This window comes from Pseudomonas sp. SK3(2021), assembly GCF_016772375.1.
Lineage (GTDB): Bacteria > Pseudomonadota > Gammaproteobacteria > Pseudomonadales > Pseudomonadaceae > Aquipseudomonas > Aquipseudomonas chlororaphis_I.
The window spans coordinates 2027714-2141540 of sequence record NZ_CP061943.1 but is presented as its reverse complement, the minus strand read 5'-3'; the positions used below and the strand labels follow the sequence as shown (position 1 = coordinate 2141540).

The window sequence follows — 113827 nt, the reverse complement described above, 5'->3', positions numbered from 1 at the left end:
AAGCCGAGGAAGCTCGCACCATTATGCCGCGCCGGCGCCAGATCAGCTTGCAGGCGCCGCATCAGCGGCAACGCCAGGGCGCCGACCACACGGGAAATTGCGCCTTGCTTGAACAGCGACTCGATACGCGCGGCGATCATGGTCGCCAACCCCTCGCTGGACTTGAGCAGGATATTGCCGACAAAACCGTCGCACACCACCACATCCGCCTCGCCGCGATACAAACCGTCGCCCTCGACAAAACCGATGTAATTCAACCCCCTGGCATTCTGCAACAGGCTCGCCGCCAGCTTGACCTGCTGATTGCCCTTGATGTCTTCGGTACCGATATTGAGCAATGCCACTCGCGGACGAACGATCCCCAGCGTCTCGGCCGCCACCGACCCCATGACAGCGAACTGGAACAGGTGCTCGGCGCTGCAATCGACGTTGGCCCCCAGATCCAGCAGTTGGCAATAGCCGCGCTGGGTCGGAATGGCCGCCACCATCGCCGGACGATCGATACCCGGAAGGGTTTTCAGCACATAGCGCGACAACGCCATCAGCGCACCGGTATTGCCAGCACTGACACAAGCCTGGACCTTGCCATCGCGCAGCAACTCGAGCGCCACTCGCATGGAGGAGTCCGGTTTGCCACGCAGAGCCTGGGAAGGCTTTTCGTCCATGCCAATGACTTCTGCGGCGGGCACAACCGTCAGGCGCGCGCGATCCACAGCCGAATGACCGGAAATCAGCTCTTCTAGAAGGAAAGGTTGACCGACGAGGGCCAGGTGCAGCGAGGGGGTGGCAGACAGGCAAGCAAGGCTGGCCTGAACAATGCTGCGGGGACCGAAGTCCCCGCCCATTGCGTCAATCGCGATGACTTGAGCGGACAAGGATTACTCGTCAGCGCCCTTGTCGATCACTTTACGACCACGGTATACGCCTTCTGGCGATACGTGGTGACGCAGGTGAACTTCACCGGTGGTCTTTTCTACGGACAGGGTGCTAGCCTCGAGAGCGTCGTGCGAACGACGCATGTCACGGGCAGAGCGGGATTTTTTGTTCTGCTGAACAGCCATAATTGATTAACTCCTAAACGTTTGGGTCACGCTTTAACTGCGCCAATACACTGAACGGGTTGGACCGCGTTACCTCGTCCTCGCTCGGTTCGGGCTCATCGAGACCCGCCGGCTGCTGGCATTCTTCCGGATGATGAGCAGGCACGATGGGCAAGGCGAGCAAAAGCTCCTCCTCGATCAAAGCCTGCAGATCCAAAGGATCTTCGCCCAGTTCCAGCACGTCATAACCTTTCGGCAACGACTGGGTATTCGCACCCTCCTTCACCACAGCATAACTGCACTCGCTATGGATCGGCAGGGTGACCAGCTCAAGACAACGCTGGCAAACCATTTTGACTTCGACGTCGATGGAGCTGTGGATAACTACAGCTTTACGCTCGTCACGCTCGAAAACGAATTTAGCCTGCACCGTACCGACATTGTCGGAAAGCGGGTCGCAGAGTCTCTCCAAATCAGCCAGCAGCAGTTCACCTTGGAGGGTGGTGCCACGGTCAGCCAATTTGCGCGGGTCAACGTGAGGTGGAATCGGGTCATTCAACATAGGCGCAGCATTATAGGGATGCCCCCGGCCATGTCAAAGGAAATTCAGCCCTGTCCGTCACTTGCAAGCCCCGCTAGAATTCGCGGCCAGCCTCAGGAGATGTGCATGCTGCCTTTATTACTTGCCTCAAGCTCGACCTACCGTCGCGAATTGCTCACCCGCCTGCGCCTGCCATTCACCTGCAGCTCCCCGGATATCGACGAAAGCCACCGCCCGGGGGAATCCGCCATCGAGCTGGTCAAACGCCTTGCCGAAGAGAAAGCCCGAGCACTGGCCAGCACCCATCCAGGGCACCTGATCATTGGCTCGGACCAGGTCGCGGTGCTCGGCGAGCGCATCATTGGCAAACCCCACTCCTTCGAAAAGGCGCGTGAGCAGTTGCTCGCCGCCAGCGGCGCCAGCGTGACCTTTCTCACCGGCCTGGCCCTGCTCAACAGCAAGAGCGACCACTGCCAGGTCGACTGCGTGCCCTTCACCGTGCATATGCGCGAGCTGAGCCCCGCCCGTATCGAACGCTACCTGCGCGCCGAACAGCCTTATGACTGTGCCGGCAGTTTCAAGGCTGAAGGCCTGGGCATCAGCCTGTTTCGCAGCACCGAAGGCAGCGATGCCAGCAGCCTGATTGGCCTGCCCCTGATCCGCCTGGTAGACATGCTGCTCGCCGAAGGCGTGGAAATCCCCTGACCGCCCGCAATAAAAAAGCCGGCCACAGGGCCGGCTCTTTCCAAAACAGCGCAATCAACGCAGTGTCGGCCCCTGAAAGCCCATCCACATGGCCAGATGCTCGGCAACACTGGCGCCCAGCTTTTTCGAGAAGCGGTCGAAAGGCGACTCCTGAACAGTGAAATCCACCAACTCCTTCTCGCCAACCACATCCCGGGCAACCGAGCTGGCACTGCCCAGACCATCGATCAAGCCCAACTGCAGCGCCTGCTCGCCAGACCAAACCAGACCGGAGAACAGCTCCGGATGATCCTTGTCCTTGAGACGCTCACCCCGCCCCTGCTTGACGCTGGCGATAAACTGGCGATGAGTGGTATCCAGCACGCCCTGCCAGAACTGGGTTTCCTCGGGCTTCTGCGGCTGGAATGGGTCAAGGAATGACTTGTGCTCGCCCGAGGTGTAGGTACGACGCTCCACGCCCAGCTTCTCCATGGTGCCGACGAAACCATAACCGGCTGCCGTGACACCGATGGAGCCCACCAGGCTCGCCTTGTCGGCATAGATCTGATCGGCAGCGCTGGCAATGTAGTAGGCACCGGAAGCCCCCAGGTCGGAAATCACCGCATACACCTTGATATCCGGATGCAGGCCGCGCAGGCGACGGATTTCGTCATAGACATAACCCGCCTGCACCGGACTGCCGCCAGGGCTGTTGATACGCAGCACAACACCCTTGACCTTCGAATCCTCGAAAGCCGCACGCAAGCCGGTCACGATGTTATCGGCGCTCGCCGACTCCTTGTCCGCGATCATGCCCGTCACCTCGATCAGCGCCGTGTAACCGGCCCCGCGGGTGGCGGTTTTTTCCATATCCATCAACGGTGTAAAGAGCGCCAGGGCCACCAGCAGATAAACAAAGGTCAAGAGCTTGAAGAAAATCCCCCAGCGCCGCGAACGCCGCTGCTCCTGCACACCAGCCAGCAGGGTCTTCTCCAGCAGTTTCCAGCTCTTGTCGTCAGCACTGTCGGCAGCCGATTTGCTCGGTGCCTTCCATTCGTCGCTCATGCTTCTTTACCCCAAAAGACTCAATTGCCCCGCCGGCTGAGCCAGGCATGCAATTGAGGAAAACTATCGATAGACAGGCAAGGTTCGTAAGCCTGCAAGGCTTCCAGCGATTGCGCGCCATAACTGACCGCAACCGATGCCACGCCTGCATTACGCGCCATCAGCAGGTCGAAGGAGGAATCCCCGACCATCAATGCCTGCTCGGGGCGCACTTCGCAATGCGCCAGGATCTGCTCGAGCATCAGCGGATGAGGCTTGCTCGCGGTTTCGTCGGCGGCACGGGTGATGTCGAAATAATCTTCCCAGCCATGGGCCTTCAACACCCGGTCCAGGCCACGACGAGCCTTACCGGTCGCTACCGCCAGATGATATCCCTCGCGCCGGAAAGCTTCGAGAGACTGCACTACCCCGGCAAACAACGGAGAAGGCTCAGCCTCGAGGGCAATGTAGTGATCGGCATAGTGCTGGCGGAAATCCACCAGCTCGGCATCGCTGATGCGCGGATACAGCGTGCGGATCGCCTCCGGCAACCCCAGGCCGATGATGCCCTTGACCGCGAAATCGTCGCACCGGGCAAACCCCGAGCGTTCGGAGGCCACATGCATGGCCTCGACTATCCGACCAATGGAGTCGGCCAGGGTGCCGTCCCAGTCAAAGATCAGCAGCTTGTAGTCAGGGTGCACTCAGGCGCTCCACGGTCTTGGCCCACATTTCATCCACCGGCGCCTGCAATTTCAGCTCGCCACCATCGGGCAACGGCACGGTCAGCATGTAGGCATGCAGAAACAGGCGCTTACCACCCAGATCGCGGATTTCCTTGGTGAAATCGTCATCGCCGTACTTGCTGTCGCCGGCAATGCAATGCCCGGCATGCAGGGTATGCACACGGATCTGGTGAGTACGGCCGGTCACCGGCTTGGCTTCGACCATGGTGGCGAAGTCACCGAAGCGGCGCAGCACCTTGAACACGGTCAAGGCCTCCTTGCCCTCTTCGTTCACTTCGACCATGCGCTCGCCGGAACGCAGGTTGCTCTTGAGCAGCGGCGCGCGAACCTGCTTGATCGAGGTCGCCCAATTGCCGCGCACCAACGCCATGTAGCGCTTGTCGACCCCATCGCCGCGCAAGGCTTCATGCAAATGACGCAGCATGCTGCGTTTCTTGGCGATCATCAGCAGACCGGAAGTATCGCGATCGAGGCGGTGGACCAGCTCCAGCTCCTTGGCGTCCGGGCGCAACTGACGAAAGGCTTCGATCACCCCGAAATTCAGACCGCTACCGCCATGCACGGCGATGCCTGCGGGCTTGTTGATCACGATCAGAGCCTTGTCTTCATAGACAATCGAAGCCTCCAGGCGCTGCAACAGCCCCTGCGCCACCGGCACAGGCTCGTCGCGCTCAGGCACGCGCACCGGCGGCACGCGCACGATATCGCCCGCCTGCAGCTTGTATTCGGGCTTGATCCGGCCCTTGTTCACTCGCACTTCGCCTTTGCGCAAAATGCGGTAAATCAAGGTCTTGGGCACGCCTTTGAGCCGAGCGAGGAGGAAATTGTCGATTCGTTGGCCGGCATATTCCGGCGAGACCTCAAGCAGTTGAACGCCTGGGGTCGAAGGGGCAGTAGTCGTCATGGCGCAAATGATAACAATTTTTTATGGAATTGAAGCACTTAATGATTACTGCTATAGTCGCGAACGCCGCCAAAAGCGGCCTGGACAGCGGACCAACGGCCAACAGCCGGCCCTGACCAACGCAATTCACCAGGATGCGAGGCCGTCCTACGAGGCGTTCGCTACGAACGGTGGAGTTTTGCAGTTGTAACAAGCGCAGGTGACATGAGGCCTGAAGCACGCCGAAAAGCAGAGTTTCCACTCGCCTTTCGAGCAAATATTCACGGCCAGTTCACAAAGTGCAGTCAGCTACGAACGAACCCGAGCGAGCGCTTCGGAAACACCGCCTAAATTAGCCATGATGCGTGAGTTCCCCTTTCGGAGCTCACGGTAAATGCCAACCCGCTGCGGATTCTGCGCGCGGCAGCACCCGAATTATCAGGGATACGTGTAGGGTGGAGATGCACAACCGTCGGACTGTGTAGCATTAGGCTTTATCAAGACGCTTCATCTCGTCCACAGCCGCCGGTTGATTCCTCCTCCTGATTGAGCTTTTGCTTAAGAGGTGCCTTTTGTCACCCCAGCAAGCAGGACGCGTGAGTCGCGAATTCGCCCCAACTGGCCGGATTTCGCTAGACACTGGAGCGGCCAACCGCTCCTGACGCACCTGACACCGACCGTGAGAAGTCGTGTGTGCCGAACGCCGTTTCCGGCAGCCCGGAAACCGACGGTACTACATGAAAAGAATGCTGATTAACGCAACTCAACCCGAAGAGTTGCGTGTTGCACTGGTAGATGGCCAACGCCTCTACGACCTGGACATCGAATCCGGTGCACGCGAGCAGAAGAAGGCCAACATCTATAAAGGCCGTATCACTCGCATCGAACCAAGCCTCGAGGCAGCCTTTGTCGACTTCGGCTCTGAGCGCCACGGCTTCCTGCCCCTCAAAGAAATCTCCCGCGAATACTTCAAGAAAGCCCCCGAAGGCCGTGTCAATATCAAGGACGTCCTGAGCGAAGGCCAGGAAGTCATCGTTCAGGTCGAAAAAGAAGAACGTGGCAACAAGGGCGCCGCCCTGACCACCTTCATCAGCCTGGCCGGTCGTTACCTGGTGCTGATGCCGAACAACCCGCGCGCCGGCGGCATCTCCCGTCGTATCGAAGGCGAAGAGCGCAACGAACTGCGCGAAGCCCTGAACGGCCTGGTAGCCCCTGCCGACATGGGCCTGATCGTGCGCACTGCCGGCCTGGGCCGCAGCAGCGAAGAAATGCAGTGGGACCTCGACTACCTGCTGCAACTCTGGACCGCCATCAAAGAAGCCTCGCTGGACCGCGCAGCGCCTTTCCTGATCTACCAGGAAAGCAACGTGATCATCCGCGCCATCCGCGACTACCTGCGCCAGGACATCGGCGAAGTGCTGATCGACAGCGTTGAAGCCCAGGACGAAGCCCTGACCTTCATCCGCCAGGTGATGCCGCAGTACGCCAGCAAGATCAAGCTGTACGAAGACAGCGTCCCGCTGTTCAACCGCTTCCAGATCGAAAGCCAGATCGAAACCGCCTTCCAGCGCGTCGTCGAACTGCCTTCCGGTGGTTCCATCGTCATCGATCCGACCGAAGCCCTGGTGTCCATCGACATCAACTCGGCTCGCGCCACCAAAGGCAGCGACATCGAGGAAACCGCGCTGCAGACCAACCTGGAAGCAGCGGAAGAAATCGCTCGCCAGCTGCGCCTGCGTGACATCGGTGGCCTGATCGTCATCGACTTCATCGACATGACCCCAGCCAAGAACCAGCGCGCCGTGGAAGAGAAAGTCCGCGAATGCCTGGAAGCCGACCGCGCTCGCGTCCAGGTCGGTCGCATCTCGCGCTTCGGCCTGCTGGAAATGTCCCGTCAGCGCCTGCGTCCATCCCTCGGCGAAAGCAGCGGCATCGTCTGCCCACGCTGCAACGGCACCGGCATCATCCGTGATGTCGAATCGCTGTCGCTGGCAATCCTGCGCCTGATCGAAGAAGAAGCCCTGAAAGACCGCACCGCCGAAGTTCGCGCCCAAGTGCCGATTCCGGTCGCGGCTTTCCTGCTCAACGAAAAACGCAACTCGATCACCAAGATCGAACTGCGTACCCGCGCTCGTATCGTCATTCTGCCGAACGACCATCTCGAAACGCCGCACTTCGAAGTCCAGCGTCTGCGCGATGACAGCCCGGAAGCCAGCATCAACCAGTCCAGCTACGAAATCGCCGCTGCCGCTGCCGAAGCCGAAGAAGTCCAGCCAGCCGCCGCGACCCGCACCCTGGTTCGCCAGGAAGCGGCCGTCAAGACGGCTCCAGCCCGCGCCAACGCACCGGTTCCAACCGAAGTTGCCGCCACTCCCGTTGCAGCCCCGGCCGCCGCTGCCGAGCCAAGCCTGTTCAAGGGCCTGGTGAAGTCCCTGGTCAGCCTGTTCGCCACCAAGGAAGAGCCAGCCGCTCCGGTCGTGGTTGAAAAACCGGCCACCGAGCGTCCTGCGCGCAACGAAGAACGCCGCAACGGTCGCCAGCAGAGCCGCAACCGTAACGGTCGCCGCGACGAAGAACGCAAGCCGCGCGAAGAACGCGCCCCTCGTGAAGAACGCGCACCGCGCGAAGCCCGCGAAGAGCGTCAGCCACGTGAAGTCCGCGAGGCTCGCGAAGAAGTCCAGGCCACCGCTCGCGAAGAGCGCGCGCCACGTCCGCCACGGGAAGAGCGTCAACCACGCCCACCACGCGAAGACCGCAAGCCACGTGGCGAGCGTGAAGAACGCGTGCGTGAACTGCGCGAACCGCTGGACGCCGCTCCTGCCGCTACCGCTGAAGAGCGTCCGGCTCGCCAGCCACGCGAAGAGCGTCAACCGCGTCAACCGCGTGAAGAGCGTCAACCGCGTGCCGAACAGGCCGCAGCCGTAGCTGAAGAAGAGCTGCTGCCGAACGAAGAGCAACTGCAGGAAGACGGCCAGGAGAACGCCGAAGGCGATCGTCCACGCCGCCGCTCCCGTGGCCAGCGTCGTCGCAGCAACCGTCGCGAGCGCCAGCGTGACGCCAACGGCAATGTGATCGAAGGTTCGGAAGAGAACAGCGAAGAGCCAAGCAGCGCCGATCTGGCCGCAGGCCTGGCGGTAACCGCCGCTGTTGCCAGTACCGTGATCAGCGCTCCTGCCGAAGCCCAGGCTCACGAGCAGGCCGAACGTGCGACCGCTGCCGTCCAGGAAACCGCACCGACCGTCGAAGCACCGGTCGTCGAGGCCACCACTGCGCTAGAGATTCCGGCGGCACCTGCCGTTGAAGTCGCCCAGGTTCGTGAAGAACAGCGCGAAGAACAGGCTGTGGAACCTGCCGTTGTTGCAGAACAACCTGCAGTCGCTGCCGAGCCAGTGATCGAAGCGCCAGTCGCAGAAACACCAGCGGTAGAGCCAGCCCAGGAAGCACCTCGCGCCTTCGAGCGCGCCGCTGAGGCGATCACTACCGAAGCACCTGCGCCAGTCGCAGAAGTCGTGGCTGCTGAGCCTGTAGTTGCCGAGCCTGTGGTTGCCGCACCGGCAGCACCAGTAGTTGAAGCACCTGCCGCCGAAGTGGCTGCGCCGGTTGTCGAGGCCGCTCCGGTCAGCGCCCTGACCAGCACCGGTCGCGCACCAAACGACCCACGTGAAGTGCGTCGTCGCAAGCGCGAAGCCGAGCGCCTGCAGAAGGAAGCCGAACTGGCTGCCGCTGCCGCCGCTGAAGCTCCGGCAGAAGCCGCAGTGGCTACCGAGCCTGCGCCGGTGGTTGCCGAGGCGGTCGAGGCTGCTCCTGCTGCCGAACCGGTCATCGAGCAACCTGCCCCTGCCGCCGACGATGCCCCGCGCCCCGTCGAAGAAGTGGTAGAGCACAAGCCCAAGGCCCTGGAAGAAGAGCACGAGCCTAAACCCCTCGTCTGATTCCTAGCCCGATAAGAAGCCCCGCCTGGTCACCCAGGCGGGGCTTTTTTATGCCTGCAATTCTTCGATCAACATGCTCGCTGCGAAAGCGAGCACAGCGATCTCAACCGGTAAAAACCAACGCCTGTGGCACATCCACATCCCACAACACGCCTGCATCCGCCAGTTCCACCTCGACGACCTGCCCCGCGGCAAACAATGGCCTGGCTCCCCGATCCCCGGACAGGCCCCGCAACGCCTGCCCAAAGGCCGCGCCAAAAGCCACCGGGTGACCATAGGCACCGCCATGGACAGGTACCCTGATCATCCGTTCGCCCAGCCCCAGCACCACACTTTCGATACTCGACGGCAGGATAAAGGGCATGTCCCCCAGCACTACCAGCCAGCCACTGGCATCGGCGCAGGCCCCGACGGCCGCCGCGAGGCTGTCGCCCATGCCCGGTGAATCCAGAAGCACCACCTGGCAGCCATAGGCTTCAGCCAGGGCAATCACTTCGCGGCGATCCGGCGTTGTCACCAGGACCCTACGGGCCAACAGTGCCGGCAAGCTCCTCAAGACCTGTTCGATTACCGGCCTGGCCACTGCGTCCCGCCCCAGGCATGGAGCCAGCAACTTGTCCTGCTCGGCCCCTGCCGCCTGCCGATAACGGCTGCCCTGCCCTGCGGCCAGGACCACCGCGCACAGCGACTGACTCAAGCACTCACCTGCGCAGTGACTTGAGACGGCTTTTTCTGCAGCAGGTCGATACCGTTCTTGATGGCAACGATCTCCGACATCACCGACAAGGCAATTTCCGCCGGCGTATGGCTGCCGATATGCAGGCCGATAGGCCCGTGCAAGCGTTCGATGGCCTGCGGCTCCAGCCCCAGCTGGGCCAGATTCTCCCGACGCTTCTGACTGTTGACCCGGGAGCCCAGCGCCCCGACGTAAAACGCCCGGGAGTTGAGCGCGGTCAACAGCGCCATGTCATCCAGCCTCGGGTCATGGGTCAACGCGACAATGGCAGTACGCTCATCGGTCTCGATGCTCAGCACCGCATCGTCCGGCATCCCCGGCACAAAACGCCCGTGCTGCTCTTCCCAGCCGTAGACGAACTCCTTGCGCGGATCGCAGATCAGTACTTCGAAGTCCAGCAGCCGGGCGATTTCCGCCACGTACCGCGACAACTGCCCGGCGCCAATCAGCAACAGCCGCCAGCGCGGGCCATAGATCGCCCGCAGGGTCGTGTCATCGAAGCTCAGCACGTCGGTCTTGCTGGCCGGTTTCAGCAGCACTTCGCCGCTGCTCAGGTCCAATTCCCGGGCGACGATCTCATGCGCCTCGCAACGCGCCAGCAGCTCGGCGACCCAGGCCGGATCGCCAACCCTCTCTTCAGTCAGGCGCAGGGTGCCGCCGCAAGGCAGGCCAAAACGCGCAGCCTCCTCGCGGGTCACGCCATAGGTCACCAGCTGTACCGACGGCCCGTCCTGAGGCAGGCGGCCATCGTGCAAACGGGCAATCAGGTCGTCCTCGATACAACCGCCCGAGACCGAGCCGATCACCATGCCGTCTTCGCGCAAGGCCAGCATGGCCCCTGGTGGCCGCGGCGCGCTGCCCCAGGTCTGGACCACGCTGTACAAGGTCACGCGCTGCCCAGCGCGGCGCCATTCCAGCACGCTGCGCAGGACATTCAGGTCGACGCTGTCCATCAGGCCTTGCCCGCTTGTTGCCAACCTTGCAGCTGGTAACGCACCGGCAGGTTGCGGATGCGCTTGCCGGTGGCGGCAAAGATCGCGTTGCAAAGGGCCGGCGCGATCGGCGGCACGCCCGGCTCACCGACACCGCCCAACGGCACATCGCCCGGCGGGGTCACCAGGTGCACGGCCACTTCCTTCGGCGCCAGGGACATGCGCGCCACTTCATACATATGGAAGTTGTCCTGCTGGACCTTGCCGTCCTTGAAGCTGATCTCGCCCACCACCGCATTGCCCAGGCCCATCACACAGGCGCCCTCGAACTGCGAGCGGATACGCTCGGGGTTGATCTGCGGGCCGCAATCCACGGCGATATCGGCCTTGTGCACGATCAGGGTGCCATCATCCTTGACCTCGACTTCGATCACCGCCGCTACGTAAGTGACAAAGCTGTAGTGCACCGCCAGCCCCAGGCCACGCCCCTTGGGCAGGCTGCGTCCCCAGCCCGCCGCCTTGGCGGCCGTCTCCAGCACGCCACGCATACGGGCGGTGTCGATCGGGTAACGCTCCGGCGACTCACCGTAGTTCCACTCTTCGCTCAGGGTCCGTGGATCGATCCGACGATCCGGCCCCAGCAGCTTGAGCTGGTACTTCAACGGGTCCTGGCCCGCCTTGTGGGCCAGCTCGTCGACAAAGCTCTGGATGGCGAAGCCGTGGGGGATATTCGACACCGAGCGATACCAGCCAACCCGGGTATGCGCGGCGGCCTCGGGGTTTTCCAGACGTACGTTGGGAATCGCATAGGCCAGGTTGGTAAAGCCCATGCCCAGCTCGAAGGCGGCCTCATGGTTCATGCCCGGGGCGAACAGCGCGGTGATGCTCGGCGCCACGGTGCGGTGCAGCCAGCCGGACGGCATGCCGTCCTTGTTCAGGCTGGCCTTGAGGTATTCCGCCGACACGGTGTGGAAGTAGGAATTGTGAATATCGTCTTCGCGGGTCCACTGTACCCGCACCGCCTTGCCCGGCACTTCCTTGGCAAGGATTGCCGCCTCGAGGATGAAATCAGGCTTGGATTTACGCCCGAAGCCACCGCCGAGCAGGGTGATATTGACCGTCACCTTCTCGAAGGGAATGCCCAGGCGCTCGGCGATACGTTCGCGGGTCACTTGTGGCGCCTGGCTCGGGGCCCAGGCTTCGCACTGGCCATCCTGGAACCGCGCCACGGCAACCATCGGCTCCATCGGCGCCTGTGCCAGGTGCGGCAGGTAGTAGGAGGCTTCCAGGCTGCTGTCGGCGCTACTCATGGCTTCGTCGATATTGCCGGTGCTGCGTACTACCTTGCCTGGCTTGAGCGCCGCAGCTTCCAGCTCCTTGCGGTAGGCAATCGAGTCGTAGCCGGCGTTGACGCCATCGTCCCATTCGATCTTCAGCGCCTCGCGGCCCTTGATCGCCGCCCAGGTGTTGCTGGCGATCACCGCCACGCCGCCCAGCGGCTGGAACTCGGAAGGCAGGGGGCGGCTGTCGATCTGTACCACCTTGATCACGCCCGGGACCTTCAGCGCCGCACTGCCGTCGAAGGATTTGACCTTGCCGCCATAGACCCGCGGGCGTGCGACAGTGGCGAAGAGCATGCCGTCGAAATGCACATCGGCACCGTAGACCGCCTGGCCGTTGACGATATCCACACCGTCGATGGCGCGGGTGCCTTCCTTACCGATGTAACGGAACTCGCCCGGCGACTTCAGGCGCAGGCTGTCGCGGGCCGGCACCGCCAGGGCGCTCGCCGCGGCGGCCAGGGCGCCGTAGCCCAGTTCGCGGCCGCTCGGCTGGTGGATCACTTTATGCAACTGCGCCCGGCACTCGGCCAGAGGGACTTTCCACTGCTCTGCCGCTGCCTGCTCGAGCATGGTTCGGGCCGCCGCGCCACAGCGCCGCATCGGCTCGTACCAATGGCGCATGCTGCGCGAACCGTCGGTGTCCTGGTTACCGAACAGCGCCTCATCGCCCGGCGCCTGCTTGACCTTCACCAGCGCCCAGTCAGCCTCCAGTTCGTCGGCGACCACCATGCTCAGGCTGGTACGCACACCCTGGCCCATCTCCGAACGGTTGCAGAGCACGGTCACGCTGCCATCGGCAGCGATGCTCACATACACCTTGGGGTCATCGACCCAGCCATGGGGCATGCCGTCGGCACCGAACTTCTTCTCTTCGGCAAAGGCATCCTGCCAACCCCAACTGGCCGCCAGCACCAGCGCACCGGTGGCGCCGACGCCTTTGAGAAAACCGCGGCGGCTGAGGTTGCTCAAGGCAAAATCATTCGGCAGCTGGCTCATGCCTTGGCCTCCTTCAGGTGGGTGGACGCCTGGCGGATCGCTGTCTTGATCCGGTTGTAAGTGCCGCAACGGCAGATGTTGCCGACCATGGCGGCTTCGATCTGCTCGTCGCTGGGGTTGGGGTTGACCTTGAGCAAGGCGGTGGCCGACATGATCTGCCCGCCCTGACAGTAGCCGCACTGGGCCACTGCGCTGTCCAGCCAGGCCTGCTGCACGACTTTGCCGACCGGGTCGCTGTGCAGGTTGTCGATGGTGCTGACGTTCTGCCCGACCACCGAGCCGATCGGCGTGATGCAACTGCGCGCCGGGGAGCCGTCGATATGGATGGTGCACGCACCGCACAGGCCCATGCCGCAGCCGAACTTGGTGCCGTTGTAGCCCGCCACGTCGCGGATAGCCCAGAGCAGCGGCATGTCCTCGGTGACATCCAGTTGATGATCTTGACCGTTGAGTTTCAGAGTAATCATGGGCACGCCCGCATATTTTCCGTTTATGGGGTCGAGCAATCTGCCGTTGAGTACAACGACTTGCAGGAGCAGATCGACTCAGGCTAGTGGGCTCTCTTATGAAGACGGGAGTCTTCACCGGGCCTTTGGAGGTACAAATAGTTGCATTGTTAGCAGGCTAAGTTAAGCCGCAATTAACAAAAAAGCCTTGCAGGGTGTGAACCCGTGCAAGGCTTTGCTGGTGCGCTCTGAGCTTAGCTCAACAGGCTCAATAGAGATTGGGCTCCATCTCCAACTGAACATGGAAGCGCTCGGCGATATCCTGCTGGATCCTTCGCGCCAGGCCCAACAGCTGCAAGCCCGTGGCACTGCCATAGTTGACCAGCACCAGCGACTGCAAGCGATGCACCCCGGCATCGCCATCGCGAAACCCCTTCCAGCCCGCCTGTTCGATCAACCAGCCAGCCGCCAGTTTCACTTGCCCGTCCGCCTGTGGATAACCCACCAGCCCTGCATGCCGCTGCCTGATCTCGGCCGCCTGCGCCGCGGGCACCACCGGGTTCTTGAAGAAACTGCCGGCATTGCCCAGCACGGCCGGGTCCGGCAGTTTTTCGCTGCGGATGCTGCAAATGGCGCGACTGACATCGCTGGCCGTCGGCTGCTCGATGCCCTGCTCGCTCAAACGCTGGCGCACCGGACCGTATTCCAGGTGCAGATGCTCGCTGCGGGCCAGGGCAAAACGCACCCGCAGAATCAGCCAGCGGCCGGCCTGCTGCTTGAACAGGCTGTCGCGGTAGGCGAACTGGCATTCTTCCAGACTGAAATCGCGCAACTCGCCGCTCTGCCGATCCAGCGCGGTCAGGCCGGCGAACACATCCTTGATCTCGACCCCATAGGCGCCGATGTTTTGCATCGGTGCGGCGCCCACGGTCCCCGGGATCAGGCTGAGGTTTTCCAGGCCGGACAAGCCCTGCTCAAGGGTCCATTGCACAAACGGATGCCAGGTTTCGCCAGCCTCGGCCTCGACCACTACTTTCTGGCCGTCGTCGCTCAGCAGGCGAATGCCCCGGGTGTTCATGCGCAAGACCAGCGCCGGAATATCGGCCGTCAGCAGCAGGTTGCTGCCACCGCCGATCACCAGCAGCGGCAGCTGATGCTGCGCCGAATAGGCCAGCGCCTCACGCACATCGGCATCGCTGTGGGCCTCGGCGAACAGCTGCGCGCGGACATCGACACCGAAAGTATTGAAGGGTTTGAGGGAAACCTGGGATTGCAGATGCAAGCTCATAGCCGCCCCTTCAGCTCGATCACCAGCCGGTCGCTGGCGTACTCGATCAGGTCCAGCACCTGCTCGAAACCTTGCTCACCGTCGTAGTAAGGATCCGGCACCTCGTCCACCGCCGCCTCGTAGCGGCGCAGGAACAGGTCCAGTTCGGCCTTGCCCTGGGCCGGCTGCAGCGCCTTGAGATGGCGTAGATTGCTCTCGTCCATGGCCAGGATCAGGTCGTAACGGGCAAAGTCCGCGCTGCTGACCTGTTGCGCGCGCTGGGCCGACAGGTCGTAGCCGCGCAACAGCGCCGCGCGCTGGCTGCGCTTGTCCGGTGCCTTGCCGATGTGCCATTCGCCGGTCCCTGCGGACGCAACTTCGACCCGATCGGCCAGCCCCGCTTCGCGCAGCTTGTGGCGCAGTACGCCCTCCGCCGTCGGCGAACGGCAGATATTGCCCAGGCAGACAAACAGAACCCGCATCAGGCCTCCAGCAGGCGACGAACGCGCTCAAGGTCTTCGGCGGTATCGACCCCACCAGGCGGCGCTTCCAGGGCATCGGCGACATGGATGCGCACGCCGTGCCACAAGGCCCGCAACTGCTCCAGCGACTCGGTGTTTTCCAGCCAGCACGGCCCCCAGCTGACGAAGTCATGCAGGAAGCCCGCGCGGTAGGCATAGATGCCGATATGGCGGCGATAAGGCACGCCTTCCGGCAACAGGTCGCGGTTTTTCGCAAAGGCGTCGCGTGCCCAGGGCAACGTGGCGCGGCTGAAGGTCAGGGCCAGGCCGTTGATATCGCTGACCACCTTGACCACGTTCGGGTTGAACAGGGTCTCGACGTCTTCGATCGGCTCGGCCAGGGTGGCCATGCTCGCTTCGGTGTGGGCGGCCAGGTTGGCGGCCACCTGGTCGATCACCGCCGGCGGGATCAACGGCTCGTCGCCCTGGACATTGACCACGATGGCATCCGCGGCCAGGCCCAGCTGGCTGGCGACTTCCGCCAGGCGATCGGTACCGGAATTGTGGTCTTCGCGGGTCAGCACCGCTTCGGCGCCAAAACCCTGGCAGGCCTCGACGATCCGCGCATCGTCGGTCGCCACCACCACGCGCTGGGCGGCGCTCTTGCTGGCCTGCTCCCAGACGTGCTGGATCATCGGCTTGCCGGCGATCAACTGCAGCGGTTTACCCGGCAGGCGGGTGGAGGCGAACCGGGCCGGAATGACAACGGTAAAGGCTGTGGTCATTTATCCAGGCGCTCGTCGGTGCTGAGGGTGCGGGCTTCGCTTTCCAGCATGACCGGGATGCCATCGCGAATCGGATAGGCCAGGCCGGCGCCCTTGCTGATCAGCTCGGTCTTGTCGGCGCTGAGCTTCAGCGGCCCCTTGCAGATCGGGCAAGCGAGGATATCGAGCAATTTGGTGTCCATGAGAATTCCCTGGATAGAAGCGTTTAAGGCAAAAGACGAGCGGGCAACAGGCGCATCAGCTGTGTATCGAACCAGGCCACGAAGGCCGGGGATGGCACAGCATCCACCGCCAGGTACCACCAGTCGGGAGCCGCGAAGGCACGGCACTTCACCGCATCCTTTTCGGTCATGACCAGCGGCAGCGACGGGGTGAAACTCAGCGCCTGCGCACTGTATTCGGCGTGGTCGGCGAAAGCATGCGGGACAGGCCGCCAGTGTAGCGTTTCAAGGGTAGTGAAGAAACGTTGCGGATTGCCGATACCGGCCACTGCGTGTACCGCCTGCCCCGGCGCGAAGTGCTCAAGCCCATGGCGTTCGCCGCTTTGCAGATTGACCAGGGCGGTGGGCGCCAGGCGAAAGGCGAACCCCTCCTCGCGATCGTCGCTGGCGCCGTTGTAGAGCACCGCGTCGACGCTTTGCAGGCGCTCGACCGGCTCGCGCAACGGCCCGGCCGGCAGGCAGCGCCGGTTGCCCAGCCCGCGCGCGGCATCGATCAGCACCAGTTCAAGGTCGCGGGCCATGCGGTAATGCTGCATGCCGTCGTCGGAAAGAATCAGGTCCAGCGGCTCGGCGGTCAGCAAGGCCCGCACGGCGCGACTGCGGTCGGGATCGATCATCAGCGGCACGCCGGTGCGCTGGACAATCAGCAAGGGTTCATCGCCCGCGACATCGGCGCTCTGCTCGGCGGCAACCCGCCATGGCAATTGCGGCGGCTTGGCGCCATAACCACGGCTGACCACGCCGACCCGCAGCCCGCTGCGCTGGCAATGCTCGATCATCCATAGGATCAGTGGCGTCTTGCCAGTGCCGCCCACGGTGATATTACCCACCACCACCAGCGGCACCGGCGGCTGGTAGACATGGCCCTCACCGGCCAGGAAGCGTTGGCGCTTGCGCACCACCACCCGGCGATAGAGCCACTCCAGGGGCTGCAGCAGTTTCAGCGCGGGGTGGCCGTTGTACCAGGCAGCGAGCAAACGATCGGACATGGCCATCAGGGTGCTGGCGCCGCCTCGACGGTGGTCATGCGCAGATGACTGAAACCGAGCTTGCCGGCGGCGTCCATCGCGGTAATGACGGCCTGGTGCTGGGCCTTGCCGTCGGCGCTGATGGACAGCGGCAGGTTGGTGTCACCCGCCGACTCCTTCTGCAAGGCGTCGATCAGGCTGGCCAGGTCACTCTTGGGCAGTACCTGGTTGTTCACCGAAAACACCCCGTCGGCGCTGATGGCGATATCCAGCTGTTTGGTCTGCTGGTCTTCGGCCGGTGAACCGCTGACAGCCTCTGGCAATTCGACGCGCAACTGGGTTTCCCGGGTAAAAGTGGTGGTCACGACGAAAAACAGCAGCAGGATAAACACCACGTCGATCAACGACGCGAGGTTGATATCGATGGTTTCCCGTGGCTTGCGACGGAATTTCACGCTTTGCCCTCGGCCAGATCGACGTCGCGGTCGCCCTGCACCACTTCGACCAGCTTGATGGCTTCCTGCTCCATGCCAACGACGAGTTCATCGACCCGGCGTTGCAGGAAACGATGGAAGAACACCGCCGGAATACCGACCATCAGGCCGGACGCGGTGGTGATCAGCGCCTTGGAGATACCACCGGCCAGCACCGCGGCGTTGCTGGCCATGCCCGAGCCCATGAATGAGCTGAAAATATCGATCATGCCCAGCACCGTACCCAGCAAACCCAGCAACGGCGCCATCGCGGCGATGGTGCCAAGGGCATTGAGGTAGCGCTCCAGTTCATGAATGACCCGGGCGGCGGCTTCCTCGATGCACTCTTTCATGACCTCGCGGCCATGCTTGGAGTTGGCCAGGCCAGCGGCCAGGATCTCGCCCAGGGGTGAATGGGCGCGCAGTTCCTTGAGCTTGTCCTTGTTCAGCTGTTTGTCCTTGATCCAGCGCCACACCTGGCCCAGCAGATGTGGCGGGGTAACGCGGCTGGCCCGCAGGGTCCACAGACGCTCGGCAATGATGCCGACCGCGACAATGGAACTCAGAATGATCGGCAACATCATCCAGCCGCCGGATTTGACCAATTCCCACACAGTGACAGTCCCCTCGAAAAAGTGCGCCACTCTAACATAGGGGCCGAATGCACCGAAGAACCTGATGTCGCATGCCTCCAGGCTTTAATAACTCCCGGTTATTTAAGGAGATAGTGGCCATTTGCGCCAAAAGCGCCGCTGCGCCCGCAGGCTCGTCGGTTCGGTGTAGGTACCCAGCATCAGCCGCAGCGCTCCTTGCTCCGCGCTGTCGTAAATGACGGTCCCTTGCTGGCGATAACGTTCGACGACTTGCGAGTGTGGATGCCCGAAGCCATTGCCGTGCCCCCGGGAAATCAGCACCGCCGAAGGCGCAAGAGCCTTGAGCAAGACAGGGGACGACGAGCTGCGACTGCCGTGATGCGGCGCCTGCAACCAATGGGTCTTGACGGCCAGCGAGGTGTTTAACAGCGCGCGCTCCGCCAGGGCATCGATATCCCCCGTCAGCAGCAAACGCTCGCCCTTGGCCTCGACCTGCATCACGCAGGACTTCTGGTTGCCGTTCTGCGCATCCGCCCATTGCCACAGGGAAAAACGTACCCCGTCCCATTGCCATTGCTCGCCGCTGACGCAAGGCTCTGCCGGCAAATAGGCCGGCAATCCCTCGGGATCGCCGCTGACCAGCCTGGCCACCGGCAAGCCGCGCTGGATGGCATCGGCGCCACCGGCATGGTCGGCATCGGCATGGCTGAGCAACATCAGGTCGAGGCGCGCGACGCCCAGCTTGCGCAACGATGGCAGTACCACCCGGGCACCCAGGTCGGAGTCGCCAAAACGCGGGCCGGCGTCGTACAGCATCGCGTGCTCGCGAGTCCGCACCAGCACCGCCAAGCCTTGCCCGACATCCAGCTGCCAGACTTCCGCCTCGCCGTATGGCAGCGTGTTTTTCGGCGGGAACACCATCAACAGCAGCATCGGCCATCCCAAGGGACGCAGCGGCACCCCCGCGGGCAGCAACAGCAGAAAGGCCCCCAGCGCGCTGATGCTCCAGGCCCAGAACGGTATGGCCGGAGCTACCCATGCCGGCCATTGTGCGGCCAGCAGCGCCAGACCGCGAAACAGCACATCCAGCAAACCACCGGCGAGCCAGAGCAAGCCTTCGCCCAGGTAAGGCACCGCCAGCAACAAGGTCCCGAGCAACGCCGGCGGCAGCACCAACAGGCTGATCCAGGGTTCCGCCAGCAGATTGGCCAGCGGCCCGCTGAGGCTGATGGGCAACCCCAGCGCCAGCAGCACCGGGCACAGGCCGATGGCGATCAGCCACTGAATACGGGTCCAGGACTGCCACCAGCGCCAGCCCCCCAGACGCCCGCCAAAGATCAGGATCAGCACCGCCACCGCAGTAAAGGACAGCCAGAATCCTGGCTGCAGACTGGCCAGCGGCTCTAACAACAGCACCGCATTCAGAGCCAGCAGGAACGGCCACCAAGCCCCCAGGTGACGAAAACGCAGGCGCCAGATCAGCACCAGGGCGACCATTACGCAGGCACGCCGAACCGGTACATCGAAGCCCGCCAGCAATCCGTACCCCAGGGCCGAAGCGAACGCCAGCCCACAGGCCCAGGGCAGCCAGGGCCAACGACCGGGCCACAGGCCATAGCGGGCCAGCCCCGCCACCAGGGCGTACATCACCGCGGCCAGCAAGCTGATGTGCTGCCCGGAAATCACCATCAGGTGCACGGTCCCGGTGTCCTGCAGGACACGCCAGTCGTCCCGGCTCAACCCCGAGCCGTCGCCCAGTACCAGGGCCACCAGGCCACCAGCGCGCCCATGGGCGTCGACTTGCAGCAAGCGCTGGCGAATGCGCGCACGCCAACTCTCCGGTGTAGCAGCCAGCAGTTGTCCATCCTTGACCGTGCCCGTGGCGCCGATGCGCTGGGCCAGCAGCCAGGCCTCGTGATCGAAAGCCTGCAGGTTGACCAGCCCGGCGGGGCGCTTGAGTTTTACCGCCAGGCGCCAGCGTTCGCCGCTGTGCACCGGCGGCCCGCCATACCAGGCCAGGCGCAGACGCTGGGGAATCCGTCCGCGCCGCGCCCGTCCTCCTTCCAGCTCGAAACGCAACACCCCCTCGGCCTGCTGCGGCAGTCCCACCACCTGGCCCTCGAGCCAGCGGGTCTGCCCATCGAGCGGTTCCGCCAAACGATCGTCCAGCGCCCATTGCGCGCTCACGCAAGCCCACGCCAGGCCCAACAGGAAAAAAGCCAATGGATAGGTACGAAACGGCAGCAGCATCAAGGCCACTGCCGGCAGCACTACCAGCCATCCGATCGCTGGCAGCGCCGGCAAAAAGCGCAGGCTTAAAAGCCCCGCCGCCAACGCTAGCATCCCTGTGCGCATAAGCCCGTCCTTGAGCATTGTCGAGGGTTCCCACTCTCAGGCTTAGCTCAGTGGGCCGGGCGCCAGCTTTATCATTTGTCACAAAGTCTGAATGGGCGCCTTCTAGAATCCGGGCATACTTGCCGCTTGAACTGACCGAGAAGCCTTATGCCCCGGCACCTATTCAAACGTTACATGCCAGATCCGACCAGCATCAGGGAACACAAGTCCTTACGCTTTCTTGGCACGTTGCTGCATGACCCCAACCTCTGGCACCTCAACCGACACTCCGTGGCGCGTGCCATGGCGGTCGGCCTGTTCGCGGCCTTTATGCCGATCCCGGCGCAAATGTTGCTGGCCGCCGTGCTGGCCATTTCCGTGCGCGGCAACATGCCGATTGCCGTGAGCCTGGTCTGGCTGACCAATCCGATCACCATGCCGCCGGTGTTCTTCTGCACCTATCAGGTCGGTGCCTGGTTGATGAACATACCTGCCCGGACCCTACCCGACGAGCTGACCTGGGAATGGATCAGCGGCGAACTCTCGACCCTCTGGCAACCCTTCCTGTTGGGCTCGGTGGTGGCCGGCCTGGTGCTGGGCGCCCTCGCCTATTGCCTGACCATGCTGTACTGGCGCTGGTGGGTCAGCCGGCAATGGCGCCGCCGCAGGCAGAGCCGGCTGTAGAAACGCAAACGGCCTCCCGAGGGAGGCCGTTGTTATTTCTGCACGGGCTTACTGGCGCATGCCACGACCGCTGACCAGCAGGCGGGCACAACCGAAGTACAGGACCACGGTGGCTACCAGCATGAAGGTAATGGCCACGCTGATCTGGATGTCGGAAACCCCCAGGATGCCGAAACGGAACGCATTGACCATATGCAGCACCGGATTGGCCAGCGACACCGTCTGCCAGAACGGCGGCAGCAGGGTGATGGAGTAGAACACCCCGCCCAGGTAGGTCAGCGGGGTCAGCACGAAGGTCGGGATGATCGAGATATCGTCGAAGTTGCGCGCAAATACCGCATTGATAAAGCCCAGCAACGAAAAGATGGTCGCGGTCAGGACCACCACCAGCAAGGTAATGCCCAGGTGATGCACTTGCAGGTGGGTGAAGAACAGCGACAGCAGCGTCACGATCACGCCCACCGCCAGCCCCCGCAACACGCCACCCAGGGTATAGCCGATGAGGATGGTGTGCGGCGATACCGGCGACACCATCAATTCCTCGATGGAGCGCTGGAACTTGCTGCCGAAGAAACTCGAGACCACGTTGCCGTAGGAGTTGGTGATCACCGACATCATGATCAGGCCCGGCACAATGTACTCCATGTAGGTGAAACCACCCATGTCACCAATCTGCCGGCCGATCAGGTTGCCGAAGATCACGAAGTACAGAACCATGGTGATCGCCGGCGGCAGCAGGGTCTGCGGCCAGATCCGGGTAAAACGCCGGACTTCGCGATAGACGATAGTGTTCAGCGCGACAAGGTTGGGCCGTAGCTCGGAACTCATACCGCCACCTTCGACAGGTTTTTCTCCACCAGGGACACGAACAACTCCTCAAGGCGATTGGTTTTGTTACGCAGGCTCAGCACTTCGATGTTCTGCTGGGCCAACTGGCTGAACAGCGCGGTGATACCCACTGCCTTGTCGACCTGGACTTCCAGGGTGTGGCTGTCGACCAGCTTGCTCGGATAGCCGATCAGTTGCGGCGCCACCTTCATGTCAGTCTTCAGGTCAAGCAGGAAGGTTTCCACATGCAACTGGCTGAGCAACTGGCGCATGCTGGTGTTCTCGACGATGGTGCCGTGGTCGATGATGCCGATGTTGCGGCACAGCTGCTCAGCCTCCTCCAGGTAATGGGTGGTGAGGATGATGGTGATGCCTTTCTGGTTCAATTCGGTGAGGAAGGTCCACATCGAACGTCGCAGTTCGATGTCCACGCCGGCGGTTGGTTCGTCGAGGATCAACAGGCGCGGTTCGTGCACCAGGGCGCGGGCGATCATCAGCCGGCGCTTCATGCCGCCGGACAGCGAGCGCGACGGCACATCGCGCTTGTCCCACAGCCCGAGCTGAGTCAGGTACTGCTCGGCCCGCTCCTTGGCGACCTTGGTCGGGATGCCGTAGTAACCGGCCTGGGTCACGACGATGTCGAAGGTCTTCTCGAACTGGTTGAAGTTGAATTCCTGCGGCACCACGCCGATGCAACGCTTGAGCGCGGCGGGCTCGCGGTCCAGGTCATGGCCGAAGACACTCACCGTGCCGCTGGTCTTGTTCACCAGGGTCGAGAGGATGCCGATGGTGGTGGATTTGCCGGCACCGTTGGGGCCGAGCAAGGCGAAGAAGTCACCTTCGGCGACATCCAGATCGATACCACTCAAGGCCTGGAAACCGTTGCCGTAGGTTTTGGTTAGCTGCCGGATGGACAGAGCGGAACTCATATCGGATTTACGCACCAAGAAGGGAGAACATTATAAGTAAGGGCGACTCGCCTACATTGCAACGGCGCCGCATGCACCCAATGGTGCTTGCCGACGCCGCACAAGTACAGTCACCTGTGTTGATAGTCAGTATTAAGTCAACGCGGTCATCACTGCCTTGCGATAGGCCGGACGCTGCTGCAAGCGTGCGTACCAGGCTTGCAGATTAGACAATGGCGGGCGCTCGATGGGCATTTCGAACCAGGCATAAATGAAGCTGCCCAGGGGGATATCGCCCATGCCGATTTCGTCGCCGGACAGGTAGGGATGTTCGGCCAGGGCCTGGTCGACCACCGCCAGCAATTCGCCGCAGCTGTTCAGCGCGGCATTGATCTTGTCCCAGTCCTGCTGCTGCGCCGGTGTGCGCAGCACACCCCAGAACAGGTGGCGGAAGGGTTCGGCAAAGGTCGAGGTGGTCCAGTCCATCCACTTCTCGGCCGAGGCCCGCGCCCGCACATCGTCCGGGTACCAGGCCGTACCGGCGGCATGGCGCGCGGCGAGATAACGCACGATGGTGTTGGATTCCCACAACACGAAGCCGTCGTCCTCGATCAGCGGAATCCGCCCATTGGGGTTCATCGCCCGATACGCCGGGGTGTCCACCACTCCAAAGGCCCCCCCGGCATCCACCGCCTCGTAGGTCAGGCCGAGTTCTTCGGCGCACCACAATGCTTTCCTGACATTCGACGAGTTTTTCCGCCCCCAGATCTTCAGCATGACCGCTCCTCAGTGATGAATGCCGAGGCAGTCTACGCCGGATCAGACCTGGCTCAAATCACTCTGCATGTCGCCCAGCAGCATCGGCATCTGCTCGGCGAACAGATGCGGATAACACGTTTCCAGGTGTTTGAAGAAGAAAGTCTCGGGGACGTCGGCGAATTGTCCGTGGTCCAACACGTATTCCATCATCTGCTCGCCCTGGCGATTGAAGGGGTGGAATACGCTGTCGTGGCGGCCATCGAATTCCAGAGGCGCCACATCGTACATCTCGCAGAGTTTCCGGTTGAACGCCGGTGTCGCCTTGACCCAGCGCCCTTGCAGGTACAGCTCGGTATAACCGTGCATGGCAAAAACGTCACTGCGCAGCAACTCCAGCAAACGCGGGGTCGACAGGTGATTGCGCACGTCCGCCAGGCCGATCCGCGCGGCGATCCCGCAATGCCGCGCACAGCCGGCGAGCAGGGTGGCCTTGGGCACGCAGTAGCTTTCGCCAGAGGCCAGGGCATGGCTGCCACGCAGGGTCTCGGGATCGCGGCTGAAGGTGTAGGGGTTGTAGCGCACGGCCTCGCGCACCGCGTAATAGAGGCTCACCGCCTGCTCCAGCGGATCGTTGCTGGCGCCACGATGAGTTTCCGCGAACTCCACCACCGCGGGGTGGTCACTATCGATGAAGCGGCTGGGACTCAAGTACTCGTGCATGGGGATGATCTCCGAGTGAAGTCCCGAGTCTAACGACGGCCTCATCCCGGCGATAACGACGTTTCGGCCAAATATCAGAGGCTACCGCTTCGAGCCTGACAAGATCGACAAGCTGCTGACCCGATGCCTGACGCGCTGCGTCCGCTTCTTCTTACCGCTTCAAGCGCACTGCCCTGTCACCCCTTTTGTCGGATGCCGACTAAGCTCTGAGGGTGATTTTGCCCCTGGCTTCACGGAGGATTAAATATGCTGTTGTTGTGGATACTGGTTCTGCTGGTCGGTATTGCCTACCTGGCCCACCGCCGCATCGCCCCCCTGCCCGCCCTGGGCGTGGTGGCCGTCTACCTGCTGGCCATGGGCGCCTTCAGCCATGCGCCGGGCTGGTTGCTGCTGATCCTCTGGGTATTGCTCGCCGCGGTGGCAGCGCCCTTGCTACTGCCCGACCTGCGCCGCAAGTACTTCAGCGCCCCGCTGTTCAGCTGGTTCCAGAAAGTCCTGCCGCCGATGTCGCAAACCGAACGCGATGCCATCGATGCCGGCACAGTCTGGTGGGACGGTGAACTGTTCAGCGGCCGTCCGGACTGGGACAGACTGCTGGCCTACCCGAAAGCGCAACTGAGCGAAGAGGAACAGGCCTTCATCGACGGCCCTACCGAAGAGCTGTGCGCCATGGTCAGCGACTGGCAGATCGGCCAGTCCATGGACCTGCCGCCCGCGGCCTGGGAGCACATGAAGCAACACGGCTTCTTTGCCCTGATCATCCCCAAGGAGTTCGGCGGCAAGGGTTTCTCCGCTTATGCCCACTCGCAAGTGGCGATGAAACTGGCGACCCGCAGCGGCGACCTGGCGTCTACCGTGATGGTCCCCAACTCCCTCGGCCCGGCCGAGTTGCTGCTGCATTACGGCACCGACGAACAGCGTAACCACTACCTGCCGCGGCTGGCCCGTGGCGACGACATCCCATGCTTCGCCCTGACCGGCCCGCTGGCCGGCTCCGACGCCGGCGCCATGCCCGATACCGGGGTGATCTGCAAAGGCCAGTGGCAAGGCAAGGAAACCATCGGCCTGCGCCTGAACTGGGAAAAGCGCTACATCACCCTGGGCCCGGTCGCCACCCTCCTCGGCCTGGCCTTCAAGGCCCACGATCCGGACCACCTGCTGGGCGAGGATGAAGACCTGGGGATCAGCCTGGCACTGATTCCGACCGACACTCCCGGCGTGGAAATCGGTCGCCGCCACCTGCCGCTCGGCGCCGCCTTCATGAACGGCCCGAACTCTGGCAAGGACGTGTTCATTCCCCTGGACTTCCTTATCGGCGGCCAGGAAATGCTCGGCAAGGGCTGGATGATGCTGATGAACTGCCTGTCGGTCGGTCGCTCCATTTCCCTGCCGGCCGTCGGCACCGGCGCCGCCAAGTTCACCAGCCTGGTGACCGGCCAATATGCCCAGGTGCGCGAGCAGTTCAACGTCCCGCTCAACGCCTTCGAAGGCATCCAGGAAGCCCTGGCCCGGATCGGTGGCAACGCCTGGCTGATGGACAGCGCGCGTATGCTCACGGCCAACGCCGTCGACCTCGGGGAAAAACCCTCGGTGCTGTCGGCCATCCTCAAGTACCACCTGACCGAACGCGGCCGCGAGTGCATCAGCCACGCCATGGACGTGCATGGCGGCAAGGCCATCATCATGGGCCCGAACAACTACCTGGGTCGCAGCTGGCAAGGCGCGCCGATCTTTATCACCGTGGAAGGCGCGAACATCCTCTCGCGCAACCTGATGATCTTCGGCCAGGGCGCCATTCGCTGCCATCCGTTCGTGCTCAAGGAAATGGCCCTGGCCGATCGCGAAGACCACGAGCAGGCGCTGGTCGAATTCGACGGCCTGCTGCTCAAGCACATCGGTTTTGCCGTGAGCAACGCAGCCAGCACCCTGGTGCTGAACTTGGGCCTGGGGCACTTGGAACAGGTGCCGGGGGACAAGCTCAGCCAGGGTTATTTCCGCGCCCTCAACCGCCAGGCCGCGGCCTTCGCGATGCTGGCCGACCTGAGCATGATGCTGCTGGGCGGCGAACTGAAACGTCGCGAACGCCTGTCGGCACGCCTCGGCGATGTGCTCAGCCATATGTACCTGGCCTCCGCCGCCCTCAAGCGCTACCACGACCTGGATTCGCCGGAGCATCTGCGGCCGTTGTTCACCTGGGCCATGGAAGAAAGCCTCGGTCAGTCGGAACGGGCGCTGGACGAACTGCTCGACAACTTCCCGAACCGGGTGCTGGGCTGCCTGCTGCGGGGGGTGGTGTTCCCATTCGGCCGCCGCCACAAAGGCCCGTCCGATCAACTGGACGCCGAGGTCGCCGAGGTCATCGGTCGGGCCAAGGGCGACCCGACCCTGGAAGAACTGCTGGCTGGCTGCTACCGCCCACAATCGGCAGAGGACCCGGTCGGCGCCCTGCAGCAGGCCTTCGACTTGTTGAGCACCAGCCATCCTCTGCAGAAAAAACTGCACGAAGCGCTGAAAAGCGGCCAGGTCAAGCCGGTCGCCGGCGAACATGCCATCGACGCCGCGCTGGAAGCCGGCGTGTTGCAACCGGTGGAAGCCCAGACCCTGCGCGAGGCTGAAGCCGCCCGACGCAAAGTCATCGACGTCGATGACTTCGCCAAGGAAGAGCTGACCCTGAGCGAAGGGAAAACCCGCTAAGGCACAAGACCGCAGGCGGATTATGAAACCGGGCGCGGGAGCTATATACTCCCGCGCCCGTTTTGCTGTTGAGGACTCATGTCATGTCCAACGTCGTCGCCGATCATCTCGTCCTGCTCGACCATTTGCGCAGTATCCTGGTCGCAGTGGGTGAAGCCGAGCAGGTTCCCGAAGAAAGCCATGCCTTGTTCCTGGAACGCTTCGACGAACTGCGCGCCTCGCTGCCGATCGACCCGATCGAAAGCCAGTACCTGGGCCAGGATCTGCTGTGCCAGGTGATGCAGCGTTATCCCCAGGTCGCCCATCTGGTACCCCGCGACCTGCTGTGGTTCTTCGCCGGGGATTGCCTGCACTACATGCCCGACGAAGAAATCGACCTGTACCAGGCGCTCGAAGAGCGCCGCTACGAGGCCGAGCAGAACGATGAGCCGTTCGACTGGAACCAGGAAAAGCAGCTGTTGGCGCTCTCCGCCCAGGACAGCAAGCACTGAGTCCCGCCCGGACACTACAAAGGCCCGCACGGTTGAACCGGCGGGCCTTTTGTTTTTCTGCCCATGAATGGCGGGCTCAGCCGGCGCCATCGCCTTCGGGCTGTTCGTAGCCTTTGGCTTCCTGCTTGCCCTGCCGGCTCAAGGTCGGCTCCTTGGCCAGGCACTCCACCAGGTAATCGATGAATACCCGCAGTTTCGGCGGCAGGTAACGGGTCGGCGAATGCAGCAGCCAGGCACCGCCATGATAGGAAGCGAGAAACGTCCAGTCCGGCAGAACCTGCACCAGCAAGCCTTGTTCCAGGGCATGCCGCGCCGTGAAGTACGGCAGGCTGCCGATGCCGATATGCTCCAGCACCGCCCCCAGCCTTACCCCGGTGTGATTGGCCGCATAACGCCCACGCACGCCGACGGTCACCGACTTGCTGCCCTTCTTGAACTTCCAGCGTGCGTCGCTGGGGGTTTCACCCAGGTAAATGCAACTGTGGTTGAGCAGATCATGGGGATGGCTCGGCGTCCCGTGCTCGGCCAGGTACTGCGGCGTGGCGCACAGCATATGGTCGATGGTCAGCAACTGGCGCCCGACCAGCCCCGCCGGAGGTCGATCGGTGATGCGGATGGCCAGGTCCACATTGTCGTCGATCAGGTCGATATTGCGATCTTCCAGCAACAGCTCGACATCGACCTTGGGATAGCGCCGCAGAAACTCGGGCATATAGGGATGCACGACAAAACGCCCCACGGCCTTGGGCACGCTGACCCGCACCAGCCCTTCGGCCTCGTGGGTGAACTGACCGCTGATTTCCATCACCGACTTGGCAGCGCTGACCATCTCGCTGCAACGCTTGAACACCTCCTCGCCCCCTTCGCTCAAGCGCAACTTGCGCGTGGTGCGTTGCAGCAGGCGAATCGCCAGCGCTTTCTCCAGCCGGGAAATGCTGCGGCTCACCGCCGACGGTGAAGAGCCCAGCTGGCGGGCGGCTTCAGAGAAACTGCCGACCTCGACGACCTTGACGAAAATCGCCATTTCACCCAGCAGCGGAAGGGGAAGATTTATGCTCACAGCACAACAGTCCTTTGAGGTTTGAACGGATTATCACGCAATTCCGTCGCACCATATAATTAAAAAAGACATTTTAATAAGGGCACGGAATATGACGCTTCGCCTCTTTTTTCATAATGATGAACTCAAGGCCAACGTTGAAGTGCTCGAATGCACCCCGCAAGACAACGAATTCGCGGTGGTCCTGCGTGCCACGATCTTCCATCCCCAAGGTGGCGGCCAACCCTGCGATACCGGCTGGATCGGCGACAGCCAGGTATTGCGCGTGGTCCAGGAACCCGAGCGGATCGTTCATTACGTCAGCCAGCCGGTGCAACCGGGCATGGTCCAGGTCCAGGTCGATGAACAGCGCCGCCAGTTCAATACCCGCATGCACTCGGCCGGGCACCTGATCGGTCATTTCGGCGAAACCCGCGGCTGGGTCCCGGTCAAGGCCCATCACTGGCCTGGCGAGGGCCGCGTGTCCTTCAAGCCCGGCGACAGCCCGCAGGAACTCGACGTCGACAGCCTGCAGAGTGGCATCGATCACTGGATTGCCGCCGACCTGCCGCGCCTGGTCTCGCTGCGTGAAGGCTCGCGGGAAATCGGTTTCGGCGAGCTTCCCGCCTATGGTTGCGGTGGTACCCACGTGAAGCGCCTGAAGGAATTGGGCAGCGTCACTATCGCCTCCCTCTCGCAAAAGAAAGGAATGCTTTCGGTTCACTACCACGTGGACTGATTCATCGGCGGTGTCGCCTTGCACATCACGCGACGCATCGCCTGACACAGGGGAAACCCGCGTGCGCGGGTTCGACGATTATCGGATAGAGGGATCTGCAGATGATGCTTGACGTCGAGCGTCTCGATGAGACGTGCATAAAGAAACTGGCCCAGGAACAAGTGCTCGCCCTGCGCATCAAGAACTTCCTGCCGCACACCCAGGCGATCCAGTTGGGCGACAAGATTCTCGCTCCCGGCTTCGAGGGCTACATCAACGCCCCCAGCATCGGGCGTATCGGCATGGCGTTTTATGAAGCGGAAAACCAGCCGCTGTTGATCGAGGACTATTTCGAGCGCGCCACCGCCAACATCGACGAACTGCGTTCGCGTTGCGCCCCCTACGCGTCTCCTGTCGACACCCTGCGCTGCATGCTCGACGAGTCCTGGCCCGCTGGCGCCCACCTGGAAAACCTGTACGGGCGCAAGATGTACGTCGGCCTGTCACGGGTGGTGAAGCCCGGCGTGTGCTTCCTCGCCCATCACGACATTTTCGCCAAGGACGCCCCCGACAGCTTCCAGGCCCACAGCCTGGAAGCGCAGTTTGCCTGCAATCTCTACCTGAACATGCCCGAGGCCGGCGGCGCCCTGCAGATGTGGGATCACGATATTTCCCCGGATCAGTTCGACGAGATGCGCGGTGACAGCTACGGCATCGATCCCGCCCTGCTCGGCACGCCCTCGCTGGAGATCCGCCCGGAGCCCGGGGATTTCATCATGTTCAATTCAAGGCGCATGCATGCCGTCACTCCGGGGGTGGCCAACCCGCGCCTGAGCCTTTCCTTTTTTGTCGGCTATCGCGGCAGTTCGTCCCCCCTGACCTTCTGGAGTTGAAATGCTTTCCAACTATCTAGGCGAATTCCTGGCCCTGGCCACCATCCACTTTCTCGCCGTGGTGGCTCCTGGGCCTGACTTTGCCGTGACCATCCGCCAGAGCGTGCGCTTTGGCCGGGTGGTCGGGCTGTGCACGGCCATCGGCATTGGCGCGGGGATTTCCGTGCATGTGCTGTACACCCTGCTGGGAGTCGGAGCACTGATGCACACCACGCCATGGCTGCTGAACGTGGCCAAAGTGGTGGGCGGTGCCTACATTCTCTATCTCGGTGTCAGCCTGCTGCGCAGCAAGCCCAAGACTTCGATCGAAGGCAGCGATGCGGGCAACGATCAGGCACAGCGGCAGACCTTGCCCAAAGCCTTCATGACCGGTTTCCTGACCAATGCCACCAACCCCAAGGCCACGCTGTTCTTCCTGGCGATTTTCACCACGGTGATCAGCGCCACCACCCCCCTCAAGGTGCAAGCGCTCTACGGTGTGTGGATGTGTTGCGTGAACGCGCTGTGGTTCGTGATCGTCGCGCTGTTCTTTTCCAGCCCGCGGGTGCGCTTGTTGTTCATGCGCATGGGCCATTGGTTCGAACGGACCATGGGGGTGATCCTGATTCTGTTCGCCGGGCGCCTGATCCTGTCGATGTAAACCGCCCAACGCCCTGCTCGATCGAGCCGCCGGAAATCCGAAAGACTCGGTTTCTCGTTCAACCAAGACCACCTGATGGGCTCCAGATCGTCCAGTGCGCTGATGGCCAGGACATCTGTTACCCATGGGTGCGAGCGGAACTGCGATACCCAGCTGGTCGGCGTCGGCCTGAAGTCGCGCAGGGCGCGGGCAAGGACTTCAGCGTCAACTTCGACGGCAATGGCCTGCTCAACCTGCAGGTGAACGGTACCGTGGTGGATGCCCTGGTGCAGAACGGTGGCCTGCTCAAGGGCGACGGCAACCAGCCAGCAGCCTGCTGAAAAGCGTGGTAAGCAACCAGGACGTGATCGAGGCCAAGACCTTGCAGAACAAGGCCGTGAAAAAAAGGGGGCAATGATTCCGCCGAATCATTGCCCCTCTGGCGCCTCTCAACACCCTCCTCTCGGGCGCTACTTCTCGACCACGGCATCAGCACAGTCGGTGTCCGAAACGCGGGACCGGGCGAGGCGATAGATGGATGCGCAGTAGAACAGCAGCGCCAAGGTCGCCAGCAAGCCGCCGGCCAAACCGATATAGGCGAACCCGAGCTGGCTCCCTACCCAACTGCCAAACAACGCACCACCACCAATGCCGATGTTGTAGATCCCCGAAAACAGCGCCATTGCCACATCGGTAGCGTCCGGAGCGAGCACCAGGACCCTGGACTGCAAGGCCAGCCCGAAGCCCATGATCGCCATCCCCCAGATCAGGCTGAGCCCGCCCAGATACGAGACCTCACCGCTCAACGGCAACAGCAATGCCAGGCACAGGATGAGCGAAGCCACCGTCACCAGCAGAAAGCGCTGTGGGCTGTAGCGGTGAAACCTGCTGAACAGTAGCGAGCCGAAAATACCCGCCCCGCCGAACAGCAGCAGGATGAGGGTCACCACATCGCCACTCAAGCCGGCCACCCCCTTGATGAAAGGCTCGATGTAGCTGTAGGCAGTGAACTGCGCGGTAACCACCAGGGCCGTCAACACATAGAGCGCCACCAGCGCAGGCCGCTTGGACAATACCGGCAGGCTCCTGAGAGAACCCGAGTTCTGGCTGGGCAACAACGGCAGGCTCCTGGCCAGCCAGAACACCAGCACAGTGGCCAGGCCAGCGATCACGATAAAGGTGGTGCGCCAGCCCATGGCCTCGCCCAGCAACCTACCGAGAGGAATACCCAGCACCATCGCCAGGGAAGTACCGGTGGCCAGCAAGCCCAGGGCCTGGACCTGTTTTCCCGGTGGTGCCAGACGCACCGCCAGGGATGCGGTGATGGACCAGAACAGCGCATGGGATAGGGCCACACCGATCCGGCTCAGCAACAGCATGCCGAAACTCGTGGCCAGCCCCGACAGGATATGACTGGCGATGAACATCCCGAACAGCACGAGCAACAGCTTGCGCCGCTCGACGTTACGCGTCAGCAGCATGACCGGCAGCGAAGTCAGGGACACTATCCAGGCATAGAGGGTGAGCATCAGGCCGACCCGGGCCGTCGACAGATCGAAGCTGCTGCCGATCGAGCTCAACAGCCCGACGGGAACGAACTCCGTGGTGTTGAACACAAAGGCCGCCAAGGCCAGTGCAATGACCGCTCGCCAATTACCCTTAGTTGTCGCCACGGAGATACTCATTAAAAGGTTGCATCACTCTATCGATGGTCAATCAGGTCCAGACCTTCGCAAACCCCGTGCCAGACGCACATTCACAAAGGTTGGGTGCACGGTCAGGAGCATACAGGCGCCGAACAGCATCTGCGCAGCGTACAGGACAAGGGGAAAAGCAGCGTCATCCCGAGGCTACAAGGCCCCATGGGCCGAATCTCGGTCACTGCCGACAGAAACGAAAAAAAGGGTCCCGAATGGGACCCTTTTTCGATGGACTACAGACCTTTGACAATCTGTAGCTCTATGTTTGGAGCGGGAAACGAGACTCGAACTCGCGACCCCGACCTTGGCAAGGTCGTGCTCTACCAACTGAGCTATTCCCGCAAATGGCGTCCCCTAGGGGACTCGAACCCCTGTTACCGCCGTGAAAGGGCGGTGTCCTAGGCCACTAGACGAAGGGGACACGCTACCCGGAACACATGGTGTGTGTTTCGGTGTCCAGATCCGCATCCTAAGACGTGGTTCTGGTTTCACTCAGCCCCGCCCGAAAGCAGTGCCGTTTAAAATTGGAGCGGGAAACGAGACTCGAACTCGCGACCCCGACCTTGGCAAGGTCGTGCTCTACCAACTGAGCTATTCCCGCATTGGCGTCCCCTAGGGGACTCGAACCCCTGTTACCGCCGTGAAAGGGCGGTGTCCTAGGCCACTAGACGAAGGGGACACACTACAACATTCACTCCCTGCCGCGTTTCGCTGTGTGCTTTACGCTGCAAGTGGCGCGCATTCTATGGATGGATTGGAAGGTCGTCAACCCCCTGATATAAATTTATTTAAATCAATGACTTCGGGGTGGTTTGCGAGCCCTTTCGGGCATTTGTGCAGCCTGTGCCTTGACGCCTATATTCTGACACTCGACAAGGCGCTATAGTCCACATTCTTGGGTGATGGCAATATGAGGCCATCCAGAGATTTCCTATATAAGCAGAGAATCGGCCTGTTTCTGCTCGTCGACCTGCGCTAGGCGCCCCAAGGCTAAGTCACTACACTCGCCACTCGTACGCGAACCCCAGAAAGAGGTCTTACACGGTGACACCACTCATGATCACCCTGCTAGTAGTAGCCGGGATCGTACTATTGATCGCCATTGGCTACATGAACCATGTGGTGGAAAACAACAAACTGGAAAAGGCCCGTACCAAGGTCGAACTCAATGACCGCCTGCGCCGCTGCGGCGAAATCACCGAGACCTTCCCCGGCCAGTTCATGTCGCCGGCGCTCAAGCTGCTGATAACCCGACTGGAGCTCAACGTCGTTCAGCGTCTGTTGAACCTGAACAAGTCCGATGCCACGCTCAAGGCGCGTATCGCCGAATTGAACGCGCTGGTCGGCCAGGGCGAATCGATCCCGGTCAGCAACCCGCCCTGCCCGATCCAGACCGAAGTCAAGGCCAAGGACGTGCGCTTTCTCCTGGAAGCGCTGCATGGCCAGGTGACGCGCGCCGCCCAGGACGGTTTCCTGCCGGCCAATGAAGCCAAGCACTGGATCAGGGAAATCCGCCACATCCTGGTGCTGCTGCACATCGAGTTCTTCAACAACCTCGGCCAGTACGCCCTGCAGCAGGAACAACCCGGCCAGGCGCGCCTGGCGTTCGAGCGTGGCGTGCAGTACCTGCGCAAGCAGCCGGACCCGGCGGTCTATCGGGAACAGCTGGAGTACCTGGAAAAACTCCTGGCCCGCTCCAACGCGATGGTGTTGACCAACATCCAGCCGGTCGAAGGCGAGGTCAACCAATTGACCGAAGGCCTGAAGGTCGTCGAAGCCGATGCCGACTGGAAGAAGAAAGCCATTTACGACTGACCGGCAACAGCCGCGCGAGCCACTCGCGCGGCACGGTCGATAAGGCTGCGCCCCTGGCGGCGCAACCTGTAGCAAGCACCCACGGCATTACAACCGGAAATGCCCGACCATCCCCTTCAACTCCGCCCCCAACTGCGCCAGCTCGATGCTCGACGCCGCATTGCCCTGCATGGCCAGTGAGGATTGATCGGCGCTGGCGCGAATGCTGGTGACGCTGCGGTTGATCTCTTCGGCGACCGAGCTTTGTTGCTCGGCGGCCGCGGCGATCTGCTGGTTCATCTGTTGAATCAGCGACACCGCCGTGGCGATGCTGCCCAGCGCGCTTTCGGTCTGCAATGCATCGCTGACCGCCAGCTTGACCAGTTCGCCGCTGCTCTGGATCTGCTGCACCGAGGACTGCGCCGCCGAACGCAGGGCACTGACCAGGCGCTCGATCTCTTCGGTGGATTGCTGGGTGCGCTTGGCCAGGGCCCGTACCTCGTCGGCGACCACTGCAAAGCCCCTGCCCTGCTCGCCGGCACGCGCCGCTTCGATGGCCGCGTTCAGCGCCAGCAGGTTGGTCTGCTCGGCGACGCTCTTGATCACGCTGAGCACGGTGCCGATGTTCTGGATCTCGGCGCTGAGGCTTTCGATGCTGGCGCTGGCGCCGGTGGCCGAATCCGCCAGTTGTTCGATGCGCTGCATGCTCTGGCGCACCACCTGCTGGCCGCTTTCGACCTTGTCGTCGGCAGTCTGCGCCGCTTGCGCCGCTTCTTCGGCGTTGCGCGCGACATCGTGCACGGTGGCGGTCATCTGGTTCATTGCCGTCGCCACCTGCTCGGTTTCTTCCTTCTGGCTGCTGACCTCCAGATTGGTCTGCTCGGTCACCGCCGACAGCGACTGGGCGGAGCTGGCCAACTGTTCGATGCCCGCCTGCAGGCCGCTGACAATACCGCTCAGGCCGCTACCCATCTGTTGCATCGCCAGCATCAACTGGCCGATTTCATCGCGGCGCGTCACCTCCACCGTAGCGCTCAGGTCGCCGGCGGCGATCTGCTGCGCCACGCGCATCACGCTGCGCAGCGGAGTGACGATCAAGCGGGTAATGATCCAGGCCGCCAGCACGCCCACCAGCAACGCCAGGGCCGAGGAAGCGATGATCAGCAGCGAGTTCTTTTTCAGCTCCGCCTGCATCGACTGATCCTGCGCGCCGTATGCCTGATCGACCCGCTCCATCACTTGCGCGGCGCGCTCATGCAACTGCTGATAGACCTTTTTCTCCTGCGCTAGCAAGCCGGTGTATTCGGCGAGCTTTTCGCTGAAGCCACCGATATGCCCGACCACCTCGTTGAGCACGGTCTGATAACCGGCGTCCTTGACCACGGTCTTGAGCTGCTCGGCCTGGGCCAGGGCCTGGTCGGCCTGTTCGATCTTGCCCTGCTCGACCTCTTCCTCGCCCTTGCGGCTCTGGTCCAGGCGTACCCGGGCTTCGTTCATGGCTTGCAGCATCAGGCGCGAGACCTGGCTGACCTGACTGGCCTGCTCGACGAACTCGCTGCCCTCCTTGCCGGCGGACTCCTTGAGGCTATAGGTGCCGTCGTCGGCCAGACCGGCCTGCAGCACATCGAGGTTGTTGGCCACGCTGGACACCGACCAACTGGCCATTTCCAGCGCCAGGTCCTTGGCCTGGGTCAGCTCGACGAACTCGTCGAAGGCCTTGCGGTAAGCCCCCAGCGCCTGCTCGACGTCGGTCATCACCGGCACGTTCGCCGCCGAGCGCTCCTTGAGCTGCGCCGCCAGCCCCAGCAGGCCATCGACGCCCTCGTGCAAGGCGTCCGCGGTTTTTGCGTCGCCGTGCAAGGCATAGTTCTGTTCGAGCAGACGGACCTTGAGCAGACCGCTGTTGAGCGACGACATCTGCTTGAGTCCATCGAAACGCTGGCTGATGGTCTGCAGGGACCAGACGCCTATGGCCGCCACCAGTGCCGTCAGAAGCAGCACCAGGGTGAAACCGACACCCAGTTTTTTCGCCATGCCGAGGTTGGCAAAACGTCCGTTCGTGGCCGAATTCATTGCGCTCAGTCCCCTTCCAGTCCCCAATGGCGACAGGGCCATTGTCCCGTTTTGCAGGTTCGCAACGGGTTGTACTGGAGCACAAGTCTCTGGCGTCGGAATAATGGCAAAAAGCTACGTTCAGGTCGTTTTCAGAATGGTCGAGGTCGATCCGGTACAGCCCCGGCAAGGCTCATTCACCAGGGCCGTCCATAAGGCAGGCAAGCGTCAGATGGCGGTGGCCCCCCCGTCGACCGCCAGCGCATGGCCGGTGGTGAAGGCCGCGCCGTCGCTGCACAGATACAGCACCGCGCTGGCGATTTCCTCGACCTTGCCGATCCGCCCGACCGGGTGCATCGCCGCGGCAAATTCGGCTTTCTTCGGGTCGGCCTCGTAGGCGCGGCGGAACATATCGGTATCGATCACCGCCGGGCACACCGCGTTGACGCGGATTTTCTTCTTCGCGTACTCGATGGCCGCCGACTTGGTCAGGCCGATCACCGCGTGCTTGGAGGCGGCATAGATGCTCATCTTCGGCGCCGCGCCAAGGCCGGCCACCGATGCGGTGTTGACGATGGCCCCGCCACCCTGGGCGAGCATCAGCGGCAACTGGTGCTTCATGCACAGCCACACGCCCTTGACGTTGACCGCCATGATCGCGTCGAACTCGTCCAGGGTGCCGTCCGCCAGCTTGCCCTTCTCGATTTCGATCCCGGCATTGTTGAAGGCATAGTCGAGGCGCCCGTAGCGGCTTACCACCTGGGCCATCAGGTTCTGCACATCCGCCTCGTCGGTGACGTTGCAACGCACGAACGACGCCTCGCCACCGGCGGCGCGAATCAATTGCACCGTGCCTTCGCCACCGGCGACGTCCAGGTCCGCCGCCACCACTTTCAGCCCCTCTGCGGCGAAAGCCAGGGCCGTGGCCCGGCCAATACCCGCCGCTGCGCCGGTGACCAAAACGACCTGGCCGGAAAACGTCATGCTCATGGTGATGCCCTCGATGGAATGCATGGATCGGATTGGCCCAGTCTAGGCACAGGCAACGAGCATGCGGCAGCACTATCAGAGGGCCGGTTGCCCACTTATCCGCCATGGTGATGAAGGCTGCCTACGACCATCACGCCTCTGGATCGCCCCCTATTCGCCACAGCGGCAAACCTTGCGGCATCGGGGCTGAAGGTCTATCAACTAGGGTTCCATTGATCCTTGAGTGCCTGCCATGACCACCCTGACCAATCGCCAGTTCCTGCTCGCCAAACGCCCGGTGGGCGCGGCAACCCGCGAAACCTTCACCTACCAGCAGGTTCCCGTCGGCGAACCGGCGGCCGGGCAGATCCTGGTGAAGAACCAATACCTGTCCCTCGACCCGGCCATGCGCGGCTGGATGAACGAAGGCAAGTCCTACATCCCGCCGGTGGGCATCGGTGAAGTGATGCGTGCGCTGGGCGTGGGCCAGGTGATCGCCTCGAACAATCCCGGCTTCGCCGTCGGCGACTACGTCAATGGCGCCCTGGGCGTGCAGGACTATTTCCTCGGCGAGCCGCGTGGCTTCTACAAGATCGATCCGAAACTGGCGCCGCTGCCGCGCTATCTGTCGGCCCTGGGCATGACCGGCATGACCGCCTATTTCGCCCTGCTGGACGTCGGTGCGCCGAAAGCCGGTGAAACCGTGGTGCTGTCGGGCGCGGCCGGCGCGGTGGGCAGCATTGCCGGGCAGATCGCCAAGATCAAAGGCTGCCGGGTGGTCGGCATCGCCGGCGGCCAGGACAAGTGCAAGTACCTGATCGACGAGCTGGGCTTCGACGGGGCCATCGACTACAAGAGCGAAGACATCCATGCCGGCCTCAAGCGTGAATGCCCGAAAGGCGTCGATGTGTATTTCGACAACGTTGGCGGCGACATTCTCGATGCCGTGCTCAGCCGCCTGAACTTCAAGGCCAGGGTGGTGATCTGCGGCGCCATCAGCCAGTACAACAATAAGGAAGCGGTCAAAGGCCCGGCCAACTACCTGTCGTTGCTGGTCAATCGCGCGCGCATGGAAGGCTTTGTGGTGATGGACTATGCGGCCCGGTTCGCCGCCGCCGGGCAGGAAATGGCCGGTTGGATGGCCAAGGGGCAGCTCAAGAGCAAGGAGGATATCGTCGAGGGGCTGGAAACTTTCCCGGAAACGCTGGCAAAGCTGTTCAGCGGCGAGAACTTCGGCAAGCTGGTGCTGAAGGTTTGAGACGGGCTTTTTGAATGGCGTTGGCGAACAAGCTCGCGCCTACAGGAAACGCATACCCCCTGTAGGAGCGAGCTTGCTCGCGATAGCGCGAAGCGCGCTTACGCCAGCTCGGCCACCACGGCCGCCAGGGCCTTGGCCGGATCCGCCGCCTGGCTGATCGGACGGCCGATCACCAGGTAATCGGAACCGGCATCCAGCGCCTGGCGCGGGGTAAGGATGCGTCGCTGGTCGTCCTGGGCACTACCCGCCGGACGAATCCCCGGCGTCACCAGTTGCAGCGACGGGTGCGCGGCCTTCAGTGCCTGGGCTTCCAGGGCCGAACAGACCAGGCCGTCCATGCCGGCCTTTTCCGCCAGGGCGGCGAGGCGCAGCACCTGTTCCTGCGGCTCGATATCCAGGCCGATGCCGGCCAGGTCTTCACGCTCCATGCTGGTCAGCACGGTCACGCCGATCAGCAGCGGTTTCGGGCCGCTGCGCTGGTCGAGCACTTCGCGGCAGGCCGCCATCATGCGCAAGCCACCGGAGCAGTGCACGTTGACCATCCACACACCCATCTCCGCGGCGGCCTTGACGGCCATCGCGGTGGTGTTGGGGATGTCATGGAATTTCAGGTCGAGGAAGACCTCAAACCCCTTGTCGCGCAGGGTGCCGACAATTTCCGAAGCGCAACTGGTGAACAGTTCCTTGCCGACTTTGACCCGGCACAGCTTGGGGTCCAGCTGATCAGCCAGTTTCAGTGCGGCGTCACGGGTGGGAAAGTCCAGGGCGACGATGATAGGGGTCTGGCAAGCGGACATGAAGGGGCTCTCAGGCAAGTCGAAATCGGCGCGGATTGTAGCGCAAGCGGCGGCGCTCCGGGACCCGATGATCGGTAATTCATCGCCAACGGCAGCTTGCGTACCGACAAAAACCCGCAGATGCCCGCGCCTGACGGCAATTGTGTCGAGCCCGATACACTTCCGACACGCCGGCAACAACCAGCCCGGCTACCCTCGCCAACCGCAACACTCCCGAACAGCACTTCCAGCCCCAGGGCCGGACGCCTATGCTGAAGCCACCACCTCGCCGCCCCTCTTTGTGGCAGGCAGCCTACCAGGCAGATGATCGCACCCATGCACAACATTCCTGCTCCCCTTAACGACGATCAGAAAGCACCTGGCACGGGTGACGACAAGCGCTGGAACACCCGGGCGCTGATCGTCGACGACGACATACCGATCCGCGAACTGCTGATCGACTACCTGGCCCGCTTCAATATCCACGCCACCGGCGTGACCGACGGAGCGGCGATGCGCCAGGCCTTGCAGGCGGAACACTTCGACGTGGTGGTGCTCGACCTGATGCTGCCCGGCGAAGACGGCCTGTCCCTGTGCCGCCGGCTGCGCACCGAATCGGACATCCCGATCCTGATGCTCACCGCCCGCTGCGAGCCCACCGACCGGATCATCGGCCTGGAGCTGGGGGCCGACGACTATATGGCCAAGCCCTTCGAGCCCCGGGAACTGGTGGCGCGGATCCAGACCATCCTGCGTCGGGTCCGCGACGACCGCACCGAACAGCGGGCCAATATCCGCTTCGACAACTGGCGCCTGAACAGCGTGCTGCGCCAGCTGATCTCCGCCGATGGCCTGGTGGTGCCGCTGTCCAACGCCGAGTTTCGCCTGCTCTGGGTGTTCATCGAACGCCCGCGCCGAGTGCTAAGCCGCGAACAGCTGCTGGACGCTGCCCGTGGCCGCTCCATCGAAGCCTTCGATCGCAGCATCGACCTGCTGGTCTCGCGCCTGCGGCAGAAGCTCGGCGACGACCCGAAATCGCCGCAGTTGATCAAGACCGTGCGCGGCGAAGGCTACCTGTTCGACGCCCGAGACATCGGCTGATGCGTGGGCGCTTCGATACGCTGTTCGGCCGCCTGTTCGGGGTATTGCTGATCGCGATCGTGCTCGCCCACCTGCTCGCCTTCTTCTGGTTCCGCCTCTACGGCCCGCCTCCGCATCCGCATCCGCCGGCCAGCGAATTCAGCGGCCAGCCACAACCCGGTAGCGGACGCTTCGAACCGCGGCCGCCGCGGCCCTGGTTCGGCGGGCCGATCGTGCCGCTGACCTTCCAGTTCATCTCGCTGATCATCGCCGCCTGGTACGGCGCCAAGCTGCTGACCCGGCCGATCCAGCGCCTGAGCGATGCCGCCGAGCGTCTCAGCGAAGACCTCGACAGCCCGCCGCTGGACGAGTCCGGCCCGCGGGAAGCGCGGCAGGCGGCCCATACCTTCAACCTGATGCAACGGCGCATCCAGGAGCAGGTCAAGCAGCGCGGGCGCATGCTCGGCGCGGTTTCCCATGACCTGCGCACGCCCCTGTCGCGCCTCAAGCTGCGGCTGGAACAGATCGAAGACAACAAGCTGCAGGGCCAGATGCGCCAGGACCTCGACGACATGATCAGCATGCTCGACGCGACCCTGAGCTATCTGCACGAACAGCGCACCAGCGAGGCCCGGCAGTGGATGGACGTGCAGGCGTTGGTGGAATCGCTCTGTGAAAACGCCCAGGACCAGGGTGCCGACGTGCAGACCAGCGGCCATTGCGCGCCCTTGCAAGTACAGCCGATGGCCCTGCGCTCCTGCCTGAACAACCTGCTGGACAACGCCCTGCGCTATGCCGGACATGCCCGCATCAGCCTGCAGGACAGCCGCGAGCAGGTGCTGATCCGGGTCATCGACCACGGCCCGGGCATCGCCGAAGACCAGCGCGAAGCGGTGTTCGAACCCTTCTATCGGCTGGAGGGCTCGCGCAACCGCAACTCCGGCGGCGTCGGCCTGGGCATGACCATCGCCCGCGAGGCCGCCGAACGCCTGGGCGGGCAACTGCACCTGGAAGAAACCCCCGGCGGCGGCCTGACCACCGTGGTGCGCCTGCCCCGCGCCTGAACCGCCCGTGTGTACCGACCGGTACAAACCTCACATACCCACGACACCTGGCCGCCTGAGCGCCGCCGTCACCGTAGCCGCTGCCGAGCAGCGGCTACAGGGAGAGCGGGCACGGATGCCCGCGTTCTGCATGAATCAGCGCTTGTCTTCGACCCGTGCCTGGCTGGCGCTCCAGTCGGTCAACAGGCTGTAGGCCACAGCCAGCAGGGTCGGGCCGATGAACAGGCCGATGAAGCCGAACGCGATCAACCCGCCGAAGACCCCGAGCAGCACGATCACCAGAGGCAGGTTACCGCCCCGGCTGATCAGGTAGGGTTTGAGCACGTTGTCGACGCCGCTGATGATGAAGGTGCCCCAGATACCGAGGAACACCGCCATCCCGTATTCGCCCTTCCAGGCCAGCCAGGCGGTGGCTGGAATCCACACCAGCGGCGGCCCCATGGGAATCAGGCTGAGCAGGAAGGTGACGATGCCCAGCACCAGCGCGCCCGGCACGCCGGCGATCAGGAACCCGATCAGGGCCAGGATCGCCTGGGCCGCCGCGGTGCCGATCACACCGTTGACCACCCGCTGCACCGTACCGGCCACCAGTTCGATGTAGTAGCCGGCGCGATCGCCGATCAGGCGCTCCAGCAGCCCATGGACGAACGCCGCCAGGCGCGGACCGTCGCGATAGAAGAAAAACACGAAGACGATGCTCAGGGTCAGTTCGAGGATCCCGCCACCGATCTGCGCACTGCGGGCCAGCAGCCAGTTGCCGACCTGCCCCAGGTAAGGCTTGACCGCCAGCATCATCGCCGCGCCCTGCTGGTCGATGCTGTTCCACAGCCCCACCAGCCGTTCGCCGACGAAGGGCACGCCGACCAGCCAGCCCGGCGCTTCGGGCAGGCCATCGACCTGCACATCCTTGATAAAGGCAGTGGCATCGCGCACATGGTCGGCCAGGTTGAAACCAAGCCAGACCAGTGGCGCTGCCACCAACAGCATCCAGCCCAGGGTCAGCACGGCCGCGGCCAGGGACTCGCGGCCATTGAGCCAGCGGGTCAGCAGGCGCATCAGCGGCCAACTGGCAAACGCCAGTACCGCCCCCCAGAACAACGCGGACCAGAACGGCGCCATGACCCAGAAGCTGGCGCCGAACAGCACCAGAAGCAGGATCTGCACCAACAGGCGATCATTATTGAGCATGTAGGATCTCGAGAAAGGTCAACTCACCAAGCGTAGGCGAACGGCGGATCACTCGTTCGCCTGCGCTCGTTCAATGCAACAGTTCAGCGCAGCAGCTCGAGGCGCAGGCCAGGAGCCTCGCTACCGCCGGTTTCCATGCGTGCCGCCCGCACACCCTGGCCGATCAGGGCCTGGCGCCAGGCTTCGGCATTCGGCCCGGAAACACTGACCCGCAAGGTGGTATCGAGGTTCAACCCGCGCGACAGCAAGGTCAGCCAGGTGGGCTGGGGGTCGCCGCCGAGCTTGGGCAGGTCCAGCTCGCCGGTGTCCTTGAGCTGGCGCAACAGGGTGGCCGAGGTCGGCAACAACTCGCCCAGGGGAGTACTGGCGTCGAATTGCTCGACATGCAGGTACGCCCGGCGATTGCCGCGGGTAATGCTGTACAGGGCCACCAGCGAATTGTCGTTGGGCGCGGCCAGGCGCAACAGCAGGTAGGCCTGCTGGGCATCGGCGCCGTACAGCTTGGCGTTGCCGAACACCTCGTTGGCCCACAGGCTGCTTTCCCCGCAATCCCGGGCCTGGCACCAGAACAACAGTTCGGCGCCCTGCTTCTGCAAGGCTTCGCGGGCGGCGGTAAAGGCCGCGGTCGAGGAATGTTCCGGCGGCAGCTCGTAGGTCACCGAAGTCGCGGTGCCGCGCGCGCCGACCTGGCCATCGAAACGCAGCTGGCCGCTGATCTTGCGGATCGACCCCATGGGATAGATCCGCTCCATCTCGCTCGCCGGGCGGTAGTCGACGATCTGCGCGTCAGGCATGCGCGGCACGATCGGCAAGTCATGGCTGCCGGGCAAGTCGGCGGCGAGGAGCAAGGGGCTGGCACAGGACAACAGCAGGGCACTGAATAAACGCATGGGTGCTCTCATCGGATCAGCATGGCCTGGGCGCCCTTGATGACACTGGCGTCATCCGTGCGCTGCGGAACCAGCAGCCCGCGCTGCACCGCCGGGCGCGCCTCGAGGGTCGCCATCCAGCGTTGCAGGGCCGTCAGGCCTTCCACCGGCACCCCGGACCATTCATGGCCGCGCACCCAGGGAAAGGTAGCGATATCAGCAATGCTGTAGTCGCCAGCGAGGAATTCGACCTCCTGCAAACGGGTGTCGAGCACCTCGTACAAGCGCCGGGTTTCATGCTGGTAACGATCGATGGCGCCCTGGAGCTTTTCCGGAAAGTAGCGGAAGAACACATTGGCCTGGCCCTGCATCGGGCCGATGCCGCCCATCTGGAACATCAGCCACTGGATCACCCGGGAACGCCCCTTGGGATCGCTGGGCAGCAACTGCCCGCTGAGTTCAGCCAGGTAGATGAGAATCGCGCCGGACTCGAACACGGCAAAATCGCCATTGGCGCGGTCGACAATCGCCGGAATCCGGCCATTGGGATTGATCTTGAGAAAGCCTGGAGCCTTTTGTTCCTTCTTGTCGAAACTCAGGGCATGCACCGTATAGGGCAGGCCGAGTTCCTCGAGCACGATAGAGACCTTGTGGCCATTCGGGGTCGCAGCGGTGTAGAGATCTATCATGGTTGTCTCCCATTTCAACCCGCCCAGCCTCGACAGTTGCCCGCTGCAAGTCAAGAAACGGCGAAAAACCTATTGAAACAGTCTGCAACAAGGCTCGCGCCGGCTTCGTCGTTCAAGTGCAGGTGATGGCCACCGGGCAGCTGTTCCCGGCTGAAGGGTAGCCGTTCCAGCAACTCCGGGTGCTTGGCCAGCATGCCGTCGGCCGCCACCACCAGTTGGGCCGGACAGGACAGGCGCTGGACGAACGTCATGGCCTGCTCCTGGGTCAGGCGCAGCGGCGAAGCCAGGGTCAGGCGGCTGTCGCTGCGCCAAGTGTAGCCCCCCGGGACCGGCATCAGGCCACGTTGCGCGAGCAGTTCGGCGGCTTCGCGGCTGACCGCGACCACGCCTTTCATCCGCGCCTCGATGGCGCGGTCCAGGGTGGCGTAGACCGGCTTGCGCTTTTCCCGCAGGTCCAACTGGGCCTGCAAGGCCATGCCCATGCGCTCGGCGGCATTCTCACCGGTGGCGGTCGGCGGAATCACCCCGTCGATCAGCGCCAGGTGGCTCACCCGCTCGGGCAACGAGCCGGCCAGCACCAGCGAGACAATCGCTCCAAGGGAATGCCCGAGCAGGCCAAAGCGTTTCCAGCCCAGTTGCTCGGCGACCTGCAACACGTCGTACACGTAATCCCAGAGCGCATAGCTGGCACCCAGGGGGCGGTGTCCGGAATGGCCGTGCCCGGCCATGTCCAGGGCGACAATGCGCAAGCCACGCAGCCTGGGCGCCAGCCGCGCGAAGCTGTTGGCGTTGTCCAGCCAGCCATGCAAGGCAATGACCGGCAAGCCGTCCTCGGGGCCGAACAGGTGCGCCGCCAGCTCGATATGCGGCAGGCTCAGGCGGACCTCTTCCACCGCGGCGCTCATGCGCAACTCCGTTCGGCGCGGGCTTCCCAGCGGCCGAAGAGTTTTTTCAACAGGGCCGCGGTGTCCTGCGGGCGCTCCAGCGGGAACATGTGCCCGCCCGGCATGCTCAGGGATTCGCCATGGGGCATGCGCCCGACACTGCTGGCATGGTGCTTCATCACCACCCGGCTCTGGCGCCCGCGCACCACCGCCAGCGGCACCTTCAACTGCCGGGGGCGGCCCGGGCTGGTGTGTGGTACGCCGCGATAGATGCTGATCTCGGTGGCCGGGTCGAAGCGTAGCCGCAAACGGCCGTCGACCTGGTGCAGGCCGTGTTGCAGGTAGGCGTCGAAACACTCGGGGTCGAAGCCGCGGAACAGGGTCTTGCCGGCAAAATACTTGCGCGCCGACTCCAGGTCGCTGAACTCCTCGCGCCGTCCCAGGGTCCGGCCGGCTGGGGTCAGGCGATCGATAAAACCGAAACGCTTGGCGGCGCGAATCACCCATTGATCGGCACGGGTCAGCACCGGCGAGTCGAGCATCACCACCCCGCGATACAGCTCCGGGCAACGCAGCGCCGCGTGCAGGTGCAAGACACCGCCGAAAGAATGGCCGACGCCCCACACCGGCTCGGCCTGCTGTTGCAGATGGTGGATCAGTTCGTCCACCAGGTTCAGCCAGTTGTCGTCCGCCGGAAAGCGCGGATCGTGGGCGTGCTGCTGCAAATGCGCCACTTGATATTCGGGCGCCAGGGCGGCGAACAACTTGCCGTAGGTCCCCGAGGGAAACCCGTTGGCGTGAGCGAAAAACACCTGTTGCGACATACCGGCTAACTCATGAACAAAAAACGATGGCTGATTGTCCGCACGCCATTACCCGACGGCAATGACAGTAACGGTCAAGAATGATGACACGCAGCCTCTGCCTATGGGGATCACTCAACGAGCCGGTGGCGTCTGCCCCAGCGGCACCACGGCCATGGTCAGGCGCGATACGCAGCTGGCCTTGCCTTCGTCGCTGCAGAGGCGAATATCCCAGACATGGGTGGTACGCCCGATATGAATCGCCCTGGCCACCGCCGTCACCCGGCCGGAACGCAGGCCGCGCAGGTGGTTGGCGTTGATCTCCAGGCCCACGCAGTAGAACTTGCTGGCGTCGATGCACAGGTAGCTGGCCATGGAGCCGACCGTTTCCGCCAGCACCACCGAGGCGCCGCCATGCAGCAGGCCATAGGGTTGGTGGGTGCGATGGTCGATCACCATGCTCGCGGTCAGGGACTCGTCGTCGAAGGACTCGAAGCGGATGTCCAGCACCTCACCAATGGTGTTTTTCTGGATCGCGTTCAGTTGCTCGATGTTCGGGGTGGTACGCCATAAGCTCATCACTGCATCCTTTAAGGTGGTTATCCGCGCTCAATCCTGCCACAGCACCGCTTCGGAGCGCTCGCTCCACTCTTTGAAGCGCTCGCCGTAGGTGGCTTCGATGACATTGCGCTTGATCTTCAGGGTCGGGGTCAGAAAGCCGTTTTCCACCGCCCAACTGTCCTTCACCACCACCAGGCGGTGCAAGCGCTCATGCTTGTCGAGCGCACCGTTGACCTCATCGAGCAGGCTTTCCAGGCTCGCATGCAGGCCGCCACGGGCGTTGCCTGCGGCGTCCTGCAAACCAGCCGCGGACAACACGCACAAGCCCAACGGCGCACTCAGGCCATCGCCGACCACGCATACCTGCTCGATCCGCGCATGCACCGCCAGCCGGTTCTCGATCGGCGCCGGGGCCACGTACTTGCCCTTGCTGGTCTTGAAGATTTCCTTGAGCCGCCCGGTCAGGCGCAGATTGCCATCGGCGTCCTGCTCGCCCTTGTCGCCGGTACGCAGGAAACCATCCGCGGTGACGGTTTGCGCAGTCTTCTGCGGGTCCTTGAAGTAGCCGAGCATAGTCGCCCCGCTGCGCACCTGGACCTCTCCAGCCTCGTCGATCCGCACCTCGACGTCCGGGCAGGGCCGACCGATCCAGCCGGGTACATGCTGGCCGCTGCGGCCGATGTGGGAATAACCGCAACTTTCGGTCATGCCGTACACCTCCAGCACGTCGAGGCCCAGGCGCTGGTACCAGTCCAACAGGGTCTGCGGCACCGGCGCGGCGCCGGACAAGGCGACCCGCAGCGCATCCAGCCCCAGCCCGGCCAGTACCTTGCGCCCGACCCGCTTGCCGATGAACGGCAGGCCCAACAGGAAGTCCAGGCGCTTGGCCGGGACCTTGCCGTACACGCCCATCTGGAACTTGGTCCAGATCCGCGGCACGCCGAACAACGCCGTGGGCCGCGCCCGCTGCAGGTCGGTGAGGAAGGTCTCCAGGCTCTCGGCGAAGAACACCGTCTGCCCGGTATAGATCGCCGCCAGCTCGACGAACATGCGTTCGGCCACATGGCACAGCGGCAGGTAGGACAGCAGCCGGTCCGTCGGCCCGAGGCCGAACAGCTGGGTGCCGCGGGTCGCCGCAAAACCCAGGGTGCCGAAGCTGTGCATCACGCCCTTGGGCAGGCCGGTGGTGCCCGAGGTGTAAATGATGGTCGCCAGTTGCTCGGCGGCGGGGCTGGGGTCGTCCTGGATCGGCGAGCACTGCTGCAATTGGTCCCAGGTGAAGTCGAAGCGGCCTTCGGGGCAGATCGGCAGGCTGATGGTCGGCAGCCCGGGTTTCACCCCGGGAGCCATCGCCGGCCAGTCATCGAGCTTGCCGATGAATACCAGGGCCGACTCGGAATGCTCCAGCACCTGGGCCACCGAATCGGCGGTCAGGTTGGGATACAGGGGTACGGAAACGTGACCGGCCATCCAGATCGCCAGGTCGGCAATGATCCAGTGGGCGCAGTTCTTGGAAATGATCGCGATATGACTGCCTGGCGGCAACTCGCGAGCGCGCAGCCAGTGGGCGGCGCAGCGGGCCTGGTGGCCGACGTCGGCCCAGGTCAGCTCTTCGACCCGGCCACCGCCCAGGGGCTGGACCAGGAAACGTTGGCGGGGATGACGAGCTTCGCGCTCGTAGAACACTTCCAGCGGCAAACGAAAAGCAGCAGACATGCGACTCGCTCCTTTGTTTTTGTTCTGATCGTGAGGCTAGCCAACCAAGCACTTGCTCGGGCGACTATTCCACGCACAAAGGTAGGCTGCAAGTTAAGAAATGTAGCGAAAAGAACAGATCGTCACAGGAGCGAGGCTTGCCCGCGAAGGGCAGCGGCACGGGGTGCCTGAAACTACGCGGCCCCCTTCAGTGCGGGCAAGCCTCGCTCCTACCGCCCAGGAATTCAGGCTCAGGGATTCTTGATGCTGTTGAGGGTCATCAGGCCGGCCAGCGGCCAGTCGCCTTCGAGTTCCGCCAGGCCTGCGGTATGCATCGGCTGGGGATTGCGCAGATGGCCGTGCTGCAGGAAACCGATCAGGTTGCCCACCAGCGGCTGGTGGCTGACCAGCAGCACGTTGTCCACCGAGTCGAGCTGGGCGACCACCGACAGCGGGTTGTTGTCCGGCGTCAACCAGGACACGGTGCGGATTTCCGCTTCGAAGCCCAGGGCTTCGCGCACCAGCCTCGCCGTCTGCTGCGCCCGCGCATAAGGGCTGGCGATGATCGCGCTGAGCGGCTGGCCGATCAGGTGCGCGGCGCTGCGCAGGGCTTCCTCGCGACCATGCTCGGTCAGGTTGCGCTCGGCATCGCTGCGCGCATGCGGCTCGGCTTCACCGTGACGCAACACCCAGAGCTTCACAGCTTGGGCTCCTCGTCCCGCACCGGATGGGGCGCCGGTGGCACCACATGCGGCGCTTCGCCTTCAGGGGCGCGCGGGGCCGGCCAGTCGGCGAACGGCCAAGGCTTCTGGTCGGTGTGGAAACTGCCGAAGCGACCGATCTGCGCCAGGAACTGGCTCAGGCTGTCGCCGAAGTTCATCAGGCTGGCACTCGGCGAACCGTAGATCAGCCGGTAGATCAGCTGCACCAGCACCAGCGCGCCGAGGATGAATTGCGCCACTTGCCAGACCAGCACGAACACCAGCATCCACAGCACACGCAGCAGGATGGATTCGTACTTGGCTTCGGAATTCGTATCGTTCATGTCTCGCTCCTGTCCTGCTCAGTTGAAACCACTGGTGGAGATAAAATCGACATCGGTTTTCGGCTCGCCGCGCATCAGCAACTCGATGACCTGATTCAGCGTGCGACCTTCAAACAGGATGGCATGTAATCCGGCCACCAGCGGCATATATACGCCCACTTCCTGTGCCTTGACCTTGAGCACCTTGAGGGTGTTCACGCCTTCGGCCACCTCGCCGAGCCGGTCCACCGCCTCTTCCAGGCTCAGGCCTTCGCCCAGGGCGAAACCGACCTGATAGTTGCGGCTCTTGGGCGACGAGCAGGTGACGATCAGATCGCCGACCCCCGCCAGGCCGAGGAAAGTCATCGGGTTGGCGCCCTGGCTGACGGCGAAACGGGTCATTTCCGCCAGCGCCCGGGTAATCAGCATGCTCTTGGTGTTTTCTCCCATGCCCAGCGCCACGGCCATGCCGGCGATGATCGCGTAGACGTTCTTCAACGCCCCGCCCAGCTCGACACCGAAGCGGTCGGCGCTGGCATAGACGCGGAAGGTACGGCCATGCAGGGCCGCCTGCACGCGCTGGCAGAGTTCCTCGTCTTCGCTGGCGATCACGGTGGCGGTCAAGGCGTGCTCGGCCACTTCACGGGCCAGGTTCGGCCCGGACAGCACGCCGATCCGCGCTTTGGGTGCGATCTCTTCGAGGATTTCGCTCATCAGCTTGAAGGTCTGCGCCTCGATGCCCTTGGTCAGGCTGACCAGCAGCTTGCCGGCGAGCAGCTGCGCATGGGGCGCCAGCACCGAGCGCAGGGCGCTGGAGGGCAAGGCGACAAAACACAGGTCACTGTCGTTCAGGGTGGCCAACAGATCGGTCACCGGCTCCACCGCCGGATGAATCTTGATGCCTTTGAGGTAACGCGGATTTTCGCGATGAATGCGAATGGCCTCCGCCTGCTCCGGGTCACGCATCCACTGCCGCACCCGATGACCGTTCTCGGCCAGCAGATTGGCCACGGCGGTACCAAAGCTTCCGCCTCCCAGGACCGCGATAGGGCGCTGTTCAGTCATATGCAATCCGTCAATCCATACAGTGGCGATGGCGGCATTATACGGGGCAGCCCTGCGGCGGCCAGCCCTGTGAACAATTAGGCACAAATGCCGGGAAAACACCGATTAGAACCTGGATTGTCGGGGTTATCGACTGGAAAAGCCGGTCATCTCGGTTAACATGCGCGGCAATTATCCGTTATCAAGGCTGTGCCGTGTATCCTGGCCCTCCCCTCTCCCGTCCATCGCTCTTGCTGGCGCTGCTTTGCAGCCCTCCGGTGCTGGCCGACGATCTGTTCCTGGACAGCCAGCCGCTGCCGGAAATCCTCACCGCCACCCGTCTGAAACAGTCCCCCGCGGCAGTGCCCGGCAGCATGACCGTGCTCGACAGCGAACTGATCGACGCCAGCGGCGCCCGCGACATCAGCGAACTGCTGCGCCTGGTGCCGGGAATGATGGTCGGTAATATCAACGGCAACCAGGCCGCGGTGAATTATCACGGCACCAATGCCAGCGAAGCGCGACGCATGCAGGTGCTGATCGACGGGCGCTCGGTGTACCGGGCCGGCCTGGCCACCGTGGACTGGAGCGACATTCCGGTGGCCATCGAGGACATCGAGCGCATCGAGGTATTCCGCGGCCCCAACACCGTCAGTTACGGCGCCAACGCGCTGATGGCAGTGATCAACATCATTACCCGCTCGCCCGCCAACAGCCACGGCACGCGGGTCAAGGTCACCCGCGGCCAGCGCGGTATCAGCGACTGGTACGCCAGCCAGGGCACCGGCTGGGACAGCGGCGACCTGCGTCTGTCGCTGTCCGGGCAGGAGGACGACGGCTTCGACAGCGATCGCAACGGCGCCGACTACCGCGACAGCCGGCGCTTGAACCGCTTCAGCCTGTCGGTCAGCCAGATGCTCGACGAGCAGCAGAGCATCGATTGGCAGCTCAGCGCCAAGGAAGGCAGCAACCAGCGCCCCTATACCTACCGCCCGGTGTTTTCCGGTATCACCTCGGCCGGCTACAACTCCGACGTGATCGCCAAGGACTATGCCGGCTCGCTGCGCTGGAACCTGGACATCAACCCGGACCACAGCCTTTATATACAAGGCTCGGTCCAGCACTGGGACCGCCAGCAGAACTGGCGCGCCTGTGACGCCGAAGTGTCGTTCAGCCCGGAACTGACCCGCCTCTGGCAGCTCAACCCGAACTACGCCGAACGGCTGGCCCGGCACATGGAGAATTTCACCGGCTCCGGCGCCCCTCCGGGTACCGCGGCTGAACAGGCCCTGGCGAACCAGGTGCTGACGCAATGGAAGGACGGCGCCAAGCGCACGGTCTGCGGAGATATCGACCAGAGCGCCCGTGAATCGCGCTATGACCTCGAACTGCAGGACACCCTGAGCTTGTCCGACGGCGTGCGCCTGGTCAGCGGCCTGAACTATCGCTACGACCGCGCCGACTCGGAAACCTATTTCAACGGCACCCTCGACGACAGCACCTGGCGCGCATTCGGCCAGCTGGAATGGCGCGCCACCGAGCACTGGCTGTTGCAGGGCGGCGCCATGTTCGAGGACTCGCAACTGAGCGGCAGCTCGCTGACCCCGCGGGTGGCGGTCAACTACCTGATCAACCCGCGCCACGGCCTGCGGGCAGTGTATTCGGAAGCGATCCGCTCGCCGGACATGTTCGAGAACAACGTCAACTGGAGCTACCGGGTCACCAAGCTGAGCCCGGCCGCCTACGGCCAGCCCAGCGCCCAGTATTTCGTCAAGACCCGCGGCCCGGGCAACCTCGACCAGGAACGCATGCGCTCACGGGAGCTGGGCTACAACGGCTTTTTCGCCGATCTCGGGCTGAACCTCGATGTGAAGCTGTTCTACGACGAAATCAGCGGGATGATCAGCGAGCCGCTGCGCAACAACCAGTACATCGCCAGCAACAGCAACTCCTCACGCTTCGCCGGCACTGAAACCCAGCTGGACTGGCGCCTGGACCCGGCGGACCGGCTGCGCCTGACGTACGCCTATGTCGATGCCGAGGCCAGCAACCCGCTGGACGAGCAATTGACCGCGCGCCACAGCGGCTCGGCGGGCTGGTTGCGCGACTGGGGCCAGGGCTGGTCCAGCGCGCTCTTCTACTATGGTTCCAGCGCGCTCAACGGTTACCGCTTCGAACGGGTCGATACCCGCGTCGCCAAGCGCATCCCCCTGGGCAAGGGTAGCCTGGAGCTGGCCGGCGTACTCCAGCAACGGCTCGACGACGAGCCCACCACCTTTGTCGACAACAACTATGACTCGCACCACGTCCTCTACTTCAGTGCGGAGTTGACGTTCTAGCATGAGCCACCGTCAGTCAGGGACGACGCTTGCCTTGAGCCGCTTCCGGGTTCGCCTGCTGCTGTTCTGTTGCCTCTGGGGTGCACTCCCGGCATGGGCGGCCCAGGTGTTGCTGACCGGCGCCGAAGACAGCACCGGCGTGCGGGCCTTCGCCCAGGCACTGGCGCAACAGCGGCCACAGGACGAAGTGCGCTTCGAACTCCTGGCCAACCTGCCTGCCCCCGGTCAATTGCCAGCAGGGACCCGGCTGATCCTGCTCGACCCGGCCAGCCTGGAGTGGCGCCAGCAGGAAACCCAGGGCCCGGCCACCCTGGTGCTGCGCATCGGCCGGATCCAGGCCCAGCAGCGCCTTGGGGCAACGGCCTCGCCCCGGCTGAGCCTGTTATGGAGCGACCCGCCGCTGGCTCGGCAATTGCAGTTGATCCGCAAGATTCTCCCCCAGGCCCGGCGGATCGGCGTGCTCTACGGCGCCGACAGTGAATTCCTGCTCAAGGAACTGCACCAGGCCGCCCATCCCCTGGGGCTGGAAATCGTCGCCGAGCGCTGGGACGACACTAATGACAGTCGCCCGCTGCAAAGCCTGCTGAAAAGCAGCGACGTCCTGCTGGGGCTGGACGACCCACAGCTGTACAACCCGAAAACCGCGAAGAACCTGTTATTGAGCAGCTATGCCCGGCAGCTGGCGCTGATCGGCCCCAATGCCGGCTTCGTCAAGGCCGGCAGCCTGGCCAGCACCTACAGCGACCAGGACGACTGGTTGCAGGTGCTCGACGATTTGCTGGACCGGCCCACGACCCACTGGCCGCGTACCCTGTATCCGCAACCGTTCAAGGTGTTGAGCAACCCGCAAGTGGCACGCTCCCTGGGTGTCGAACCGATTGACGAGCAATCGGTGGCGACCCAGCTGGCCGAAGGAGAAAAACGCCCATGACCTTCCGTCGCCGTTGGGACATCAGTACCCGCACCCAGATCATCTGCCTCGGCCCGGCGCTGCTGCTGACCCTGCTGCTGATCAGCTTCTTTACCTTCGTGCGGATCCAGGATCTGCGCCAGGAGCTCAACCACACCGGCCAGTTGATCGCCAACCAGCTGGCGCCGGCCACCGAGTACGGGGTGATCTCGGGCAACAGCGAAGGCCTCGAGAGCCTGCTCAAGGCCACCCTGGCCACGCCCCATGTGCGCTTTCTCGAAGTCCAGGACAGCCGCAACAAGATCCTGGTGTACGTCGAGCAGCCTTCGGAGACCCACAACCGTTCCCAGCAGGTGGAAGTGTTCCAGGCCCCGGTGCGCCTGCAACGCATCCAGCTCAGCAACGACTTTTTCCAGGACGACCCGAGCGCCAGCGTGAGCCCGAACGAGGACTACCTGGGGCGGGTGATCGTCGGCATGTCCAACGACGCCTTCAGCCAGCGCCAGCAGGAGATCCTGCTCAAGGCTGGCATCCTCGCGCTGTTCGCCCTGTTGTTCACCTTCCTCCTGGCCCGCCGCCTGGCGGCCAGCCTGTCGCAGCCGATCAGCGCCATGGGTACCGCGGTCAAGGCCATTCAACAGGGTGACTTCAAGACTCCGCTGCCGATCGTCGACGATGCCGAGCTGGGCGATCTTTCACGGCATATCAATAACCTGGCCGCCGGCCTCGAGCAGGCCAGCCGCGAGCAGCACCAGGCCATGGCGCAATTGATCCAGACCCGCGAAGAAGCGGAGCGGGCCAACAACGCCAAGTCGGACTTCCTGGCGATGATGAGCCATGAACTGCGCACCCCCATGAACGGCGTGCTGGGCATGCTGCAACTGCTCGAAACCACGGAAATGACCGATGAGCAGCACGAGTACGCGGCGCTGGCCTCCGAGTCCACCGAGCACCTGCTCAAGGTGATCAACGACATCCTCGACTTCTCGCGCATCGAGCGTTCGGCCCTGGAGCTGGAGCACATCCCGTTCAACCTCGCCGAACTCATCGGCAGCTCGGCCCAGGCCTTCCAGCACAGCGCCGCGCAGCGCGGGCTGGACCTGCAGCTGCGGCTGCCGCCCGGCATGGAATCGCTGCAAGTCAAGGGCGACCCGACGCGCATCCGACAGATCCTGGTGAACCTGATCGGCAACGCCTTGAAGTTCACCGAACAAGGCAGCGTCACCATCGAGCCGCAATGGCAGGCCCTGGACCATGAACTGCTGTGGTTCACCTGTAGCGTGCGCGACAGCGGGATCGGCATCAGCCCGCAAAGCCTGGAACTGATGTTCAACGCCTTCCAGCAGGCCGACAGTTCGATTTCCCGGCGTTATGGCGGCACCGGCCTGGGGCTGCCGATCGCCCGCACCCTGGCCGAACGCATGGGCGGCACCCTGCGCGCGCAGAGCGAGGAAGGTCGCGGCTCGGTGTTCACCCTGGAGATCCCGCTGGCGCTGTACCAGCAAAGCCTGCCGGTGCTGGCGCCGCGAGTGCACAGCGGGCATGCCCATGGCGAAGGACGCAACGTGCTGCTGGTGGAAGACAACCCGGTCAACCAGACCGTGATCCAGGCCATGCTGCGCAGCCTGGGCTTCACGGTCAGCATCGCCACCGACGGCGCCCAGGCCATTCGCAGCGCCGAAAGCCTGATTTTCGAGGCGATCCTGATGGATTGCCGACTGCCGCTGATCGACGGTTACGAGGCCACCCGGCAGATCCGCCAACTGCCCGGATGCGCCGACCTGCCGATCATCGCCTTGACCGCCAACGCCTTGCAGGGCGACCGCGAAGCCTGCTTGTCGGCGGGAATGAACGATTACCTGGCCAAGCCGTTCAAACGCACGGATCTGCAGCAAATTCTCCAACGTTGGGTGCAGTAGCGGCCATTTATCGACCATCTGCGACTGGCGTGAAGGGCGAAAGTGCGGCAGTCTTAGGCACCCGAACAGGCCCCTCACAGGGCCTGTATAATAATTTCAGTGCACAAGTGTACATTCATGTCCCTTGTGCTGTGACTTTCACCACAACGCAATAGTCTATGAGTAGGCTGCCGGCTCGAGGCATGAACGCTTCGATCGGCCGGGAAGATTTGCCCCACCCTGCCGCATGGGACTATTGAGGAGCTCGCATGACCAAACAAAACGCCTTTACTCGGGAAGATCTGCTGCGCTGCAGTCGCGGTGAGCTGTTCGGCCCAGGTAACGCGCAACTGCCCGCCCCGAACATGCTGATGGTGGATCGCATCACTCATATCAGCCAAGAGGGTGGCAAGTACGGCAAAGGTGAATTGGTCGCCGAGCTGGATATCACCAAGGACCTGTGGTTCTTCGCCTGCCACTTCGAAGGCGATCCGGTGATGCCGGGCTGCCTGGGCCTCGACGCCATGTGGCAACTGGTCGGTTTCTTCCTGGGCTGGCAAGGCCTGCCGGGCCGCGGTCGCGCCCTGGGTTCGGGCGAAGTGAAGTTCTTTGGTCAGGTGCTGCCGACCGCCAAGAAGGTCACCTATAACATCCATATCAAGCGCGTCCTCAAGGGCAAGCTGAACATGGCCATCGCCGATGGCTCGGTCAGCGTCGACGGCCGCGAAATCTACACCGCCGAAGGCCTCCGGGTCGGCGTTTTCACCTCCACTGACAACTTCTAAGGGTTATCCGCATGCGCCGCGTCGTTATCACTGGTCTGGGCATCGTTTCGTGCCTGGGCAATGACAAAGAGACCGTCTCCGCTAACCTGCGTGCAAGTCGCCCTGGCATCCGCTTCAACCCGGAATATGCCGAAATGGGTCTGCGTAGCCAGGTTTCCGGCTCCATTGACCTCAATCTCGAAGAGCTGATCGATCGCAAGGTCTATCGCTTCGTCGGCCATGCGGCGGCTTACGCCTACCTGGCCATGAAAGACGCCATCGCCGATTCGGGCCTGACCGAAGAGCAGGTTTCCAACCCGCGTACCGGTCTGATCGCCGGCTCCGGCGGCGCCTCGACCCTGAACCAGATGGAAGCGCTGGACATCCTGCGCGAGAAAGGCGTCAAGCGCGTTGGCCCATACCGTGTCACGCGGACCATGAGCAGCACCGTTTCCGCCTGCCTGGCCACTCCGTTCAAGATCAAGGGCCTGAACTACTCCATCGCGTCTGCCTGCGCCACCAGTGCTCACTGCATCGGTACCGCCATGGAACAGATCCAGATGGGCAAGCAGGACATCGTGTTCGCCGGCGGCGGTGAAGAAGAACACTGGAGCCAGTCGTTCCTGTTCGACGCCATGGGTGCCCTGTCCAGCCAGTACAACGAAACCCCGGACAAGGCTTCCCGCGCCTACGACGCCAAGCGTGACGGTTTTGTCATCGCTGGCGGTGGCGGCATGGTGGTGGTCGAGGAGCTGGAACACGCCCTGGCCCGCGGCGCGAAGATCTACGCCGAAATCGTTGGCTACGGCGCGACGTCCGACGGCTACGACATGGTGGCGCCAAGCGGCGAAGGTGCAATCCGTTGCATGCAGATGGCCATGTCCACCGTCGACGCCCCGATCGACTACCTGAACACCCATGGCACCTCGACTCCGGTCGGCGACGTTGCGGAAATGAAGGGCGTGCGTGAAGTGTTCGGCGACAAGGCTCCGGCCATCAGCTCCACCAAGAGCCTGTCGGGTCACTCCCTGGGCGCCGCCGGCGTTCACGAAGCGATCTACTGCCTGCTGATGATGGAAGGCAACTTCATGGCCGGCTCGGCCAACATCGAAGAGCTGGATCCGGAAGTGGCCGACATGCCGATCCTGACCCAGACTCGCGAAGACGCCACCATCAACACCGTGATGAGCAACAGCTTCGGCTTCGGCGGCACCAACGCCACCCTGGTCCTGAAGCGCTGGCAGGGCAAGTAAGCCCCACCGCTTCGCCACATGAAAAACGCCCCGACTGGTTCGGGGCGTTTTTTATTGGGCGACTGTTTTCCCGAAGCCCCTACACCGAGAAACGCGCCACCAGGGTGTTCAAGTCCACCGCCAGCCGTGACAGCTCCTGGCTCGCGGCGCTGGTCTGGTTGGCCCCGGCCGAGGTCTGCATGGCCAGGTCGCGGATGTTCATCAGGTTGCGATCCACCTCCCTGGCCACCGCCGCCTGTTCCTCCGAAGCGCTGGCGATCACCGTGTTGCGCTCGTTGATCAGGGTGATCGCCCCGGCGATTTCCTCCAGCGCCGCCCCCGCCGCCTTGGCCAGCTCCAGGGTCGAACGGGCCCGGCTGTTGCTTTGCTGCATGGAGCTGACAGCCTGCTCGGTGCCCTGCTGAATACCGCCGATCATCTGTTCGATCTCCTGGGTCGATTGCTGGGTGCGATGAGCCAGTGCCCGCACCTCGTCGGCCACCACCGCGAACCCGCGGCCGGCATCCCCGGCCCGCGCCGCCTCGATGGCGGCATTCAGGGCCAGCAGGTTGGTCTGCTCGGCCACCGAGCGAATCACATCCAACACCTTGCTGATGCCATAGACCTTCTGCGCCAACTCTTCGACCTGGGAGGCGTTGGCGGTCACGTCGCCGGCCAGGGACTCGATGGACTGCACCGTCTGCCGTACCTGCTCACGTCCATGCTGGGCAATCAGGTCGGACTGGCGGGAAGCCTCGGACGTCGCCACGGCATTGCTGGCCACCTCCTCCACCGCGGCGGTCATCTGGTTCACCGCCGTCGCCGCCTGTTCGATTTCCTGGCTCTGCTGGTGCAAGCCGCGAGTGGCGTCCTCGGTCACGCAACTGAGCTCCTCCGAAGCGGAAGCCAGCTGGCTGGAAGAGTCGGAGATGCGCCGGATGGTCTCCCGCAGGCTGTGCTGCATGGCCTTGAGCGCCTGCAGCAGGCGCGCCGGCTCATCCTTGCCGCTGATGCGGATGTCCTCGGTCAGGTCGCCGCCGGCCACCACCTCGGCCACGCTCAGCGATTGCGAGAGCGGCAGCACGATACTGCGGGTCAGCAACAGGGCCAGGACAATGGTCATCAGGCCAGCCACCACGATCATCACGACTACCCAGACCTTGGCGTTGCTGAACACCGCCCTGGCCAGCTCGGTGGCCAGGTTGGCGTTGTGCCGGTTCAGGGCCACCAGCTCATTGAGGGTGCCCGCCAGCTCATCCGCCAGCTGGCTCATCTCGCCATTGACCACCGCGACCGCATCCTCGACCCGCCCCTGCTGCGACAGCGCCATCACCTGGTTCTGATGCTCGAGGTAGCGCTTCTCGGCGGCTTTGTAGCGATCGAACAGCACACGCTCTTCCGGCAGCACAATCAGCGCGTTATAGCGCTCCTGGGCCACGGTCATGCCGCGCTTGATCTCATTGAGTTTGCTTTCGTTCTGCGCCAGGGCCTGGGGGTTGCGGTTGAGCAGCAAGCGCATGGTCAGCGCGCGGACCCGCAGCAGGTCCTGATTCATTTCGCCCACCGACATCACACTGGGCAACCAGTTGTTGTCGACCTCGTCGGACTGCGCGCGCATGTTCGACATCTGCAGCAGCGCGAACGCCCCCAGGCCGAACACCATCAACGCCAGCAGGCCGAAGCCCAGGCCCGCGCGCGGTGCAATGTTGAGACTTCTGATGCTCATTCTCCGGTTCCTTCCAAAAGCGCTGCATTCGCCATGCAGCGGGCTGCTGTTGAAAGTATCGGGTCGCGGAAAATTTGCTTAAGACGAAAACGTGATATCAAAACGCCCAAGCACTCCGATGCCTGGGCGCAAACGATTCAGCGTACGGTAAAACGCTGCTGGAGCAACAAACGGTCACCCTGGAATACCATGAAACGCCACTCGCCGGGGATCACTTCATGACTCTCGGTGAACTCGTAGGCCATGATGTCCTGCGGCGCGCCCGGCACCAGTTTCTGGGTCACTTCGAGCTTGTCGTGACGCTGGCCATCCGGGGTACGGATACCCGGTGTGAAATACAGCAGAGTCAGCGGTACATCCTCGGCCACCTTGCCGGCCAGCTGATAACGCAGGCCGAACTTGGTGCCCAGCCGCGCAGGCACGATCTCGGTCTGCTCGATGTTCTCGTTGCTGCGCCGCAGCACCCGCTCGCCCGACTGCAACGCGGCCTTCGGCCCCTCGAACACACCATATTCCACCGGGCCTTCGACACGGACTTCAGCACTGGCAAGGCCACTGAACATCATCAGCGCCACCAATGCGCTTGAACGGGTGAGGTGCATATCGCGCTCCTTGATTGAGATGGCGCGAGCCTATGACGCAGGCATGACAGGCTGATGACAAACCTGCATCGCCAGCGCCTTGGCACACCCGCGCACTGGAGCCACCCAGGATCAACGAGCGCGCGGCAGCACAGCGAGGAAGTTGTCCCGGGCCACCTTGCGCGCCACGTCCTCCGGCAAGGCATCGAGAAAGGGCTCGAAGCTGCGCATTTCCCGCCCCAGCTTGTTGAATCGCCCGACAACGTCCGAACCCAGCATGAACCGCTCGGGAAAGCGCTCCACCAGCTTTACCCACTCCGTCCGGGGCACGCCCCGTTCATCTGTCGATCGACGCTGGATAGACCCATCCCCGGATGCGACGGTTCAGAAAAAGGGCAACGCACAACCAGCGTAATGCTCTATAACTGCACCACCTTTCAACGACTGCTCACTGCCCGAGGTCCGTCATGACTATCACCGTCAACACCGAATCCAGCGAAGGTTTCCGCCACAGTATCCAGATCGATGACCACCAATTGTTCGCCGACCTGCCCAAGACCCTGGGGGGCGAAGGTTCCGCGCCGGAACCCCACGACTTTTTCGATGCCGCGCTGGGCGCCTGCAAGGCCCTGACCCTCAAGCTGTACGCGCAGAAAAAAGAGATTCCGCTCACCGGCGTCACGGTCGAGGTCAAGCACGACAACAGCCAGGAGCAGAAAGGCAAATACGCGCTGCACGTCAAGTTGACCCTCAAAGGCGTACTGACCGACGCCCAGCGTGAAGAACTGCATCGCGTCGCCGACCGCTGCCCGGTGCACAAGCTGATGACCACCGCCGAGGTGAGCATCGAGACCCACCTGTCCGAAGGCGCCTTCAGCCAATAGCGCCAAGGGTTGCACAAGCGGGTTATGCTCCCGGGCATAACCCGATCAGCCTGGAATGCACCATGAACACACCGCTCGTGATTCGCCCTCGCGCCGAGGACGTCGAAGGCCAACCCATCCTGCGTCCGCTGCCCTCGGCCCAATGCCGCAGCGTGGGGCCCTTCGTGTTTTTCGATCACATGCTGCAAACCCGCTACCCCGCGGGCAAGGGCATGAATATCCGCCAGCATCCGCATATCGGCCTGTCGACCCTGACCTACCTGTTCCAGGGGCAGGTCCAGCACAAGGACAGCCTCGGTTCCGACCAGGTGGTGAACCCGGGGGATGTCAGCTGGATGACCGCCGGCAGCGCCATCGCCCACGTCGAACGCACCCCGCAGGCACTGATCGACAGCGACTTCAGCATGCACGGCCTGCAGGTCTGGCTGGCCTCCCCCAAGGCCCATGAACAAGGCCCGGGGCACTACAGCCATCACCCGGCCGCGACCCTGCCGGTCAGCGACAACCTCGGGGTCAGGATCCGCATGATCGCCGGCAACGGTTTCTGCCTGGAATCACCGGTCCCGGTGCTCTCCCCGACCCTGTATGCCGAAATACAGCTGCAGACCGCGACCACCCTGCTGATCCCCGCCGAACACGAGGAGCGCGCCCTGTACGTGCTCGAAGGCGATGCCCAGCTGGACGGCGAGCCCGTCGAGCCGCATGCGCTGGTGATCCTGCCGGCCGGCACCACCCCGACCCTGTTCGCCGACAGCGACTGCCACGCCGTGTTGTTCGGCGGCGCGCCGCTGGACGGTCCACGGCGGATCAACTGGAACTTCGTCTCCAGCGACCCGGCCCGTATCGATGAAGCCCGCCAGCGTTGGGCCGCCGGCGACTGGCCGACGGTGCCGGGAGAAAGCGAACGAATCGAACTGCCCAAGGGCAAAGGCTCGCCGTCACCCCTGTAGTACCGGCGTTCGGTAGCCTGGGCAGATCAAGTACCAGCCCAGGCTCCACCGCCACCAGATTGCGCAACCAGGTACCGGCCGGCGCGAGCGGTTGCGGGTAGCCGGATCCCGGCCTATGGTCCAAGCGATGCATAGCCTGCGACCGCCGCGCGATGATTCGCCGTGGGTCGCTGTCCATCCAGCGCAACTTTGCGCAGCGAGGTGACGACATGCCAAACGACTCCCGTCCTGCCGTGCTCGAACTGATCGGCAACACGCCGCTGGTGCGTGTCAGCCGTTTCGATACCGGCCCCTGTACGTTGTTTCTCAAGCTTGAATCGCAAAACCCCGGAGGTTCGATCAAGGACCGCATCGGCCTGGCGATGATCGACGCCGCCGAGCGCGACGGCCGCCTGCGACCCGGTGGCACCATAGTCGAGGCCACCGCCGGCAACACCGGCCTCGGCCTGGCCCTGGTCGGCCGCGCCAAGGGCTACCGGGTGGTCCTGGTGGTGCCGGACAAGATGTCCACCGAGAAGGTCCTGCACCTCAAGGCGATGGGCGCCGAAGTGCACATCACCCGCTCCGATGTCGGCAAGGGCCATCCTGACTACTACCAGGATATGGCCGCGCGACTGACCAAGGAGATTCCCGACGCCTTCTTCGCCGATCAATTCAACAACCCGGCCAACCCGCTGGCCCACGAATGCAGCACCGCGCCGGAAATCTGGGCGCAGACCCAACATGATGTGGACGCCATCGTGGTCGGCGTCGGTTCGGCCGGCACCCTGACCGGGCTGACCCGGTTCTTCCGCCGGGTGCAGCCGGACCTGGAGATGGTGCTGGCCGACCCGGTGGGCTCGGTGATGGCCGAATACAGCCGCAGCGGCACCCTGGATACGCCTGGCTCCTGGGCGGTGGAAGGCATCGGTGAAGACTTCATTCCGTCCATTGCCGACCTTTCCAGCGTGCGCAAGGCCTACTCCATCAGCGACGAGGAAAGCTTCGAGCACGCCCGCCAACTGCTGCGCGCCGAGGGCATTCTCGGCGGCTCTTCGACCGGCACCCTGCTGGCCGCGGCCCTGCGCTACTGCCGCGAGCAGACCGAGCCGAAGCGAGTGGTCAGCTTCGTCTGCGACACCGGCACCCGCTACCTGTCGAAGATCTATAACGACCAATGGATGAACGATCAGGGCCTGCTTGCGCGCAAGCGCTACGGCGACCTGCGCGACCTGATCGCGCGGCGCTTCGAGGACGGCCGGGTGATCAGCGTGGGGCCGGAGGACACCCTGCTCACGGCCTTCCAGCGCATGCGCCTGGCCGACGTGTCGCAACTGCCGGTGCTGGTGGACGGGCAGCGGCTGGTCGGGGTGATCGACGAGTCGGACATCCTGCTGGGCGTGCACGAAGACGCTTCGCACTTTCGCCAGACCGTGGCCAGCGCCATGAGCGATCAGCTGGAAACCCTGCCTCCCAGTGCCAGCCTGGCCGAACTGGAGGCGGAACTCGACCGTGGCTTCGTGGCGATCATCGCCGACGCCTCGGGCTTCCACGGCTTGATTACCCGGGTCGACATGCTCAATCACTTACGGAGATCGCTAACATGAGTCAACAGGATGAAACCGGCGCGCCGCGTGCCTTCGCTACCCGGGTAATCCATGCGGGGCAGACGCCGGACCCTTCCACCGGGGCGCTGATGCCGCCGATCTACGCCAACTCCACCTATGCCCAGCAGAGCCCTGGGGTGCACAAGGGCCTGGACTACGGGCGCTCGCACAACCCCACGCGCTGGGCGCTGGAGCGCTGCGTGGCGGACCTCGAGGGCGGCACCCAGGCCTTCGCCTTCGCCTCCGGGCTGGCGGCGATTTCCAGCGTGCTCGAACTGCTCGACGCCGGCGCGCATATCGTTTCCGGCAATGACCTGTATGGCGGCACCTTCCGCCTGTTCGAACGGGTGCGCCGGCGCAGCGCCGGGCATCGCTTCAGCTTCGTCGACCTGTCCGACCTCTCGGCCTTCGAAGCGGCGTTGCAGGACGACACGCGGATGGTGATGGTCGAGACCCCGAGCAATCCCCTGCTGCGCCTCACCGACCTCGCCGCCATCGCGCGCATCTGCCGCGCGCGGGGCATCATCTGCGTCGCCGACAACACCTTTGCCAGCCCGTGGATCCAGCGCCCGCTGGAGCTGGGCTTCGACATCGTGCTGCACTCGACGACCAAGTACCTCAACGGCCATTCCGACGTGATCGGCGGTATCGCGGTGGTCGGGCAGAACCCCGACCTGGCCGAGCGTCTGGGCTTCCTGCAGAACGCCGTGGGGGCTATCGCCGGGCCGTTCGACGCCTTCCTCACCCTGCGCGGGGTGAAGACCCTGGCGCTGCGCATGGAACGCCACTGCAGCAACGCCCTGGAGCTGGCGCAATGGCTGGAACGCCAGCCGCAGGTGGCGCGGGTCTACTACCCGGGCCTGCCGTCCCACCCGCAGCACGCCCTGGCGCGACGGCAGATGCAGGCTTTCGGCGGGATGATCTCCCTCGATCTGAACTGCGACCTGGCCGGCGCCAAGCGTTTTCTCGAGAACGTGCGGATCTTCGCCCTGGCCGAAAGCCTGGGCGGCGTGGAAAGCCTGATCGAACACCCGGCGATCATGACCCACGCCAGCATTCCCGCGGACACCCGCGCGCAACTCGGCATCGGCGATGCTCTGGTGCGCTTGTCCGTGGGGGTCGAGGATGTGGAGGATCTGCGCGCCGACCTGGCCCAGGCGCTGACGCGGATCTGAATGGCTGACAGGCACAAAAAAGCCCGCCTGGCGTACAAGGCGGCTCACTGAGAGCCGCATTGCATCGCCGAGCGGGCTTGTGGTTCCCGGGCTCAGCCCTTGAACACTTCATCCAGCAGGTTGTGCATCGAGGTGAAGGCACGGCCCGCGGTCCTGGCGTCGTACATCATCATGCCCGGCACATTGGCGTGCGGATCGGTGAAGGAATGCACCGCGCCGCCGTAGCTCAGCAACTGCCAATCCACGCCAGCGGCATTCATTTCCGCTTCGAAGGCCGGCAATTGCTCTTTCGGCACCAGCGGGTCGGCAGCACCGTGCAGCACCAGCACCGAGCCCTTGATGTTCTGGGCGTCGGCCGGGTTCGGCGTATCCAGGGTGCCGTGGAAGGACACCGCGGCTTTCAGCGGCGCACCGCTGCGCGCCAGCTCCAGGGAGCAGCAACCGCCGAAGCAGAAACCGAAGGTGGCCAGCCTGGCCTTGTCCACCGCGGCTTCCTGCTGGCTTTGCAGCACCTCGAAAGCCGCCTGCATGCGCTTGCGCAGCAGGGCCCGGTCATTCTTCAGCGGCATCATGGCGGCGCCCGCCTCGTCGCCGTTGCTCGGGCGGAGCTTTTGCCCGTACAGGTCGGCGATCAGCACCACATACCCCTTGGCGGCCACCGCCTCGGCGATCTTCTCGGCATCGGCGCTGACGCCCATCCAGTTCGGCGCCATCAACAGCCCCGGACGCGGGCCCTGCTGGCTGGCATCGAACGCCAGGCGGCTTTCATAGGATTGCCCCTCAATCTGGTAGACCAGGGAACGAACAGTGACTTGGCTCATTTCAGACTCCTGATTCAAAAACACCGGAATGAAAAAACCCGCCGAAGCGGGTTTTTATGCAACCTAGTCAAACCGACAGTTCAACCAGTAGCTTGTTCAGGCGGCGCACATAAGCGGCCGGGTCTTTCAAGCTGTCGCCAGCGGCCAGGGCCGCCTGATCGAAGAGGATGTGCGACAGGTCGCCGAAGCGCTCGTCGCTCTGCTCGCCGTCGAGTTTCTCGATCAACGGGTGAGCCGGGTTGAATTCGAATATCGGCTTGGAATCCGGCACCTTCTGCCCGCTGGCCTCGAGGATCTGGCGCATCTGCAGGCCCAGGTCCTGCTCGCCGATCGCCAGGATCGCCGGGGAGTCGGTCAGGCGGTGGGAAACCCGCACTTCGCTGACGGTATCGCCCAGGGCGGTCTTGATCCGCTCCACCAGGCCTTCCTTGCTCTTGGCGACTTCTTCCGCGGCCTTCTTGTCCTCTTCCGAGTCCAGGTTGCCCAGGTCCAGGTCACCCCGCGCCACGTCGACGAAGCTCTTGCCGTCGAAATCGCTCAGGTAGCTCATCAGCCACTCGTCGATGCGGTCGGTCAGCAGCAGCACTTCGATGCCTTTCTTGCGGAAGACTTCCAGGTGCGGGCTGTTCTTGACCTGCGCGTAGGTTTCGCCGGTGAGGTAGTAGATCTTGTCCTGACCTTCCTTGGCGCGCGCCAGGTACTCGGCCAGGGACACCACTTGCTCGCCGTCGTCGCCCTGGGTAGAGGCGAAACGCAGCAGGCCAGCGATCTTTTCCTTGTTGGCGAAGTCTTCGGCCGGGCCTTCTTTCATCACCTGGCCGAAGTTTTTCCAGAAGCCCTTGTATTGCTCAGGCTCGTTCTTCGCCAGTTTTTCCAGCATGTCCAGCACGCGCTTGGTCAGCGCCGACTTCATGGAATCGATGATCGGGTCTTTCTGCAGGATTTCCCGCGACACGTTCAGCGACAGGTCGTTGGAGTCGACCACACCCTTGATGAAGCGCAGGTACAGCGGCAGGAAGGACTCTGCCTGGTCCATCACGAATACGCGCTGCACGTACAGCTTCAGGCCTTTCGGCGCTTCGCGCTGGTACAGGTCGAATGGCGCACGGGCCGGCACGTACAGCAGCGAGCTGTATTCCAGCTTGCCTTCGACCTTGTTGTGGCTCCAGCTCAGCGGGTTCTCGAAGTCATGGGCGATGTGCTTGTAGAACTCCTGGTATTCCTCGTCCTTGATCTCGGTACGCGGGCGGGTCCACAGGGCACTGGCGCGGTTGACGGTTTCCCATTCCTGCGCAGGTTTCTCTTCACCCGAAGCGGCAGCGGCCTCTTTCGGCAGCTCGATCGGCAGGGCGATATGGTCGGAGTACTTCTTGATGATGTTGCGCAGGCGCCAGCCATCGGCGAACTCGTCGTCGCCGGACTTCAAGTGCAGGACGATGCGGGTGCCGCGGTCGGCCTTGTCGATGGTCGCGACTTCGAACTCACCCTCGCCCTTGGAGGACCAGTGCACGCCTTCGCTGGCAGCGAGGCCGGCACGACGGCTGAAGACATCGACCTTGTCGGCGACGATAAAGGCGGAATAGAAGCCCACGCCGAACTGGCCGATCAGGTGCGAATCCTTCTTCTGGTCGCCCGTGAGGTTTTTCATGAAGTCGGCGGTGCCGGACTTGGCGATGGTCCCCAGGTGGGTGATCACATCTTCCCGGCTCATGCCGATGCCGTTGTCTTCGAGGGTGACGGTCTTGGCGTCCTTGTCGAAGCTCACACGGATTTTCAGCTCCGCGCCACCTTCCAGCAACTCAGGCTTGGACAGGGCTTCGAAGCGCAATTTGTCGACAGCGTCGGAGGCGTTCGAGATCAGTTCGCGAAGGAAGATTTCCTTGTTGGAATACAGCGAATGGATCATGAGGTGCAGCAGTTGCTTTACCTCGGTCTGGAAGCCCAGGGTTTCCTTTTGAGTTTCCACACTCATGGTCATCAAACTCCAATCAGATGGCATAAGCCGCGCCCGGAGGGCTTACGGCGGGATGTCCACAGAGTTGGGGGCTAGACCTGAGATTTCAAGGGCCAGGACTTTCTTCGAGCTTGAAATGTGCTCGGGCGGTGGCAATCGGCTCCTCTGCGCTGCTCTGCCAGGCGGTGATGGCCACGTTTGCCACCCGCCGGCCCTGGCGGCAGACCTGGCACCTGGCATAGGTATCGCGAAATTGCCCGGCACGCAGGTAGTCGAGGGAGAAGTCGATGATTTTCGGCACGCCGGGCGAGCCGGTGCCAATCAACAGGTGCAGGGCCGCCGCCAGTTCCATGAAACCGGCGATCACCCCACCGTGCAGGGCCGGCAGCAACGGATTGCCAATGTTGTCGCGGTTGGCGGGCAGGCGAAACAGCAACTCACTGCCCTGCCGCGAGCACCCAATGCCGATCAGCCTGGCGTAGGGAATCAGTTGCAACAGTGCGGCGTAATCGCCCTGCTGGTGGGCACGCTGCACTTGCTCCTGGAAATTGTCGCTCATGGCTGTTCACCCTTGATGGCGCCGGCAAAACCTTTGCTGCCCTTGATGCCCTTGCCCATGCGCATGAAGGTGCCCACCACATGGGCAACGGGGTGCTCGGGATCGTCCTGATAGGCAAAACCGCGGGTAAAAATCACATCGGTGGTCACCCGATAGCACTGGGCAAAGCCGTACACGCTTTTGCCCGGCTCTGCCGAGTGCATGTAATCGATGCGCAGGTCCAGGGTCGGGCAGACTTCGAACTCCGGCAGGACACACAAGGTGGCCATGCCGCAAGCGGTGTCCATCAACGAGGTCAGCGCGCCACCGTGGATCACTCCGGTCTGTGGGTTGCCGACTATCTGCGGGCTGTAAGGCAGCATCAGGGTGATGCCGTCTTTTGAAGCGCTGTGCACGCTCATGGCCAATACCTGGCAATGGCGCAGCGCCGACAAAAACCGCGTCGCACGCTCAAAAACGGGGTTTTGCTCCATAAGGCAATTCTCTAGTTGACGTCAAAACCGCTCAGTTAACGAGACCGGTAAAAGTTCCATATTGCTGGCACTTTATATATCTTTAGCTTTCAAGGAACTTAACCTGTAGAGCCATGCTCGAAAGGCCAGAAGATATCTTCAATAAGGAGAAACACCCCATGCGTAAGACTTTAGCTATTGCCCTGATGCTGACCGCTTCCCTCGGTCTCGCTGCCTGCGATAAAAAATCCGAGGACAAAGCTCAAGATGCCAACCAACAGGCTGAGCAAGCTCAACAGAAACTGAATGAAGCTCAGGATAAAGTGAACGAAGCCGCAAAAGAAACCGTCGATGCAGCCAAAGATCAGGTTGAATCGAGCAAAGCAGCTGTTGAAGAAGCAGCCAAGGAAGCCGCTCCTAAAACCAACTAATCCGGTTTTAGTGCAGCAAGAATAAAGCCCGCCTAGTGCGGGCTTTATTTTGTCTGGAATAACCCTAAGCCAACAGGCTGCGAAAAGTCGGACTAAGCATCAGCAACAATGAACAGAGCAGACCGATAAACCAGACCAGACTGCGTTGCCAGGCCAGGTCCGCCCAATAGCAAAGCAGATAGATAACCCGCGTAATGACGAAGACGATCGCCAGGCCGTCGATCAACCAGCCCTGAGTCTGGGTGACATGGGCCATCAGGACCCCGACCGCGAACAGCATGAAGGCTTCGAAACTGTTCTGGTGCGCCGCCAGCGCCCGGGCGCCGAACCCCGTGAGTTGCGCCTGTTGCTGGCGTGGCAGGTGATTGTCGTAACCGCCCTGCTCTTTCATGGCCCTGGCCACCGGCATCCGTGCCACGTAAATCAACAACGCGCTGATAAACACACACCAGAACGCGATACTCATCAGACTATCTCCTTGTTCACCTCGGGCAATGGCGCCTCTGTAGGGGTATAGACCATCACGTCCAACACGTCGGAATGAAACTCCCGGCGGTACAGCACCAGCACCACGCCGGCGCTCATCAGCATGAACAGCCAGGGACTGACGAACCAGGCCAGCATGCTCATGCCGAAATAATAGGAACGCAGGCCGAAGTTGAACTGGTTGGCGGCCATGGAAATCACCCGCGCAGCCCGCAAGGCAAAGGCTTTTCGCTCCTGCTCGGAAACATGCCGCTCACCGATCATCGGTGCCGAGCCGACGAGGATGGCCGCGAAGTTGTACTGGCGCATGCACCAGCTGAAGGTGAAGAAGGCGTAGACGAACACCAGGGCCAGGCACAGCAGCTTGATCTCCGACATGCCCTGGGAGGCCTGCTGCACCATGGGAATGTCGGCCAGCAGCGACACCGCACGCTCGGAAGCGCCGAGCACGGTGAGGATGCCAGCGAGGATAATCAGGGTGCTGGAGGCAAAGAACGAGGCATTGCGCTCCAGGTTGCCGATCACGCTGGCGTCGGCGATGCGGTTGTCGCGCAGCAGCATGCGGCGCATCCAGTCCTCCCGGTACAGGTGCAGCACGCTGGCCAGGCACGCGGTGTCGCGGCCCTTCCACGTGGCGTAGCGGGTATAGCCGCCCCAGCAGATGACAAACCAGAGGGCGGCGCTGAGATGGATCAGGTTGGCTTCGACGAACGACATGCAGGTTCCCGGATAGGCGTTGGCAGAGTGCGGATACAACTGGCACTGCTTCGACGTTGATCGAGGAAAAAAGACACCATCCGTCGTCCATAAAAATGCCCCGTATCGCTGGATACGGGGCATTTCCATGGTGACTCGGTGCCCGCTCGTGGCGGGCATCGGGCAGATAGCGGCTTAGGCCATCGCCTCGCTGCGCTTGCCCAGCAGGCGGTCGCAGACCACCGCGACCGCCAAGGTCATGACCGAAGGCACCAGCCACGCCAGGCCCTGCTCGCTCAACGGCAGGTGCATCAACTGGGTTGGCATCCAGTCCGCCAGGCCAGCACCCTTGAGGGCATCGATCAGGCCGAACAGGAAGGACACCAGCATCACCGGACCGACGATGCGGCCTTGCTCATGCCAGAAGTCCTTGCAGAAGCTCAGGGCCACCAGGGCGATGCACGGCGGGTAGATAGCGGTCAGCACCGGGATGGAGAAAGCGATCAGCTTGGTCAGGCCCAGGTTGGACACCAGCAGCGAGAACGCCGCCAGGATAATCACCAGGGTCTTGTACGACAGCGGCAGTACGCGGCTGAAGTACTCGGCGCAGGCACAGGTCAGGCCGACCGCGGTCACCAGGCAGGCCAGGGAAATCAGCACGGCCAGGAAGCCGCTGCCCAGGGAGCCGAAGGTGTGTTGCACATAAGCGTGCAGCACCGCCGCGCCATTGGTGGCGCCGACCGCGACTTCGTGGCTGCCCGAGCCCAGGCGGAACAGGCTGACATACACCAGCGCCAGGCCGACGCCGGCAATCAGCCCGGCAATGATCGCGTAACGGGTGATCAGGCGTGGCGACTCGACACCACGGGAACGGATGGCGTTGACGATGACGATGCCGAACACCAGTGCGCCCAGGGTATCCATGGTCAGGTAACCATTGATGAAGCCCTGGGAGAACGGCGCCGCGACGTACTCGGGAGTCGCAACACCGATATCACCGGCCGGCAAGGCGAACGCGGCGATGCCCAATACGGTCAGGGCGATGATCTTCAGCGGCGCGAGGAAACGCCCAACGGTGTCCAGCAAGCGTCCCGGGTAGAGGGAGATGAAAAACACCAGCAGGAAATACGCCGAGCTATAGAGGAACAGCGCCAGCGGGCTCTCACCGGTCAGGGGCGCCAGGCCCACTTCGAAGGACACGGTCGCGGTACGCGGCGTCGCGAACAACGGGCCGACCGCCAGGTAGCAGACCGCCGCCAGCAGGCCACCGGCGATTTTGCCGATCGGGCTGCTCAGCGCGTCCATCGCCCCGCCGACCTTGGCCAGCGCAACGACGGTCACCACCGGAAGGCCCACGGCGGTGATCAGAAAGCCCAGCGCCGCGATCCAGACGTTAGGTCCGGACTGCAAGCCGACGATAGGCGGGAAGATGATATTGCCGGCCCCGACGAACAGGGCAAAGGTCATAAAACCCAGTGCCAGAATGTCCTGGCCTTTCAACACTTTCATTAAGGAAATACCACACTACTGAATCGGAATTTAGAGAGGGATTTCCCTTATGGGTGAGGGAAATGCTGTCGGTCCGTATAGGACTGACCCGTTTAGCGCGCAGCTTCCTTGTGGGACGCAGACGCAAAAGAGGCGGCTAGACTACCGAATTTGTAAGACAAACGCACTGTTAGAGGGCGAACTGTCCGATAAGCGACATTTGCGTGTCGCGTTTATATAGATAAATAGCCGTTTGCCATGATCGCTGGCTCTTCCCGACAGCCAGAAAGCACAAAGGCCACCCGAAGGTGGCCTTTGTTGGTGGAGCGTCAGCTAAGCACGAGGCTTACTTGACAGTCCAGCCAGTCAGCTCGGCCAGGGCCTTGCCGATGTCTGCCAGCGAACGCACGGTTTTCACGCCTGCGTCTTGCAGAGCAGCGAATTTCTCGTCTGCAGTGCCTTTGCCGCCAGAGATGATTGCGCCAGCATGGCCCATGCGCTTGCCCGGAGGAGCCGTCACACCAGCGATGTAGGAAACAACCGGCTTGGTCACGTTAGCCTTGATGTAGGCAGCTGCTTCTTCTTCAGCCGAACCGCCGATCTCACCGATCATCACGATCGCTTCGGTCTTCGGGTCTTCCTGGAACAGCTTCAGGATGTCGATGAAGTTGGAGCCTGGGATCGGGTCACCACCGATGCCGACGCAAGTGGACTGACCGAAACCGGCGTCAGTGGTCTGCTTCACGGCTTCGTAAGTCAGGGTGCCGGAGCGGGAAACGATACCGACCTTGCCTGGCAAGTGAATGTGACCTGGCATGATGCCGATCTTGCATTCGCCTGGAGTGATCACGCCTGGGCAGTTAGGGCCGATCAGGGTAACACCCAGCTCGTCGCACTTGACCTTGGCATCCAGCATATCCAGGGTAGGAATGCCTTCGGTGATGCAGACGATCAGCTTGATGCCGCCGAAAGCCGCTTCCAGGATGGAGTCCTTGCAGAAAGGAGCTGGAACGTAGATCACGCTGGCGGTGGCGCCAGTGGCGGCTACAGCGTCTTTCACGGTGTTGAAGACAGGCAGGCCCAGGTGCTCGGTGCCGCCTTTGCCCGGAGTTACGCCGCCAACCATCTTGGTGCCGTATTCGATGGCTTGCTGGGTGTGGAAACTACCTTGCGAACCGGTAATACCCTGGCAGATAACTTTGGTGTCTTTATTGATCAGGACGCTCATTATTTGCCCTCCGCAGCTTTGACAACTTGTTGAGCAGCGTCGGTCAGGCTGGTAGCAGCGATGATGTTCAAGCCGCTTTCTGCCAGTACTTTAGCGCCCAGTTCAGCGTTGTTGCCTTCAAGGCGAACAACAACCGGGATTTTCACGCCGACTTCTTTCACTGCACCGATGATGCCTTCGGCAATCATGTCGCAACGAACGATGCCGCCGAAGATGTTGACCAGTACTGCAGCGACGTTGGTGTCGGACAGGATGATCTTGAAGGCTTCGGTCACGCGCTCTTTGGTAGCACCACCACCTACGTCGAGGAAGTTGGCTGGCTTGCCGCCGTGCAGGTTGACGATGTCCATGGTACCCATGGCCAGGCCGGCACCGTTGACCATGCAGCCGATGTTCCCTTCCAGGGCCACGTAGTTCAGTTCGAACTTGGCCGCGTGCGCTTCGCGCGGATCGTCCTGCGACGGATCGTGGAAAGTCTTCAGCTTAGGCTGACGGTACATGGCGTTGGCGTCGATGTTGATCTTCGCGTCCAGGCAGTGCAGGTCGCCATCAGCCTTGATCACCAGCGGGTTCACTTCCAGCAGTGCCAGGTCGTGGTCCTGGAACAGTTTGGCCAGGCCTACGAAGATCTTGGCGAACTGAGTGACTTGCTTGCCTTCCAGGCCCAGCTGGAAAGCCAGCTCGCGACCCTGGAATGGCTGAGCGCCAACCAGTGGATCGATAGTGGCTTTGAGAATTTTTTCTGGAGTGTCGTGAGCGATTTTCTCGATGTCCACGCCACCTTCGGTGGAAGCCATGAACACGATGCGACGGCTCGAACGGTCGACGACAGCGCCCAGGTACAGCTCTTTAGCGATATCAGTGCACGATTCAACCAGGATCTTGGTGACTGGCTGGCCATTGGCGTCAGTCTGGTAAGTCACCAGACGCTTGCCCAACCACTGTTGAGCGAATGCTTTAGCGTCTTCTTTGCTGCGAACCAGCTTTACGCCGCCCGCTTTACCGCGACCACCGGCGTGAACCTGGGCTTTGACAACCCACTCGGAGCCGCCGATCTTGTCGCAAGCTTCTGCTGCTTCTTCCGGGGTGTCTACCGCGTAGCCTTTGGATACTGGCAGGCCGTATTCAGCGAACAGCTGCTTACCCTGATACTCGTGAAGATTCATGCTTTTTACCGTCTTCGTTAGGTACTGCGCATTCGGCGCTGCGCTCTTGATGAGTGCCGCGCCACCTGTGACCGCTCCTCACCGGACTCCCCTGCCCCGCCTCCGCAGCCTGCGGCTGCGGCACAACGCATGAAGATTCCCGTGAGGTCGAGTCCAGCGGACGTTCCGCGGTGAGTCTTGCTCGCAAGGCTCACGACGGGCAATCCGCCGTGGTTTCTTATTGTCTTAACGCTTTTTGCGGTTGGCGATGTGGATGGCGCCGCCATTCACTGCCAGTGCTGCTTCGTGCAGCGCTTCGGACAGGGTCGGATGGGAGAAAACCATCATGCCCAGGTCTTCGGCGCTGGTGCCGAATTCCATGCCGATCGCACCTTGCTGAACCAGTTCCGCCGCGCTTGGGCCGATCACGTGGACGCCCAGTACACGATCAGTCTTGGCATCAGCGATGACTTTTACGAAGCCGCCGGTGTCATTGGCTGCCATGGCTCGGCCGCTGGCTGCGAACGGGAAGGTGCCGACGTTAACTTCAACGCCTTCAGCTTTCAAGGCCTGCTCGGTCTTGCCGACCCACGCGATTTCCGGGTGAGTATAAATAACCGAAGGGATCAGGTCATAGTTCATCTGAGCCTTGTGGCCCTTGATGCGCTCGACGACCATGATGCCCTCTTCCGAGGCCTTGTGAGCCAGCATCATGCCGCGAACCACGTCGCCGATCGCGTAAACGCCCGGCACGGTGGTGGCGCAGTGATCGTCAACGTGCACGAAACCGCGCTCGTCGAGGGTCACGCCGCAATCGGCAGCCAGCAGATCAGTGGTCACCGGACGGCGACCAACGGCTACGATCAGCTTGTCGAAAGTGATGTTCTGCTCGCCGTTGGCATCGGTGTAGGTCACGACCACTTCTTCGCCGTTGACCTTGGAGCCGGTGACGCGAGCGCCCAGCTTGATGTCCAGACCCTGCTTGGTCAGGGTTTTCAGCGCTTCCTTGGAGACCGCGGTGTCGGCAGCCATCAGGAAGGTGTCCAAGGCTTCCAGGACGGTCACTTCAGCGCCCAGGCGGGACCATACCGAACCCAGCTCCAGACCGATCACGCCAGCGCCGATCACGCCCAGGCGTTTTGGTACGGATTGGAATTCCAGGGCGCCGGTGGAGTCGACGATCACTTTCTGATCGACCGGAGCCGGTGGAATGTCGATTGGACGGGAGCCTGGCGCCAGGATGACGTTCTCGGCTTCGATCACTTCCACCGAGCCGTCTGGCTTGGTGACTTCGACTTTCTTGCCGGCCAGCAGTTTGCCGTGGCCCTGGATGGAGGTCACGCCGTTGGCCTTGAACAGGGTGGCAACACCGCTGGTCAGGTTTTTCACGATGTTGGCTTTGCGGCCGACCATCGCAGGCACGTCCATGGACACGCCAGCGTGGCTGATACCGTGGATCGCGAAACCGTCTTGGGCTTCGTGGAATTTCCAGGAGCTGTCCAGCAGCGCCTTGGAAGGGATGCAGCCGACGTTCAGGCAAGTACCGCCGAGGGCCAGCTTGCCCTCCTTGTCGGTATATTTCTCGATGCAGGCAGTCGTGAGGCCGAGTTGCGCAGCTTTAATGGCAGCTACATAGCCGCCAGGACCTGCGCCAATCACTACCACGTCGAATTTCTGAGTCATGTGTCATTCCTTCTCGAATCAAACCGGACGGCCTCTTGTGGAGGCCGTCGTGGGACGAAGCTGTTCGTTTCGGCGAAAGGCCGATCATCGCTGATCGGCCCATGCTACGAAATCAGATATCCAGCAGCAGACGAGCCGGGTCTTCCAGCAGGTTCTTGATGGTAACCAGGAAGGTCACTGCTTCTTTGCCGTCGATCAAACGGTGATCGTAGGACAGAGCCAGGTACATCATCGGACGGATAACCACCTGACCGTTGATCGCCATAGGACGCTGCAGAATGTTGTGCATGCCCAGGATCGCCGCTTGTGGCGGGTTGACGATCGGAGTCGACATCATCGAACCGAAAGTACCACCGTTGGTGATGGTGAAAGTACCGCCGGTCATCTCTTCCATCGACAGTTTGCCATCACGGGCTTTCTTGCCGAAGGTGGCGATGCCGCCTTCGATTTCAGCCAGGCTCATCAGTTCGGCGTTACGCAGAACCGGAACCACCAGGCCGCGGTCGCTGGACACGGCAACACCGATGTCGGCGTAGCCGTGGTAAACGATGTCGGAGCCGTCGATCGAGGCGTTGACCGCAGGGAAACGCTTCAGCGCTTCGGTAGCAGCCTTGACGAAGAACGACATGAAGCCCAGGCGTACGCCGTTGTGGGACTTCTCGAACAGATCCTTGTACTTCGAACGCAGGGCCATGACTTCGGTCATGTCGACTTCGTTGAAAGTGGTCAGCATCGCCATGTTCGACTGGGCTTCGACCAGACGCTCGGCAACCTTGGCGCGCAGGCGGGTCATCGGAACGCGCTTCTCGACGCGATCGCCGGCAGCGAATACCGGAGCAGCAGCGGCTGGCGCAGCGGCCTTGGCAGGCGCGGCAGCCGGAGCGGCTTTCTTGGCAGCAACGGCTGCAACCACGTCTTCCTTGGTCACGCGACCGCCTTTGCCGGTACCGGCAACGGAAGCGATGTTGATGCCGTTCTCTTCAGCCAGCTTGCGCGCGGCAGGAGCAGCGATTGGATCGTCTTCGCCTTCGGCGGCAGGAGCTGCGGCCTGGGCGGCAGCCGGTGCGGCAGCGGCGGCAGGAGCAGCAGCGGCAGCGGCGCCTTCAGCGATGGAGCCCAGTACTTCGTCGGACAGAACGGTGTCGCCTTCGTTCTTGACGATAGCGCCCAGCACGCCGTCAGCAGTGGCCAGAACTTCCAGCACGACCTTGTCGGTTTCGATGTCGACAATCAGTTCGTCGCGCTTGACGGCGTCGCCCGGTTTTTTGTGCCAGGTGGCAACGGTGCCATCGGCAACCGATTCCGGGAAAGTGGGGGCTTTGATCTCGATAGCCATTATCTGTGGTTCCTTAAATTCGGTTTCAGGTGCGCGAAGGCGTTAAACAGTGAAAGCATCTTGCAGCAGTTTTTCCTGCTGCTCGGCGTGCATCGATGCGTAGCCGCATGCAGGTGCAGCAGAGGCTTCACGGCCCGCGTACTCAAGTACGAGCGACTTGTCGTGATTGCCAACGATGCGGCGCATGTGGTGTTGGCTGCAGTACCAGGCACCCTGGTTCATCGGCTCTTCCTGACACCAAACGACATGCTTGAGGTTGGTGTACGGAGCCAGGACTTCGTTCAAGTCGTCCTCAGGGAATGGGTACAACTGCTCGATACGCACGATGGCGATGTCGGCACGGCCTTCGGCACGGCGTTTTTCCAGCAGGTCGTAGTAGACCTTGCCGCTGCACAGAATCAGGCGAGTCACGCCTTTTGGATCCTGGGCATCGATTTCCGGAATAACGGTCTGGAACGAACCTTCCGCCAGATCTTCCAGGGTCGAGATGGCCAGTTTGTGACGCAGCAGCGACTTCGGAGTCAGGACCACCAGCGGCTTGCGCAGCGGGCGAATCACCTGACGACGCAGCAGGTGGTAGATCTGGGCCGGGGTGGTCGGCATGCAGACCTGGATGTTGTGCTCGGCGCACAGCTGCAGGTAACGCTCCAGACGAGCCGAAGAGTGCTCCGGACCCTGACCTTCATAACCGTGCGGCAGCAGCATCGTCAGGCCGCAGAGACGGCCCCACTTGTGCTCGCCACTGGTGATGAACTGGTCGATCACCACCTGGGCACCGTTGGCGAAGTCGCCGAACTGGGCTTCCCAGATCACCAGCGCGTTTGGCGTGGTGGTCGAGTAACCGTATTCGAACGCCAGTACGGCTTCTTCGGACAGGAACGAATCGTACAGATCGAAACGTGGCTGGCCGTCGTACAGGTGCTGCAGCGGAATGTAGGTACTGGCGTCTTTCTGGTTGTGCAGGACCGCATGACGGTGCGAGAACGTACCGCGGCCGATGTCCTGGCCGGTCATGCGGATCGGGTGACCTTCGAACGCCAGGGTCGCGTATGCCATGGTTTCGGCATAACCCCAGTTGATCGGCAGGCCGCCGGCTTGCATCTTCTGACGGTCTTCGTAGATCTTCGCGACCTGGCGCTGGACCACGAAGCCTTCTGGCAGTTCCAGCAGCTTGGCGGACAGTTCCTGCAGGGTCTTCAGATCGAAGGTGGTGTCGTGACGCGCGGTCCAGGCGTGGCCCAGGTATGGACGCCAATCCACGAACAGCTCTTTGTTCGGCTCTTTGACCAGGCTCTTCACGACGTGCAGGCCGTTGTCCAGCGCATTGCGGTATTCATCGACTTTCGCCTGAACACGCTCGGCGTCGAGCACGCTGGCCTGGACCAGACGATCGGCATACAGCTCACGGGTGGTGCGTTGCTTGGCGATCTGCTGGTACATCAGAGGCTGGGTACCGCTTGGCTCGTCCGCTTCGTTGTGGCCGCGACGACGGTAGCAGACCAGGTCGATCACCACATCGCGCTTGTACTGCATGCGGTAGTCGATGGCCAGCTGGGTCACGAACAGTACGGCTTCCGGATCATCACCATTCACATGGAGGATCGGCGCCTGGATCATTTTCGCGACGTCGGTGGCGTACTCGGTGGAACGCGAGTCCAGCGGGTTGCTGATGGTGAAACCGACCTGGTTGTTGATCACGATGTGCACGGTGCCGCCGGTCTTGAAACCGCGGGTCTGCGACATCTGGAAGGTTTCCATCACCACGCCCTGACCGGCGAACGCAGCGTCACCGTGGATGGAGATTGGCAGAACCTTGTCACCGGTCTGGTCGTTGCGGCGATCCTGGCGGGCGCGCACCGAACCCTCGACCACTGGCGAAACGATCTCCAGGTGGGACGGGTTGAAAGCCATGGCCAGGTGAACTTCACCGCCTGTGGTCATCACGTTGGACGAGAAGCCCTGGTGGTACTTGACGTCACCGGAGCCCAGCTCGACCTTCTTCTTGCCTTCGAACTCGTCGAACAGCTCGCGCGGGTTCTTGCCGAAGGTGTTGACCAGGACGTTGAGGCGACCACGGTGGGCCATGCCGATCACGACTTCCTTGGTGCCGTAGGAACCGGAACGCTGGATCAGCTCGTCGAGCATCGGGATCAGGCTTTCGCCGCCTTCCAGGCCGAAACGCTTGGTGCCCGGGTACTTGGTGCCCAGGTATTTTTCGAGGCCTTCAGCTGCGGTGACGCGCTCGAGCAGGTGACCCTTGATATCCGTGGAGTAGGTCGGACGGCCGCGTACGCTTTCCAGACGCTGCTGGAACCACTGGCGCTGCTCGGAATCGGTGATATGCGTAAATTCAGCGCCGATGGTGCGGCAATATGTCTGCTGCAACGCTTCGTGAATTTCGCGTAGGCTCGCTTCCTCTTTGCCGATGAACAGGTCGCCGGCACGGAAGGTCGTATCAAGATCGGCATTGGTCAAGCCGTAATGATTGATTGACAGGTCTGCAGGTGCAGGACGCTGCCACAGCCCCAGCGGGTCCAGCTGGGCTGCCTGGTGGCCACGCATACGGTAGGCCTGGATCAATCGCAGCACTTCAACTTGCTTCTTCTCGTGCTCGCTGCTCACGCTACCGGCGGATACCGGCTGGGCGCGGCGCTGGTTCTTTGCCAGCAACACGAAATGATCGCGGATTGTCGAGTGCGAAACATCGATGGCAGTGCTGCCGTCGGTAGGCAACTTCTGGAAGTAAGTGCGCCACTCTTCTGGCACAGCGTTAGGGTCGTGCAGGTAGAGCTCGTAGAGCTCTTCCACATAGGCAGCGTTACTACCGGATAGGTAGGCGCTGTTCCACATGCGCTGCATCACGCTTTCTTGCATGCTTGGTCACCCTCGGTTAGGGGAACACCACCGGCGAAGACACCGAGCAAACTTGCAAAAGTCCGAGTGCAGCGACCAAAACAAGCCACTTAGGATCACGCTGATAGTCCGGGTACCAGCCCGGATGCCCCTGCTTGTCTCATTTCTTCAAAATACGAGCGGCAACTTTGTGAGCTGCTGCTCAGCTTAAAACTACGGCGCCGGTTGAAGCCTGCGCCGTAGCCTCTACGGGTATAGCGGTCCTACGGGTACAACAGCTGAATCACACGCCGCTTTGCAGCAGCATGTTACGTATGTGACCGATGGCCTTAGTCGGGTTCAGGCCTTTCGGACAAACGTTGACGCAGTTCATGATGCCGCGGCAGCGGAATACGCTGAACGGATCATCCAGCGAAGCCAGACGCTCGGACGTCTTGGTGTCGCGGCTGTCTGCCAGGAAGCGATAGGCTTGCAGCAGGGCAGCTGGACCCAGGAACTTGTCCGGGTTCCACCAGAAGGACGGGCAGGAAGTCGAGCAGCAAGCGCACAGGATGCACTCGTACAGACCATCGAGCTTTTCGCGCTCTTCAGGGGACTGCAGACGCTCGATGGCCGGGGCCGGCGTGTCGTTCTGCAGGAATGGCTTCACCTTTTCGTATTGCTTGTAGAAGATGCTCATATCGACGACCAGGTCACGGATAACCGGCAAACCTGGCAGCGGACGAACAACCAGCTTGTTCTTCTTCACCACGGCAGACAGCGGCGTGATGCACGCCAGGCCGTTCTTGCCGTTGATGTTCATGCCGTCGGAACCGCAAACACCTTCACGGCAGGAGCGACGATAGGAGAAACCTTCGTCCTGCTCTTTGATCAGCGCCAGTACGTCCAGCACCATCAGATCCTTGCCACCGGTGTCGACCTGGAAAACCTGGGTTTTCGGCGCGGAGTCGGTGTCAGGGTTGTAACGATAAACTTCGACTTGCAACATATCGATCACCCTTTAGTAAGTCCGGACTTTTGGTTCAAAAGTCGGAACAGTCTTCGGCGAGAAGTTAACGGCACGCTTGGCAACGCGCTTCTCACCCGGGAAGTACAGGGTGTGGCACAGCCAGTTTTCGTCGTCGCGGTCTTCGAAGTCTTCACGGGCGTGGGCGCCGCGGGACTCTTTGCGCACTTCGGCAGCGATGGCGGTGGCTTCGGCCACTTCCAGCAGGTTCTGCAGTTCCAGCGCTTCGATACGTGCGGTGTTGAACGCCTGCGACTTGTCGTTGATCTTGACGTTGGCGATGCGGGTACGCAGCTCGGCCAGCTGGGCAATGCCCTTCTGCATGTATTCGCCGGTACGGAATACGCCGAAGTAGTTCTGCATGCAGCTTTGCAGCTCGCGACGCAGGGTCGCCACGTCTTCGCCATCGGTACGCTCGTTGAGCGCGGACAAGCGCGCCAGGGCCGCATTGATGTCGGCATCGGTAGCATCGTCGTATTCGATACCGTCGCTCAGCGCCTTTTCCAGGTGCAGGCCGGCAGCACGGCCGAACACCACCAGGTCGAGCAGCGAGTTGCCGCCCAGACGGTTGGCGCCGTGAACCGATACGCAAGCCACTTCACCCACTGCGAACAGGCCAGGGATGATTTCGTCGTTGCCTTCGGCGTTCTGGGTGATCGCCTGGCCATGAATGTTGGTGGCAACGCCGCCCATCATATAGTGGCAAGTCGGAACAACCGGAACCGGAGCAACAACCGGGTCAACGTGAGCGAACGTCTTGGACAGTTCGCAGATGCCTGGCAGACGGCTGTGCAGCACTTCCTCGCCCAGGTGGTCGAGCTTGAGCATCACGTGGTCGCCATTCGGACCGCAACCGTTGCCGGCGATGATCTCTTTAACCATCGAACGGGCAACAACGTCACGACCGGCAAGGTCCTTGGCGTTCGGAGCATAACGCTCCATGAAACGCTCGCCGTGCTTGTTGATCAGGTAACCGCCTTCACCACGGCAACCTTCGGTAACCAGTACACCGGCGCCGGCGATGCCGGTCGGGTGGAACTGCCACATTTCGATGTCTTGTACCGGCACGCCGGCACGCAGCGCCATGCCGACACCGTCACCGGTGTTGATCAGGGCGTTGGTGGTGGATGCATAGATACGACCTGCACCGCCGGTCGCCAATACGGTGGCTTTCGCGCGGATGTAGGTGGTTTCGCCGGTTTCGATGCAGATCGCGATCACACCGACGAACGCGCCATCCTGGTTCTTTACCAGGTCGACGGCGTAGTACTCGTTCAGGAAGGTGGTGCCGGCTTTCAGGTTGCCCTGATAAAGGGTGTGCAGCAGCGCGTGACCGGTACGGTCGGAAGCTGCGCAGGTACGGGCAGCCTGGCCGCCTTTACCGTAATCCTTGGACTGACCGCCGAAAGGACGCTGGTAGATACGGCCGGTTTCGGTGCGGGAGAACGGCAGGCCCATGTGGTCCAGCTCGAAAACCGCGGCCGGACCTTCCTGACACATGTATTCGATAGCGTCCTGGTCACCGATGTAGTCGGAACCCTTGACGGTATCGTACATGTGCCAGCGCCAGTCATCGTTCGGGTCGGCCGACGCGATGGCGCAGGTGATGCCGCCCTGGGCCGACACAGTGTGCGAGCGGGTCGGGAACACCTTGGTGATCACTGCAGTCTTGTGGCCGCCCTGGGCCAGCTGCAATGCAGCACGCATGCCGGCGCCGCCGCCGCCAATGATGATGGCGTCGAAAGAAATCGTTGGAATGTTAGCCATGAATCAGATACCCCAGAGAATCTGCACACCCCAGACGAAGTAGGCGAACATTGCAACGCCGCATACTGCCTGGAAAAGGAAACGTACTGCAGTCGCCGATTTGCCCAGCGCCATCGGCGTCAGGTAGTCGGTCGAGATGGTCCACATGCCGACCCAGGCGTGAGCGCCCAGAGCGACCATGGCCAGCAGGCTGAAAATACGCATCCAGTTGTTGGAGAACAGTGCGTGCCATTGCTCGTAGCCAAGGCCCGGGTTCGCAACGAGGTATCCGATCAGGAAGATGAAATAAGCCGCGAGAACGACCGCAGACACACGTTGTGCCATCCAGTCATAGAGGCCCGAACGCGACAGATTCGTAACGCTGGTTACCATATCCAAACTCCTGCCAGAACGATCAGCACCACGGAAATGGCGATGACGATTTTCGAGCCCAGGCGGCCGCCTTCCAGCGTCTCACCGATGCCCATGTCCATGATCAAGTGGCGCACACCGGCTACCAGGTGATACAGAAGAGAGGACAGGAGGCCCCATGCTACGAACTTGGCCAGCGGGCTGGTCAAGCATGCCTTCACCTCGGCGTACCCTTCCTCGGAGCCCAGGGATTTGCTCAATGCATAAAGCATGATGCCCAAGCCCAGGAAGAGGATGATGCCGGAAACACGGTGCAGGAACGACGTAACGCCGGTGATGGGGAGTTTGATGGTCCTTAGGTCTAGGTTTACAGGTCGTTGGCTATTCACGGCTTTTTTTCACACTGAAGAGCCCCTAACAATCAGGGCAAAGTTGTTGGGGAGTGCACTGGTCAGGTAGCACCACCCAGGGAGTGCGACCCCCATCAAACCGGGCCCGAAAGCCCATGGCGGTCGGTGGCCGAGTATAGACAGTTAGGCTACTAATGACAACGCAATCACCTTCCCCTAATAGCTCATTGCGTTAGGTGGATAAAAGGCGTAAATGGCGGGGAATTTCGAGGAAAAAGTCCGGTTAAAGCCTTCTGGGGCAAGACTTTAGGCAAATTGACATTCGGATTTATCTCACTATAGTGGTGCGGGCCCTGCGTGGGGGGTCTGTCTGATGATTTCAAGCATAAATAGGAGGCCACATGGCTGACAAAAAAGCGCAGTTGATCATCGAGGGCGCAGCCCCCGTCGAGCTGCCCATTTTAACCGGCACCGTTGGTCCCGATGTAATCGATGTTCGGAGCTTGACGGCCACGGGCCGCTTCACCTTTGACCCGGGTTTCATGTCGACCGCCTCCTGCGAGTCGAAAATCACCTATATCGACGGCGACAACGGCATTCTGTTGCACCGCGGCTACCCGATCGAACAGTTGGCTGAAAAGTCGGACTACCTGGAAACCTGCTACCTGCTGCTCAACGGCGAATTGCCGACCGCAGAACAGAAGGCCCAGTTCGTTGGCAACGTGAAGAACCACACCATGGTTCACGAGCAGTTGAAGACCTTCTTCAACGGCTTCCGTCGCGACGCCCACCCGATGGCGGTCATGTGCGGCGTAGTCGGCGCCCTCTCTGCCTTCTACCACGACTCCCTGGACATCAATAACCCGCAGCATCGCGAAATCTCCGCGATCCGCCTGGTTGCCAAGATGCCGACCCTGGCCGCGATGGTTTACAAGTACTCCATGGGTCAACCCATGATGTACCCGCGCAACGACCTGTCGTACGCGGAAAACTTCCTGCACATGATGTTCAACACCCCGTGCGAGATCAAACCGATCAGCCCGGTGCTGGCCAAGGCAATGGACCGGATCTTCATCCTCCATGCCGACCACGAGCAGAATGCATCGACCTCCACCGTACGCCTGGCGGGCTCCTCGGGCGCCAACCCGTTCGCCTGTATCGCTGCCGGTATCGCCGCGCTATGGGGCCCGGCCCATGGCGGCGCCAACGAAGCGGTACTGACCATGCTCGACGAAATTGGCGATGTCTCGAACATCGACAAGTTCATCGCCAAGGCCAAGGACAAGAACGATCCGTTCAAGCTGATGGGCTTCGGTCACCGCGTCTACAAGAACCGCGACCCACGCGCCACCGTCATGAAGCAGACCTGCGACGAAGTGCTGAAAGAGCTGGGCATCAAGCACGACAAACAACTCGAACTGGCCATGCGCCTGGAAGAGATCGCCCTGACCGACCCGTACTTCATCGAGCGCTCGCTGTACCCGAACGTCGACTTCTACTCGGGGATCATCCTCAAGGCCATCGGCATTCCAACCAGCATGTTCACCGTGATCTTCGCCCTGGCGCGTACCGTCGGCTGGATCTCGCACTGGAAAGAAATGCTCTCCAGCCCTTACAAGATCGGCCGCCCTCGCCAGCTGTACACCGGCTACAAGTCGCGCGACATCACCAAGCTGGAAGATCGCAAGTAAGACCTGTTGCCTTGCGCTAACGTCTTGACTGCAGCGGATACGGCCTCTTAATAGAGGCCGTATTTGTTTGTGCCCCTCCCCCGCCACGTCCCTGTAACAGCCTGTATTCGGCCGCACAGCGGGTGTAGAACGCCAAGTTCGCGCCACTCTTACGGCGAGAAGCTTGCGAGCGCTGCGCACTCGATCGTAGGCTGCGCCAGCGGCTACAGAAGGCGCAGGCATACCTGTACCCATAAAAATGCCCCTGTCTTTCGACAGGGGCATTGGTTTGCAACTCAGCTTATATATAGAAGCCGATACACAAGCGCCTTAGTGCGATACCGCGCCGCTGGCTCCCAGGCCGGTCTGCGAGCGCACGAATTGCGGGAAGAACAGCGCCCGCTCATTGTCAGCCGCAGTGGACTTGTCGGTGATGGAGAAGAACCAGATCCCGATAAAGGCAATGATCATCGAGAACAGCGCCGGGTACTCGTAAGGGAAGATGGCTTTTTCATGCCCCATGATCTGCACCCAGATGGTCGGGCCGAGGATCATCAGGCCAACGGCACTGACCAGGCCCAGCCAGCCGCCAACCATGGCGCCGCGGGTGGTGAGTTTCTTCCAGTACATGGAAAGCAGCAGTACCGGGAAGTTGCAGCTGGCCGCGATGGAGAACGCCAGGCCGACCATGAACGCGATGTTCTGGCTCTCGAACAGAATGCCCAGGGCAATCGCCAGCACACCCAGGCACACGGTGGTGATCTTCGAGACGCGGATTTCATCCTTCTCGTTGGCCTTGCCTTTCTTGATCACGCTGGCGTACAGGTCGTGGGAAACCGCCGAGGCCCCGGCCAGGGTCAGGCCAGCCACCACCGCCAGGATAGTGGCGAAGGCCACCGCCGAGATGAAGCCGAGGAACACGCTGCCGCCCACGGCATTGGCCAGGTGCACCGCCGCCATGTTGTTGCCGCCGAGCAGAGCGCCCGCCGCATCCTTGAACACCGGGTTGGTGCTGACCAAGAGGATCGCGCCAAAACCGATGATGAAGGTCAGGATGTAGAAGTAGCCAATGAAGCCGGTGGCATACAGCACGCTCTTGCGCGCTTCCTTGGCGTCGCTCACGGTGAAGAAGCGCATCAGGATGTGCGGCAGGCCCGCGGTACCGAACATCAGCGCCAGGCCGAGGGAGAACGCCGAGATCGGATCCTTCACCAGGCCGCCCGGGCTCATGATCGCTTCACCTTTGGGGTGAACCTTGGTGGCTTCGGAGAACAGCATGTTGAAGTCGAAGTTGACATGCTTCATGACCATCAGCGCCATGAACGAGGCGCCGGACAGCAGCAGGACCGCCTTGATGATCTGCACCCAGGTGGTCGCCAGCATGCCGCCGAACAGCACGTACAGCACCATCAGGATACCCACCAGGATCACCGCCACATGGTAATCGAGGCCGAACAGCAGCTGGATCAGCTTGCCGGCACCGACCATTTGCGCGATCAGGTAGAACGCCACCACCACCAGCGAGCCGCAGGCCGACAGCGAGCGGATCTGGGTCTGCCCAAGGCGATAGGACGCCACGTCGGCAAAGGTGTACTTGCCCAGGTTGCGCAGGCGCTCGGCGATCAGGAACAGAATGATCGGCCAGCCCACCAGGAAGCCAATCGAATAGATCAGCCCGTCATAGCCGGAGGTGAACACCAGGGCGGAAATACCCAGGAAGGACGCCGCCGACATGTAGTCACCGGCAATCGCCAGGCCGTTCTGGAAACCGGTGATCTTGCCGCCCGCGGCATAGTAGTCGGCCGCCGACTTGTTGCGCTTGGAGGCCCAGTAGGTGATGCACAGGGTGGCCCCGACGAACAGCACGAACATGATGATCGCAGAGACATTGAGGGGTTGCTTATGCACTTCGCCGGTCAGGGCGTCGGCTGCCCAGAGACCTGGAGCAAAGGCCACGAGGCTAAAAAAAGCCAATAGACGCCGGATCATTGCTGGGCCTCCTTGAGAATCGCATTGTTCAGGTCGTCGAATTCGCCATTGGCGCGCCGCACGTAGATACCGGTCAGGACAAAGGCCGCGACAATCAACCCGACACCAATGGGAATGCCCCAGGTGATCGATGATTCAGGACTGAGTTTTGCTCCCAGCACATGGGGTCCGTAGGCAATCAGCAGGATGAAGCCCGAATAAAGCCCGAGCATGATCGCCGACAGTATCCAGGCGAATCGTTCTCGCTTGCTGACCAGCTCCTTGAAACGCGAGCTGTTTTGAATCGAGAGGTAAATGCTGTCGTTCATTGTTTTTATCCTCGCAGCACAGATTTTAGTTGGAACGTAGTCCACTCTATGCAGCTCTGGAGCCGGTTCCAGACGACCTTAGTATTAGAACGACAGTCCCCCTGGCAGGCACTTTTGTGCCGGGCAAAACGAAAGGCCGCCGGGTGTGAACACCCGGCGGCCTCGAGACCTGCGAGCTAGACGCTTCCCGGTCAGTTAGCGGTCCATTCGGCGACGCGCTCAGGGTGCTTGGCGACCCAGTCCTTGGCCGCGGCTTCCGGCTTGGCGCCCTCTTGAATCGCCAGCATCACCTCGCCGATTTCATCCTTGGAGGCCCACTGGAACTTCTTCAGGAAGGCCGCAACCTCCGGCGCCTTCTTCTCCAGGTCTTTGCTGCCGATGCTGTTGACGGTTTCGGCGGCACCGTAAACACCCTTCGGATCGTCGAGGAAGCGCAGCTTCCACTTGGCGAACATCCAGTGCGGCACCCAGCCGGTGACCGCGATGGAGTCCTTCTTCTCTTCGGCACGGGTCAGCTCGGCAATCATCGCCGCGCCCGAACTGGCTTGCAGCTTGTAGTCCAGCCCGTAGTCCTTGATGGCCTGGTCGGTCTTGAGCATCACGCCCGAGCCGGCATCGATACCGACGATCTTGTTCTTGAAGGTGGTGTCGTCCTTCAGGTCGGCGATGCTCTTGGGCTTGACGTACTCCGGAACGATCAGGCCGATTTTCGCGTCCTTGAAGTTGGGGCCGTAGTCGACCACCTTGTCCTTGTTCTTGGTCCAGTACTCGCCGTGGGTCACCGGCAGCCAGGCCGACAGCATCGCATCCAGTTTGCCGGTGGCCACGCCCTGCCACATGATCCCGGTTGCGACGGCCTGCAACTTCACGTCATAACCGAGCTTCTGCTTGATCACCTCAGACGCTACATACGTGGTCGCCACACTGTCCGACCAACCGTCGACATAGCCGATGCTCAGGGTTTTGCTGTCGGCGCTGGCCAGGGTGGAACTGATCGCAAGTACCAGACCGGCACCCGCGCCTAAGAGTCGTCGCATCTTCATCGTTACTTCCCCGAAAGTACTGCGCCCGACAGGTGCCGAGCCGCGTCAACCTGTTGTTATGGTGCACAGCGCCCTCATCACGCCCCACCAACTTGCTCGAACATCAGCGCGATTGCCCTATGAGAGCCCTGACGCGTCGATCATCAACCCGACGCCAAAGGCGACCTGCTCTGACTACGACCTCAAAACATTCAGCAACGACACCCGTTGGCCAGTAATCGGGGCGTGCCAAAAACAGTCGCCCAATCCCGCCCGAACTTTGCATGTCAAAATCATGCAGGCCACCTGGGCAGTGGCAAATCCGGGTAAGATGCCCGGCTTTGTTTCCTGACGGCCTGACCATGCCCTCGATTGCCCGCTTCCCGCTCCTGCCCTATCTATTCGCCTGCCTGCTGGGAGTCTTCGCGCTCTGCGGTTTCTGGTACGGCCTCGGCCAACCGGTGGTGCTGCCGGATGTCGCCAGCGCCAGTCACAAACTGCAATGCGCGTCCTACACCCCGTTCGACAAGGACCAGTCGCCCTTCGACCAGCCGTTCAAGTTGCGCCCGGAGCGCATGGACGCCGACCTGGCGTTGCTGGCAACACGCTTCGAGTGCATCCGCACCTATTCCATGACCGGCCTCGAAGCCCTGCCGGACCTGGCGCGCAAGCATGGCCTGAAGCTGATGATCGGCGCCTGGGTCAACAGCAACCCGGTGGACACCGAAAAAGAGGTCGACCTGCTGATCGCCTCGGCCAATGCCAACCCGGATGTGGTGAGCTCGGTGATCGTCGGCAACGAGGCCCTGCTGCGCAAGGAAGTCACCGGCCCGCAACTGGCCAGGCTGATCAACAAGGTCAAGGCTCACGTCAAGCAACCGGTCACCTACGCGGATGTCTGGGAGTTCTGGCTCAAGCACCCGGAAATCGCGCCAGCGGTGGATTTCCTGACCATCCACCTGCTGCCCTACTGGGAAGACGATCCGTCCAACATCGACGCCGCGCTGAACCATGTGGCCCAGGTGCGCCAAGTGTTCGGCAACAAGTTCGCGCCCAAGGACGTGATGATCGGCGAAACCGGCTGGCCCAGCGAAGGCCGCCAGCGCGAAACCGCCCTGCCGAGCCGGGTCAACGAAGCCAAGTTCATCCGTGGTTTTGTGGTCATGGCCGAACAGAATGGCTGGCATTACAACCTGATCGAGGCCTTCGACCAGCCATGGAAACGCGCCAGCGAAGGCGCGGTCGGCGGTTACTGGGGGCTGTTCGATGCCGATCGCCAGGACAAGGGCGTGCTCGCCGGGCCGGTATCGAACCTGCCTTACTGGCCAGTGTGGCTGGGCGTGGGCGGAGTGATCTTCCTCGCCACCCTGACCCTCGGAGGCCGGGTCCGCGGCACTCGCGCGGCTTTGGTCCTGCCCTTGCTCGGAGCCCTCGCCGCCTGCTCCATCGGCGCCTGGGGCGAACTGGCGCGGGTCACCAGCCGCTTTGCCGGGGAATGGTTCTGGGCGGGCCTGCTGCTGGCCCTGAACCTGCTGGTGCTGGCCCACGCGGCACTGAGCTTGAGCACCCGCACCGGCTGGCGCCAACGCGCTTTCGACAGCCTGGAAAAACGTGCCGGCTGGCTGCTTGCCGCCGCCGGTTTCGCCGCTGCGGTGATGATGCTGGAACTGGTGTTCGACCCACGTTATCGCAGCTTCCCCAGCGCCGCCCTGCTACTGCCGGCCCTGGTCTACCTGTGCCGCCCGGTGCGGGTGCCGCGTCGCGAAATCGCCCTGCTGACCTTTATCGTCGGCGCCGGCATCGCCCCTCAGCTGTATCGCGAAGGCCTGGAAAACCAGCAAGCCTGGGGCTGGGCCCTGGTCAGCGTGCTGATGGTCGCCGCCCTGTGGCGCAGCTTGCGGGCTCGCAAAGCCTGAGGCCCGTAGAAGCGAGACTTGCCTGCGATGGCAGCACCGCCTCATCGTTCATCGCGAGCAAGCTTCGCGCCTACACCACCGTGCGAGGCGCCCGCACCAACCGCAAGGCGCCGATCACGATGGCAAACACCGCCAGGCTGGTGTTGTAGAGCGCCAGCGCCGGAAAACCGAACAGCAGCGCCAGCACCGCCAGGCCCCAGCCGGAACGGCCGGGCACCACGAAGGCGATCAGGGCCGCCGCCAGCGCCGCCCAGCCCATGACCTTGAAGTGGATCAGCAGCCCCAGGCTGGAACGCGCCTGGCACTCCCAGCGGCTGGCCTCGTCGACGCAGACGCCGACCCATCGAGCGTCCTCCATGAAGCCGTAGCGCACGCCATAACTGGCGGCCAGCCACAACGGCAGGACAACAAGCAGCAGAATCACGGGAAGACGGCGGGACATGAAGCACTCCGATAAACGAAAACGGCGCCCAGCATAATCGCCCGGGGGCGGTAAGCAAGCGTGTTGCACAGATAACTGTTGAGCAAACAGCGGCAAAGTGTATCGTCTGGCTACTATTACCGCCGATCCGGCTTTGCCCTGCCTTGATCGTTTTTTGTACCGTGCCATGGCACTTCGGCAGCAACCCGGTGGTCATAGCCTGCGAACTTCACTCGGCACCTTCCTCTAAGGGATTTAGTCATGCTCCGTTCCTTGCGCTTCGCTGCCCTGTTTGGCGGCCTTATTTCGAGTGCGTCCGCAATGGCGGTCGACATCGACGCCGCCAGCTATGGCTACCCCTTGACCAATCCGTTCGAGGCGACCATTGCCACCACTCCGCCGGACCTGCGTCCGAAGCTGCCGAGTGACGACGATATCAATCAGTCCGACCGCAGCCTGACCTTGCGCCCCGAGCGCGAGTTCATCCTGCCGGACAACTTCTGGGCAGTGAAAAAGCTCACCTACCGCATCGCCGAGCAGGACCATGCCGCACCGCTGATCTTCCTTATCGCCGGCACTGGCGCGCGCTATGACAGCAGCCTCAACGAATACCTGAAGAAACTCTATTACCAGGCCGGCTACCACGTGGTGCAGCTGTCCTCGCCCACCAGCTTCGACTTCATCAGCGCCGCCTCGCGGTTCGCCACCCCCGGCGTGACCAAGGAAGACGCCGAAGACATGTATCGCGTGATGCAGGCGGTACGCGCGCAGAACCCGAAACTGCCGGTCACCGACTTCTACCTCACCGGCTACAGCCTCGGCGCCCTGGATGCGGCCTTCGTCAGCAAGCTGGACGAAACCCGGCGCAGCTTCAACTTCAAGAAAGTCCTGCTGCTCAACCCGCCGGTCAACCTCTATACCTCCATCACCAACCTCGACAAGCTGGTGCAGACCGAGGTCAAGGGCATCAATAACACCACCACCTTCTACGAACTGGTGCTGAACAAGCTGACCCGCTACTTCCAGCAGAAGGGCTATATCGATCTCAACGATGCCCTGCTCTACGACTTCCAGCAGTCCAAGCAGCACCTGAGCAACGAGCAGATGGCGATGCTGATCGGCACCTCGTTCCGCTTCTCCGCCGCCGACATCGCGTTCACTTCGGACCTGATCAACCGCCGCGGCCTGATCACCCCGCCCAAGTACCCGATCAGCGAAGGCACCAGCCTCACGCCCTTCCTCAAGCGCGCCCTGCAGTGCGACTTCGACTGTTACCTCACCGAGCAGGTCATCCCGATGTGGCGCGCCCGTACCGACGGTGGCAGCGTGCTGCAACTGATCGACCAGGTGAGCCTGTACGCACTCAAGGATTACTTGCGCGACAGCCCGAAAATCGCCGTGATGCACAACGCCGACGACGTGATCCTCGGCCCCGGCGACCTGGGGTTCCTGCGCAAGACCTTTGGCGACCGGCTGACGGTCTACCCCCATGGCGGCCATTGCGGCAACCTCAACTACCGCGTCAACAGCGACGCCATGCTGGAGTTCTTCCGTGGCTAAACATCTCCTGCTCATCGCTGCGTTGTTCTGCGCAGGCTATGCCAATGCCGACGACGGCAAGACCGAGACACCCGTGGCGGCAGACGGGGACGGTTTCACCCAACCGCTCAAGCGACTCAAGTTCAACCCGGGCCTGGACCAGCGCGAGTTCGAGCGCTCGACCCTCAACGCGCTGAACGTCTACGACCCGCTGGAGTCGTGGAACCGCCGGGTGTACCACTTCAACTACCGCTTCGATCAGTGGGTGTTCCTGCCGGTGGTCGACGGTTACCGCTACATCACCCCGAGCTTCCTGCGCACCGGTGTGAGCAACTTCTTCAACAACCTGGGCGACGTACCGAACCTGGTCAACAGCCTGCTGCAGTTCAAGGGCCAGCGCTCGCTGAACACCACCGCCCGCCTGCTGGTCAACACCACCATCGGCATCGGCGGTCTCTGGGACCCGGCCACCCGCATGGGCCTGCCACGCCAGAGCGAAGACTTCGGCCAGACCCTGGGCTTCTACGGCGTGCCGGGCGGCGCCTATTTCGTCCTGCCGATCCTCGGGCCCTCGAACCTTCGCGATACCGCCGGGCTGGCCGTGGACTACACCACCGAATCGGCGATCAACTTCCTCAACGTTTCCGAGGTCAGCTCGAACCACCCGGAGCTCTGGGTCCTGCGCAGTATCGACAAGCGCTATCAGACCAGCTTCCGCTATGGCCAGCTGGACTCGCCGTTCGAGTACGAGAAAGTCCGCTACGTCTACACCGAGTCGCGCAAGCTGCAAATCGCCGAGTGATCCCTCCAGGGCCCTGCCATCCGCGCAGGGCCCTGTTCTCCGCCCTTGCCCCTCTCAGCTCCCGCATCTTCGCCAGAAGCGGAAAAATCCCCATTGGAATTACCCAGGCAAGTCGATACCATGCTAATCATTAGCTAGCTATCTATGTGCCTTGCCAATGAAAACCCCCACCCTGCGAATCCCCGATTTCGCGCTGGCCGTCCTGGCTCCCAGCCGCAACGACCTGCTGTTCGCCATCAGGAACATGATCGCCGGGGGCATCGCGCTGTACCTGGCCTTTCGCTTCAACCTCGAACAGCCGCAATGGGCCCTGACCACCGTGTTCATCGTCAGCCAGCCCAGCAGCGGCATGGTCCTGGCCAAGGGCGCGTTCCGCCTGCTCGGCACCTTTAGCGGAGCCCTGGCCTCGATTCTGCTGATCGGCCTGTTCGGCCAGGCGCCCCTGCTGTTCCTGCTGGCGATGGCGTCCTGGCTGGCCTTCTGCACCACCGGCGCCTCGCTGCTGCGCAATCATGCTTCCTACGGCTTCGTACTGGCCGGCTACACCGCGGCGATCATCGCCCTGCCCGCTACCGCACATCCGCTGCTGGTATTCGACCAGGCCGTGGCCCGCTGTTCGGAAATCAGCCTGGGCATCATCTGCGCGGCAATCGCCAGCACCGTGCTCTGGCCGCGCCGGGCCGAACAGGCGCTGGCCACCCAAGGCAAGCTGGCCTGGCAAGCCGGCATGCGCGCTGCGGCCTCCGAGCTGATCGGCCAGGACCAGCGCAAGGGGCTGCTGGAAGCCCTCGGCAAGCTGGTAGTGGTCGATGCCCAGCGCGATCACGCCTGGTTCGAAGGACCCCAGGGCCGTCGGCGCTCCCAGGCCCTGCGGGTACTCAGTCGCGACTTGCTGCGCCTGTTGCGCGCCGCCCGCGGCGTGGCCCGCCAGCGGCTGATGCTCGACAGCGCGGCGAATGCCGTGGTGGCACCGCTGATCGAACAACTGGCCACGGCCCTGGAACACGGCCAAGAAGAAGACATCGCCCAGCTGTCGGCACGCCTTCAAGCAGTACTGCAGGACCGCAGCCTGTCGCAGGACACCCATCTGTGCCTGATGCAATTGGCTCAGGTGCCGGCGCTGCTGGAACGCAGTGCGCAGACCCTACAAGCCGTCGAGCAAGGCCGGGTACCCCATGGCGCGCCTGGTGCCCTGTCCTGGCACCGTGATATCGAGCAAGGCATCCTCGGCGGCCTGCGCAGCGCCCTGGCGTTTCTCGCCGTGGCCGGCTTCTGGGTGCTCTCGGCCTGGCCCTCCGGCCTGGGCGCGGTGTCGATCTGCGGGGTAGTGCTGAGCCTGTTCGCCGGCCGGGCAAACCCTTCCGCCGCCAGCCTCGACTTTCTCAAGGGCATCGCCCTGTCGGTACCGATCGCCGGCTTCGTCGGCCTTGGCTTGCTGCCCGGCTGGGACGGTTTCCCACTGCTGTGCGTGGGGCTCGGGGTGCCACTGTTTTGCGCCTCGCTGTGCATGAGCAAGCCGCGGATGGCACCGATCGCGTCGGCGTTCTGCATCTTTTTCGTCAACAACGTCGGCCCCGGCAACCTGATGACCTACGACCTGGCCAACTTCCTCAACAAGGCCATGGCCACCCTGGTCGGCGTCGGCATCGCGGTCCTGGTGTTCCGCCTGGTCAGCCTCAACCCCGGGGAGCATCACTATCGGCGGATGTTCCGCGCCTCGCTGTTCGACCTGGCGCAACTCACCTCGCGCCCGCTGGAGCAAGCCGAAAGCTGGTTCGGCGGGCGCATGGCCGACCGCCTGATCCGTCTGGCGCGCTACACCGAAAGCCTGCCCCAGGAACGCCGCCAGCACTGGGACAACGGCCTGTTCGGTCTCGACCTGGGTGACGAACTGCTGCAATTGCGCGCCAGCCTGGGCGCCGCGACCGGCGCCCTGGGCATCGAGCGCGGGCACTACCTGCAAAGCATCGCCACGCTGTTCAAGTCGGGCGGACCGGCGTCACGCCGCACCGATCGACTGGACGCTCCGACCGTCGCCCTGCTCAAGGCCCTGGAGCAGGCACCGCAACTGCCGGAACAGGATCGGGAAATGGCCAGGGCGGCGCTGCTGCAACTGCAATTCACCTGGCACAAATGGTGCCGCCTGACTCGCCACGAACCCGGCGTGGCGGCTGTCGCCCAGGGGCTATGAGCGGGTAAAAAAACCGCCACGCGCCGGTTGCGGCGGGTGGCGGCATAACGCCCTGGGAAAGCCCCTCAGGCTTGCAGCAACGGGAACAAGGAAATCACCAGCAGCAACGCCATGCCGTAGTTGAACAGGCGCAGCCAGCGCGGATCGCGCAGGACATTGCGCAGCACACTGCCGAATCCGGCCCAGACCCCGACGCTTGGCGCGTTGATCAAGGCAAACAGGCTGGCGATCACCACCACGTTGAAAAAGTAACCCTGCAACGGCGTGTAGGTGCTGATGGCCCCCAGCGCCATGACCCAGGCCTTGGGGTTGACCCACTGGAACGCCGCGGCGCCCCAGAACCCCAGCGGCCGGCCCTTGCCGTCGACTTCCTGGGACACCGGCCCGGAACGGGCGATGTTCCAGGCCAGGTACAGCAGGTAGGCCGCACCGACGTAGCGCAGCACCTTGTACAGCACCGGGTAGGCTTCGAACACGGCGCCCAGGCCCAGGCCGACAGCCAGCACCAGCACCAGGAACCCCGAACTGATCCCGAGGATATGCGGCACCGTACGCCGGAACCCGAAATTCACCCCCGAGGCCAGCAGCATGGTGTTATTCGGTCCGGGGGTCACCGAGGTGACAAAGGCAAACAAGGCGAAAGCCAACAACAAGTCGATCGACAACGGCATACAGTCATCCTGAGAAGTACATGCTCCGAACAGAGCCCTGAATCATTGTTTTCGCCCCGGCGATCGCCACGGGCGAGGCTTATCCACACTTACAGCAAGGACCCGATGAAGCCCGCGGCGACCATTGCGTAGAACGCACCGCAGACCAGGCCGAAAGCCTTGCGCGTGCGGACGAAAAACGGCTCCGCCGAACGCGCGGAGAAGGCCAGGGCATAGGCGCAGAAAATCACGAAGCCGGCGACCGCGCAGCTGCCCACCAGCACGAAGCTGGCCCAGGAGGGCGCCGTGGCACTGAGGCCGACGGTGGTCACGGTGAACCAGGTCAGGGCCGCCTTGGGGTTGGTCAGGTGGATGCCCAGCCCTTGCAGGTAGAACCCTAGCGTGCGGCTCTGTCTGGCCCGGGCGCGATTGAGGTTGACCGCGCTCGAGCCCAGGGCGCCGCGGATGGATTTGTAGGCCAGCCATAACAGATAGCAGGCGCCGAGGATCTTCAGCCAGACCAGGACCTGGGTGTTGGACATCAGCAAGGCCGAGACGCCCGCGGCCGTCATCGCGCCCCAGCACAACGAACCGGAAATGACCCCGGCCGCCAGCGCCAGCCCGGGGGTACGCCCGTAGCTGAGCGAGGTATTGGCAATCGCCAGGTTACCCGGGCCAGGGCTGGCGGTTCCGATGACATAAACGGCCATAGCAGCACCAAAGCTCGATAAATCAAACATTTGACGGTCTCTCGTAGAAGTCGCGGGAGCAGGGTTTACCAACCGGGATGCCGCCCCGCGCGGGCCGGCATCCCTCCTCGCTACTTGAAGCAGCGATGATCGGGTTCTTCGGCCCGGATCTTTTCCATCCAGGGTTTGAGTTCGGATTGCTTGTACAGCCGCTCGCCCCAGCGCTCGGGCGACACCGGCAGCGGACGGCCTTGCAGGATGTAGTCGGTCAACAGGTGGATGAACTGCTGCAGGCAATAGGCGCCGACATGCAGGCGCAGCGACGAGGCCGTTTCCGCCGGGGCGATGTTGAAACGCGCGACATGGATGATGTCGCCGCTGTCCACCGAGGGCGCCAGGTGGTGGCAGGTCGAACCGTAGGTTTCGTCCTGGTAGTAGATCGCGTAGTGCTGGCTGCCCAGGCCGCGGTACTTGGGTGGCGCCGGGTGCAGGTTGATCGCGCCCTTGCGGGCCCGCTGATAGATGCTCGGCGGGAAGATGAAGTCGCCGCGGTAGGAAATGATCCAGTCGCCTTCCCAGTCTTCCAGGTGATAGGGATAGGGGTCGCCCGGGTCCCAACAGAACACTTCCAGGTTGGAAAAAACCGTCTTGGCGAATTCAACGCCGTGATCGCACCAGTCCATGGTGCACACCGACAATAGAACTTTGTCCTTGCATGGTTCGATGGTCTGCATAGTCTTTTCCACTATTGGCTGTTGGTACATTTTGAAAACACCCCCGGTCCGCCTTCCCCGCTAACCCTGCTGGCAGGCCTCGACTACCGCCGTGAAGCGCTCGATCATTTCGACGATTTCCGCCTCGCTGGAGATGAAGGGCGGCGCGAACAGCACGTGATTACCGTGGACCCCATCCGCTGTTCCGCTGCCCGGATAAATCAGCAGCCCTTGTTCCAGCGCCTGCGCCTTGAGGCTCGCGGCGTAACGGCCACCACCGCGATAGGGCTCGCGGGTATTGCGCTCCTGAACGAACTCCACGCCGACGAACAGGCCGCGCCCGCGCACATCGCCGACATGCTCGAAGCGCGCCAGGCACTCGCGCAAGCCGTGACGCAGTTGCTCGCCGCGCAGGCGCACGGCCTGCAGCAGGTTCTCGTCCTGGATGACCCGCTGCACCTCCAGCGCGACCGCGCAGGCCAGCGGATGGTTGACGTGGGTCTGGCCGTTGCCCAGCACCCCGGAGTTGCCCGCCATGGCCTCGTGCACCTGGCTGCTGACCAGCAACGCCGAGATCGGCTGGTAACCGGCCGCCAGGCCTTTGCCGACCGCGACCATGTCCGGCACGATGCCGTCGTCCTCGTAGGCGAAGAACCTGCCGGTACGGCCCATGCCGGCCATCACCTCGTCGAGGATCAGCAGCACGTCGTGGCGCTCGCACACCGCCTTGATCTTGCGGAAGTACCCCGGCACCGGCGGCACCGCGCCATTGGTGGAGCCGACCACGGTCTCGGCGAAAAACGCCGCCACCCTGTCGCTGCCCAGCGCCCTGATCTTTTCGTCCAGTTCCAGCGCCAGGCGAGTCCCGTACTGCTCGTCGCTTTCATCGGTGCCCTGATGGCGATAGGCATAACAGGGCGAGACGAATTCGGCGGGCCCCAGCAACGGCTCGAAGACCCCGCGACGCTGGAGGTTGCCGGAAATCGACAGGGTTCCCAGGGTGCTGCCGTGGTAGCTCTGCTGCCGCGAGATAAAGATCGATTTGCCCGGCAGCCCACGCTCGCACTGATACTGGTAGGCAATTTTCATCGCCAGCTCCATGACCTCGGAACCGCCGGAGAGAAACTGCGCCTTGGCCAGCCCGCCGGAAGCCCCCACCAGCAGGTCTGCCAACTCCTCGGCGGCGGCCGTGGTGAAGCTGCCGGCATGGGCCCAACTGAGTTTTTTCGCCTGCTGCTCGATGGCCGCGGCGATCCGTGGGTGTCCATGTCCCAGGCTGGAAACGGCCACCCCGCCGCACGTGTCGAGGTAGCGTTTGCCCGAAGCATCCTCAAGCCAGACCCCTGCGCCATTGACGGCGTGAATCGGTGAGGCATTCAAGTTCTTGTAGATGACCGTTGACATGGATCCGAGCCCTTGCAGTTATGCGGCCTAACGGGTGTTTTCCGGGTGGTCCCACGCCGTCGAGCCTTGATGGAAACGCTGGCTGAAGCGCGAGGAATTGAATATCCGGCGCGCCCAGCCGATCGGTAGCAACACCACAGCGAACATCAACAACGAAAGCAACCTGAGCATGGCCTTGTCTCCTGAATAAAAAGTGAGTGAGCGATCAGTCCAGCGGGATCTCGTTGCGCCAGTCGACCTCTTCGACGAACTCCGGCTGGGTCGTGCGCTCGAGAATGAAGCTGCCCAGCACCAGCACATCCATCTCGGTGCGCATGAAGCAGGCGTAGGCTTCTTCCGGCTTGCACACGATCGGCTCGCCGCGCACGTTGAACGAGGTGTTGACCAGCACCGAGCAGCCGGTGCGCTTCTTGAAACTGCGCAGCAGACGGGTGAAGGGCGCGTTGTTCTCTTCGGTCACGGTCTGTACCCGCGCCGACAGGTCGACGTGGGTCACCGCCGGCAGTTGCGAACGGATCGAGTTGATGCTGCCCAGGCCCCGCTCGGGGCCGCCGGGCTGCAGCGACTCGGCGGTCTTGATCGAGTCGGTGACCTGCGAAACCATCAGCATGTAAGGGCTCTTCTCGCAGATGTCGAAGTAGATCTGGGCGTCCTCGTCCAGCACCGCCGGGGCAAAGGGCCGGAAGGATTCGCGGTACTTGATCTTCAGGTTCATGGTGCGCTGCATCTCGGGATTGCGTGGATCGCCGAGGATCGAGCGCGCGCCCAGGGCTCGCGGGCCGAACTCCATGCGCCCCTGGAACCAGCCGACCACGGCGCCGTCGGCCAGGTGCCGCGCGGTTTCGTCATACAGCTCGGCACCCTGGAAACGCCGGTACGGATACTGGTTGGCGTCGAGAAACGCCTGGATCTCTTCATCGCCAAAGCCCGGCCCCAACAGGCTGCCGCTCATGGCGTCGAGTTTCTTGCTGCCCAGGTGCGGACGCCCGGTGCGCTTGACCGAATAGTCCATGGCCGCCCCCAGGGCACAACCGGCGTCGCCGGCCGCGGGCTGAATCCAGATCGCGTCGAAACGCCCGGAACGGCTGAGCACGCCGTTGGCCACGCAGTTGAGCGCCACGCCACCGGCCAGGCACAGGTTGCGGTAACCGGTCTGCCGCACGGCCGCGGTGGCCAGTCCCAGCACCACTTCCTCGGTCACCTGCTGCACCGAGGCCGCCAGGTCGCATTCGCGCTGGGTGATCGGGCTCTCCGGCTTGCGCACCGGGCCGCCGAACAGTTCCTCGAACGCCTCGCCGACCATGCGCTCGCCACGCAGGTACTCGAAGTACTTCATGTTCAGGGTGAAGGAGCCGTCGGCGCGGATGTTGATCAGTTCCTTGCGGATCTTGTCGGCATAGATCGGCCGGCCGTAAGGCGCCAGGCCCATGAGCTTGTACTCGCCGGAGTCGACCTTGAAGCCGCAGTAATAGGTGAACGCCGAGTAGAACAGGCCGACCGAGTGCGGATAGGAAATCGAGTTCATCAGGTCGAGCTTGGAACCGTCGCCCTTCCAGATCGTGGTCGAGTGCCATTCGCCGATGCCGTCGATGCACAGCACCGCCGCCTGCTCGAACGGCGACGGGAAAAACGCCGCCGCGGCATGGGAACGGTGGTGCTGCGAGGCGATGGTGAGCGGTCCGGTACCACGTCCCAGTTCCTCGAGTTTCTCGTCGATGAACTTGAGCACGTTGAGCTTCCAGCGGATCCATTCCGGCATGGTACTGATGAAGGTGCGCGCGCCGCTGATGCCGCCGCTGGCGAAGGAGGAAATCATCCGCGAGAACTTTTCCTGCGGGTCTTCGTAGTAGACCACGGCAGTCAGCTCATCGAGGCCGATCCCCTCGGCGTCCAGGCAGTACTTGATGGCATTGGCCGGAAACGCCGCGTCGTGCCGCACCCGCGTGAAGCGCTCTTCCTGGGCTGCAGCCACTGGCACCCCGTCCTTCACCAGCGCCGCGGCGCTGTCGTGATAGAACGCCGAAATCCCTAATACGTAAGTAGCCATTTAAACGCTCATCCTCATAGCTTCATGCCAATCCATGGAAATTCCCTGTGTCTGTGCACAGTCCGTCATCCGTGCAACCAACTTGAGACCGGCAGGCTTTTTAATGCCGGAATCAACGACACCACCAACAACACACTCATTGAAATGTTGAACAGCCGGAGCCGGTTCGGCTCGCTGAGAAAGCGCCGCAAATAACGTCCGAACAGCACCCAGACCATCGAGCAGGGCGAGCCGAAGAGAAAGAAGATCAAGGCGATCAGCAGGATCTGCGCACTGTAGGAACCGACCGGCGTGGTGTAGGCCAGGACCGCGCCCACCGCCATGATCCAGGCCTTGGGGTTGACCCACTGGAACAGTGCGGCGCCGGTGAAGCCCAGCGGACGCCCGCCCTGGTCGTCGAGATCGACCGTGGGCGCCGTGGCGATCCGGTAAGCCAGGTACAGCATGTACAGGGCACCGATCACCTGCAGGATGTCATGCAGGCTGGGATAACGATGGAACACCGCGCCAGCACCGAGCCCCACCGCGATCAGCATCAGTGGAAAGCCGATGTTGATGCCCGCGACGTGGCGCAAGGTGCGGCTGATGCCGAAGTTGACCCCGGAGGACATCAGCATCACGTTGTTCGGCCCCGGCGTCACGCAGGTGGAAATCGCGAACAGGATGACGGCGTAGTAGTCCAGATTCTGCATGCCCCAGGCTCCGCTCAACGATAGTCTTCAAGGGTGCCGCGGCGACGAATGTCGACCGACACGCAATGGAAGCCGCCACTGAGGCTGCGGGCATGGCGCATTTTCAGCGGCGCCACATCGATACCGTGTTTTTCCAGGGCGCGAATCAGCGGCACCTGCTGGTCGTTGATCACCGCCAGCGCCGGGTTGACCATGATGAAATTCATGCCCTGCCAGATCGACGCGCGCGGATAGGACCAGCAATAGCCGGTGTCGACCATTTCCGGCGCCCAGATGATGTCCCAGTTCTTGAACAGCGCCGGCACCTGGTACTTGCGGATCCGCTCCGGACACAACACCACCAGCCCCGGGCGGACCACAGTGATGGTGGTGTCCAGGTGCGTGCCGTCGTACACGCCGCTCACCGGGTGCACCCGGTAACGGTCGCCCAGCACCCGCTGCAGCCACTGGCACCCCAGTTCGTTGCCGCTGCGCGAGACCAGATAGAGGATGTCCTCGCCGACGCGGATCACGTTGGCGGCGTCGAAGATCGGCTCGTCATTGGCAATGATCGAGCCGTCCTTGGGGTTGATCCGGTAGGTGCTGTCCAGTAACTGTGGCTTGGGCGCGGAAATCCAGTTGGAGCCGCTGGCAAAGTATTCGGCCAGGTGCCGGCGATAGGCGAACGGTTCCAGGTAGCGACTGCGCAGCGCCATCGGCGCCTCGATGATGGTCTGGCCAATGGGCAGCAGCACATCCCGCGGGCAGTAGTTGTACTCACCGTCGGTTTTCCAGGCGCAAGTGCCGAATACCGCACGATGATCAGTGACGTCCGGGCGCCGCACTATGACTCCGTGGGAACGCAGGAAGGCGGCAAAGGCGTCCAGGTCCTCGCTGGCTTCCTCGATCACCTGCTGCGGATAGGGGCCGGATGGAATGTCCTCGATGTAGTCATGCTGCTCGCTGTAATCCAGGGCGAACAGGCCACGGTCGGGGCGCGGCACCTGGGCGCCCTGGGCGACGCCGACGATCATTTCTTCCAGCGGATCCCACTCGTTGTGCACGTTGACCAGAGACATGGACACTCCTTGATGTTCAGGCCGTTACGCCGACCGGCGCGGCAGGGACAATAGGTTCGTGATGGAACAGCGCCTGGTCCTCGCCCCGCGTCTTGCTCCGGGGCAGCACCGCGCCCGCGGAACCGATACCCAGGCGCTGCAACCAGGACGTCAGGCGGTCCGGCTGCGGTGCCAGGGACTCATAGCCGACGCGGACCCGCTGCCAGTGTTCTGCCAGTTCCGCCGGTTTCGTCGCGGCGACCTGGCGCATGTAGGCATCGATGGCGTCCACCGCCCAGGCCGAATGCCCGGTGGTGACGTTATCGATGGTGTTGTGCAGGTCGACGAACGCCGTGCTGAAGCCGTAGTGCCGGAGGAAGCGCCGGGCCGAGCGATAACTGCCGCCTACCCCCGACAGCTCCATCGCCAGGTTCATGCCGAGGATTTCCGGCATGAAGGTCACCGGCAGCTTGCCCAGGCACAGCCAGTAGACCGGCAAGCGGAACGATGCCTCACGCAGCCGCTCATCCTCGGCGAACTCACGGGCACCGGTAGGTGCCAGCTCCAGCCCCATCTGGCGCAGGCCGTCGCGGTAGATTTTCGGATGGTTCAGCGCATAGGAGCCGTTGCCCAGCTCGTCCCAGTAAGTCTGGAACAGCGCGTAACCGACATGGGACGAGGCCAGCGTCAGGTCGGTGAAACCCTGCAACCAGGCGCCGTCGATCAGGGTCAGCGGCGCCAGTTGCAGGGTGGAGTCGACGATTTCCTCGCGCGACGGCATGGCCGCCGGGTCGCTTTCTTCGAACTCCTGGCCGTGGCGATCGTGCTTGTCCAGCAACCATTCGCGCAATACGCCGACATTCCAGGATTCGGGCAAGGTGCGTTCGGAGTTTTGCAGCGAACGGCGCGACTGTTCCAGCCAGCGCGTCACATAAGCCAGGGCAAAAGCCTGGGTGCGCGGCGCCAGCGCCCTGCCCTGCAAGACGAAATAGGCCTCGCGCAGGCTCTTGGGCCACTGGCCCTGCTCTTGTGTGCCCTCGCCCGGCACCTGTGGAACCACCACGCTGCAAGGGCTTGGCGCGGGTACTTCGGCAGCTTCTGCGCGCTGGATCGGGCCGGACAGGCCATCGATCCATTTGCGGATGACGCTCAGGTCAGCCTCGCTGAAAATCCGGAACATGCGCCCGTTCGGCGCGACCAGGGTGTTGACCAACAAGCTCTTCTCGGCGTTGCCGGGCACGATCAGGCGGCTGCGCGAAAGCATTTCCAGCAGCGGCACGGGGTCGACCTGGGCCTCACGCAACCACTGCGCCAGGCTGCGGCCTTCCATCTTGTAATCCTGGTGATAGACCGCGCCGGCCCGGGCCATACGCTGGATCATCTTGCCCATCAGGCGCTCGGGCGATACCGCCGCCCGACAGTGCGTCAGCAGCCGCTCGTTGAACGTCTTCAGGGCCGCGAACAACCACTGGGCGCCCGCCTCCAGTTGCAGGCGGCGAATGTTGCCCTGGCTGGCGACCTGCTCGCAGACCCACTGGGAGATTTCCAGCGCCGAGCTGTCGCCCGCGTTTTCATCCAGTTGGTTCAGGTCGAGCCGGCGGACATCCAGCTGCTGCACATCCAGCACCGCCCACCAGGGGCTCAGCCCCAAGGCGCGCCAGGCATAGTCGATGCCGCACAGGGTGTCGCCAAAGGCATCGCTGCGGCGGCTGACCGCTTGCAGCAATGCCGGTAATTCGAACAGTTCGTCAGGCAGGTCGGGGAGCGTGGAAAGCTCGAACGGCGAAACCGCATAGGCGGTCAGCCCCGCCTGCACCAACAGCGCTTTGAAGTGATCGGCGCGCGATGCCAGGGGCCGCCCGACGCCCACGTCGTGGGCCAGCAGCTCCATGAGCTTGAGCTGCGCGCTGTCCTCGAAAACCCCGGGGGCGCTCATGCCTTGCAGCCAGCAGCCCAGCACCGAGGCCAATGGCGCCGAGTGCACCAGCAGCGCCTCGGCGAATTCCCGTTGGTTGCCCAGCTCCGCGGCCTGGCTGGCCAGCTCGCGGTAAACCCGGGCCTGCTCGTCACGCCAGTGCTCGATCTGCACCCGCAACCCGGGCAGCCCCTCCGCACCGGTTTCCCCCGGTGCGGCCAGGCCCATCAGGCGCCGAATACTGACATCCCCCAGAAAGCTCTCGGGGTTGCTGACTGATCGATAAAACTGGCGCCACATACTGTTTACTTCCCATCCAGGTTGGAGACCAAGGCAATCCATTGCCGGCCCTCAGTCATCGGCAAGCAATGACATCGGGTGTCGAGATCAGAACATCGGGTAGATCGAAGAGTCCGGCTTCTTCTTTTTCTTCTTGCCGAAGAGGCGTTGGAACAAGCTCTTGATGTAACTCATGGCAGACTCCTTTAAAGAACATCGAGGATGATTTTCGAGACGAAATCATTCCCCTGGTCGGTGAAGTGAATACGGTCGACGAACAACCACTGTTCAGGCCGCAGGGCCTCGGACAGCAGCGGTGTAATGTTCACGAAACGCACACCCATCTTCTGGGCGCCCTCGCGCAGGCGGGCGGCATAGGCCTCGCAGACGCTGGGCTGCAGGATGTCGCCATAGACCTCGCTGAAACTGCCCGCGCGATCCAGCTCGGCGAACAGCTGTTCTTCCTCGTCGCAACCCTTTGCCCGGACCCAGCCGGCCAGCGGCTGCAGAATGAAGGTCAGCTTGGCGCCCATGTCGGCCGCCAGCGCGCGCCAGGTATCCAGGTGACGCAGGGTCAGGTCGGCGGCGTATTCGATCTGCTCTTCCATGGTCGGTGGCGGCTCGGGCGCCGGCTCTTCCTGTTCCTTGCCGAGCAGGGCGCGGAACATGCCACGCTTGGGTGCCTGGGGCTCCGGACGCATGGCGTCGAAGAACTGGTTGCAGTTGAAAAAAGCGCCGTGTTCGCCACGGCTGCTTTGTGGCTGGCGGGCCAGCCCCAGGTTATTGAACCCGGAAAACAGCACGATCTCGTCGACCTTGGGCAGCAAATGACGGTAAAGGGTGAAGAGCGTCAGTTCCTGGGTCGAGTTGAAGCTGCGGCCGCCGAAGTTGATCCAGGGCTTGCTGTCCGGATCGTTCTCGGCCAGGCGCGAGGGCAGTGTCCAGGCGTCCGAACTGGCACCGATGCCGAACACTGTGGAACTGCCGGCCAGCACCCGCACGCTCTTGGCGTGGCGGCTGTTGACCACCGAATACTGTATGCCCAGCAGCTCCGAATAGCGGAAGCCCGAGGCATCTGTATTGACCACCTCCGAACGGTGGTCGGCAGGATGGAAATACATCAAATAAGGAAGCCAGCGAACCTCACCGCCGTCGGTGAACTTCTGCTCGTACTCAGCCATCTGCGGAGTCAGTTTGATCCTTGCCGTCATTACCCTGCTCTTCCTTGAGAAGTCATCGTCTAAAGTAGCCTGGAGGGGAAAGCCCGTTACACGTTGCCCGGGAGACTCTGAATTGCGCCGCAGCTGTATTGAAGAACAACCAGTACAGCGCGATGCGGGCCATCTTCCCAAAGGCAATCACTGTCTTATAGGTACACGCCGGATGATTTTTCTCAGTACAGATTGCCTTTTCAGCCTGAAAAATTCTCAAAAAAAGTGAAATCTGTAACTTTTTATACGACAGATGAGTCGCTACAGTCCCCCGCATGACTCGATACCTGAATCTCGCCGAATACATCAGCAGCCGCATTGAGCAAGGGTTATACGGGCCGGGGGAGCGCTTGCCTTCGGTTCGGGCCCTGAGCCTCGAACACGGCGTCAGCCTCACCACCGTGCAACAGGCCTATCGGGTCCTGGAAAGCTCGGGGCTGGCTATCCCCAAGCCCAAGTCGGGCTATTTCGTCCCGGCCGGCCGGCGTTTGCCGGAGCTGCCGAAGATGGGACGACCGTCGTTGCGGCCTGTGGATATCTCCCAGTGGGACCTGGTGCAGGAATTGATGCGCCAGGAGCAGAACGCCAATGCCATTCAGCTGGGTTGCGGCATGCCCGACACCACGGCGCCGACCCTCAAGCCGCTGCTGACCGCCCTGGCGCGGATCAGCCGGCGCAGTGACAGCCCGAGCCTGCAGTACAACCACCTGCAAGGCGTATTGACCTTGCGCGAGCAGATTGCCCGTCTCGGCGTCGACTCCGGTTGCCGCCTGACACCCGCGGAAATCGTCGTCACCAGCGGCTGCCAGGAAGCCCTGTCCATCGCCATCCGCGCGCTGTGCGAACCCGGCGACATCGTGGCCATCGCCTCCCCCTGCTTCCACGGCATCATCCAGTTGCTCAAGGCCGCCGGCCTCAAGGCCCTGGAGATTCCCACCGACCCGGTCACCGGGATCAGCCTGGAAGCCATGGAAATGGCCCTGGAACAGTGGCCGATCAAGGCCATCCAGCTCACGCCCAATTGCAACAACCCGTTGGGCTACATCATGCCGGACGATCGCAAGCGCGCGATGATCCGCCTGGCCCAGCGCTACGACGTGCCGATCATCGAAGACGATATCTATGGCGACCTGGCGTTCCGCTACCCGCGGCCGCGCACCCTGAAGTCATTCGATGACGACGGGCGCGTGCTGCTGTGCAGTTCGTTCTCGAAAACCCTGGCGCCGGGCCTGAGGATCGGCTGGATCGCCCCGGGGCGTTACCTGCCGCAAGTGCTGCACATGAAATACGTCGGCTCCGGCACCACCGCGACCCAGCCGCAGCTGGCGGTGGCCGAATTCATTGCCAAGGGTCATTACCTGCCGCACCTGCGCCGGATGCGCAAACAGTACCAGCGCCATCGCGACCTGATGACCGAGTGGATCAGCCGCTACCTGCCGGAAGGCACCCGGGTCAGCAAACCCCAGGGCGGGTTCACCTTGTGGGTGGAACTGCCGGACGAGTTCGACACCTACACCCTGAACCGGCTGCTGGAAGCCGAGGACATCCAGATCGCCAACGGCAATATCTTTTCCGCGGCCGGCAAGTACCGCAATTGCCTCAGGCTGAACTTTGCCGGCGTGCCCAACCGCAAGATCGAACAGGCGATCAACAAGATCGGCCTGGCGGTCGCGCAACTGCTCCCCGCCTGACAGGCCCTCGCCGCTGTGGTGAGGGCCTTCAACGGATCAGGCCCTGGCCGCGCGCCACAGCTTGCCGCCCAGCGACACCGCCACCAGTACCGCGGCACCGGCGATGATGCCGGCCACGGCATTGAGCAGCGTCGGCATGATCAGCGAAAACCCGCCAACCGCCTCGGCCGTGTGCGCCGTGACAGTCTCGATCCAGTGATGCGCCGCTGGCACGCCGTGGGTCAGGATGCCGCCGCCGACCATGAACATGGCCGCGGTGCCAATCACCGAGAGGCTTTTCATCATGTAGGGCGCCGCGCTCAGGATCGCGCCGCCGATACTTTTTGCTGCCCGGCCCGGCTTCTGCGTCAACCACAGGCCAAGGTCGTCGAGCTTGACGATGCCGCCCACCAGGCCATACACGCCGATGGTCATGACGATGGCGATGCCCGATAGCACCACCACTTGCTGCATCAATGGCGCATCGGCGACGGTGCCCAGGGTAATGGCGATGATCTCGGCCGAGAGAATGAAGTCGGTGCGGATCGCGCCCTTGATCTTGGTCTTCTCGAAAGCCACCAGATCGGTGGCCGGGTCTGCCACGGCCTCGATCAGTTGCTGGTGCTCGGCCTGATCCTCGGCCTTGCTGTGGAGGAACTTGTGGGCGAGTTTCTCAAAGCCCTCGAAGCACAGGTAGGCACCGCCGAGCATCAGCAGCGGTATCACCAGCCAGGGCGCAAAGGCACTGATGGCCAGCGCTGCGGGCACCAGGATCAGCTTGTTCAGGAACGAGCCCTTGGCCACCGCCCAGACCACCGGCAGCTCACGCTCGGCGCGCACCCCGGAGACCTGCTGGGCATTGAGCGCAAGATCGTCCCCCAACACCCCGGCGGTCTTCTTCGCCGCCATCTTGGTCATCAGCGCCACGTCGTCGAGTACCGTGGCAATATCGTCGATCAGCACCAGCAAACTGCTTCCGGCCATGGATCAGGGTTCCTTGAGGTCATAAATGTGGCGAAGCATAGCGCGCAACGGAGGCTGGCGGGGCATTCTTGAGCCTCGCGCAAGGCCGGTGCTACCATGCGCAACCGCCCGAACAGGCAAGGAATCACCTGGTTTATGAGCACCATCCGCGAGCGCAACAAAGAACTGATCCTGCGTGCCGCCAGTGAAGAGTTTGCCGACAAAGGCTTCGCTGCGACCAAAACCAGCGACATCGCGGCCAAGGCGGGGCTGCCCAAACCCAACGTCTACTACTACTTCAAATCCAAGGAAAACCTCTACCGCGAGGTCCTGGAAAGCATCATCGAGCCGATCCTCCAGGCTTCGACCCCGTTCAACGCCGACGGCGTGCCCAGCGAAGTACTGAGCGGCTACATCCGCTCGAAGATCCGTATCTCCCGCGACCTGCCCTTCGCCTCCAAGGTGTTCGCCAGCGAGATCATGCACGGCGCTCCGCACCTGAGCCCGGACCAGGTCGAGCAGCTCAACGCCCAGGCCAAGCACAACATCGATTGCATCCAGACCTGGATCGATCGTGGCCAGATCGCCCCCATCGACCCGCACCACCTGATGTTCAGCATCTGGGCCGCGACCCAGACCTACGCCGACTTCGACTGGCAGATCTCGGTGGTGACCGGCAAGGCCAAGCTGGACGAGTCCGATTACGAAGCCGCCGCCCAGACCATCATCCGCCTGGTGCTCAAGGGCTGCGAAACGGACCAGTAATCCCCCCCTGTAGCCGCTGCCGCAGGCTGCAATAAGGCCGAAGGCCTTCAGCGATCTTCAGATCTTGCGCACACGTTGTGTGCGATCGCAGCCTGCGGCAGCGGCTACACGGCTACACGGCTACAGATCAGGCGCTCACGCCCGCATCCGCCTGCAAGCCCTGCGCCTCGATGGCGCTGATCGCACATTGCTCGTCGATGTCCGAGGTGTCGCCACTGATACCGATCGCCCCCACCACCGCCCCCTGCTGATCACGAATCAACACCCCACCCGGCGCCGGCACCACGCTGCCCTGCCCCAGGCTATTGAGCGCGGCAATGAAGGCCGGCCGCTGTTGCGCATCCAGCGCCAGCAGGCGCGAGCCCTTGCCCAGGGCGATCGCGCCCCAGGCCTTGCCGATGGCGATCTGTGGCCGCAGCAGGCTGGCCCCGTCTTCGCGCTGCAAGGTCACCAGGTGCCCGCCGGCATCGAGCACCGCGATGGTCAAGGGTGCCGCGCCGATCTCGCGGCCAAAGGCCAGGGCCTTGCCGGCCAAGCTGACCGCAACGTTCAAGGTTAAAGCGCTCATGGGTGCCGTCCTTATTTTGTTATTGGGAAAAATCGGGGGTGTTCCGATCAGAAGCTCGACACAACAAATAGAACACAACAAATTTTGTTTTTGTATACAATAATCTTCGTAAATCTCTGATTCAGACGAAAAGCCGCCTGTTTATCGACATCAGACGAATGCATCCAAGCGCGAGAGAAAATGGATTGACCTGCGATGCTCGCCGTGAATACACTCTCCGCAAAGCCACTTGTATACAATTACAAAACGTAAGAGGCACAAAATAATGAGCAAAATGAGAGCAATCGAAGCCGCCGTTCTGGTGATGCGCCGTGAAGGGGTCGATACCGCTTTCGGCATCCCGGGTGCCGCCATCAACCCGCTGTACTGCGCCCTGCAAAAGGTCGGCGGCATCGATCACGTCCTCGCTCGCCACGTTGAAGGCGCCTCGCACATGGCCGAGGGTTACACCCGCACCAAAGCCGGCAACATCGGCGTGTGCATCGGGACGTCCGGCCCTGCCGGCACCGACATGGTCACCGGTCTGTACAGCGCCTCGGCCGACTCGATCCCGATTCTCTGCATCACCGGCCAGGCCCCTAGGGCCCGCCTGCACAAGGAAGACTTCCAGGCCGTCGATATCACCAGCATCGTCAAGCCGGTGACCAAATGGGCGACCACCGTCCTGGAACCGGGCCAGGTGCCCTACGCCTTCCAGAAAGCCTTCCATGAAATGCGCTCCGGCCGTCCCGGCCCGGTGCTGATCGACCTGCCGTTCGACGTGCAGATGGCCGAAATCGAATTCGACATCGACGCCTACCAGCCGCTGCCGCGGGCCTTGCCTTCGGCGACAAGGGTCCAGGTCGAAAAGGCCCTGGCCTTGCTGGACCAGGCCGAGCGGCCGTTGCTGGTCGCCGGCGGCGGTATCATCAATGCCGATGCCAGCGAACTGCTGGTGGAATTCGCCGAACTGACCGGCATCCCGGTCATCCCGACCTTGATGGGCTGGGGCAGCATCCCCGACGATCACCCGCAGATGGTCGGCATGGTCGGCCTGCAGACCTCCCACCGCTATGGCAATGCCACCCTGCTCAAGTCTGATGTGGTCCTGGGCATCGGCAACCGCTGGGCCAACCGCCACACCGGCTCGGTGGACGTCTACACCGAGGGGCGCAAATTCATCCACGTGGACATCGAGCCGACCCAGATCGGCCGGGTATTCACCCCGGACCTGGGCATCGTCTCCGACGCCAGCTCGGCGCTGACCGTGTTCATCGAAGTCGCTCGCGAGTGGCAGGCCGCCGGCAAGCTGAAGAACCGTAGCGCCTGGCTGCAGGATTGCCAGCAGCGCAAGTCGAGCCTGCAACGCAAGACCCACTTCGACAACGTGCCGGTCAAGCCGCAGCGGGTGTATGAAGAGATGAACCAGGTGTTCGGCAAGGACACCTGCTATGTCAGCACCATCGGCCTGTCGCAGATTGCCGGCGCGCAGTTCCTGCACGTGTACAAGCCACGCCACTGGATCAACTGCGGCCAGGCCGGCCCGCTGGGCTGGACCATCCCGGCGGCGCTGGGGGTGGTCAAGGCCGACCCGAGCCGCAAGGTGGTGGCGCTGTCCGGCGACTATGACTTCCAGTTCATGATCGAAGAGCTGGCCGTGGGCGCGCAGTTCAAGCTGCCGTACATCCACGTGGTGGTGAACAACTCCTACCTGGGCCTGATCCGCCAGGCACAGCGCGGTTTCGACATGGACTACTGCGTACAGCTGTCCTTCGACAACCTCAACGCCCCGGAACTCAACGGCTATGGCGTGGACCACGTCGCGGTCGCCGAAGGCCTGGGCTGCAAGGCGCTGCGGGTATTCGAGCCGTCGGGCATCCAGCCGGCCCTGCGCCAGGCCCAGGAAATGCTCGAGCAGTTCAAGGTGCCGGTGATCGTCGAGATCATCCTGGAGCGTGTCACCAACATCTCCATGGGCACCGAGATCAACGCGGTCAACGAATTCGAAGACTTGGCGCTGGTCGGCAACGATGCCCCGACCGCGATTTCCCTGCTCGACTGACCCCCCTATGTAGCCGCTGCCGAAGGCTGCGATCGCATCCGCAGGATGCGCAAGATCTCAGGATCGTCGAAGGCCTTCGGCCTTATCGCAGCCTGCGGCAGCGACTACAGGGATTGATACCTCTACAGGAGACCACCATGCCGCGTTTTGCCGCCAACCTGTCCATGCTGTTCACCGAACAGGACTTCCTCGCCCGCTTCAAGGCCGCCGCCGAGGCCGGCTTCAGTGGTGTCGAATACCTGTTCCCCTACGAATTCAGCTCCGCCGAGATCAAGGCGCAACTCGACGCCCACGGCCTGACCCAAGTGCTGTTCAACCTGCCTGCGGGCGATTGGGTGAAAGGCGAGCGCGGTATCGCCTGCCTGCCGGACCGGGTCGAAGAGTTCCGCGCCGGGGTCGACCTGGCCATCGCCTACGCCCAGGTGCTGGGCAATACCCAGATCAACTGCCTGGCCGGCATCCGCCCACAGGGTGTGGACGATGCCACGGTGGAAAAGACCTTTATCGCCAACCTCAAGTACGCCGCCGAGAAGCTCCAGGCCGTGGGCATCAAGCTGGTGATGGAAGCGATCAACACCCGCGACATCCCGGGCTTCTACCTGAACAACACGGCCCAGGCCCTGTCGATCCGCGAGCAGGTCGGCAGCAGCAACCTGTACCTGCAATACGACATCTACCACATGCAAATCATGGAGGGCGATCTGGCCCGGACCCTGTCCGGCCACCTGGACGCGATCAACCATGTCCAACTGGCGGACAACCCGGGGCGTAACGAACCGGGGACCGGCGAGATCAACTACCACTTCCTGTTCGGGCACCTGGACAAGATCGGCTACCAGGGCTGGGTCGGCTGCGAATACAAGCCGCTGACCACCACCGAGGCCGGCCTGGGCTGGCTCAAGAGCCACAACGCAATCTGATCGAGTACCGCGTCATCGTTCATCGCTGTAGGAGCGAGCTTGCTCGCGAAGGTCGTCAACGATGACGCAGGCATCCTGAATAAACACGGCGCCCTGCCATTTTTCGCGAGCAAGCTCGCTCCTACAGAGGGCGTGCTACCTAACAAAAGAGGATTTTCTCATGGCAAAAATCGGATTCATCGGCACCGGCATCATGGGCCACCCAATGGCCTCCAACCTGCAGAAAGCCGGTCACAGCCTGTTCCTGTCCCAGCACCACGACGCGGCCCCGGCCGATCTGGTCGCCGCCGGCGCAATCGCCCTGGCCAGCCCCAGGGAAGTGGCCCAGGAAGCCGAATTCATCATCGTCATGGTCCCGGATACCCCGCAGGTCGACGACGTACTGTTCCGCGCCGACGGCGTGGCCGCGGGCGTCGGCCCGGGCAAGGTGGTGATCGACATGAGTTCGATCTCGCCGACCGCGACCAAGGCCTTCGCCGCCAGGATCAACGAGAAAGGCGCGCAATACCTGGACGCCCCGGTGTCCGGCGGTGAAGTCGGCGCCAAGGCGGCGACCCTGAGCATCATGGCCGGCGGCGACAGCCAGGCCTTCGAGCGCGCCCTGCCGCTGTTCCAGGCCATGGGCAAGAACATCACCCTGGTCGGCGGCAACGGCGACGGCCAGACCGCCAAGGTGGCGAACCAGATCATCGTCGCCCTGAACATCCAGGCGGTGGCCGAGGCCCTGCTGTTCGCCGCGAAAAACGGCGCCGATCCGGCCAAGGTGCGTGAGGCGCTGATGGGCGGCTTCGCCTCCTCGAAGATCCTCGAGGTGCACGGCGAGCGCATGATCAAGGGCACCTTCGACCCGGGTTTCCGCATCAGCCTGCACCAGAAGGACCTCAACCTGGCCCTGCAAGGCGCCAAGGAGCTGAGCATCAACCTGCCGAACACCGCCAATGCCCAGCAAGTGTTCAGCACCTGCGCGGCCATCGGCGGCGGCAACTGGGACCACTCGGCGCTGATCAAGGGCCTGGAACACATGGCGAACTTCTCGATCCGCGACAAGTAAGAGAACGCCAGGAAATCCCCTGTAGCCGCTGCCGAAGGCTGCGATCGACTTGGGCGGCACTCCGACGCAGCAGGCGTGCACTTGCACATCGCAGGAAGGTTCTTCGAACCTTATCGCAGCCTTCGGCAGCGGCTACAGGTTGCGTTACAGCCACACCTCGAACAACAAGAAATCCGGGAGCCCGCCATGCCGGTCGATCCGCAACAATTCCTCCGTGAGCTGTTCGCCACAGCCATCGACGCCGCCCACCCGCAGCACGTCCTCGAAGCCCATTTGCCCAGCGACCGCAGCGGCCGGGTGATCGTCATCGGTGCCGGCAAGGCCGCCGCGGCCATGGCCCAGGTGGTCGAACGCTGCTGGCAGGGTGAAGTCAGCGGGCTGGTCGTCACCCGCTACGGCCACGGCGCCCCCTGCGAAAAAATCGAAGTGGTCGAAGCCGCCCATCCGGTACCCGATGCCGCCGGCCTGGCCGTGG

104 protein-coding genes, 4 tRNA genes and 4 pseudogenes (2 of these 112 cut by a window edge) are annotated in these 113827 nt (G+C 62.7%); 34 read left to right on the top strand and 78 right to left on the bottom strand.

Annotated features, from left to right (window positions below):
• The 3 genes in view from plsX to IF690_RS09745 are tightly spaced (at most 13 nt apart) and all read right to left on the bottom strand, a layout consistent with a single transcriptional unit that may run on beyond the window.
• Nucleotides 1–875, bottom strand: partial view of a phosphate acyltransferase PlsX gene (gene plsX, locus IF690_RS09755; RefSeq protein WP_202699902.1) — the 5' portion only. It extends 136 nt beyond the left edge of the window; only the first 875 of its 1011 coding nucleotides appear in the window; its start codon is at nucleotides 873–875; its stop codon lies off the left edge, out of view.
• A 3-nt stretch (nucleotides 876–878) separates the two neighbouring features.
• Nucleotides 879–1061, bottom strand: coding sequence for a 50S ribosomal protein L32 (gene rpmF / locus IF690_RS09750; RefSeq protein WP_003179396.1), 183 nt, complete (start codon nucleotides 1059–1061; stop codon nucleotides 879–881).
• 13 nt (nucleotides 1062–1074) lie between these two features.
• Nucleotides 1075–1602, bottom strand: coding sequence for a YceD family protein (locus IF690_RS09745; protein WP_009047832.1), 528 nt, complete (start codon nucleotides 1600–1602; stop codon nucleotides 1075–1077).
• Between the two features lie 105 nt (nucleotides 1603–1707).
• Between IF690_RS09745 and IF690_RS09740 the strand changes: the two genes are divergently transcribed.
• Nucleotides 1708–2286, top strand: coding sequence for a Maf family protein (locus IF690_RS09740; protein WP_202699901.1), 579 nt, complete (start codon nucleotides 1708–1710; stop codon nucleotides 2284–2286).
• Between the two features lie 54 nt (nucleotides 2287–2340).
• Here IF690_RS09740 and sppA read toward each other — a convergent pair whose 3' ends face one another.
• The 3 genes from sppA to rluC are packed head-to-tail and all read right to left on the bottom strand — an operon-like array spanning nucleotide 2341 to nucleotide 4959.
• Nucleotides 2341–3330 carry a signal peptide peptidase SppA gene (sppA, locus tag IF690_RS09735; protein WP_202699900.1) on the bottom strand — a complete coding sequence of 330 codons (990 nt, stop codon included), beginning with the start codon at nucleotides 3328–3330 and terminating at the stop codon, nucleotides 2341–2343.
• A gap of 20 nt (nucleotides 3331–3350) precedes the next feature.
• The gene (locus IF690_RS09730) at nucleotides 3351–4013 is read right to left on the bottom strand and encodes an HAD-IA family hydrolase (RefSeq protein ID WP_202699899.1); all 663 of its coding nucleotides are present in this window, start codon (nucleotides 4011–4013) and stop codon (nucleotides 3351–3353) included.
• Complete coding sequence (rluC, locus tag IF690_RS09725) at nucleotides 4003–4959, bottom strand: 23S rRNA pseudouridine(955/2504/2580) synthase RluC (RefSeq protein WP_007928042.1); 957 nt, start codon at nucleotides 4957–4959, stop codon at nucleotides 4003–4005. The genes IF690_RS09730 and rluC overlap by 11 nt, the downstream gene beginning before the upstream one ends.
• Nucleotides 4960–5675: 716 nt before the next feature.
• Between rluC and rne the strand changes: the two genes are divergently transcribed.
• Entirely contained in the window at nucleotides 5676–8870 is a 3195-nt protein-coding gene (gene rne, locus IF690_RS09720; RefSeq protein WP_202699898.1) for a ribonuclease E, read from the top strand.
• Between the two features lie 103 nt (nucleotides 8871–8973).
• Here rne and IF690_RS09715 read toward each other — a convergent pair whose 3' ends face one another.
• The 12 genes from IF690_RS09715 to IF690_RS09660 form a co-directional block, all read right to left on the bottom strand.
• On the bottom strand, nucleotides 8974–9567 hold the full coding sequence (locus IF690_RS09715) for a nucleotidyltransferase family protein (protein WP_202699897.1): 594 nt from the start codon (nucleotides 9565–9567) through the stop codon (nucleotides 8974–8976).
• On the bottom strand, nucleotides 9564–10559 hold the full coding sequence (locus IF690_RS09710; protein WP_202699896.1) for an XdhC family protein: 996 nt from the start codon (nucleotides 10557–10559) through the stop codon (nucleotides 9564–9566). Before IF690_RS09710 ends, IF690_RS09715 begins: the two co-directional genes overlap by 4 nt.
• A complete protein-coding gene (locus tag IF690_RS09705; protein ID WP_202699895.1) occupies nucleotides 10559–12877 on the bottom strand; it encodes a xanthine dehydrogenase family protein molybdopterin-binding subunit in 2319 nt (772 codons plus the stop codon). The genes IF690_RS09710 and IF690_RS09705 overlap by 1 nt, the downstream gene beginning before the upstream one ends.
• Complete coding sequence (locus tag IF690_RS09700) at nucleotides 12874–13344, bottom strand: (2Fe-2S)-binding protein (protein WP_016702177.1); 471 nt, start codon at nucleotides 13342–13344, stop codon at nucleotides 12874–12876. Before IF690_RS09700 ends, IF690_RS09705 begins: the two co-directional genes overlap by 4 nt.
• Nucleotides 13345–13591: 247 nt before the next feature.
• On the bottom strand, nucleotides 13592–14611 hold the full coding sequence (murB, locus tag IF690_RS09695; protein ID WP_202699894.1) for a UDP-N-acetylmuramate dehydrogenase: 1020 nt from the start codon (nucleotides 14609–14611) through the stop codon (nucleotides 13592–13594).
• The gene (locus IF690_RS09690; RefSeq protein ID WP_202699893.1) at nucleotides 14608–15072 is read right to left on the bottom strand and encodes a low molecular weight protein-tyrosine-phosphatase; all 465 of its coding nucleotides are present in this window, start codon (nucleotides 15070–15072) and stop codon (nucleotides 14608–14610) included. The genes murB and IF690_RS09690 overlap by 4 nt, the downstream gene beginning before the upstream one ends.
• A complete protein-coding gene (kdsB, locus tag IF690_RS09685) occupies nucleotides 15072–15836 on the bottom strand; it encodes a 3-deoxy-manno-octulosonate cytidylyltransferase (protein ID WP_202699892.1) in 765 nt (254 codons plus the stop codon). Before kdsB ends, IF690_RS09690 begins: the two co-directional genes overlap by 1 nt.
• A complete protein-coding gene (locus tag IF690_RS09680) occupies nucleotides 15833–16018 on the bottom strand; it encodes a Trm112 family protein (protein ID WP_007931663.1) in 186 nt (61 codons plus the stop codon). The genes kdsB and IF690_RS09680 overlap by 4 nt, the downstream gene beginning before the upstream one ends.
• Before the next feature lie 23 nt (nucleotides 16019–16041).
• Complete coding sequence (lpxK, locus tag IF690_RS09675; RefSeq protein WP_202699891.1) at nucleotides 16042–17052, bottom strand: tetraacyldisaccharide 4'-kinase; 1011 nt, start codon at nucleotides 17050–17052, stop codon at nucleotides 16042–16044.
• The gene (pocB, locus tag IF690_RS09670; protein WP_023968417.1) at nucleotides 17052–17480 is read right to left on the bottom strand and encodes a flagellar polar localization protein PocB; all 429 of its coding nucleotides are present in this window, start codon (nucleotides 17478–17480) and stop codon (nucleotides 17052–17054) included. Before pocB ends, lpxK begins: the two co-directional genes overlap by 1 nt.
• Complete coding sequence (gene pocA / locus IF690_RS09665) at nucleotides 17477–18112, bottom strand: flagellar polar localization protein PocA (RefSeq protein ID WP_023968416.1); 636 nt, start codon at nucleotides 18110–18112, stop codon at nucleotides 17477–17479. The genes pocB and pocA overlap by 4 nt, the downstream gene beginning before the upstream one ends.
• 102 nt (nucleotides 18113–18214) lie before the next feature.
• Nucleotides 18215–20446: a DNA internalization-related competence protein ComEC/Rec2 gene (locus IF690_RS09660; RefSeq protein ID WP_202699890.1), complete on the bottom strand. Its 2232-nt coding sequence runs from the start codon at nucleotides 20444–20446 to the stop codon at nucleotides 18215–18217.
• A 147-nt stretch (nucleotides 20447–20593) separates the two neighbouring features.
• Between IF690_RS09660 and IF690_RS09655 the strand changes: the two genes are divergently transcribed.
• Nucleotides 20594–21109, top strand: a complete 516-nt coding sequence (locus IF690_RS09655; RefSeq protein WP_202699889.1) for a DUF2062 domain-containing protein — start codon at nucleotides 20594–20596, stop codon at nucleotides 21107–21109.
• Between the two features lie 48 nt (nucleotides 21110–21157).
• On the opposite strand, the gene IF690_RS09650 is transcribed toward IF690_RS09655, so the two are convergent.
• The 4 genes from IF690_RS09650 to IF690_RS09635 form a co-directional block, all read right to left on the bottom strand.
• Entirely contained in the window at nucleotides 21158–21937 is a 780-nt protein-coding gene (locus IF690_RS09650) for an ABC transporter permease (RefSeq protein ID WP_007931651.1), read from the bottom strand.
• On the bottom strand, nucleotides 21934–22866 hold the full coding sequence (locus IF690_RS09645; protein ID WP_009047814.1) for an ABC transporter ATP-binding protein: 933 nt from the start codon (nucleotides 22864–22866) through the stop codon (nucleotides 21934–21936). The genes IF690_RS09650 and IF690_RS09645 overlap by 4 nt, the downstream gene beginning before the upstream one ends.
• A gap of 132 nt (nucleotides 22867–22998) precedes the next feature.
• Nucleotides 22999–23622 (bottom strand): glutathione S-transferase family protein, encoded by a 624-nt coding sequence (locus IF690_RS09640; RefSeq protein ID WP_202699888.1) that lies wholly within the window; start codon nucleotides 23620–23622, stop codon nucleotides 22999–23001.
• Nucleotides 23623–23664: 42 nt separating this feature from the next.
• Nucleotides 23665–24324: a transglutaminase-like domain-containing protein gene (locus IF690_RS09635; RefSeq protein WP_202699887.1), complete on the bottom strand. Its 660-nt coding sequence runs from the start codon at nucleotides 24322–24324 to the stop codon at nucleotides 23665–23667.
• Nucleotides 24325–24570: 246 nt separating this feature from the next.
• Between IF690_RS09635 and IF690_RS09630 the strand changes: the two genes are divergently transcribed.
• Nucleotides 24571–27018, top strand: a complete 2448-nt coding sequence (locus tag IF690_RS09630; protein WP_202699886.1) for an acyl-CoA dehydrogenase — start codon at nucleotides 24571–24573, stop codon at nucleotides 27016–27018.
• Between the two features lie 83 nt (nucleotides 27019–27101).
• Nucleotides 27102–27509 (top strand): PA2817 family protein, encoded by a 408-nt coding sequence (locus IF690_RS09625; protein ID WP_007931642.1) that lies wholly within the window; start codon nucleotides 27102–27104, stop codon nucleotides 27507–27509.
• 76 nt (nucleotides 27510–27585) lie between these two features.
• On the opposite strand, the gene IF690_RS09620 is transcribed toward IF690_RS09625, so the two are convergent.
• Nucleotides 27586–28569, bottom strand: a complete 984-nt coding sequence (locus IF690_RS09620; RefSeq protein WP_009047810.1) for a LysR family transcriptional regulator — start codon at nucleotides 28567–28569, stop codon at nucleotides 27586–27588.
• 91 nt (nucleotides 28570–28660) lie between these two features.
• Here IF690_RS09620 and IF690_RS09615 point away from each other — a divergent pair, with 91 nt between their 5' ends.
• The 4 genes and pseudogenes from IF690_RS09615 to IF690_RS09600 all read left to right on the top strand — a co-directional run.
• Nucleotides 28661–29287, top strand: a complete 627-nt coding sequence (locus IF690_RS09615) for an alanyl-tRNA editing protein (protein ID WP_202699885.1) — start codon at nucleotides 28661–28663, stop codon at nucleotides 29285–29287.
• Nucleotides 29288–29388: 101 nt separating this feature from the next.
• Nucleotides 29389–30159 (top strand): 2OG-Fe(II) oxygenase, encoded by a 771-nt coding sequence (locus tag IF690_RS09610; RefSeq protein ID WP_202699884.1) that lies wholly within the window; start codon nucleotides 29389–29391, stop codon nucleotides 30157–30159.
• 1 nt (nucleotide 30160) lies between these two features.
• Nucleotides 30161–30799: a LysE family translocator gene (locus IF690_RS09605; RefSeq protein WP_202699883.1), complete on the top strand. Its 639-nt coding sequence runs from the start codon at nucleotides 30161–30163 to the stop codon at nucleotides 30797–30799.
• A gap of 173 nt (nucleotides 30800–30972) precedes the next feature.
• Nucleotides 30973–31181 (top strand): annotated as a pseudogene (locus tag IF690_RS09600) (hypothetical protein); the annotation flags it as partial.
• Between the two features lie 67 nt (nucleotides 31182–31248).
• Here IF690_RS09600 and IF690_RS09595 read toward each other — a convergent pair.
• The 5 genes from IF690_RS09595 to IF690_RS09575 all read right to left on the bottom strand — a co-directional run bounded on the left by IF690_RS09595 (nucleotide 31249) and on the right by IF690_RS09575 (nucleotide 33157).
• Entirely contained in the window at nucleotides 31249–32463 is a 1215-nt protein-coding gene (locus IF690_RS09595; RefSeq protein ID WP_202699882.1) for a sugar transporter, read from the bottom strand.
• A gap of 281 nt (nucleotides 32464–32744) precedes the next feature.
• Nucleotides 32745–32820, bottom strand: a tRNA-Gly gene (locus IF690_RS09590).
• Between the two features lie 3 nt (nucleotides 32821–32823).
• Nucleotides 32824–32899 (bottom strand) — tRNA-Glu (locus IF690_RS09585).
• 104 nt (nucleotides 32900–33003) lie between these two features.
• Nucleotides 33004–33079, bottom strand: a tRNA-Gly gene (locus tag IF690_RS09580).
• 2 nt (nucleotides 33080–33081) lie between these two features.
• Nucleotides 33082–33157, bottom strand: a tRNA-Glu gene (locus tag IF690_RS09575).
• A gap of 365 nt (nucleotides 33158–33522) precedes the next feature.
• Between IF690_RS09575 and IF690_RS09570 the strand changes: the two genes are divergently transcribed.
• Nucleotides 33523–34293: a hypothetical protein gene (locus tag IF690_RS09570; RefSeq protein WP_202699881.1), complete on the top strand. Its 771-nt coding sequence runs from the start codon at nucleotides 33523–33525 to the stop codon at nucleotides 34291–34293.
• An 87-nt stretch (nucleotides 34294–34380) separates the two neighbouring features.
• Here IF690_RS09570 and IF690_RS29285 read toward each other — a convergent pair whose 3' ends face one another.
• From IF690_RS29285 to IF690_RS09560, 3 genes and pseudogenes are all read right to left on the bottom strand, one after another.
• Complete coding sequence (locus tag IF690_RS29285; protein ID WP_502710178.1) at nucleotides 34381–35085, bottom strand: methyl-accepting chemotaxis protein; 705 nt, start codon at nucleotides 35083–35085, stop codon at nucleotides 34381–34383.
• A 207-nt stretch (nucleotides 35086–35292) separates the two neighbouring features.
• Nucleotides 35293–36189, bottom strand: a pseudogene (locus IF690_RS29280) (methyl-accepting chemotaxis protein); the annotation flags it as partial.
• Between the two features lie 363 nt (nucleotides 36190–36552).
• Nucleotides 36553–37314, bottom strand: a complete 762-nt coding sequence (locus IF690_RS09560) for an SDR family oxidoreductase (protein WP_053278339.1) — start codon at nucleotides 37312–37314, stop codon at nucleotides 36553–36555.
• A gap of 232 nt (nucleotides 37315–37546) precedes the next feature.
• On the opposite strand from IF690_RS09560, the gene IF690_RS09555 reads away from it, so the two are divergent.
• On the top strand, nucleotides 37547–38551 hold the full coding sequence (locus tag IF690_RS09555; RefSeq protein WP_202699879.1) for an NADP-dependent oxidoreductase: 1005 nt from the start codon (nucleotides 37547–37549) through the stop codon (nucleotides 38549–38551).
• Between the two features lie 98 nt (nucleotides 38552–38649).
• On the opposite strand, the gene pyrF is transcribed toward IF690_RS09555, so the two are convergent.
• Nucleotides 38650–39348 (bottom strand): orotidine-5'-phosphate decarboxylase, encoded by a 699-nt coding sequence (gene pyrF / locus IF690_RS09550; protein WP_007931610.1) that lies wholly within the window; start codon nucleotides 39346–39348, stop codon nucleotides 38650–38652.
• A 315-nt stretch (nucleotides 39349–39663) separates the two neighbouring features.
• Between pyrF and IF690_RS09545 the strand changes: the two genes are divergently transcribed.
• Both IF690_RS09545 and IF690_RS09540 read left to right on the top strand, forming a co-directional pair.
• A complete protein-coding gene (locus IF690_RS09545; RefSeq protein ID WP_202699878.1) occupies nucleotides 39664–40428 on the top strand; it encodes a response regulator in 765 nt (254 codons plus the stop codon).
• Nucleotides 40428–41471 (top strand): sensor histidine kinase, encoded by a 1044-nt coding sequence (locus IF690_RS09540; protein ID WP_202699877.1) that lies wholly within the window; start codon nucleotides 40428–40430, stop codon nucleotides 41469–41471. The genes IF690_RS09545 and IF690_RS09540 overlap by 1 nt, the downstream gene beginning before the upstream one ends.
• Before the next feature lie 135 nt (nucleotides 41472–41606).
• Here the strand turns inward: IF690_RS09540 and IF690_RS09535 are convergent, their stop codons facing one another.
• From IF690_RS09535 to IF690_RS09490, 10 genes are all read right to left on the bottom strand, one after another.
• On the bottom strand, nucleotides 41607–42659 hold the full coding sequence (locus IF690_RS09535; protein ID WP_202699876.1) for an AI-2E family transporter: 1053 nt from the start codon (nucleotides 42657–42659) through the stop codon (nucleotides 41607–41609).
• 83 nt (nucleotides 42660–42742) lie between these two features.
• Nucleotides 42743–43549 (bottom strand): DUF4892 domain-containing protein, encoded by an 807-nt coding sequence (locus IF690_RS09530; RefSeq protein WP_202699875.1) that lies wholly within the window; start codon nucleotides 43547–43549, stop codon nucleotides 42743–42745.
• 8 nt (nucleotides 43550–43557) lie between these two features.
• Nucleotides 43558–44217 carry a glutathione S-transferase family protein gene (locus tag IF690_RS09525; protein WP_053278029.1) on the bottom strand — a complete coding sequence of 220 codons (660 nt, stop codon included), beginning with the start codon at nucleotides 44215–44217 and terminating at the stop codon, nucleotides 43558–43560.
• A gap of 50 nt (nucleotides 44218–44267) precedes the next feature.
• Nucleotides 44268–45122: an alpha/beta hydrolase gene (locus IF690_RS09520; protein WP_202699874.1), complete on the bottom strand. Its 855-nt coding sequence runs from the start codon at nucleotides 45120–45122 to the stop codon at nucleotides 44268–44270.
• The gene (locus tag IF690_RS09515) at nucleotides 45119–45925 is read right to left on the bottom strand and encodes an alpha/beta fold hydrolase (protein ID WP_202699873.1); all 807 of its coding nucleotides are present in this window, start codon (nucleotides 45923–45925) and stop codon (nucleotides 45119–45121) included. The genes IF690_RS09520 and IF690_RS09515 overlap by 4 nt, the downstream gene beginning before the upstream one ends.
• Before the next feature lie 114 nt (nucleotides 45926–46039).
• Entirely contained in the window at nucleotides 46040–46483 is a 444-nt protein-coding gene (locus IF690_RS09510; protein ID WP_007931583.1) for a hotdog fold thioesterase, read from the bottom strand.
• Nucleotides 46484–46513: 30 nt separating this feature from the next.
• The gene (locus tag IF690_RS09505) at nucleotides 46514–48181 is read right to left on the bottom strand and encodes an AMP-binding protein (protein ID WP_202699872.1); all 1668 of its coding nucleotides are present in this window, start codon (nucleotides 48179–48181) and stop codon (nucleotides 46514–46516) included.
• A gap of 230 nt (nucleotides 48182–48411) precedes the next feature.
• Nucleotides 48412–48861: a phosphohistidine phosphatase SixA gene (gene sixA / locus IF690_RS09500; RefSeq protein WP_202699871.1), complete on the bottom strand. Its 450-nt coding sequence runs from the start codon at nucleotides 48859–48861 to the stop codon at nucleotides 48412–48414.
• Nucleotides 48858–49205, bottom strand: coding sequence for a DUF4389 domain-containing protein (locus tag IF690_RS09495; RefSeq protein ID WP_007931570.1), 348 nt, complete (start codon nucleotides 49203–49205; stop codon nucleotides 48858–48860). Before IF690_RS09495 ends, sixA begins: the two co-directional genes overlap by 4 nt.
• Before the next feature lie 18 nt (nucleotides 49206–49223).
• The gene (locus tag IF690_RS09490) at nucleotides 49224–50249 is read right to left on the bottom strand and encodes an NAD(P)H-dependent glycerol-3-phosphate dehydrogenase (protein ID WP_202699870.1); all 1026 of its coding nucleotides are present in this window, start codon (nucleotides 50247–50249) and stop codon (nucleotides 49224–49226) included.
• Nucleotides 50250–50443: 194 nt separating this feature from the next.
• On the opposite strand from IF690_RS09490, the gene IF690_RS09485 reads away from it, so the two are divergent.
• The 5 genes from IF690_RS09485 (at nucleotide 50444) to fabB (ending at nucleotide 57392) form a co-directional block, all read left to right on the top strand.
• Complete coding sequence (locus IF690_RS09485; protein ID WP_202699869.1) at nucleotides 50444–52567, top strand: TonB-dependent receptor plug domain-containing protein; 2124 nt, start codon at nucleotides 50444–50446, stop codon at nucleotides 52565–52567.
• A 1-nt stretch (nucleotide 52568) separates the two neighbouring features.
• The gene (locus IF690_RS09480) at nucleotides 52569–53498 is read left to right on the top strand and encodes an ABC transporter substrate-binding protein (RefSeq protein ID WP_202699868.1); all 930 of its coding nucleotides are present in this window, start codon (nucleotides 52569–52571) and stop codon (nucleotides 53496–53498) included.
• Complete coding sequence (locus IF690_RS09475) at nucleotides 53495–55396, top strand: ATP-binding protein (RefSeq protein ID WP_202699867.1); 1902 nt, start codon at nucleotides 53495–53497, stop codon at nucleotides 55394–55396. Before IF690_RS09480 ends, IF690_RS09475 begins: the two co-directional genes overlap by 4 nt.
• 248 nt (nucleotides 55397–55644) lie before the next feature.
• Nucleotides 55645–56160, top strand: coding sequence for a 3-hydroxyacyl-[acyl-carrier-protein] dehydratase FabA (gene fabA / locus IF690_RS09470; RefSeq protein WP_202699866.1), 516 nt, complete (start codon nucleotides 55645–55647; stop codon nucleotides 56158–56160).
• Between the two features lie 11 nt (nucleotides 56161–56171).
• Nucleotides 56172–57392, top strand: coding sequence for a beta-ketoacyl-ACP synthase I (gene fabB, locus IF690_RS09465; RefSeq protein ID WP_202699865.1), 1221 nt, complete (start codon nucleotides 56172–56174; stop codon nucleotides 57390–57392).
• Between the two features lie 79 nt (nucleotides 57393–57471).
• On the opposite strand, the gene IF690_RS29275 is transcribed toward fabB, so the two are convergent.
• From IF690_RS29275 to IF690_RS09450, 4 genes and pseudogenes are all read right to left on the bottom strand, one after another.
• Nucleotides 57472–58335: a methyl-accepting chemotaxis protein gene (locus IF690_RS29275; RefSeq protein ID WP_502710177.1), complete on the bottom strand. Its 864-nt coding sequence runs from the start codon at nucleotides 58333–58335 to the stop codon at nucleotides 57472–57474.
• Nucleotides 58327–59097, bottom strand: a pseudogene (locus IF690_RS29270) (MCP four helix bundle domain-containing protein); the annotation flags it as partial. The gene IF690_RS29275 and the pseudogene IF690_RS29270, both read right to left, overlap by 9 nt.
• Nucleotides 59098–59234: 137 nt before the next feature.
• Entirely contained in the window at nucleotides 59235–59699 is a 465-nt protein-coding gene (locus IF690_RS09455; protein WP_202699863.1) for a DUF3859 domain-containing protein, read from the bottom strand.
• A gap of 111 nt (nucleotides 59700–59810) precedes the next feature.
• Nucleotides 59811–60020: pseudogene (locus IF690_RS09450) on the bottom strand (amidohydrolase family protein); the annotation flags it as partial.
• 125 nt (nucleotides 60021–60145) lie between these two features.
• Between IF690_RS09450 and IF690_RS09445 the strand changes: the two are divergent.
• From IF690_RS09445 to IF690_RS09430, 4 genes are all read left to right on the top strand, one after another.
• Nucleotides 60146–60562: an OsmC family protein gene (locus tag IF690_RS09445; RefSeq protein WP_007931549.1), complete on the top strand. Its 417-nt coding sequence runs from the start codon at nucleotides 60146–60148 to the stop codon at nucleotides 60560–60562.
• Nucleotides 60563–60624: 62 nt separating this feature from the next.
• Nucleotides 60625–61512 (top strand): pirin family protein, encoded by an 888-nt coding sequence (locus IF690_RS09440; RefSeq protein ID WP_202699862.1) that lies wholly within the window; start codon nucleotides 60625–60627, stop codon nucleotides 61510–61512.
• 209 nt (nucleotides 61513–61721) lie between these two features.
• Complete coding sequence (locus IF690_RS09435; RefSeq protein WP_202699861.1) at nucleotides 61722–63098, top strand: pyridoxal-phosphate dependent enzyme; 1377 nt, start codon at nucleotides 61722–61724, stop codon at nucleotides 63096–63098.
• A complete protein-coding gene (locus IF690_RS09430) occupies nucleotides 63095–64273 on the top strand; it encodes a trans-sulfuration enzyme family protein (protein WP_202699860.1) in 1179 nt (392 codons plus the stop codon). The genes IF690_RS09435 and IF690_RS09430 overlap by 4 nt, the downstream gene beginning before the upstream one ends.
• A gap of 92 nt (nucleotides 64274–64365) precedes the next feature.
• Here the strand turns inward: IF690_RS09430 and IF690_RS09425 are convergent, their stop codons facing one another.
• The 4 genes from IF690_RS09425 to IF690_RS09410 form a co-directional block, all read right to left on the bottom strand.
• Entirely contained in the window at nucleotides 64366–65094 is a 729-nt protein-coding gene (locus IF690_RS09425; RefSeq protein WP_202699859.1) for a dienelactone hydrolase family protein, read from the bottom strand.
• Nucleotides 65095–65161: 67 nt separating this feature from the next.
• Entirely contained in the window at nucleotides 65162–67066 is a 1905-nt protein-coding gene (htpG, locus tag IF690_RS09420; protein ID WP_202699858.1) for a molecular chaperone HtpG, read from the bottom strand.
• Between the two features lie 88 nt (nucleotides 67067–67154).
• Entirely contained in the window at nucleotides 67155–67607 is a 453-nt protein-coding gene (locus IF690_RS09415; RefSeq protein WP_202699857.1) for a PaaI family thioesterase, read from the bottom strand.
• Entirely contained in the window at nucleotides 67604–68080 is a 477-nt protein-coding gene (locus IF690_RS09410) for a PaaI family thioesterase (RefSeq protein WP_023968370.1), read from the bottom strand. The genes IF690_RS09415 and IF690_RS09410 overlap by 4 nt, the downstream gene beginning before the upstream one ends.
• 158 nt (nucleotides 68081–68238) lie before the next feature.
• Here IF690_RS09410 and IF690_RS09405 point away from each other — a divergent pair, with 158 nt between their 5' ends.
• A complete protein-coding gene (locus IF690_RS09405; protein ID WP_023968369.1) occupies nucleotides 68239–68490 on the top strand; it encodes a hypothetical protein in 252 nt (83 codons plus the stop codon).
• 64 nt (nucleotides 68491–68554) lie between these two features.
• Here the strand turns inward: IF690_RS09405 and IF690_RS09400 are convergent, their stop codons facing one another.
• The 12 genes from IF690_RS09400 to sdhC all read right to left on the bottom strand — a co-directional run bounded on the left by IF690_RS09400 (nucleotide 68555) and on the right by sdhC (nucleotide 82918).
• On the bottom strand, nucleotides 68555–68956 hold the full coding sequence (locus IF690_RS09400) for an MAPEG family protein (protein WP_023968368.1): 402 nt from the start codon (nucleotides 68954–68956) through the stop codon (nucleotides 68555–68557).
• Complete coding sequence (locus IF690_RS09395) at nucleotides 68956–69693, bottom strand: DUF599 domain-containing protein (RefSeq protein ID WP_202699856.1); 738 nt, start codon at nucleotides 69691–69693, stop codon at nucleotides 68956–68958. Before IF690_RS09395 ends, IF690_RS09400 begins: the two co-directional genes overlap by 1 nt.
• Nucleotides 69694–69867: 174 nt before the next feature.
• Nucleotides 69868–71181: a branched-chain amino acid transport system II carrier protein gene (gene brnQ, locus IF690_RS09390; RefSeq protein WP_202699855.1), complete on the bottom strand. Its 1314-nt coding sequence runs from the start codon at nucleotides 71179–71181 to the stop codon at nucleotides 69868–69870.
• A 325-nt stretch (nucleotides 71182–71506) separates the two neighbouring features.
• On the bottom strand, nucleotides 71507–72388 hold the full coding sequence (gene sucD, locus IF690_RS09385) for a succinate--CoA ligase subunit alpha (protein WP_023968365.1): 882 nt from the start codon (nucleotides 72386–72388) through the stop codon (nucleotides 71507–71509).
• Entirely contained in the window at nucleotides 72388–73554 is a 1167-nt protein-coding gene (gene sucC, locus IF690_RS09380) for an ADP-forming succinate--CoA ligase subunit beta (RefSeq protein ID WP_007931510.1), read from the bottom strand. The genes sucD and sucC overlap by 1 nt, the downstream gene beginning before the upstream one ends.
• A 225-nt stretch (nucleotides 73555–73779) precedes the next feature.
• Nucleotides 73780–75216, bottom strand: a complete 1437-nt coding sequence (lpdA, locus tag IF690_RS09375) for a dihydrolipoyl dehydrogenase (protein ID WP_007931507.1) — start codon at nucleotides 75214–75216, stop codon at nucleotides 73780–73782.
• A gap of 112 nt (nucleotides 75217–75328) precedes the next feature.
• Nucleotides 75329–76552: a 2-oxoglutarate dehydrogenase complex dihydrolipoyllysine-residue succinyltransferase gene (gene odhB / locus IF690_RS09370; protein ID WP_038581006.1), complete on the bottom strand. Its 1224-nt coding sequence runs from the start codon at nucleotides 76550–76552 to the stop codon at nucleotides 75329–75331.
• Nucleotides 76553–76594: 42 nt separating this feature from the next.
• Nucleotides 76595–79426, bottom strand: a complete 2832-nt coding sequence (locus tag IF690_RS09365) for a 2-oxoglutarate dehydrogenase E1 component (RefSeq protein WP_202699854.1) — start codon at nucleotides 79424–79426, stop codon at nucleotides 76595–76597.
• Nucleotides 79427–79688: 262 nt separating this feature from the next.
• Nucleotides 79689–80393 carry a succinate dehydrogenase iron-sulfur subunit gene (locus IF690_RS09360; RefSeq protein WP_011060051.1) on the bottom strand — a complete coding sequence of 235 codons (705 nt, stop codon included), beginning with the start codon at nucleotides 80391–80393 and terminating at the stop codon, nucleotides 79689–79691.
• Nucleotides 80394–80405: 12 nt separating this feature from the next.
• Nucleotides 80406–82178, bottom strand: a complete 1773-nt coding sequence (sdhA, locus tag IF690_RS09355) for a succinate dehydrogenase flavoprotein subunit (protein ID WP_023968362.1) — start codon at nucleotides 82176–82178, stop codon at nucleotides 80406–80408.
• Between the two features lie 3 nt (nucleotides 82179–82181).
• A complete protein-coding gene (gene sdhD, locus IF690_RS09350; protein ID WP_023968361.1) occupies nucleotides 82182–82550 on the bottom strand; it encodes a succinate dehydrogenase, hydrophobic membrane anchor protein in 369 nt (122 codons plus the stop codon).
• On the bottom strand, nucleotides 82544–82918 hold the full coding sequence (gene sdhC, locus IF690_RS09345) for a succinate dehydrogenase, cytochrome b556 subunit (protein ID WP_023968360.1): 375 nt from the start codon (nucleotides 82916–82918) through the stop codon (nucleotides 82544–82546). Before sdhC ends, sdhD begins: the two co-directional genes overlap by 7 nt.
• 362 nt (nucleotides 82919–83280) lie before the next feature.
• On the opposite strand from sdhC, the gene gltA reads away from it, so the two are divergent.
• Nucleotides 83281–84570, top strand: a complete 1290-nt coding sequence (gltA, locus tag IF690_RS09340; protein WP_023968359.1) for a citrate synthase — start codon at nucleotides 83281–83283, stop codon at nucleotides 84568–84570.
• Between the two features lie 309 nt (nucleotides 84571–84879).
• Here gltA and IF690_RS09335 read toward each other — a convergent pair whose 3' ends face one another.
• The 3 genes from IF690_RS09335 to IF690_RS09325 all read right to left on the bottom strand — a co-directional run bounded on the left by IF690_RS09335 (nucleotide 84880) and on the right by IF690_RS09325 (nucleotide 87889).
• The gene (locus IF690_RS09335; protein WP_202699853.1) at nucleotides 84880–86538 is read right to left on the bottom strand and encodes a cation acetate symporter; all 1659 of its coding nucleotides are present in this window, start codon (nucleotides 86536–86538) and stop codon (nucleotides 84880–84882) included.
• A complete protein-coding gene (locus IF690_RS09330) occupies nucleotides 86535–86846 on the bottom strand; it encodes a DUF485 domain-containing protein (RefSeq protein ID WP_009042787.1) in 312 nt (103 codons plus the stop codon). The genes IF690_RS09335 and IF690_RS09330 overlap by 4 nt, the downstream gene beginning before the upstream one ends.
• A 191-nt stretch (nucleotides 86847–87037) precedes the next feature.
• Entirely contained in the window at nucleotides 87038–87889 is an 852-nt protein-coding gene (locus tag IF690_RS09325) for a glycine betaine ABC transporter substrate-binding protein (RefSeq protein ID WP_202699852.1), read from the bottom strand.
• A gap of 341 nt (nucleotides 87890–88230) precedes the next feature.
• Here IF690_RS09325 and IF690_RS09320 point away from each other — a divergent pair, with 341 nt between their 5' ends.
• Nucleotides 88231–89784, top strand: coding sequence for a glycoside hydrolase family 17 protein (locus IF690_RS09320; RefSeq protein ID WP_202699851.1), 1554 nt, complete (start codon nucleotides 88231–88233; stop codon nucleotides 89782–89784).
• A 70-nt stretch (nucleotides 89785–89854) separates the two neighbouring features.
• On the opposite strand, the gene IF690_RS09315 is transcribed toward IF690_RS09320, so the two are convergent.
• Nucleotides 89855–90226 (bottom strand): hypothetical protein, encoded by a 372-nt coding sequence (locus IF690_RS09315; RefSeq protein ID WP_202699850.1) that lies wholly within the window; start codon nucleotides 90224–90226, stop codon nucleotides 89855–89857.
• A 240-nt stretch (nucleotides 90227–90466) separates the two neighbouring features.
• On the opposite strand from IF690_RS09315, the gene mlaY reads away from it, so the two are divergent.
• The 3 genes from mlaY (at nucleotide 90467) to IF690_RS09300 (ending at nucleotide 94737) form a co-directional block, all read left to right on the top strand.
• Nucleotides 90467–91765 carry a lipid asymmetry maintenance lipase MlaY gene (mlaY, locus tag IF690_RS09310; protein ID WP_202699849.1) on the top strand — a complete coding sequence of 433 codons (1299 nt, stop codon included), beginning with the start codon at nucleotides 90467–90469 and terminating at the stop codon, nucleotides 91763–91765.
• Complete coding sequence (locus tag IF690_RS09305) at nucleotides 91758–92546, top strand: MlaA family lipoprotein (RefSeq protein WP_202699848.1); 789 nt, start codon at nucleotides 91758–91760, stop codon at nucleotides 92544–92546. The genes mlaY and IF690_RS09305 overlap by 8 nt, the downstream gene beginning before the upstream one ends.
• A 157-nt stretch (nucleotides 92547–92703) precedes the next feature.
• The gene (locus IF690_RS09300) at nucleotides 92704–94737 is read left to right on the top strand and encodes an FUSC family protein (protein ID WP_202699847.1); all 2034 of its coding nucleotides are present in this window, start codon (nucleotides 92704–92706) and stop codon (nucleotides 94735–94737) included.
• Between the two features lie 65 nt (nucleotides 94738–94802).
• Here the strand turns inward: IF690_RS09300 and IF690_RS09295 are convergent, their stop codons facing one another.
• From IF690_RS09295 to IF690_RS09250, 10 genes are all read right to left on the bottom strand, one after another.
• Nucleotides 94803–95408, bottom strand: a complete 606-nt coding sequence (locus tag IF690_RS09295) for a LysE family translocator (RefSeq protein ID WP_009042782.1) — start codon at nucleotides 95406–95408, stop codon at nucleotides 94803–94805.
• Between the two features lie 89 nt (nucleotides 95409–95497).
• Nucleotides 95498–96127: a LysE family translocator gene (locus tag IF690_RS09290; protein ID WP_202699846.1), complete on the bottom strand. Its 630-nt coding sequence runs from the start codon at nucleotides 96125–96127 to the stop codon at nucleotides 95498–95500.
• An 80-nt stretch (nucleotides 96128–96207) separates the two neighbouring features.
• Nucleotides 96208–96810, bottom strand: coding sequence for a formyltransferase family protein (locus tag IF690_RS09285; RefSeq protein ID WP_007931465.1), 603 nt, complete (start codon nucleotides 96808–96810; stop codon nucleotides 96208–96210).
• A 60-nt stretch (nucleotides 96811–96870) separates the two neighbouring features.
• Nucleotides 96871–98193: an aspartate aminotransferase family protein gene (locus tag IF690_RS09280; RefSeq protein WP_202699845.1), complete on the bottom strand. Its 1323-nt coding sequence runs from the start codon at nucleotides 98191–98193 to the stop codon at nucleotides 96871–96873.
• A 27-nt stretch (nucleotides 98194–98220) separates the two neighbouring features.
• On the bottom strand, nucleotides 98221–98364 hold the full coding sequence (locus IF690_RS09275; RefSeq protein WP_007931463.1) for a hypothetical protein: 144 nt from the start codon (nucleotides 98362–98364) through the stop codon (nucleotides 98221–98223).
• Nucleotides 98365–98398: 34 nt separating this feature from the next.
• Nucleotides 98399–100240 (bottom strand): carbamoyltransferase family protein, encoded by a 1842-nt coding sequence (locus tag IF690_RS09270; RefSeq protein ID WP_202699844.1) that lies wholly within the window; start codon nucleotides 100238–100240, stop codon nucleotides 98399–98401.
• Between the two features lie 65 nt (nucleotides 100241–100305).
• The gene (locus IF690_RS09265; RefSeq protein ID WP_009047754.1) at nucleotides 100306–100932 is read right to left on the bottom strand and encodes a LysE family translocator; all 627 of its coding nucleotides are present in this window, start codon (nucleotides 100930–100932) and stop codon (nucleotides 100306–100308) included.
• Between the two features lie 14 nt (nucleotides 100933–100946).
• Nucleotides 100947–101990, bottom strand: coding sequence for an inosamine-phosphate amidinotransferase 1 (locus tag IF690_RS09260; protein WP_202699843.1), 1044 nt, complete (start codon nucleotides 101988–101990; stop codon nucleotides 100947–100949).
• Nucleotides 101991–102006: 16 nt separating this feature from the next.
• Entirely contained in the window at nucleotides 102007–104184 is a 2178-nt protein-coding gene (locus tag IF690_RS09255) for an iron-containing redox enzyme family protein (RefSeq protein ID WP_202699842.1), read from the bottom strand.
• A gap of 185 nt (nucleotides 104185–104369) precedes the next feature.
• On the bottom strand, nucleotides 104370–105374 hold the full coding sequence (locus tag IF690_RS09250) for an SGNH/GDSL hydrolase family protein (RefSeq protein WP_202699841.1): 1005 nt from the start codon (nucleotides 105372–105374) through the stop codon (nucleotides 104370–104372).
• Between the two features lie 275 nt (nucleotides 105375–105649).
• Here IF690_RS09250 and IF690_RS09245 point away from each other — a divergent pair, with 275 nt between their 5' ends.
• The gene (locus tag IF690_RS09245; RefSeq protein ID WP_202699840.1) at nucleotides 105650–107065 is read left to right on the top strand and encodes an aminotransferase-like domain-containing protein; all 1416 of its coding nucleotides are present in this window, start codon (nucleotides 105650–105652) and stop codon (nucleotides 107063–107065) included.
• A gap of 36 nt (nucleotides 107066–107101) precedes the next feature.
• Here the strand turns inward: IF690_RS09245 and IF690_RS09240 are convergent, their stop codons facing one another.
• Nucleotides 107102–108028 carry a DUF808 domain-containing protein gene (locus tag IF690_RS09240; RefSeq protein WP_202699839.1) on the bottom strand — a complete coding sequence of 309 codons (927 nt, stop codon included), beginning with the start codon at nucleotides 108026–108028 and terminating at the stop codon, nucleotides 107102–107104.
• Nucleotides 108029–108163: 135 nt separating this feature from the next.
• Here IF690_RS09240 and IF690_RS09235 point away from each other — a divergent pair, with 135 nt between their 5' ends.
• Nucleotides 108164–108772, top strand: a complete 609-nt coding sequence (locus IF690_RS09235) for a TetR/AcrR family transcriptional regulator (RefSeq protein ID WP_009047748.1) — start codon at nucleotides 108164–108166, stop codon at nucleotides 108770–108772.
• 127 nt (nucleotides 108773–108899) lie between these two features.
• On the opposite strand, the gene IF690_RS09230 is transcribed toward IF690_RS09235, so the two are convergent.
• Nucleotides 108900–109340: a GlcG/HbpS family heme-binding protein gene (locus IF690_RS09230; RefSeq protein WP_202699838.1), complete on the bottom strand. Its 441-nt coding sequence runs from the start codon at nucleotides 109338–109340 to the stop codon at nucleotides 108900–108902.
• A gap of 265 nt (nucleotides 109341–109605) precedes the next feature.
• Here IF690_RS09230 and gcl point away from each other — a divergent pair, with 265 nt between their 5' ends.
• The 4 genes from gcl to IF690_RS09210 all read left to right on the top strand — a co-directional run.
• On the top strand, nucleotides 109606–111381 hold the full coding sequence (gene gcl, locus IF690_RS09225; protein ID WP_202699837.1) for a glyoxylate carboligase: 1776 nt from the start codon (nucleotides 109606–109608) through the stop codon (nucleotides 111379–111381).
• A gap of 137 nt (nucleotides 111382–111518) precedes the next feature.
• On the top strand, nucleotides 111519–112301 hold the full coding sequence (gene hyi / locus IF690_RS09220) for a hydroxypyruvate isomerase (RefSeq protein ID WP_202699836.1): 783 nt from the start codon (nucleotides 111519–111521) through the stop codon (nucleotides 112299–112301).
• Nucleotides 112302–112461: 160 nt separating this feature from the next.
• Nucleotides 112462–113352 carry a 2-hydroxy-3-oxopropionate reductase gene (locus tag IF690_RS09215; RefSeq protein WP_202699835.1) on the top strand — a complete coding sequence of 297 codons (891 nt, stop codon included), beginning with the start codon at nucleotides 112462–112464 and terminating at the stop codon, nucleotides 113350–113352.
• 186 nt (nucleotides 113353–113538) lie between these two features.
• Nucleotides 113539–113827: the start of a glycerate kinase type-2 family protein gene (locus IF690_RS09210; protein WP_202699834.1), read on the top strand. 992 nt of this gene lie beyond the right edge of the window; only the first 289 of its 1281 coding nucleotides appear in the window; its start codon is at nucleotides 113539–113541; its stop codon lies beyond the right edge, outside the window.

Bases quoted from the DNA above. Each gene is read 5' to 3' on its own strand.
- rpmF (WP_003179396.1), bottom strand. From the start codon at position 1,061: ATGGCTGTTCAGCAGAACAAAAAATCCCGCTCTGCCCGTGACATGCGT.
- IF690_RS09745 (WP_009047832.1), bottom strand. From the start codon at position 1,602: ATGTTGAATGACCCGATTCCACCTCACGTTGACCCGCGCAAATTGGCT.
- IF690_RS09740 (WP_202699901.1), top strand. From the start codon at position 1,708: ATGCTGCCTTTATTACTTGCCTCAAGCTCGACCTACCGTCGCGAATTG.
- sppA (WP_202699900.1), bottom strand. From the start codon at position 3,330: ATGAGCGACGAATGGAAGGCACCGAGCAAATCGGCTGCCGACAGTGCT.
- rluC (WP_007928042.1), bottom strand. From the start codon at position 4,959: ATGACGACTACTGCCCCTTCGACCCCAGGCGTTCAACTGCTTGAGGTC.
- rne (WP_202699898.1), top strand. From the start codon at position 5,676: ATGAAAAGAATGCTGATTAACGCAACTCAACCCGAAGAGTTGCGTGTT.
- IF690_RS09710 (WP_202699896.1), bottom strand. From the start codon at position 10,559: ATGGACAGCGTCGACCTGAATGTCCTGCGCAGCGTGCTGGAATGGCGC.
- IF690_RS09705 (WP_202699895.1), bottom strand. From the start codon at position 12,877: ATGAGCCAGCTGCCGAATGATTTTGCCTTGAGCAACCTCAGCCGCCGC.
- IF690_RS09700 (WP_016702177.1), bottom strand. From the start codon at position 13,344: ATGATTACTCTGAAACTCAACGGTCAAGATCATCAACTGGATGTCACC.
- murB (WP_202699894.1), bottom strand. From the start codon at position 14,611: ATGAGCTTGCATCTGCAATCCCAGGTTTCCCTCAAACCCTTCAATACT.
- IF690_RS09690 (WP_202699893.1), bottom strand. From the start codon at position 15,072: ATGCGGGTTCTGTTTGTCTGCCTGGGCAATATCTGCCGTTCGCCGACG.
- kdsB (WP_202699892.1), bottom strand. From the start codon at position 15,836: ATGACCACAGCCTTTACCGTTGTCATTCCGGCCCGGTTCGCCTCCACC.
- IF690_RS09680 (WP_007931663.1), bottom strand. From the start codon at position 16,018: ATGGACACCAAATTGCTCGATATCCTCGCTTGCCCGATCTGCAAGGGG.
- lpxK (WP_202699891.1), bottom strand. From the start codon at position 17,052: ATGGCCATGTCCGATCGTTTGCTCGCTGCCTGGTACAACGGCCACCCC.
- IF690_RS09660 (WP_202699890.1), bottom strand. From the start codon at position 20,446: ATGCGCACAGGGATGCTAGCGTTGGCGGCGGGGCTTTTAAGCCTGCGC.
- IF690_RS09655 (WP_202699889.1), top strand. From the start codon at position 20,594: ATGCCCCGGCACCTATTCAAACGTTACATGCCAGATCCGACCAGCATC.
- IF690_RS09650 (WP_007931651.1), bottom strand. From the start codon at position 21,937: ATGAGTTCCGAGCTACGGCCCAACCTTGTCGCGCTGAACACTATCGTC.
- IF690_RS09645 (WP_009047814.1), bottom strand. From the start codon at position 22,866: ATGAGTTCCGCTCTGTCCATCCGGCAGCTAACCAAAACCTACGGCAAC.
- IF690_RS09640 (WP_202699888.1), bottom strand. From the start codon at position 23,622: ATGCTGAAGATCTGGGGGCGGAAAAACTCGTCGAATGTCAGGAAAGCA.
- IF690_RS09635 (WP_202699887.1), bottom strand. From the start codon at position 24,324: ATGCACGAGTACTTGAGTCCCAGCCGCTTCATCGATAGTGACCACCCC.
- IF690_RS09630 (WP_202699886.1), top strand. From the start codon at position 24,571: ATGCTGTTGTTGTGGATACTGGTTCTGCTGGTCGGTATTGCCTACCTG.
- IF690_RS09625 (WP_007931642.1), top strand. From the start codon at position 27,102: ATGTCCAACGTCGTCGCCGATCATCTCGTCCTGCTCGACCATTTGCGC.
- IF690_RS09615 (WP_202699885.1), top strand. From the start codon at position 28,661: ATGACGCTTCGCCTCTTTTTTCATAATGATGAACTCAAGGCCAACGTT.
- IF690_RS09610 (WP_202699884.1), top strand. From the start codon at position 29,389: ATGATGCTTGACGTCGAGCGTCTCGATGAGACGTGCATAAAGAAACTG.
- IF690_RS09605 (WP_202699883.1), top strand. From the start codon at position 30,161: ATGCTTTCCAACTATCTAGGCGAATTCCTGGCCCTGGCCACCATCCAC.
- IF690_RS09595 (WP_202699882.1), bottom strand. From the start codon at position 32,463: ATGAGTATCTCCGTGGCGACAACTAAGGGTAATTGGCGAGCGGTCATT.
- IF690_RS29285 (WP_502710178.1), bottom strand. From the start codon at position 35,085: ATGACCGCCACCGTGCACGATGTCGCGCGCAACGCCGAAGAAGCGGCG.
- IF690_RS09560 (WP_053278339.1), bottom strand. From the start codon at position 37,314: ATGAGCATGACGTTTTCCGGCCAGGTCGTTTTGGTCACCGGCGCAGCG.
- IF690_RS09555 (WP_202699879.1), top strand. From the start codon at position 37,547: ATGACCACCCTGACCAATCGCCAGTTCCTGCTCGCCAAACGCCCGGTG.
- pyrF (WP_007931610.1), bottom strand. From the start codon at position 39,348: ATGTCCGCTTGCCAGACCCCTATCATCGTCGCCCTGGACTTTCCCACC.
- IF690_RS09545 (WP_202699878.1), top strand. From the start codon at position 39,664: ATGCACAACATTCCTGCTCCCCTTAACGACGATCAGAAAGCACCTGGC.
- IF690_RS09540 (WP_202699877.1), top strand. From the start codon at position 40,428: ATGCGTGGGCGCTTCGATACGCTGTTCGGCCGCCTGTTCGGGGTATTG.
- IF690_RS09535 (WP_202699876.1), bottom strand. From the start codon at position 42,659: ATGCTCAATAATGATCGCCTGTTGGTGCAGATCCTGCTTCTGGTGCTG.
- IF690_RS09530 (WP_202699875.1), bottom strand. From the start codon at position 43,549: ATGCGTTTATTCAGTGCCCTGCTGTTGTCCTGTGCCAGCCCCTTGCTC.
- IF690_RS09525 (WP_053278029.1), bottom strand. From the start codon at position 44,217: ATGATAGATCTCTACACCGCTGCGACCCCGAATGGCCACAAGGTCTCT.
- IF690_RS09520 (WP_202699874.1), bottom strand. From the start codon at position 45,122: ATGAGCGCCGCGGTGGAAGAGGTCCGCCTGAGCCTGCCGCATATCGAG.
- IF690_RS09515 (WP_202699873.1), bottom strand. From the start codon at position 45,925: ATGTCGCAACAGGTGTTTTTCGCTCACGCCAACGGGTTTCCCTCGGGG.
- IF690_RS09510 (WP_007931583.1), bottom strand. From the start codon at position 46,483: ATGAGCTTATGGCGTACCACCCCGAACATCGAGCAACTGAACGCGATC.
- IF690_RS09505 (WP_202699872.1), bottom strand. From the start codon at position 48,181: ATGTCTGCTGCTTTTCGTTTGCCGCTGGAAGTGTTCTACGAGCGCGAA.
- IF690_RS09495 (WP_007931570.1), bottom strand. From the start codon at position 49,205: ATGAACGATACGAATTCCGAAGCCAAGTACGAATCCATCCTGCTGCGT.
- IF690_RS09490 (WP_202699870.1), bottom strand. From the start codon at position 50,249: ATGACTGAACAGCGCCCTATCGCGGTCCTGGGAGGCGGAAGCTTTGGT.
- IF690_RS09480 (WP_202699868.1), top strand. From the start codon at position 52,569: ATGAGCCACCGTCAGTCAGGGACGACGCTTGCCTTGAGCCGCTTCCGG.
- IF690_RS09475 (WP_202699867.1), top strand. From the start codon at position 53,495: ATGACCTTCCGTCGCCGTTGGGACATCAGTACCCGCACCCAGATCATC.
- fabA (WP_202699866.1), top strand. From the start codon at position 55,645: ATGACCAAACAAAACGCCTTTACTCGGGAAGATCTGCTGCGCTGCAGT.
- fabB (WP_202699865.1), top strand. From the start codon at position 56,172: ATGCGCCGCGTCGTTATCACTGGTCTGGGCATCGTTTCGTGCCTGGGC.
- IF690_RS29275 (WP_502710177.1), bottom strand. From the start codon at position 58,335: ATGCAGCACAGCCTGCGGGAGACCATCCGGCGCATCTCCGACTCTTCC.
- IF690_RS09455 (WP_202699863.1), bottom strand. From the start codon at position 59,699: ATGCACCTCACCCGTTCAAGCGCATTGGTGGCGCTGATGATGTTCAGT.
- IF690_RS09445 (WP_007931549.1), top strand. From the start codon at position 60,146: ATGACTATCACCGTCAACACCGAATCCAGCGAAGGTTTCCGCCACAGT.
- IF690_RS09440 (WP_202699862.1), top strand. From the start codon at position 60,625: ATGAACACACCGCTCGTGATTCGCCCTCGCGCCGAGGACGTCGAAGGC.
- IF690_RS09435 (WP_202699861.1), top strand. From the start codon at position 61,722: ATGCCAAACGACTCCCGTCCTGCCGTGCTCGAACTGATCGGCAACACG.
- IF690_RS09430 (WP_202699860.1), top strand. From the start codon at position 63,095: ATGAGTCAACAGGATGAAACCGGCGCGCCGCGTGCCTTCGCTACCCGG.
- IF690_RS09425 (WP_202699859.1), bottom strand. From the start codon at position 65,094: ATGAGCCAAGTCACTGTTCGTTCCCTGGTCTACCAGATTGAGGGGCAA.
- htpG (WP_202699858.1), bottom strand. From the start codon at position 67,066: ATGAGTGTGGAAACTCAAAAGGAAACCCTGGGCTTCCAGACCGAGGTA.
- IF690_RS09415 (WP_202699857.1), bottom strand. From the start codon at position 67,607: ATGAGCGACAATTTCCAGGAGCAAGTGCAGCGTGCCCACCAGCAGGGC.
- IF690_RS09410 (WP_023968370.1), bottom strand. From the start codon at position 68,080: ATGGAGCAAAACCCCGTTTTTGAGCGTGCGACGCGGTTTTTGTCGGCG.
- IF690_RS09405 (WP_023968369.1), top strand. From the start codon at position 68,239: ATGCGTAAGACTTTAGCTATTGCCCTGATGCTGACCGCTTCCCTCGGT.
- IF690_RS09400 (WP_023968368.1), bottom strand. From the start codon at position 68,956: ATGAGTATCGCGTTCTGGTGTGTGTTTATCAGCGCGTTGTTGATTTAC.
- IF690_RS09395 (WP_202699856.1), bottom strand. From the start codon at position 69,693: ATGTCGTTCGTCGAAGCCAACCTGATCCATCTCAGCGCCGCCCTCTGG.
- brnQ (WP_202699855.1), bottom strand. From the start codon at position 71,181: ATGAAAGTGTTGAAAGGCCAGGACATTCTGGCACTGGGTTTTATGACC.
- sucD (WP_023968365.1), bottom strand. From the start codon at position 72,388: ATGAGCGTCCTGATCAATAAAGACACCAAAGTTATCTGCCAGGGTATT.
- sucC (WP_007931510.1), bottom strand. From the start codon at position 73,554: ATGAATCTTCACGAGTATCAGGGTAAGCAGCTGTTCGCTGAATACGGC.
- lpdA (WP_007931507.1), bottom strand. From the start codon at position 75,216: ATGACTCAGAAATTCGACGTGGTAGTGATTGGCGCAGGTCCTGGCGGC.
- odhB (WP_038581006.1), bottom strand. From the start codon at position 76,552: ATGGCTATCGAGATCAAAGCCCCCACTTTCCCGGAATCGGTTGCCGAT.
- IF690_RS09365 (WP_202699854.1), bottom strand. From the start codon at position 79,426: ATGCAAGAAAGCGTGATGCAGCGCATGTGGAACAGCGCCTACCTATCC.
- IF690_RS09360 (WP_011060051.1), bottom strand. From the start codon at position 80,393: ATGTTGCAAGTCGAAGTTTATCGTTACAACCCTGACACCGACTCCGCG.
- sdhA (WP_023968362.1), bottom strand. From the start codon at position 82,178: ATGGCTAACATTCCAACGATTTCTTTCGACGCCATCATCATTGGCGGC.
- sdhD (WP_023968361.1), bottom strand. From the start codon at position 82,550: ATGGTAACCAGCGTTACGAATCTGTCGCGTTCGGGCCTCTATGACTGG.
- gltA (WP_023968359.1), top strand. From the start codon at position 83,281: ATGGCTGACAAAAAAGCGCAGTTGATCATCGAGGGCGCAGCCCCCGTC.
- IF690_RS09335 (WP_202699853.1), bottom strand. From the start codon at position 86,538: ATGATCCGGCGTCTATTGGCTTTTTTTAGCCTCGTGGCCTTTGCTCCA.
- IF690_RS09330 (WP_009042787.1), bottom strand. From the start codon at position 86,846: ATGAACGACAGCATTTACCTCTCGATTCAAAACAGCTCGCGTTTCAAG.
- IF690_RS09325 (WP_202699852.1), bottom strand. From the start codon at position 87,889: ATGAAGATGCGACGACTCTTAGGCGCGGGTGCCGGTCTGGTACTTGCG.
- IF690_RS09320 (WP_202699851.1), top strand. From the start codon at position 88,231: ATGCCCTCGATTGCCCGCTTCCCGCTCCTGCCCTATCTATTCGCCTGC.
- IF690_RS09315 (WP_202699850.1), bottom strand. From the start codon at position 90,226: ATGTCCCGCCGTCTTCCCGTGATTCTGCTGCTTGTTGTCCTGCCGTTG.
- mlaY (WP_202699849.1), top strand. From the start codon at position 90,467: ATGCTCCGTTCCTTGCGCTTCGCTGCCCTGTTTGGCGGCCTTATTTCG.
- IF690_RS09300 (WP_202699847.1), top strand. From the start codon at position 92,704: ATGAAAACCCCCACCCTGCGAATCCCCGATTTCGCGCTGGCCGTCCTG.
- IF690_RS09295 (WP_009042782.1), bottom strand. From the start codon at position 95,408: ATGCCGTTGTCGATCGACTTGTTGTTGGCTTTCGCCTTGTTTGCCTTT.
- IF690_RS09290 (WP_202699846.1), bottom strand. From the start codon at position 96,127: ATGTTTGATTTATCGAGCTTTGGTGCTGCTATGGCCGTTTATGTCATC.
- IF690_RS09285 (WP_007931465.1), bottom strand. From the start codon at position 96,810: ATGCAGACCATCGAACCATGCAAGGACAAAGTTCTATTGTCGGTGTGC.
- IF690_RS09280 (WP_202699845.1), bottom strand. From the start codon at position 98,193: ATGTCAACGGTCATCTACAAGAACTTGAATGCCTCACCGATTCACGCC.
- IF690_RS09275 (WP_007931463.1), bottom strand. From the start codon at position 98,364: ATGCTCAGGTTGCTTTCGTTGTTGATGTTCGCTGTGGTGTTGCTACCG.
- IF690_RS09270 (WP_202699844.1), bottom strand. From the start codon at position 100,240: ATGGCTACTTACGTATTAGGGATTTCGGCGTTCTATCACGACAGCGCC.
- IF690_RS09265 (WP_009047754.1), bottom strand. From the start codon at position 100,932: ATGCAGAATCTGGACTACTACGCCGTCATCCTGTTCGCGATTTCCACC.
- IF690_RS09260 (WP_202699843.1), bottom strand. From the start codon at position 101,990: ATGTCTCTGGTCAACGTGCACAACGAGTGGGATCCGCTGGAAGAAATG.
- IF690_RS09255 (WP_202699842.1), bottom strand. From the start codon at position 104,184: ATGTGGCGCCAGTTTTATCGATCAGTCAGCAACCCCGAGAGCTTTCTG.
- IF690_RS09250 (WP_202699841.1), bottom strand. From the start codon at position 105,374: ATGACGGCAAGGATCAAACTGACTCCGCAGATGGCTGAGTACGAGCAG.
- IF690_RS09245 (WP_202699840.1), top strand. From the start codon at position 105,650: ATGACTCGATACCTGAATCTCGCCGAATACATCAGCAGCCGCATTGAG.
- IF690_RS09240 (WP_202699839.1), bottom strand. From the start codon at position 108,028: ATGGCCGGAAGCAGTTTGCTGGTGCTGATCGACGATATTGCCACGGTA.
- IF690_RS09235 (WP_009047748.1), top strand. From the start codon at position 108,164: ATGAGCACCATCCGCGAGCGCAACAAAGAACTGATCCTGCGTGCCGCC.
- IF690_RS09230 (WP_202699838.1), bottom strand. From the start codon at position 109,340: ATGAGCGCTTTAACCTTGAACGTTGCGGTCAGCTTGGCCGGCAAGGCC.
- gcl (WP_202699837.1), top strand. From the start codon at position 109,606: ATGAGCAAAATGAGAGCAATCGAAGCCGCCGTTCTGGTGATGCGCCGT.
- hyi (WP_202699836.1), top strand. From the start codon at position 111,519: ATGCCGCGTTTTGCCGCCAACCTGTCCATGCTGTTCACCGAACAGGAC.
- IF690_RS09215 (WP_202699835.1), top strand. From the start codon at position 112,462: ATGGCAAAAATCGGATTCATCGGCACCGGCATCATGGGCCACCCAATG.